This window comes from Breoghania sp., from assembly GCF_963674635.1.
Taxonomy (GTDB): domain Bacteria; phylum Pseudomonadota; class Alphaproteobacteria; order Rhizobiales; family Stappiaceae; genus Breoghania.
Genome location: NZ_OY771475.1, coordinates 2,242,067 through 2,355,433, shown reverse-complemented (window position 1 = coordinate 2,355,433; position 113,367 = coordinate 2,242,067). Strand labels below are relative to the sequence as shown.

At 62.1% G+C, this 113,367-nt stretch carries 102 protein-coding genes, 1 tRNA gene and 1 riboswitch (2 of these 104 only partly in view); of the genes, 48 read left to right on the top strand and 55 right to left on the bottom strand.

Annotated elements, in window-relative coordinates:
* Both ABGM93_RS10185 and ABGM93_RS10180 read right to left on the bottom strand, forming a co-directional pair.
* On the bottom strand, positions 1 to 234 hold the start of the coding sequence (locus ABGM93_RS10185; RefSeq protein WP_321499136.1) for a ribonuclease HII. It extends 495 nt beyond the left edge of the window; the window shows 234 of its 729 coding nt (coding positions 1-234); its start codon is at positions 232 to 234; its stop codon lies beyond the left edge, outside the window.
* Between the two features lie 121 nt (positions 235 to 355).
* Complete coding sequence (locus tag ABGM93_RS10180; RefSeq protein WP_321499135.1) at positions 356 to 1,525, bottom strand: PA0069 family radical SAM protein; 1,170 nt, start codon at positions 1,523 to 1,525, stop codon at positions 356 to 358.
* A gap of 128 nt (positions 1,526 to 1,653) precedes the next feature.
* On the opposite strand from ABGM93_RS10180, the gene ABGM93_RS10175 reads away from it, so the two are divergent.
* On the top strand, positions 1,654 to 2,355 hold the full coding sequence (locus ABGM93_RS10175) for a glycosyltransferase (protein ID WP_321499134.1): 702 nt from the start codon (positions 1,654 to 1,656) through the stop codon (positions 2,353 to 2,355).
* A gap of 100 nt (positions 2,356 to 2,455) precedes the next feature.
* Here ABGM93_RS10175 and ABGM93_RS10170 read toward each other — a convergent pair whose 3' ends face one another.
* The 3 genes from ABGM93_RS10170 to ABGM93_RS10160 form a co-directional block, all read right to left on the bottom strand.
* The gene (locus ABGM93_RS10170; RefSeq protein WP_321505824.1) at positions 2,456 to 2,752 is read right to left on the bottom strand and encodes a BA14K family protein; all 297 of its coding nucleotides are present in this window, start codon (positions 2,750 to 2,752) and stop codon (positions 2,456 to 2,458) included.
* Between the two features lie 573 nt (positions 2,753 to 3,325).
* Entirely contained in the window at positions 3,326 to 4,315 is a 990-nt protein-coding gene (locus ABGM93_RS10165) for an MBL fold metallo-hydrolase (protein WP_321499133.1), read from the bottom strand.
* 116 nt (positions 4,316 to 4,431) lie between these two features.
* Positions 4,432 to 5,352 (bottom strand): uracil-DNA glycosylase, encoded by a 921-nt coding sequence (locus ABGM93_RS10160; protein WP_321499132.1) that lies wholly within the window; start codon positions 5,350 to 5,352, stop codon positions 4,432 to 4,434.
* A 220-nt stretch (positions 5,353 to 5,572) separates the two neighbouring features.
* Here ABGM93_RS10160 and ABGM93_RS10155 point away from each other — a divergent pair, with 220 nt between their 5' ends.
* Positions 5,573 to 7,252: an electron transfer flavoprotein-ubiquinone oxidoreductase gene (locus tag ABGM93_RS10155; RefSeq protein WP_321499131.1), complete on the top strand. Its 1,680-nt coding sequence runs from the start codon at positions 5,573 to 5,575 to the stop codon at positions 7,250 to 7,252.
* 99 nt (positions 7,253 to 7,351) lie between these two features.
* Here the strand turns inward: ABGM93_RS10155 and ABGM93_RS10150 are convergent, their stop codons facing one another.
* Positions 7,352 to 9,661 (bottom strand): NADP-dependent malic enzyme, encoded by a 2,310-nt coding sequence (locus ABGM93_RS10150; RefSeq protein WP_321499130.1) that lies wholly within the window; start codon positions 9,659 to 9,661, stop codon positions 7,352 to 7,354.
* Positions 9,662 to 9,820: 159 nt separating this feature from the next.
* Positions 9,821 to 10,765 (bottom strand): ceramidase domain-containing protein, encoded by a 945-nt coding sequence (locus ABGM93_RS10145; RefSeq protein ID WP_321499129.1) that lies wholly within the window; start codon positions 10,763 to 10,765, stop codon positions 9,821 to 9,823.
* On the opposite strand from ABGM93_RS10145, the gene moaB reads away from it, so the two are divergent.
* The gene (gene moaB, locus ABGM93_RS10140) at positions 10,764 to 11,321 is read left to right on the top strand and encodes a molybdenum cofactor biosynthesis protein B (protein WP_321499128.1); all 558 of its coding nucleotides are present in this window, start codon (positions 10,764 to 10,766) and stop codon (positions 11,319 to 11,321) included. The genes ABGM93_RS10145 and moaB overlap by 2 nt on opposite strands.
* 95 nt (positions 11,322 to 11,416) lie before the next feature.
* Here the strand turns inward: moaB and glyS are convergent, their stop codons facing one another.
* Positions 11,417 to 13,495, bottom strand: coding sequence for a glycine--tRNA ligase subunit beta (gene glyS, locus ABGM93_RS10135; RefSeq protein WP_321499127.1), 2,079 nt, complete (start codon positions 13,493 to 13,495; stop codon positions 11,417 to 11,419).
* A 276-nt stretch (positions 13,496 to 13,771) separates the two neighbouring features.
* Between glyS and ABGM93_RS10130 the strand changes: the two genes are divergently transcribed.
* Positions 13,772 to 15,367: a bifunctional diguanylate cyclase/phosphodiesterase gene (locus ABGM93_RS10130; RefSeq protein ID WP_321499126.1), complete on the top strand. Its 1,596-nt coding sequence runs from the start codon at positions 13,772 to 13,774 to the stop codon at positions 15,365 to 15,367.
* Positions 15,368 to 15,406: 39 nt separating this feature from the next.
* On the opposite strand, the gene ABGM93_RS10125 is transcribed toward ABGM93_RS10130, so the two are convergent.
* The 5 genes from ABGM93_RS10125 to ABGM93_RS10105 all read right to left on the bottom strand — a co-directional run bounded on the left by ABGM93_RS10125 (position 15,407) and on the right by ABGM93_RS10105 (position 20,716).
* Positions 15,407 to 17,323 (bottom strand): DUF2207 domain-containing protein, encoded by a 1,917-nt coding sequence (locus ABGM93_RS10125; RefSeq protein ID WP_321499125.1) that lies wholly within the window; start codon positions 17,321 to 17,323, stop codon positions 15,407 to 15,409.
* A 107-nt stretch (positions 17,324 to 17,430) separates the two neighbouring features.
* Entirely contained in the window at positions 17,431 to 17,994 is a 564-nt protein-coding gene (locus tag ABGM93_RS10120; RefSeq protein WP_321499124.1) for a LemA family protein, read from the bottom strand.
* A 539-nt stretch (positions 17,995 to 18,533) separates the two neighbouring features.
* Positions 18,534 to 19,505 (bottom strand): glycine--tRNA ligase subunit alpha, encoded by a 972-nt coding sequence (locus tag ABGM93_RS10115; protein ID WP_321499123.1) that lies wholly within the window; start codon positions 19,503 to 19,505, stop codon positions 18,534 to 18,536.
* A gap of 197 nt (positions 19,506 to 19,702) precedes the next feature.
* Positions 19,703 to 19,897, bottom strand: coding sequence for a hypothetical protein (locus ABGM93_RS10110; RefSeq protein WP_321499122.1), 195 nt, complete (start codon positions 19,895 to 19,897; stop codon positions 19,703 to 19,705).
* A 15-nt stretch (positions 19,898 to 19,912) separates the two neighbouring features.
* Positions 19,913 to 20,716 carry a S49 family peptidase gene (locus ABGM93_RS10105; RefSeq protein ID WP_321505822.1) on the bottom strand — a complete coding sequence of 268 codons (804 nt, stop codon included), beginning with the start codon at positions 20,714 to 20,716 and terminating at the stop codon, positions 19,913 to 19,915.
* Between the two features lie 582 nt (positions 20,717 to 21,298).
* Here ABGM93_RS10105 and ABGM93_RS10100 point away from each other — a divergent pair.
* Entirely contained in the window at positions 21,299 to 22,435 is a 1,137-nt protein-coding gene (locus ABGM93_RS10100; RefSeq protein WP_321499121.1) for a cell wall hydrolase, read from the top strand.
* A 306-nt stretch (positions 22,436 to 22,741) separates the two neighbouring features.
* Positions 22,742 to 23,899, top strand: a complete 1,158-nt coding sequence (locus tag ABGM93_RS10095; RefSeq protein WP_321499120.1) for a GGDEF domain-containing protein — start codon at positions 22,742 to 22,744, stop codon at positions 23,897 to 23,899.
* 3 nt (positions 23,900 to 23,902) lie between these two features.
* Here ABGM93_RS10095 and nadC read toward each other — a convergent pair whose 3' ends face one another.
* The 3 genes from nadC to nadA are packed head-to-tail and all read right to left on the bottom strand — an operon-like array spanning position 23,903 to position 27,569.
* Complete coding sequence (nadC, locus tag ABGM93_RS10090) at positions 23,903 to 24,769, bottom strand: carboxylating nicotinate-nucleotide diphosphorylase (protein WP_321499119.1); 867 nt, start codon at positions 24,767 to 24,769, stop codon at positions 23,903 to 23,905.
* Positions 24,766 to 26,439 carry an L-aspartate oxidase gene (locus tag ABGM93_RS10085; RefSeq protein ID WP_321499118.1) on the bottom strand — a complete coding sequence of 558 codons (1,674 nt, stop codon included), beginning with the start codon at positions 26,437 to 26,439 and terminating at the stop codon, positions 24,766 to 24,768. The genes nadC and ABGM93_RS10085 overlap by 4 nt, the downstream gene beginning before the upstream one ends.
* Before the next feature lie 56 nt (positions 26,440 to 26,495).
* The gene (gene nadA / locus ABGM93_RS10080) at positions 26,496 to 27,569 is read right to left on the bottom strand and encodes a quinolinate synthase NadA (protein WP_321499117.1); all 1,074 of its coding nucleotides are present in this window, start codon (positions 27,567 to 27,569) and stop codon (positions 26,496 to 26,498) included.
* 527 nt (positions 27,570 to 28,096) lie between these two features.
* Here nadA and ABGM93_RS10075 point away from each other — a divergent pair.
* A complete protein-coding gene (locus ABGM93_RS10075; RefSeq protein ID WP_321499116.1) occupies positions 28,097 to 29,344 on the top strand; it encodes an MFS transporter in 1,248 nt (415 codons plus the stop codon).
* Between the two features lie 175 nt (positions 29,345 to 29,519).
* Positions 29,520 to 30,491: an MDR family oxidoreductase gene (locus ABGM93_RS10070; protein WP_321505820.1), complete on the top strand. Its 972-nt coding sequence runs from the start codon at positions 29,520 to 29,522 to the stop codon at positions 30,489 to 30,491.
* A 53-nt stretch (positions 30,492 to 30,544) separates the two neighbouring features.
* On the opposite strand, the gene ABGM93_RS10065 is transcribed toward ABGM93_RS10070, so the two are convergent.
* From ABGM93_RS10065 to ABGM93_RS10055, 3 genes are all read right to left on the bottom strand, one after another.
* The gene (locus ABGM93_RS10065) at positions 30,545 to 31,156 is read right to left on the bottom strand and encodes an HD family hydrolase (protein WP_319772940.1); all 612 of its coding nucleotides are present in this window, start codon (positions 31,154 to 31,156) and stop codon (positions 30,545 to 30,547) included.
* 16 nt (positions 31,157 to 31,172) lie between these two features.
* Positions 31,173 to 32,054 carry a folate-binding protein YgfZ gene (locus ABGM93_RS10060; protein WP_321499115.1) on the bottom strand — a complete coding sequence of 294 codons (882 nt, stop codon included), beginning with the start codon at positions 32,052 to 32,054 and terminating at the stop codon, positions 31,173 to 31,175.
* Positions 32,055 to 32,137: 83 nt separating this feature from the next.
* The gene (locus ABGM93_RS10055; RefSeq protein ID WP_321499114.1) at positions 32,138 to 32,842 is read right to left on the bottom strand and encodes a hypothetical protein; all 705 of its coding nucleotides are present in this window, start codon (positions 32,840 to 32,842) and stop codon (positions 32,138 to 32,140) included.
* 322 nt (positions 32,843 to 33,164) lie between these two features.
* Between ABGM93_RS10055 and ABGM93_RS10050 the strand changes: the two genes are divergently transcribed.
* Positions 33,165 to 33,821 (top strand): LysE family transporter, encoded by a 657-nt coding sequence (locus ABGM93_RS10050; RefSeq protein WP_321499113.1) that lies wholly within the window; start codon positions 33,165 to 33,167, stop codon positions 33,819 to 33,821.
* 99 nt (positions 33,822 to 33,920) lie between these two features.
* Here the strand turns inward: ABGM93_RS10050 and ABGM93_RS10045 are convergent, their stop codons facing one another.
* From ABGM93_RS10045 to ABGM93_RS10030, 4 genes are all read right to left on the bottom strand, one after another.
* On the bottom strand, positions 33,921 to 34,199 hold the full coding sequence (locus tag ABGM93_RS10045) for a hypothetical protein (RefSeq protein ID WP_319772944.1): 279 nt from the start codon (positions 34,197 to 34,199) through the stop codon (positions 33,921 to 33,923).
* A 325-nt stretch (positions 34,200 to 34,524) separates the two neighbouring features.
* Positions 34,525 to 34,926 (bottom strand): TIGR02301 family protein, encoded by a 402-nt coding sequence (locus ABGM93_RS10040; RefSeq protein WP_321499112.1) that lies wholly within the window; start codon positions 34,924 to 34,926, stop codon positions 34,525 to 34,527.
* Between the two features lie 67 nt (positions 34,927 to 34,993).
* The gene (locus ABGM93_RS10035; protein WP_321505818.1) at positions 34,994 to 35,440 is read right to left on the bottom strand and encodes an NUDIX hydrolase; all 447 of its coding nucleotides are present in this window, start codon (positions 35,438 to 35,440) and stop codon (positions 34,994 to 34,996) included.
* 14 nt (positions 35,441 to 35,454) lie between these two features.
* A complete protein-coding gene (locus tag ABGM93_RS10030; RefSeq protein ID WP_321499111.1) occupies positions 35,455 to 35,967 on the bottom strand; it encodes a hypothetical protein in 513 nt (170 codons plus the stop codon).
* A gap of 88 nt (positions 35,968 to 36,055) precedes the next feature.
* Between ABGM93_RS10030 and ABGM93_RS10025 the strand changes: the two genes are divergently transcribed.
* Together ABGM93_RS10025 and ABGM93_RS10020 are read left to right on the top strand one after the other, a co-directional pair.
* Complete coding sequence (locus tag ABGM93_RS10025; protein ID WP_321499110.1) at positions 36,056 to 36,805, top strand: SOS response-associated peptidase; 750 nt, start codon at positions 36,056 to 36,058, stop codon at positions 36,803 to 36,805.
* A 73-nt stretch (positions 36,806 to 36,878) separates the two neighbouring features.
* Positions 36,879 to 37,706 (top strand): methyltransferase, encoded by an 828-nt coding sequence (locus ABGM93_RS10020; protein ID WP_321499109.1) that lies wholly within the window; start codon positions 36,879 to 36,881, stop codon positions 37,704 to 37,706.
* A gap of 90 nt (positions 37,707 to 37,796) precedes the next feature.
* On the opposite strand, the gene ABGM93_RS10015 is transcribed toward ABGM93_RS10020, so the two are convergent.
* Complete coding sequence (locus ABGM93_RS10015) at positions 37,797 to 39,227, bottom strand: FAD-binding oxidoreductase (protein WP_321499108.1); 1,431 nt, start codon at positions 39,225 to 39,227, stop codon at positions 37,797 to 37,799.
* 196 nt (positions 39,228 to 39,423) lie between these two features.
* Here ABGM93_RS10015 and fabI point away from each other — a divergent pair, with 196 nt between their 5' ends.
* The 3 genes from fabI (at position 39,424) to ABGM93_RS10000 (ending at position 43,631) form a co-directional block, all read left to right on the top strand.
* Complete coding sequence (gene fabI, locus ABGM93_RS10010; RefSeq protein WP_319772950.1) at positions 39,424 to 40,236, top strand: enoyl-ACP reductase FabI; 813 nt, start codon at positions 39,424 to 39,426, stop codon at positions 40,234 to 40,236.
* A gap of 417 nt (positions 40,237 to 40,653) precedes the next feature.
* Complete coding sequence (locus ABGM93_RS10005; RefSeq protein WP_321499107.1) at positions 40,654 to 42,846, top strand: methyl-accepting chemotaxis protein; 2,193 nt, start codon at positions 40,654 to 40,656, stop codon at positions 42,844 to 42,846.
* A gap of 191 nt (positions 42,847 to 43,037) precedes the next feature.
* Positions 43,038 to 43,631: a histidine phosphatase family protein gene (locus ABGM93_RS10000; RefSeq protein WP_321499106.1), complete on the top strand. Its 594-nt coding sequence runs from the start codon at positions 43,038 to 43,040 to the stop codon at positions 43,629 to 43,631.
* A gap of 27 nt (positions 43,632 to 43,658) precedes the next feature.
* On the opposite strand, the gene ABGM93_RS09995 is transcribed toward ABGM93_RS10000, so the two are convergent.
* Complete coding sequence (locus ABGM93_RS09995) at positions 43,659 to 43,916, bottom strand: DUF1344 domain-containing protein (protein ID WP_321499105.1); 258 nt, start codon at positions 43,914 to 43,916, stop codon at positions 43,659 to 43,661.
* A 362-nt stretch (positions 43,917 to 44,278) separates the two neighbouring features.
* Here ABGM93_RS09995 and ABGM93_RS09990 point away from each other — a divergent pair, with 362 nt between their 5' ends.
* The 4 genes from ABGM93_RS09990 to ABGM93_RS09975 all read left to right on the top strand — a co-directional run bounded on the left by ABGM93_RS09990 (position 44,279) and on the right by ABGM93_RS09975 (position 49,163).
* On the top strand, positions 44,279 to 45,763 hold the full coding sequence (locus ABGM93_RS09990; protein ID WP_321499104.1) for a TrkH family potassium uptake protein: 1,485 nt from the start codon (positions 44,279 to 44,281) through the stop codon (positions 45,761 to 45,763).
* 108 nt (positions 45,764 to 45,871) lie between these two features.
* On the top strand, positions 45,872 to 46,957 hold the full coding sequence (aroC, locus tag ABGM93_RS09985) for a chorismate synthase (protein ID WP_319772955.1): 1,086 nt from the start codon (positions 45,872 to 45,874) through the stop codon (positions 46,955 to 46,957).
* Between the two features lie 188 nt (positions 46,958 to 47,145).
* A complete protein-coding gene (gene ribB / locus ABGM93_RS09980) occupies positions 47,146 to 48,462 on the top strand; it encodes a 3,4-dihydroxy-2-butanone-4-phosphate synthase (RefSeq protein WP_321499103.1) in 1,317 nt (438 codons plus the stop codon).
* A gap of 194 nt (positions 48,463 to 48,656) precedes the next feature.
* A complete protein-coding gene (locus ABGM93_RS09975; RefSeq protein ID WP_321499102.1) occupies positions 48,657 to 49,163 on the top strand; it encodes a hypothetical protein in 507 nt (168 codons plus the stop codon).
* Between the two features lie 3 nt (positions 49,164 to 49,166).
* Here ABGM93_RS09975 and ABGM93_RS09970 read toward each other — a convergent pair whose 3' ends face one another.
* Positions 49,167 to 49,625, bottom strand: a complete 459-nt coding sequence (locus tag ABGM93_RS09970) for an Lrp/AsnC family transcriptional regulator (RefSeq protein WP_319772959.1) — start codon at positions 49,623 to 49,625, stop codon at positions 49,167 to 49,169.
* 169 nt (positions 49,626 to 49,794) lie between these two features.
* Here ABGM93_RS09970 and ald point away from each other — a divergent pair, with 169 nt between their 5' ends.
* The gene (gene ald, locus ABGM93_RS09965; protein WP_321499101.1) at positions 49,795 to 50,913 is read left to right on the top strand and encodes an alanine dehydrogenase; all 1,119 of its coding nucleotides are present in this window, start codon (positions 49,795 to 49,797) and stop codon (positions 50,911 to 50,913) included.
* A 59-nt stretch (positions 50,914 to 50,972) separates the two neighbouring features.
* On the opposite strand, the gene ABGM93_RS09960 is transcribed toward ald, so the two are convergent.
* The 12 genes from ABGM93_RS09960 to ABGM93_RS09905 form a co-directional block, all read right to left on the bottom strand.
* The gene (locus tag ABGM93_RS09960) at positions 50,973 to 52,040 is read right to left on the bottom strand and encodes a class I SAM-dependent methyltransferase (RefSeq protein WP_321499100.1); all 1,068 of its coding nucleotides are present in this window, start codon (positions 52,038 to 52,040) and stop codon (positions 50,973 to 50,975) included.
* 3 nt (positions 52,041 to 52,043) lie between these two features.
* Positions 52,044 to 53,273 carry an RNA methyltransferase gene (locus tag ABGM93_RS09955; RefSeq protein WP_321499099.1) on the bottom strand — a complete coding sequence of 410 codons (1,230 nt, stop codon included), beginning with the start codon at positions 53,271 to 53,273 and terminating at the stop codon, positions 52,044 to 52,046.
* A 60-nt stretch (positions 53,274 to 53,333) separates the two neighbouring features.
* Complete coding sequence (locus ABGM93_RS09950) at positions 53,334 to 54,080, bottom strand: TlyA family RNA methyltransferase (protein ID WP_321499098.1); 747 nt, start codon at positions 54,078 to 54,080, stop codon at positions 53,334 to 53,336.
* A 58-nt stretch (positions 54,081 to 54,138) separates the two neighbouring features.
* On the bottom strand, positions 54,139 to 54,282 hold the full coding sequence (locus ABGM93_RS09945; protein ID WP_319772964.1) for a hypothetical protein: 144 nt from the start codon (positions 54,280 to 54,282) through the stop codon (positions 54,139 to 54,141).
* 99 nt (positions 54,283 to 54,381) lie between these two features.
* Entirely contained in the window at positions 54,382 to 54,996 is a 615-nt protein-coding gene (locus ABGM93_RS09940; RefSeq protein ID WP_321499097.1) for an SCO family protein, read from the bottom strand.
* A gap of 4 nt (positions 54,997 to 55,000) precedes the next feature.
* Positions 55,001 to 55,513, bottom strand: coding sequence for a copper chaperone PCu(A)C (locus tag ABGM93_RS09935; protein ID WP_321499096.1), 513 nt, complete (start codon positions 55,511 to 55,513; stop codon positions 55,001 to 55,003).
* A gap of 114 nt (positions 55,514 to 55,627) precedes the next feature.
* Positions 55,628 to 56,032: a hypothetical protein gene (locus tag ABGM93_RS09930; protein ID WP_321499095.1), complete on the bottom strand. Its 405-nt coding sequence runs from the start codon at positions 56,030 to 56,032 to the stop codon at positions 55,628 to 55,630.
* 67 nt (positions 56,033 to 56,099) lie between these two features.
* On the bottom strand, positions 56,100 to 57,545 hold the full coding sequence (locus ABGM93_RS09925; protein WP_321499094.1) for an MFS transporter: 1,446 nt from the start codon (positions 57,543 to 57,545) through the stop codon (positions 56,100 to 56,102).
* Between the two features lie 316 nt (positions 57,546 to 57,861).
* Positions 57,862 to 59,778, bottom strand: a complete 1,917-nt coding sequence (dxs, locus tag ABGM93_RS09920; protein WP_321499093.1) for a 1-deoxy-D-xylulose-5-phosphate synthase — start codon at positions 59,776 to 59,778, stop codon at positions 57,862 to 57,864.
* A 495-nt stretch (positions 59,779 to 60,273) separates the two neighbouring features.
* The gene (locus tag ABGM93_RS09915; RefSeq protein WP_319772970.1) at positions 60,274 to 60,525 is read right to left on the bottom strand and encodes an exodeoxyribonuclease VII small subunit; all 252 of its coding nucleotides are present in this window, start codon (positions 60,523 to 60,525) and stop codon (positions 60,274 to 60,276) included.
* Positions 60,526 to 60,648: 123 nt separating this feature from the next.
* The gene (locus ABGM93_RS09910; protein ID WP_321499092.1) at positions 60,649 to 61,575 is read right to left on the bottom strand and encodes a histone deacetylase family protein; all 927 of its coding nucleotides are present in this window, start codon (positions 61,573 to 61,575) and stop codon (positions 60,649 to 60,651) included.
* 421 nt (positions 61,576 to 61,996) lie between these two features.
* Complete coding sequence (locus ABGM93_RS09905; protein ID WP_321499091.1) at positions 61,997 to 63,010, bottom strand: L-threonylcarbamoyladenylate synthase; 1,014 nt, start codon at positions 63,008 to 63,010, stop codon at positions 61,997 to 61,999.
* Between the two features lie 210 nt (positions 63,011 to 63,220).
* Between ABGM93_RS09905 and ABGM93_RS09900 the strand changes: the two genes are divergently transcribed.
* The 3 genes from ABGM93_RS09900 to ABGM93_RS09890 all read left to right on the top strand — a co-directional run bounded on the left by ABGM93_RS09900 (position 63,221) and on the right by ABGM93_RS09890 (position 66,729).
* The gene (locus ABGM93_RS09900; protein WP_321499090.1) at positions 63,221 to 65,005 is read left to right on the top strand and encodes an acyl-CoA dehydrogenase; all 1,785 of its coding nucleotides are present in this window, start codon (positions 63,221 to 63,223) and stop codon (positions 65,003 to 65,005) included.
* A 126-nt stretch (positions 65,006 to 65,131) separates the two neighbouring features.
* The gene (locus tag ABGM93_RS09895) at positions 65,132 to 65,836 is read left to right on the top strand and encodes a crotonase/enoyl-CoA hydratase family protein (protein WP_321499089.1); all 705 of its coding nucleotides are present in this window, start codon (positions 65,132 to 65,134) and stop codon (positions 65,834 to 65,836) included.
* Between the two features lie 17 nt (positions 65,837 to 65,853).
* On the top strand, positions 65,854 to 66,729 hold the full coding sequence (locus tag ABGM93_RS09890) for an NAD(P)-dependent oxidoreductase (protein ID WP_321499088.1): 876 nt from the start codon (positions 65,854 to 65,856) through the stop codon (positions 66,727 to 66,729).
* Positions 66,730 to 66,781: 52 nt separating this feature from the next.
* On the opposite strand, the gene ABGM93_RS09885 is transcribed toward ABGM93_RS09890, so the two are convergent.
* Both ABGM93_RS09885 and ABGM93_RS09880 read right to left on the bottom strand, forming a co-directional pair.
* Entirely contained in the window at positions 66,782 to 67,768 is a 987-nt protein-coding gene (locus ABGM93_RS09885; RefSeq protein WP_321499087.1) for a J domain-containing protein, read from the bottom strand.
* A gap of 217 nt (positions 67,769 to 67,985) precedes the next feature.
* A complete protein-coding gene (locus ABGM93_RS09880) occupies positions 67,986 to 68,483 on the bottom strand; it encodes an RT0821/Lpp0805 family surface protein (RefSeq protein ID WP_321499086.1) in 498 nt (165 codons plus the stop codon).
* Positions 68,484 to 68,505: 22 nt separating this feature from the next.
* On the opposite strand from ABGM93_RS09880, the gene pdxH reads away from it, so the two are divergent.
* The 3 genes from pdxH to ABGM93_RS09865 all read left to right on the top strand — a co-directional run bounded on the left by pdxH (position 68,506) and on the right by ABGM93_RS09865 (position 70,811).
* Positions 68,506 to 69,144 (top strand): pyridoxamine 5'-phosphate oxidase, encoded by a 639-nt coding sequence (pdxH, locus tag ABGM93_RS09875; protein WP_321499085.1) that lies wholly within the window; start codon positions 68,506 to 68,508, stop codon positions 69,142 to 69,144.
* A 274-nt stretch (positions 69,145 to 69,418) separates the two neighbouring features.
* The gene (locus ABGM93_RS09870; RefSeq protein ID WP_319772305.1) at positions 69,419 to 69,595 is read left to right on the top strand and encodes a hypothetical protein; all 177 of its coding nucleotides are present in this window, start codon (positions 69,419 to 69,421) and stop codon (positions 69,593 to 69,595) included.
* Positions 69,596 to 69,869: 274 nt separating this feature from the next.
* Positions 69,870 to 70,811, top strand: coding sequence for an MBL fold metallo-hydrolase (locus ABGM93_RS09865; RefSeq protein WP_321499084.1), 942 nt, complete (start codon positions 69,870 to 69,872; stop codon positions 70,809 to 70,811).
* A 16-nt stretch (positions 70,812 to 70,827) separates the two neighbouring features.
* On the opposite strand, the gene ABGM93_RS09860 is transcribed toward ABGM93_RS09865, so the two are convergent.
* From ABGM93_RS09860 to ppk2, 4 genes are all read right to left on the bottom strand, one after another.
* The gene (locus ABGM93_RS09860) at positions 70,828 to 71,724 is read right to left on the bottom strand and encodes a DUF1499 domain-containing protein (RefSeq protein WP_321499083.1); all 897 of its coding nucleotides are present in this window, start codon (positions 71,722 to 71,724) and stop codon (positions 70,828 to 70,830) included.
* 195 nt (positions 71,725 to 71,919) lie between these two features.
* On the bottom strand, positions 71,920 to 73,545 hold the full coding sequence (locus ABGM93_RS09855; RefSeq protein ID WP_321499082.1) for a long-chain-fatty-acid--CoA ligase: 1,626 nt from the start codon (positions 73,543 to 73,545) through the stop codon (positions 71,920 to 71,922).
* 112 nt (positions 73,546 to 73,657) lie between these two features.
* A complete protein-coding gene (locus ABGM93_RS09850) occupies positions 73,658 to 74,629 on the bottom strand; it encodes a magnesium transporter CorA family protein (protein WP_321499081.1) in 972 nt (323 codons plus the stop codon).
* Positions 74,630 to 74,999: 370 nt separating this feature from the next.
* The gene (gene ppk2 / locus ABGM93_RS09845; protein ID WP_321499080.1) at positions 75,000 to 75,839 is read right to left on the bottom strand and encodes a polyphosphate kinase 2; all 840 of its coding nucleotides are present in this window, start codon (positions 75,837 to 75,839) and stop codon (positions 75,000 to 75,002) included.
* Between the two features lie 284 nt (positions 75,840 to 76,123).
* Here ppk2 and ABGM93_RS09840 point away from each other — a divergent pair, with 284 nt between their 5' ends.
* From ABGM93_RS09840 to phoB, 7 genes are all read left to right on the top strand, one after another.
* Positions 76,124 to 77,488 carry an ATP-binding protein gene (locus ABGM93_RS09840; RefSeq protein WP_321499079.1) on the top strand — a complete coding sequence of 455 codons (1,365 nt, stop codon included), beginning with the start codon at positions 76,124 to 76,126 and terminating at the stop codon, positions 77,486 to 77,488.
* A 764-nt stretch (positions 77,489 to 78,252) separates the two neighbouring features.
* Positions 78,253 to 79,278 carry a substrate-binding domain-containing protein gene (locus tag ABGM93_RS09835; protein WP_321505816.1) on the top strand — a complete coding sequence of 342 codons (1,026 nt, stop codon included), beginning with the start codon at positions 78,253 to 78,255 and terminating at the stop codon, positions 79,276 to 79,278.
* Between the two features lie 159 nt (positions 79,279 to 79,437).
* Positions 79,438 to 80,925: a phosphate ABC transporter permease subunit PstC gene (gene pstC / locus ABGM93_RS09830; RefSeq protein ID WP_321499078.1), complete on the top strand. Its 1,488-nt coding sequence runs from the start codon at positions 79,438 to 79,440 to the stop codon at positions 80,923 to 80,925.
* Between the two features lie 53 nt (positions 80,926 to 80,978).
* Complete coding sequence (pstA, locus tag ABGM93_RS09825) at positions 80,979 to 82,280, top strand: phosphate ABC transporter permease PstA (RefSeq protein ID WP_321505814.1); 1,302 nt, start codon at positions 80,979 to 80,981, stop codon at positions 82,278 to 82,280.
* Between the two features lie 96 nt (positions 82,281 to 82,376).
* The gene (pstB, locus tag ABGM93_RS09820) at positions 82,377 to 83,192 is read left to right on the top strand and encodes a phosphate ABC transporter ATP-binding protein PstB (protein ID WP_321338645.1); all 816 of its coding nucleotides are present in this window, start codon (positions 82,377 to 82,379) and stop codon (positions 83,190 to 83,192) included.
* Between the two features lie 40 nt (positions 83,193 to 83,232).
* Positions 83,233 to 83,946: a phosphate signaling complex protein PhoU gene (gene phoU / locus ABGM93_RS09815; RefSeq protein WP_321499077.1), complete on the top strand. Its 714-nt coding sequence runs from the start codon at positions 83,233 to 83,235 to the stop codon at positions 83,944 to 83,946.
* A gap of 40 nt (positions 83,947 to 83,986) precedes the next feature.
* Entirely contained in the window at positions 83,987 to 84,682 is a 696-nt protein-coding gene (phoB, locus tag ABGM93_RS09810; protein WP_321499076.1) for a phosphate regulon transcriptional regulator PhoB, read from the top strand.
* A gap of 182 nt (positions 84,683 to 84,864) precedes the next feature.
* On the opposite strand, the gene ABGM93_RS09805 is transcribed toward phoB, so the two are convergent.
* Entirely contained in the window at positions 84,865 to 85,389 is a 525-nt protein-coding gene (locus tag ABGM93_RS09805) for a GcrA family cell cycle regulator (protein ID WP_319772294.1), read from the bottom strand.
* Between the two features lie 368 nt (positions 85,390 to 85,757).
* Here ABGM93_RS09805 and ABGM93_RS09800 point away from each other — a divergent pair, with 368 nt between their 5' ends.
* The 5 genes from ABGM93_RS09800 to ABGM93_RS09780 all read left to right on the top strand — a co-directional run bounded on the left by ABGM93_RS09800 (position 85,758) and on the right by ABGM93_RS09780 (position 93,885).
* A complete protein-coding gene (locus ABGM93_RS09800) occupies positions 85,758 to 86,957 on the top strand; it encodes an aspartate aminotransferase family protein (protein ID WP_321499075.1) in 1,200 nt (399 codons plus the stop codon).
* Entirely contained in the window at positions 86,954 to 87,892 is a 939-nt protein-coding gene (gene argF, locus ABGM93_RS09795; protein ID WP_321499074.1) for an ornithine carbamoyltransferase, read from the top strand. The genes ABGM93_RS09800 and argF overlap by 4 nt, the downstream gene beginning before the upstream one ends.
* A complete protein-coding gene (locus tag ABGM93_RS09790; protein ID WP_321499073.1) occupies positions 87,889 to 88,890 on the top strand; it encodes an Hsp33 family molecular chaperone in 1,002 nt (333 codons plus the stop codon). Before argF ends, ABGM93_RS09790 begins: the two co-directional genes overlap by 4 nt.
* Positions 88,891 to 89,056: 166 nt before the next feature.
* Positions 89,057 to 90,499 (top strand): efflux RND transporter periplasmic adaptor subunit, encoded by a 1,443-nt coding sequence (locus ABGM93_RS09785; RefSeq protein WP_321499072.1) that lies wholly within the window; start codon positions 89,057 to 89,059, stop codon positions 90,497 to 90,499.
* On the top strand, positions 90,496 to 93,885 hold the full coding sequence (locus tag ABGM93_RS09780) for an efflux RND transporter permease subunit (protein ID WP_321499071.1): 3,390 nt from the start codon (positions 90,496 to 90,498) through the stop codon (positions 93,883 to 93,885). Before ABGM93_RS09785 ends, ABGM93_RS09780 begins: the two co-directional genes overlap by 4 nt.
* Before the next feature lie 22 nt (positions 93,886 to 93,907).
* On the opposite strand, the gene ABGM93_RS09775 is transcribed toward ABGM93_RS09780, so the two are convergent.
* On the bottom strand, positions 93,908 to 94,552 hold the full coding sequence (locus ABGM93_RS09775) for an alpha/beta family hydrolase (RefSeq protein WP_321499070.1): 645 nt from the start codon (positions 94,550 to 94,552) through the stop codon (positions 93,908 to 93,910).
* Between the two features lie 151 nt (positions 94,553 to 94,703).
* Here ABGM93_RS09775 and ABGM93_RS09770 point away from each other — a divergent pair, with 151 nt between their 5' ends.
* Positions 94,704 to 95,549, top strand: coding sequence for a sterol desaturase family protein (locus tag ABGM93_RS09770; RefSeq protein WP_321499069.1), 846 nt, complete (start codon positions 94,704 to 94,706; stop codon positions 95,547 to 95,549).
* On the opposite strand, the gene ABGM93_RS09765 is transcribed toward ABGM93_RS09770, so the two are convergent.
* The gene (locus ABGM93_RS09765; protein WP_321499068.1) at positions 95,543 to 96,439 is read right to left on the bottom strand and encodes a transporter substrate-binding domain-containing protein; all 897 of its coding nucleotides are present in this window, start codon (positions 96,437 to 96,439) and stop codon (positions 95,543 to 95,545) included. The two genes, ABGM93_RS09770 and ABGM93_RS09765, sit on opposite strands and share 7 nt — an antisense overlap.
* A gap of 196 nt (positions 96,440 to 96,635) precedes the next feature.
* On the opposite strand from ABGM93_RS09765, the gene ABGM93_RS09760 reads away from it, so the two are divergent.
* Entirely contained in the window at positions 96,636 to 98,618 is a 1,983-nt protein-coding gene (locus ABGM93_RS09760; protein ID WP_321499067.1) for a glycosyltransferase, read from the top strand.
* A 108-nt stretch (positions 98,619 to 98,726) separates the two neighbouring features.
* Here the strand turns inward: ABGM93_RS09760 and ABGM93_RS09755 are convergent.
* Positions 98,727 to 98,800 (bottom strand) — tRNA-Gly (locus ABGM93_RS09755).
* A gap of 212 nt (positions 98,801 to 99,012) precedes the next feature.
* Here ABGM93_RS09755 and ABGM93_RS09750 point away from each other — a divergent pair.
* Positions 99,013 to 99,828, top strand: a complete 816-nt coding sequence (locus ABGM93_RS09750) for an ion transporter (protein WP_321499066.1) — start codon at positions 99,013 to 99,015, stop codon at positions 99,826 to 99,828.
* A 27-nt stretch (positions 99,829 to 99,855) separates the two neighbouring features.
* On the opposite strand, the gene ABGM93_RS09745 is transcribed toward ABGM93_RS09750, so the two are convergent.
* A complete protein-coding gene (locus ABGM93_RS09745) occupies positions 99,856 to 100,899 on the bottom strand; it encodes a YihY/virulence factor BrkB family protein (RefSeq protein WP_321505812.1) in 1,044 nt (347 codons plus the stop codon).
* A gap of 137 nt (positions 100,900 to 101,036) precedes the next feature.
* Positions 101,037 to 102,137, bottom strand: a complete 1,101-nt coding sequence (locus tag ABGM93_RS09740; protein WP_321499065.1) for a 2'-deoxycytidine 5'-triphosphate deaminase — start codon at positions 102,135 to 102,137, stop codon at positions 101,037 to 101,039.
* An 82-nt stretch (positions 102,138 to 102,219) separates the two neighbouring features.
* Positions 102,220 to 102,299, top strand: a riboswitch (SAM riboswitch).
* Between the two features lie 65 nt (positions 102,300 to 102,364).
* Between ABGM93_RS09740 and ABGM93_RS09735 the strand changes: the two genes are divergently transcribed.
* Positions 102,365 to 103,549, top strand: coding sequence for an O-succinylhomoserine sulfhydrylase (locus tag ABGM93_RS09735; RefSeq protein WP_321499064.1), 1,185 nt, complete (start codon positions 102,365 to 102,367; stop codon positions 103,547 to 103,549).
* Between the two features lie 101 nt (positions 103,550 to 103,650).
* Positions 103,651 to 104,466 (top strand): lytic murein transglycosylase, encoded by an 816-nt coding sequence (locus ABGM93_RS09730; RefSeq protein WP_321505811.1) that lies wholly within the window; start codon positions 103,651 to 103,653, stop codon positions 104,464 to 104,466.
* A gap of 6 nt (positions 104,467 to 104,472) precedes the next feature.
* Here ABGM93_RS09730 and ABGM93_RS09725 read toward each other — a convergent pair whose 3' ends face one another.
* Positions 104,473 to 105,087, bottom strand: a complete 615-nt coding sequence (locus ABGM93_RS09725) for a CDP-alcohol phosphatidyltransferase family protein (protein WP_321499063.1) — start codon at positions 105,085 to 105,087, stop codon at positions 104,473 to 104,475.
* A gap of 248 nt (positions 105,088 to 105,335) precedes the next feature.
* Between ABGM93_RS09725 and apaG the strand changes: the two genes are divergently transcribed.
* Positions 105,336 to 105,728, top strand: a complete 393-nt coding sequence (apaG, locus tag ABGM93_RS09720; RefSeq protein WP_321499062.1) for a Co2+/Mg2+ efflux protein ApaG — start codon at positions 105,336 to 105,338, stop codon at positions 105,726 to 105,728.
* Positions 105,729 to 105,830: 102 nt separating this feature from the next.
* A complete protein-coding gene (locus ABGM93_RS09715) occupies positions 105,831 to 107,279 on the top strand; it encodes a TrkH family potassium uptake protein (protein WP_321499061.1) in 1,449 nt (482 codons plus the stop codon).
* Positions 107,280 to 107,308: 29 nt separating this feature from the next.
* On the opposite strand, the gene ABGM93_RS09710 is transcribed toward ABGM93_RS09715, so the two are convergent.
* A complete protein-coding gene (locus tag ABGM93_RS09710) occupies positions 107,309 to 107,722 on the bottom strand; it encodes a tellurite resistance TerB family protein (protein WP_319772277.1) in 414 nt (137 codons plus the stop codon).
* Positions 107,719 to 108,216, bottom strand: coding sequence for a hypothetical protein (locus tag ABGM93_RS09705; RefSeq protein WP_321499060.1), 498 nt, complete (start codon positions 108,214 to 108,216; stop codon positions 107,719 to 107,721). Before ABGM93_RS09705 ends, ABGM93_RS09710 begins: the two co-directional genes overlap by 4 nt.
* 254 nt (positions 108,217 to 108,470) lie before the next feature.
* Here ABGM93_RS09705 and ABGM93_RS09700 point away from each other — a divergent pair, with 254 nt between their 5' ends.
* Together ABGM93_RS09700 and ABGM93_RS09695 are read left to right on the top strand one after the other, a co-directional pair.
* Positions 108,471 to 110,126, top strand: a complete 1,656-nt coding sequence (locus tag ABGM93_RS09700; RefSeq protein ID WP_321499059.1) for a lysine--tRNA ligase — start codon at positions 108,471 to 108,473, stop codon at positions 110,124 to 110,126.
* Between the two features lie 33 nt (positions 110,127 to 110,159).
* Positions 110,160 to 110,897: an SGNH/GDSL hydrolase family protein gene (locus tag ABGM93_RS09695; RefSeq protein WP_321499058.1), complete on the top strand. Its 738-nt coding sequence runs from the start codon at positions 110,160 to 110,162 to the stop codon at positions 110,895 to 110,897.
* Here ABGM93_RS09695 and ABGM93_RS09690 read toward each other — a convergent pair.
* Both ABGM93_RS09690 and ABGM93_RS09685 read right to left on the bottom strand, forming a co-directional pair.
* Positions 110,894 to 111,892, bottom strand: coding sequence for a thermonuclease family protein (locus ABGM93_RS09690; protein ID WP_321499057.1), 999 nt, complete (start codon positions 111,890 to 111,892; stop codon positions 110,894 to 110,896). The genes ABGM93_RS09695 and ABGM93_RS09690 overlap by 4 nt on opposite strands.
* Before the next feature lie 30 nt (positions 111,893 to 111,922).
* The gene (locus ABGM93_RS09685) at positions 111,923 to 112,588 is read right to left on the bottom strand and encodes a helix-turn-helix transcriptional regulator (protein WP_321499056.1); all 666 of its coding nucleotides are present in this window, start codon (positions 112,586 to 112,588) and stop codon (positions 111,923 to 111,925) included.
* Between the two features lie 400 nt (positions 112,589 to 112,988).
* Between ABGM93_RS09685 and ABGM93_RS09680 the strand changes: the two genes are divergently transcribed.
* Together ABGM93_RS09680 and ABGM93_RS09675 are read left to right on the top strand one after the other, a co-directional pair.
* A complete protein-coding gene (locus tag ABGM93_RS09680; RefSeq protein ID WP_321499055.1) occupies positions 112,989 to 113,333 on the top strand; it encodes a DUF952 domain-containing protein in 345 nt (114 codons plus the stop codon).
* 18 nt (positions 113,334 to 113,351) lie between these two features.
* Positions 113,352 to 113,367: the start of a quinone-dependent dihydroorotate dehydrogenase gene (locus ABGM93_RS09675; RefSeq protein ID WP_321499054.1), read on the top strand. The gene runs 1,061 nt beyond the window's last position; the window shows 16 of its 1,077 coding nt (coding positions 1-16); it begins with the start codon at positions 113,352 to 113,354; the stop codon falls past the right edge of the window.

Sequence of the window (113,367 nt, the reverse complement as noted above, 5' to 3'; positions counted from 1 at the left end):
GACGATCACGGCAGAGACGACCACAGGGCCTGCCCAGGGGCCGCGGCCTGCTTCGTCGACACCCGCCACACCCCCGCCATGGGTTCTTGCAAGCCGGCGTTCATGGGTAAGGTCCGGTCCCGCCGGGCGCTTCTTTCGACCACGGGCACCGGTCACGCCCTTGCGCGACTTTCCCGCACCCGAGGGGGCCTTTTTCGTCGATCCGGATTTGGGGGGAACAGCTGGTTTGACCATGGCAGAACTGTGCCCCCGTCCCGGACTTCCCGCAAGGCGGCCCAAGAGCCTTATCCCCTTTGCAAAAAGGGCTGACGGTCAGGACTTTGCGGGATCGGTGCGCAACGCCCCAATGTCCCGGTCAAAACAGGTCCAGCTGCACCGCGCCTTTCAAGGGCGGGATGAAAAGGTCGTCGCGAAGCCGCTTGCGGCGTTGGTTGAGACCGAGCCGTTTGGCTGCAAGCTCAAAGCGTTTCCCAATCTGCATGGCATAGGGGCCTTCACCGCGCATCCGTTTTCCCCATTCCGCATCATAATCCTTGCCTCCGCGCATGGATCTGAGAACGGAGATGACGCGCCTGTAGCGGTCGGGATAGTTGCGCAAGAGCCAGTCGCGAAACAGCGGGCTCACCTCCATGGGCAGCCGCAGCAGAATGTAACCGGCCTCGCGCGCACCATGATCATGCGCGGCTTCAAGAATACGCTCGATCTCTTCGTCATTGAGCGCAGGGATCAGCGGGGCCAGCATGACGGATGTGGGAATCCCGGCCTCGCTCAGGGCCCGCACCGCCTCCAGACGGCGAGGCGGCGTTGCCGCGCGTGGTTCCAGCGACCGAGCCAGCTTGCGATCCAGCGTGGTCACCGACAGGGCCACCTTTACCAGCCCGTCCGCCGCCATTTCGCTGAGGATGTCCAGGTCGCGCAGAATGAGCGCAGATTTCGTTACAATGCCAACGGGATGACGCGCGCGTTGAAGCACCTCCAGCACCTCCCGCATGATCCGCATCCGCCGCTCGATGGGTTGATAGGGATCCGTGTTGGTTCCGATGGCGATGGTTTTCACCTTGTATCCGGGCGCGGAGAGTTCGCGCGCCAGGAGTTCGGCGGCATTGGGCTTGGCAAAAAGCTTGGTCTCGAAATCGAGCCCGGGAGACAGGCCCATATAGGCGTGTGACGGTCGCGCAAAGCAGTAGATGCAACCGTGCTCGCAGCCCCGGTAGGGATTGATGGAGCGGTCAAAGGAAATGTCAGGAGACTCGTTGCGCGTGACAATCCGCCTGGCCGCTTCTATCTGAACTTCCGTCTTCAGCGGAGGCAGGCCATCAAGGCTGCCCCAACCGTCGTCGACAATTTCGCGCCCCTCACGCTCGAAACGCCCGGGCATGTTCAGTCCCGCGGCGCGTCCGCGTTGTAGCGGGATTTGCGCAACGCCCGTAGGGGCTTCGCCACAGAGGGAAGTCACATCGGTGCGCGACGGCGCCTTTGTTTCACCGGGATATGTCCTTTCCGAAAGCCTGCCTGTATCTGCCATCTTGAACCCGTTCCGGTTGATGTCGCGAAGATACGACCGCCACGAGAACATAGCAAGAACATTTGCGCGCGCTCAAAAGTGGCCTGGATGCTCGCAAACGGGCAGAAAAGGGTGCTATGAAAGGCCCCATGTTCTCTGTTGTCATACCCACATTCAACAACGAGGCGACGCTGGTTGAGATGCTGGCGGCGCTGGTGCCTGCCTCGGCCGAGGGCGTGGTGCGTGAGGTGATTGTCGTCGATGGAGGCTCCAGCGATCTGACCGAGACGATTGCGGAGGCCGCCGGATGCCGTTGGATGAAGGCCGTCGGCCAGCGAGGCGCGCGTCTTGCGACCGGCGCTGCGGCCGCGAAAAGAGGCGAGTGGCTGCTTTTTCTGGAGCCCGACATGGTGCTGGACCCGGACTGGTTCCGGGACGTCGGCAAATTCGTGGAGCGGGTGGAGCGGATCGGTCAGGGGGATTGTCGCGCAGCCTGTTTCAGGCCAGTGAATGAGGATATCGGACTTCGGGCCCGGATTGCCGAATTGGGCGGCTGGATGCGCGCTCGTGTCCTTGCCATCGCCCATCCCCGGCAGGGGCTGCTTTTGTCGCGAAGGTTCTATGAGACCTTGCAGGGGCACGACAGGGCGTCCCCCCTTGCAGATGCGGAAATCGTACGCCGCATCGGTCGCCGTCGCATGACGCATCTTCCCGTTCGTGCGGTGCGTCGCCACGTGCCGGAAGCCGGCGCCAGAAGGAGTGTTCTGCGGGGCTGGCTCGCAATGGCGCTGTTTTTCCTGCGTGTCCCTGGGGCGGTCATCGGGCGCGTGGTCGGTCCCTCCGCACACTGAACGCAGCAGTTCGGGTAGAGCAGATCATGAAAAAGGCCGGGAAAAGTCCCGGCCTTTTTCATTTCACGATGTGAAGAGTGGTCGACACAGGACCGACATCTCACCGATAGGGGCTGCGGCAGCGATGGTAACGGCCATCGTACCCGAGATAACTATCCGTACGCGGGTTGTAGGAACGATACCGCCTCAGGCACCAGTTCACATGTGCCCTGCCACCGCGATAGTAGGCGCGCGGCGGGGGAGGGGGATACCGACGATAGCGCCAGCCATCGCGCGGTGGCCTGCGATAGCGCGGCGGCGGCCTGCGATAACGCGGCGGCGGCGGGCCCCACTGGGTCAACTGAATGGACCTGCCTTGAGCGTTCCTGTCAGGCAAGTGTAGCCCGAATTGCGTCATGTTGAGCCGGACCTGCGAAACCGTTGGTGTCACGCCCCTGAGGCTCTTGTCGTGGGGAACGGCGGCGGTGGCGGTCCCCCCCACGAAGAGGGCCGCAACGATCGCAAGCGGACCGACTAGTCTTCGCAATTTACCCATCTGCATGCCTTCCTCCGTCTGAATTGTTGGATGCGAAGGGCGGGAGCCGTCCTTGCGCTCGGCTGCGGATCCCGGCAGCCTTGCGAGAAACCGGGATCATTCAGGAACGAGGCGTAGGCACCTGCACCTGCGCCGTCGTCCGGTCATCGGCTGCCCCGATGACGTTGCTTGAGCCGCTCCTGGGAGAGGAATGCCGGACCTGCAATCGTCGGCGTTCTCTTCGTATGGATCATTCGCTCTGACTTGAGCGATGGAACGGCTGCCTCAAGTCTAAGATGGAGAGAATAGGATATAAATGACAAGATAGTGGCGTAAATGCGAAATGTCGTTGCTAAACATCATAATGTGCGTGGATGCGGGATATGCGAGCCGCCTCGTCAGGCTCCCCCGGGCCCGTCACTGAACCGGGGGATCTGGTGGCGATAGACCCTCCTTCTAGAGATAAAGCTCGTAGGCCGCCTGGGTCCACCTGTAGGCGCCGTCGCGCGCTTCGATGTAGCCGACAGCCGGGAAGGGCATGTGATAGCCCGCAACCGCGATGCGATCCGTGGCCACCATGTCGAACAGGCGCTTGCGCGTCTGGCCGGCCATTTCCTTGTCCATGTCGAAGCGAACATGCCAGTCCGGCTTCTGGACCGAGATTGCGAAATGGTTCGCCGTATCGGCCCAGAGCAGCAGTCTCCGGCCCTCGCTTTCAAGGTGGTAGGCCATGTGACCAGGTGTGTGGCCGAAGGCGTTCACGGCGGTGATGCCGGAGACCACATCGCCCTCCGGGTCGAGAAAGGTCATTTTCTCCGCAAACGGCACCACATGACTGCGCACCAGCTTTGCCGCACCCTCGGTCGGGCCGGAAAGCCGGTCGTCCGCGCTCCAGAAGTCATATTCGCGCGCGCCAGTCACATAGGCTGCATTGGGAAAGAGAGGCGCGCCGCCTTCCATGATGCCGCCAATATGGTCGGGGTGCATGTGGGTGATGACGACGATATCGACCTGTTCCGGCGTGTAGCCGGCAGCGCGAAGAGCCTCGCCGAACTTGCCGGCCGCTGGCCTGCGCCCAGCGCCATTGCCGGTATCGAAGACAATCAGCTTCTCGCCCGTGTTGACGATGACCGGTGTGAAACCGATTTCCATGCGCGTGGGCGGCAAATGATTGGCCTCGGCCAGTTGCTGGACCGCTTCGGCGGGCTGATCCTGTCCGAAGATGGGGTGCGGTCCATCAAGGGCGATGCCGCCATCGAAGACGGTGGTGATTTCGAACGCGCCGAGCTTGAAACGGTTAAAGGCCGGGCGGTCCACGCCGAGCATGGGGGCTGCGGCAAATGCAGGATGGGTTGTCGCGCGAAGGATGAAAGGGGTTGCAAGGGCCGCACTGCCAAGTCCGAGCAGGGTGCGCCTGGAAAGATCTGAAACACGATGATGCGTCATGGCGAAATCCTCCAAAATGAAGGAGGCCAGCCTAGACGCCTATGGTCTCTTTCGATATTTCGCCGCGATCAACTCCACCCCACATTTGCGTGAAGGCAGGTGGAGCTGGCATCCGCTCACGCGCGCCCGTCGAGTGCAGCCTTGATCTTCACGAAATCACGCCATGCAAGGCGTTTCTGAATGGGCGTGCGCAGAAGGTAAGCCGGGTGCAGCGTGGCAATGGCGCGGATGGCGCGGCTGCCGGTCTGATAGTCCAGCCACTTGCCGCGCAGCCGCATGATACCGTCATTGGTGCCCACAAGGAGTTTCGCCGAAGCTCCGCCCAGAAACACGAGCACATCCGGGTCCACCAGCTCGATCTGCCGCCGGATGAATGGCTTGCAGATCTCTGCTTCCTGAGGCGAGGGAACACGGTTTCCCGGCGGCCGCCACGGCACCGCATTGGCGATATAGACCTCTTCGCGTGAAAGCCCGATGGCTTTCAGCATCTGGTCAAGAAGCTTGCCCGAACGCCCGACGAAGGGAACGCCCTGCGCATCCTCTTCCCGTCCGGGCGCCTCGCCCACGAACATCAGTCGGGCATTCTCCGCGCCATCGGAAAAGACGAGGTTCTTGGCCGTCAGGCGCAGGTTACAGCCTTCGAAACCTGCAAGGACTTCGCGAAGAGCCTCCAGCGTGGCAGCTTGTCCCGCCGCTTCACGCGCAGCCATCACCGCGCCATCGCCGGGAATTGTCGCGCCAGCGGATGGTGAGCCGGAATGGGGTGGCGCAGATCCTGCCGGGCGAGCCAGCGCGGGAGCTGGGCGGGCGGGCTGTCCGGCCTGGCTTTGGACGGGTTGCCGGGCAGATGGAGCAGTCCCTATGCCTGCCGCAGGCAGAGCGGGGGGCGCCTTGGCGCGCGCTTGCGCGCGGGCCGCATGCTGGGCGCTTTCCTCGAATCGGTTCACCGGCGCATCGGCCAATGCCACATCGACGCCCGATGCGACGTAAAAGTCGAGCAGCACTTCCAGGTCGGCGGGATTGAGGGGCGCGGTCATGCCACTTTCATGGCCTACGGGCCGACATAAGGCAAGGCTGTCGCAGCGGCAGGTAAATCCTATTGTAAACTGTGTCCATGAGCAGCCATCCATAGGCTATGCTGGTGAGCGGGTGTGCGGCGCACCATGCGCATTGCAGGCCCCAACGCACTGATTTAAACAAGATCGGAAAGACGAACAGAGAACGTCGCACCGATTTGCCGGACCGGAGGAGTAGGATATGGCCGAAACGGAAGCTCTGCCTGAGCGCGAGAGTATGGAATTCGATGTGGTGATTGTTGGCGCGGGCCCCGCTGGCCTCGCGGCCGCCATTCGCCTCAAACAGCTCTCCATCGAGGCCGGCGAGGAGCTTTCTGTCGTTGTGCTGGAAAAGGGCTCCGAGGTCGGGGCGCATATTCTGTCCGGCGCCGTCATCGATCCGGTCGCTATCGACCGGCTGTTCCCGGACTGGCGCGAGGATGAGACCCACCCGCTCAAGACCCCGGTGACGACCGACAAGTTCATGGTGCTGGGGCCGGCCGGTGCGCTGCGCCTTCCCAATTTCATGATGCCACCGCTGATGAGCAACCACGGGGCCTATGCGGTTTCGCTCGGCAACGTCGCGCGCTGGCTTGCGGAAAAGGCGGAAGCGCTGGGTGTGGAGATCTATCCCGGCTTTGCGGCCTCCGAAGTGCTCTATGACGACGAGGGGCGCGTGATCGGCGTGGCCACGGGCGACATGGGTCTGACGGAGAACGGCGAGCCCGGTCCCAATTACACCCGCGGCATGGCGCTTCTGGGCAAATACGTCTTCATCGGCGAAGGTGTGCGTGGCTCGCTTGCCAAGCAGCTCATCGCGAAATTCGAGCTCGACAAGGACTGCGAGCCCGCGAAATTCGGTATCGGCCTGAAGGAACTGTGGCGGGTCGCTCCGGAAAAGAGCCAGCCGGGCCTCGTTCAGCACAGCTTCGGCTGGCCGCTCGATTCCCGCACCGGCGGCGGATCGTTCCTCTATCACCTGGAAGACAATCAGGTGGCGGTCGGCTTTGTGCTGCACCTCAATTACGAGAACCCCTATCTCTCGCCCTTCGACGAGTTCCAGCGTTTCAAGACACATCCGGCGATCCGGGATACGTTCGAGGGCGGCGAGCGCCTGTCCTATGGCGCGCGCGCGATTTCCGAAGGCGGCTGGCAGTCGGTGCCGAAGGTCTGTTTCCCCGGTGGCGTGCTGATCGGGTGTTCCGCGGGCTTCCTGAACGTGCCGCGCATCAAGGGCACGCACAACGCCATGCTGTCGGCCATCATGGCGGCCGAAAAGGCATTCGCGGCGCTGAAGGCGGGCCGGGCCAATGACGAGCTGACGGACTATGAGGCCGAGTGGCGGTCCAGTGAAATCGGCAAGGACCTCAAGACGGTGCGCAACGTCAAGCCGATGTGGTCGAAACTCGGCACCTGGCTCGGCATTGCCGTTGGCGGTCTCGACATGTGGACCAACTCGCTCTTCGGCTTTTCGTTCTTCGGTACGCTCAGCCACGGCAAGCCGGACAGTGCGACGCTGAAGCCTGCCGCCCAGTGCAAGCCGATCAACTATCCCAAGCCCGACGGCAAGATCAGCTTCGACAAGCTGTCCTCGGTGTTCCTTTCCAATACCAACCACGAGGAAGGTCAGCCGATCCACCTCAAGGTTGCGGACATGGCTCTGCAGAAGTCGTCAGAGCATGACGTCTATGCCGGTCCCTCCCAGCGCTATTGCCCGGCGGGCGTCTACGAGTGGATCGAGGAAGGCGAGGGGGCGCCGCGCTTCCAGATCAACTCGCAGAACTGCGTCCACTGCAAGACCTGCGATATCAAGGACCCAAACGGCAACATCACCTGGACGGTGCCGGAAGGCGGCGGCGGGCCGAACTACCCGAACATGTAGCGTCGGCCATTCCTCCATTGAGGCACGAGATGAAAAAGCCCCGCCGGAATTTCCGGCGGGGCTTTTGTCTGAGCACCTGAAAGTCCTGCGGCGCGTTGCCTATTGCGCTGCCGCTTCCGTATCCTTGATGGCCTGAGCCTCGACAGCTGCAAAGGCCGACATGTTGACGATGCCCCGCGTGGTCACGGAAGGCGTGAGAATATGCGCGGGCTTGGCGAGCCCTAGCAGGATCGGGCCGACATGCAGCGCGTCGGTCATCACCTTCAGAAGGTTCAGCGCGATATTGGCCGCATCGAGCGTGGGGAAGACGAGCAGGTTCGCAGCCCCCGTCAGCTTGCTGTCGGAGACGACACGGGCGCGCAGTTCCGGTGACAGAGCGGCATCGCCGTGCATTTCACCTTCCACTTCCAGGTCCGGCGCACGCTGCCACAGAAGTTCCACCGCAGCCCGCATCTTGGTGGAGCTGTCGCAGGAACGGGAACCGAAATTGGAGCTGGACAGCAGCGCCACCTTCGGTGTGATGCCGAACCGCGCAATCTGACCGGCGGCCAGCAACGTCATCTCCGCCACCTCTTCCGCGCTCGGATTGTCCGAGACATAGGTGTCGGACAGGAAATGCGCGCCCTTGGAATTGATCAGCAGCGACATCGTGGAAAGCTCGTGCACGCCGGGTGCGCGTCCGATCACCTGGTCGAGCATCAGCCGGTGCCGGTCGAAGCGGCCATCGAGCCCGCAGATCAGCGCATCCGCATCGCCGCGCCGCACCGCCACCGCGCCGATGGCGGTGTTGTTGGCGCGAATGATCCGGCGCGCACCATCCGGCGTCACGCCCTTGCGGCCCATGCGCAGCAGGAACTCATCCACGTAGTCGCGGTAGCGCGGGTCGTCTTCCGGGTTGATGAAATCGAAATCGGTCCCCGGACGCACACGCAGGCCGAAGCGTTCGCAGCGGCTGGCCAGAACGTTCGGGCGTCCGATCAGGATCGGGCGCGCGGTGCCGTCTTCCAGCAATATCTGCGCGGCACGCAGGACGCGCTCGTCTTCGCCGTCGGCATAGATCACCCGTTTTCCTGCATTCTTGGCGGCAGCAAAGACGGGCTTCATGATCAGCCCGGAACGGAAAACAAAGCGGTTCAACTCGTCGAGATAGGCTTCGAAATCCGCAATCGGACGGCGCGCAACCCCGGTCTCCATCGCCGCCTTCGCAACCGCGGGCGCGATACGCAGGATGAGGCGCTGATCGAAGGCGGAGGGGATCAGGTAGGTCGGGCCGAATGTCGGCGTATTGCCTCCATAGGCCTGTGCCGCGGCCTCCGAGGGCTCCTCCTTGGCGAGCTCTGCAATTGCCATGGCGGCGGCGAGCTTCATCTCCTCGTTGATGGTCGTCGCCCCCACGTCGAGCGCGCCACGGAAGATATGGGGGAAGCAGAGGACGTTGTTGACCTGATTGGGGTAGTCGGAGCGCCCGGTGCACATCATGGCGTCATCGCGCACTGCCGCGACGTCCTCCGGCATGATCTCCGGGTTCGGGTTGGCGAGCGCAAGGATGAGCGGGTTCTTCGCCATCCGCTTCACCATGTCCGGCTTCAGGACACCGGCCGCGGAAACACCGAGGAAAATGTCGGCATCGTCGATGACTTCGGCGAGTTTCCGCTTGTCGGTCTTGCGCGCGAATGTGGCCTTCCATTCGTCCATCAGTTCCTCGCGGCCCTCATAGACGACACCGGCCAGATCGGTGACCCAGATGTTCTCCTTGCTGGCGCCAAGCGAGACGAGCAGGTTCAGACAGGCAAGCGCCGCTGCTCCCGCCCCGGAAGCCACGATCTTGGCCTTGGAAATGTCCTTGCCGACAAATTCCATGGCGTTGCGCACCGCAGCAGCCACGATGATGGCCGTGCCATGCTGGTCGTCATGGAAGACCGGGATATTCATGCATTCGCGCAGGCGCGCTTCCACCTGGAAGCACTCCGGGGCCTTGATATCTTCCAGATTGATGCCGCCGAAGGTCGGCTCCAGAGCGGAGATGACATCGACCATCCGGTCGACTTCGCGCGCATCGATCTCGATATCGAAGACATCGATGCCTGCGAATTTCTTGAAAAGGACGGCCTTGCCTTCCATCACCGGCTTGGAGGCCAACGGACCGATGGCGCCCAGTCCCAGAACCGCGGTGCCGTTCGAGACGACGGCGACGAGGTTCCCGCGGCTGGTGTAGTGATCGGCAGCACCCGGGTCGTCCGCAATCGCCCGGCAGGGAGCGGCCACACCCGGTGAATAGGCAAGCGCCAGATCGCGCTGGTTGCCCAGCGGTTTGGTCGCCTGAATTTCCAGCTTGCCCGGTCGCGGGTAGCGGTGGAAATAGAGGGCGGCTTCCTCGAGTTCACTGAGCTTCTTTGGCTTTTGGTCCATGGCCAGTCTGGTTCCCCGATCCGTGATTTGTTGCCGCACCTTAGAACAACCCCATGTTCTATGGAATTCGGGCGGACGCCAGAATTTTCCGATCCGGCGGTTTTTGAAGGTCTTGCTGGAGGCAGTTTGCACGACGCGGGCGAAGGCCCTGGGCTTTGCTTATGCCGGGTGAGTAGGTGCGGGCTGATGCTTTTGTTTTGCGTAAATCACGAGGCGCAACAGCATGTAGGCGACAACCGCATTGAGCACATGCCACATGAAATGCGTGCCGATGGGAAACAAGTCACAGAACTGTTGATCCATGGTGAGAAAGGTCACCGAGAGCGCAAACATCAAACCCGTCATGAAGAAGCCAAGTGCGATCTTTCGATTGTTTGGAGCGATCGAGAGCGCGATGGCAAAAAGGCTGAGAAGCGGCCCAATATACATGGCCGAAACGCCCAGTATCGGACCCAGAAGGAGAGACAGCAACCAGCTTAACCCCAGAAACCCGACGGTCACAAGGGTGGCGCCTGTCAGACCGACCTTGAACAGCCGCAGGATTGCAAAAAAGAAAACCGCAAGGATGAAGATCGCGATGGACAGGATGTCCAGTGCGCTGGTCAGGGGCGTGGCCAATGTGTGGAAAAGAAAAGAGGAAACACCGATGACGGCGACCAGGGTGCTGAGGCCAATGACCGGAAGGTCCAGCCTGCGCTTGCGCAGAAGGACCCAAAAGATGCCGCCCGTTGTCATGAAGAAGGCCAGATTGGAAACCGCATTGGCCGGTTCTGCCCAGAAGGCTCCGTCCAGGCGTTCGCAATAGGCGACGACTAACTGGGTTGGATCCATTGCGTGCTCAATCCGCCGCGCGTTTCGGACTTGCTGCGCGGCATCGCGCGCTTTGCGGACGACGCCACCGCATGCAACCGACCTCGTCAGGCTGGTATCTTGCTCATTTTCCAGCGTGACTGGCAAGTGACCAGGCGCTAGATTCGCCCGCTTCCCGACGTGATAACGCTTGGGCGATGAATATGCTACCGCAGTTTGCAGCGGCGCGTACGGCTCGGCGAGCTTCGCTGGCCAGTTCCGAGCAGAAAAGGTTCCCAGGAGTTGTGAAAGCATGAGCCGCATCGACGAAAGCCGCCCTTTCATCCCGGTTCGCATCGCGGTTCTGACCGTGTCCGACACGCGCGCCCTGGAAGACGATCGCTCCGGAGCGACGCTGGTCGCGCGCCTGGAAGAGGCAGGCCACAAACTGGCCGCGCGCGAGATCGCGACCGATGACGTGACAGCCATTCGTGCCGTGGTGCAGCGCTGGATCGCCGATGAGACGGTGGACGTGATCATTTCCACCGGGGGCACCGGCTTCACCGGTCGCGACGTGACGCCCGAAGCCATCGAACCGCTGTTCGAAAAGCGTATGGATGGCTTCTCGGAGGTCTTTCACCGCATTTCCTACGACAAGATCGGAACCTCCACCGTGCAATCTCGGGCCACCGGCGGGGTCGCGAATGCGACCTATATTTTCGTGCTGCCCGGCTCCCCCGGAGCCTGCAAGGACGCCTGGGACGGCATCCTGAAAGCTCAGCTCGACTACCGCCACATGCCCTGCAATTTCGTGGAGATCATGCCGCGTCTCGACGAGCACCTGAAACGCGGCAAGCTCAGGAAGGGCTAGGGCAGGGGCCAAAATGAAAACGGGCCCGGACCTCATGGAAAGAGGCCGGGCCCGAGGGATTCGGCGAAAAGATCCGACCGCCTATCGAAGCAGGCCTATCCTTCGATGCGCGTGAAGTCTGCAACCGTCAGCGTTGCCTCGCGAATTTCGCTCAGAAGCTTCAGGCGGTTCTCGCGAATGGCGGGATCTTCCGCATTGACGAGGATCTCTTCAAAGAAGCGGTCGACCGGCGCACGCAGCTTGGCAAGCGCCGTCATCGCGGCGGCGAAGTCTTCATGGCGAACGGCAGCTTCGGCTTCCGAACGCGCCGCATCGACGGCCGCAGCCAGCGCGATTTCTTCTTCTTCGACAAGATGGGTTGCCTGCGGACGACCGGCAAAGCTCTGCCCGGACTTCTTTTCCTCGATGCGCAGGATGTTGGTCGCGCGCTTGGTGCCTGCAAGCAGCGAGGCGCCGTCTTCCGTCGCGAGGAACGAACCCAAAGCCTCAACCCGCTTGACGATCATCTGCAGATCGTCCTGACCATCGAGCGCGAAGACCGCATCGATCAGATCGTGGCGTGCGCCCTCTTCTCGCAGATGCACCTTCAGGCGATCCGCGAAGAAGGAGAGCAGGTCATTGGCCTCGCCAAAGCCGGGGCGGGCGGCGTCAAAGAGCTTCAACAGCGGCAGGCGAAGCTTGTTCGCAAGCACGATGCGGATGACGCCGAGGGCGGCGCGGCGCAGGGCGTAGGGATCCTTGGAGCCGGTGGGCTTTTCATCAATGGCCCAGAAACCGGTCAGGAGATCGAGCTTGTCGGCGAGCGCCACCGCGATGGCGACCGGTTCTGCAGGCACGTCATCGGACGGGCCTTGCGGCTTGTAATGTTGCTCGATGGCGTTGGCCACCGCCGCATCCTCGCCCTGGCGGGCGGCGTAATAGCGCCCCATCAGGCCCTGAACCTCAGGGAACTCGAAGACCATGTGGGAGACAAGATCGGCCTTGGCGAGATGGGCCGCCCGTTCCGCCTTCGCCTCATCGGCGCCCACCATCGGCGCGATGACCTTGGAAAGCGCTTCAAGGCGCGCCACACGCTCTGCCTGGCTGCCGAGCTTTTCATGGAAGACGATGGAGGAGAGCTTGTCGACGTTGTTTTCCAGCCGGGTCTTGAGGTCCGTATCCCAGAAGAACTTGGCATCGGAAAGCCGCGCGCGGATGACTTTCTCGTTGCCCGCGATGATCTTCGCGCCACCGTCCGTGGCCTCAAGATTGGAGATCAGAACGAAACGGTTGGCGAGCCGGCCCGTGGCCGGATCGCGCAGCACGAAACATTTCTGGTTGGCGCGGATGGTGGCGCGGATGACTTCATCGGGCACCTCCAGGAAAGCCTCGTCAAAGGAGCCGACGAGAATGACCGGCCATTCCACAAGGCCTGCCACTTCTTCCAGAAGGCCCTCGTCTTCCACCAGTTCCAGCCCGAGCGCCAATGCACGGTCGCGCGCATCATGCGCGATCATGTCCTTGCGCCGGTCGGCATCAAGCACGACCTTGGCCTTTTCCAGCTTGGTCACATAATCATCGAAGCGGCGCACGGAGAAGGGCTCCGGCGCCAGGAAACGATGCCCGGCGGTGGTGTTGCCGCTGGCAACGCCCTCCACCTCGACGGTGATGACATCCGGCTCTTCGGTCTCCGGACCGAAGGTGCACAGGATGGAATGCAGCGGGCGGACCCAGCGCAGCGAGCCCGGTTCGGCGGACGCCGCCCCCCAGCGCATGGACTTCGGCCAGGGGAACTTGTGAACCGTCTCGGCAACCGTCTCGGCAATCACTTCGCTCGCCTCGCGGCCCGGCTTTTCGATCACCGCGACGTAAAAGTCGCCCTTCTTGGGGTCATTGACGATCTTCGCCTCATCAACGGAGGAAAGTCCCGCACCGCGCAGGAAACCTTCAAGCGCCTTTTCAGGCGCGCCGACGCGCGGCCCTTTTCGCTCTTCGCGGGTATCGGGAGACCGGGTCGGAAGACCGGCCACATGAAGGGTGAGACGGCGGGGGGTCGCGAAGGCTTTCGTACCTTCGTAGACAAGACCTGCATCAACCAGAGCGTTGGTCACAAGGGACTTCAGGTCTTCCGCGGCGCGGCGTTGCATGCGCGCCGGGATTTCCTCGCAGAACAGTTCGAGGAGAAGATCGGACATCGGGTTCGCTTTCGGGGCACGAAGAATGAGAACTCACGGACAGTCGGTTAGCAAGTTGCGCTCGCCTTGTCACCTCCCCGCGACAGCGAGGCAGGTGCAGGCGCTCTCCGGTGTGCCGCTCGGCTCGGAATTGAGTAGTCAGTAAAAAGGGCGGTAAATGCAGAAAATACATATTAAAACTGAGAGAATTACCTATCTGCTTTCATTTACGGGAGTAAAACACTTTCCAGCTAAACCGGTGGAGAAGAAGAGCTTAGAAGCTGAAGTGTTGGGCGCATGGCGCGAATTAAGCACATAGTGAACTGGTTCCGATACTCCTCGCAGGCTTCGCGCGACGCGATCGTGATCGCCTGCATCAGTTTCCTGCTGCTGTTTGCCGCTATCCAGCTGGATTTGTACGACGAACTGTCCCACTACACGCGCCGTTACGAGTATGTGCAGTTAGACGAGTTTCTGTTTGTCATGTTCATGGCTGGCCTTATGGCCATCGTCTATGCGTGGCGTCGCCTTCGCGAGCTCAAGGTCGAGATCCGGCAGAGGCGGGCAGCCGAAGCAATGGCCGTCAAACTGACCTTGCACGATGCCCTGACGGGCCTTCCAAATCGCCACAAATTCGAACGACTTGTGACCGACACGATTATCGAGAGAGGCAATCAGAGCTTTGCGGTTCTGGTGCTGCGGGTGGACAATTTCCGGCAGACAATCGATCGTTTCGGCCATGCGGTTGGAGACAATCTGCTTCTGTCCATTTCCAGCCGCATTGCCATGACCTGCGGAGCGGACGCCGAATTGGCGCGTATCGGTCCGAGCGAGTTCGCGGTCAGGTCTCAGCCGATCGACGGCGACGCAGCCATTCTGGACCTCGCCGAAAGGCTGGTCAGCACGCTGGGCGAACCATTCCAGGTGCTCGGTTGCGAGTTATCCATATCGGCGACCGTCGGCGTCTCCCGTTATCCCGACAATGGCACCTCAGCCGCACTGCTTTTACGCCGGGCGGCGATGACCAGACGACACTTGTTTTCGCAAGGCAATGCGCGATGCGGCCTTTTCGACCCAAGCATGGAGTTCGCACTGTCACGCCTGAACAGCCTGGAAAGCCGGCTGAGTGCGGCCATCGAAGCGGATGAAATCGTACCCTATTTCCAGCCCATCGTGGATCTGGGGAGCGGGCGCACTGTGGCTTTCGAATGCCTGGCGCGTTGGCAGGATCCTCAATTGGGTTGGGTGGCGCCCGACCAGTTCATTCCGATTGCGGAAGAATGCGGGCATATTTCGAAACTCGGCGACAGGTTGCTGCGCAAGGCTTGCAGTGAAGCCATGAAATGGCCCTCTGGCATCGGTTTGTCATACAACATTTCAGGTGTGCAGCTGCGCGACCATACGCTTGGTCTGAACGTGTTGTCCGCACTCGGCGAGGTTGGGCTAAGCCCCTGGCGTCTGGAGCTGGAGATCACCGAAACGGCATTGGTGAACGATATTCAGGTTGCGCGCGACACCCTGGAAATTCTCGCGAATACAGGGGTCTCCCTGGCGCTCGATGACTTTGGCACCGGCCATTCCAGTCTGCGCTACATCTGCGATTTCCCCATCCACAAGCTCAAGATCGACCAGTCTTTCGTGCGCACCATGTGCAAGCGGCGCGAGAGCGAGCAGGTTGTCAACGCGGTGATTGGTTTGGCGCGCGGGCTCGGCATCGCCTCCACGGCGGAAGGGATCGAGAACAAGGCGCAGTGGCGCTTCCTGCGCCAGCTCGGGTGCCAATATGGTCAGGGCTACCTGTTTGGAAAGCCAATGCCTGCGAGCGCGGTGCTTGAATATCTCGCCAAGGAAGGGAGAAAAAAGATCTATTCCGCGCGGCGCATGAGCGCCTGAGGTGGAACAAGATCAGCCTGACCGTGGCAGGCGCAGGCCTCACCAGCCGCCTCCGCCCCCGCCACCTCCTCCCCCGCCGACGCCTCCACCTCCGCCGGAAAACCCCGAAGAGGAGGATTTCGGCGTCGGCAGCGATGACGTGAAGGACTGAGACATCGCGTTGACCGTGTCCGACATGGACTGTCCAAAATGATCGGTGTCAAAGGTGCGCCCGTGGTACCAGGACGGCGCATAATGTGCTCCCGCCGCCGCGCCCGTCGCCGCCGCAGCGGCGAGCCAGGCCTGGAATGCCTCCGACCATGGTTTTTCAACCTCGAGCGCGACCGCATAGGGCAGCAGGGTCTCGTATCTGTTGGGGGACATGTCCGGCGCCCCCGCCATGTTCATACGCTCCCGTTCCGCCACCGAGAGATAGAGCTTCAGCCCCTCGATCTGATCCATGAGGTCTCGTCCATGGGCAGTTGGAGCCCCCATGATGAAATAGAACAGGCCGTTGATTACAAAGAGCGAAGCCACAATCACCGGCACGAACGGGGTGTCTCCGCCAGCAAGGGCGAAGCTGATGATTTGCGCGCCGATCCCGCTCATGAAGATGCCGAGAAAGCCCGCAATCAGGATGAATTGCATCATTCCGGTCAGCGACTTGGCTCGCAGCAGCTGGAAGGCGATCTTCACAGCGATGAAGCAGAAAAAGCCGATGATGATGGAGATCGGGCCGAGAAAGGCGAATTCGAACGCGTTCAACTGGCCGAAGAAGAGAAGCGCTGCAACGGTCAGGATGCTGAGCACCAGCCCGGGTACCCAGTAAACGGTATTGGCCTTGAAGAACTTGTTCCGGTTCTCGCCTGTGATGGCGTGTCGAAACGTGTTGCCAAGCTTCGAAACCTGCGAACCGTGTTTCTTGGAAAGCGTCAGGGGACGGCCGTCCAGAGCATCGATGATGGCGGCTTCGCCGCGCGGCAGCCTGGTTGCGTCAACCCGTTTGGCCGTGGGCTTCAGGGTGATCTCGTCATCCAGATCGTCGAATTCCAGCAGCCCCTTGACGGCCAGGTTGATGCACGCTGCCGAAAGCGCGCGCCATCCGGAACCGGAAAAGCCGCGGTTGTGTATGTAGTCGGCAAGGGCCGGGGAGACGCCATCAGGGGCATGGAAGAGAGGAATGATCGTGCCGCGCGGGGGATCGCGCCCCACACGCCGCCATGCCCATAGAAAATAGGCCAGAACAATCAGAATGCCGATACCGGCGATGATCTCCTTGCGGTGATCGAGCAGGAAGTGTCTGGCGCGGTCTTCGGCTGAGGGAGGAGGGATGGTCCCCTTCGGCATTGCGACGGCCACCGAAAACCCTTCTGCTTGTTGCAAGGGGCGCGTGGTGGAGAAGACCACAACATTGCCGCCGTCCTCTGCATGGGCGGTCCAGTCTGTACCCGTGTCGCCGGTGCGGCCCGTGAAGGCGATCCTGTTTGTGGCGGCGATGCCTTCAGGAAGCGTGATGCGCGCCGTGGCCCGCTCTATGGGGAAAGCCCATTCCTGACCCGTAACGTTCCAGTACAGCTCGTCGTGATCGTCAAAGAAACGGATCTGACGGGTGGTGCGATAGGCGATCGTAAACGTGTGCGCGCGGTGGGCGAGGAGGGTATCAGCCGCACCGATATAGATGCGGACCCCCTCTCGGGTCTGGTTTTCGCGGTACGCTTCGTCCTTTCCGTCACGCCGGATGGACAAGAGGTCGAAGCCGACGCGACGGCTGGCGCCGTCGGCGCTTTCGAAGGTCAGAGGAATATCGCGATAGATCCCGCGCTTGATCTCTCGCCCTTCGGCCACGGCGGTGATGTTCTCCGTGACGAGGAGTGAGCCGTCGGCTTCGACACGGATGGTGACGTCAAAGCGTGTGATCTGCTCCTGTGCACCGACAGGGGCCGATAACGCACCAAACATCGCCAAGAGCGCGAGCATGAGACGCGCACCGGGATTTGGGAACAGGGCGCGCAGCGCGTTCCGCGGTGATCTGAGGTATCTGGAGTGCCATGGATTGATCATGGCTCACGATAGCATCATCGAGCCTACTTGCCGAAACGTACCTTGGGTGTCGCGCGCTCGTTGTCGTCTTCGATCTCGAAGTAGTCTTCGCTGGAGAACCCGAACTGGTTCGCGATGAGATTGGAGGGAAAAGCCTCCACCGTGACATTCAGATCCCGCACGGCGCCGTTGTAGTAACGACGCGCCATCTGCAATTCGTTCTCGATGTTGCGCAACGCATCCTGAAGGTCGAGGAAGTTGTCGGAGGCATCCAGCTCGGGATAATTCTCCGCAACCGCCATCAGCCGGGAAAGGGCTGCGCTCAGCATGCCTTCCGCCTGAGCGCGCCCTGCCACGTCGCCGGAGGGCACCCCACCGGCGCGCGCGCGCATTTCCGTCACCGCCGCGAGCGTCTCACGTTCGTGGCTCATGTAGCCCTTCACCGCCTCGACGAGATTGGGGATCAGGTCGAACCGACGTTTTAGCTGTACGTCGATGCCGCTCCATCCCTCACGCACCATCTGGCGTTGACGCACGAGACGGTTGTAGAGCGCGATGGCGTAGACGACGATCGTCGCGAAAAAGGCAAGGACGATCCAACTGATCATGCAAAAGGTCCCTGAAGAAGCGTGTGGCGCTCATGTGCGCCGGACAAATGGCGATTTTGCGAGAACGACCTGACTTTGTCGCATGCTCGCTAACAATTGGGCGCTTTCTTACTGCTTCGGCAATAAGGCGCGCCCGCGGCAAATGAACCGGGTCGGAAGCCAGCCTATCTGCTGGACCCGAGCCATTTCCCTGTACAATACACGGAACGCCCAGCAATTACCTTGATGCATCGGACGCGTCAAACGCGAATGCAGCCAGAGTTTCGTGCGCTGTGGCAAGCAGACGCATGGGGATATCGTTGGCTCATAAAAATGATTGGTCGAATGTCTCGACAGAGCCGCGCCCTGTGCAAGGGGCGATGCCGATTCACTGTGCATGACAAGATCAGCGCGCCGGTGCGGCCGTTCTCCATTCGGGAAAACAACCCAGGGCCCCAATCCTGCAATCGAAGGCAGGGGAGCCCCGTGTCACCTCTTGATCCCGCGCGCCACGCCACCGTTGGGCCGGGCAGTGAATAAGGTGTCAGCCGGGGCGGCGCCTAGGCGCCGCCTGCTTTTGTCTTGAGGAAGGCTGCACCGCAGGACTTGGCCAGTTCGCGCACCCGCAGGATGTAGGACTGGCGTTCGGTGACCGAGATCACCCCGCGCGCATCCAGCAGGTTGAAGCAATGCGAAGCCTTGATGCACTGGTCATAGGCTGGGAAGACCAGCTTGTGGATGCCGTCGCCGGCTTCCTCCATCGCCTTTTCTCCGGCTTTCAGAAGCGCCTGGCATTCGCCTTCGGCATCGCGGAAATGGCGGAACAGCATCTCGGTGTCGGCATATTCGAAATTGTGCCGGGAATATTCCTGCTCCGCCTGGAGGAACACGTCGCCATAGGTGACCTTCTGGTCGCCTTCCAGACCGTTGAAATTGAGGTCATAGACATTGTCGACGCCCTGCACATACATGGCGAGGCGCTCCAGACCGTAGGTCAGTTCACCCGAAACGGGCGAACATTCGAAGCCCGCCACCTGCTGGAAATAGGTGAACTGCGAGACTTCCATGCCATCGCACCAGCATTCCCAGCCAAGGCCCCAGGCGCCAAGCGTCGGGCTCTCCCAATCGTCCTCGACAAAGCGGATGTCGTGGACGGAGGAATCGATGCCGATGGCAGCCAGCGATGCGAGGTAGAGCTCCTGCAGGTTTTCCGGCGAGGGCTTCAGGATGGCCTGAAACTGGTAGTAATGCTGCAGGCGGTTGGGGTTCTCACCATAGCGGCCATCTGTCGGGCGGCGGGAGGGTTGCACATAGGCCGCCTTCCACGGGCGCGGGCCCAGCGAACGCAGGGTCGTTGCCGGATGGAAGGTGCCGGCGCCCACTTCCATATCGTAAGGCTGCAGGATCACGCAGCCCTTGTCGGCCCAGAAGCGCTGAAGGGTAAGGATGAGGCCCTGAAACGAGCGCTGCGGGCTGAGATGGGCGGCGAGCTCGCCTGCGCCGGTTTCCGTGAGCCCGTGTTCGATAGGCATGGTGTCCAAAATCCTGAGAATGCCGGGAAATCGAGGTCGCGCGGGTCATCGCGCGAGCAGCGCGCGGACACTATCGGCGCACCCGCACCCGGTCAAGGGCGCCCACTGGCGCAAGGCCAGCCTTCGGGATGGGCCTGGTTGCTGATTTGCTCCGCATGACGTCGCGGTCGTCGGCGCGGGGGCATGATGAGAGCCTTTCAGGCTTCTCCGCCACCGCGATCGTCGGTTGCGCGATATCGGCCGGTCTGCGGGTCTTTCACCAGTGTTTTCGCGGCCTTGATCGACTTGCGCTGGCGGGCCGCGTCGGCTTTGCGGCCCTGTGTGCCGAGGAAGCGGAATATCGCAAAGACCGCGACAAGCGCCAGGAGCAGGATGCCCAGTTTTCCGATCACGGTTGTCCTCTTTCTCTAGAGACCATAGCGGGCCCACAGGCTGCGCTCTTCCAGCGCCGCCACCATGTCGCGCGCCAGTCCGTTCGTGTTCAGTCCCTGATCCAGAGCGATGCCGACACCGGCGCGGCGCGGGAAGAAGGAACGTTCGCCACCAATCAGCACAAGCCGAACTTTTTCCCCAAACCTTGCCCGCGCGAAGGAACGCAGATCACCCAGATCATCGACAAGGCCAAGGGAGCGGGCCGTCTCTCCGACCCAGAAAAGCCCGGAATACAGATCCGGATCGTCGTTCAGCACATCGCCGCGCCGCGCGCGCACCATTTCGATGAAGACCTCGTGGATCTCTTGCTGCAGTGTTTCCAGATGGGTGACATCGTCCGGGTTTTCCGGCTGGAACGGATCAAGGATGCCCTTGCGAGTACCGGATGTGTGGACGCGCCGTTCCACGCCCAGCCGTTCCAGCAGGTCCACAAAGCCGAACCCTGCCGATATGACACCTATGGAGCCGACGATGGAGGACGGATCGCAAATGATCTCGTCTCCGGCCAGGGCGATCATGTAACCGCCGGAGGCCGCGACATCTTCCACGAAAACCAGAACCTGCTTCTTGTGTTCATCGGCGAGCTGCCGGATGCGCTGGTAGATCAGCCGTGCCTGGACCGGCGAACCGCCCGGTGAGTTGACGACGATCGCGACCGCTGGCGTGCCGTCGAAGCGGAAGGCCTTTTCCAGATTGTTGGCGCAGCTCGAAAGCGTGAGGCCCGGGCGCAAGGGCGAGGCCAGACCGATCGCGCCGTTGAGGCGGACGACGGGAAGCATCGGCGGAACCTTGCCGAGGCGACCGGGCAGGAATTTGCGTGCGCGCGTAAAGAAACCCAAGAAGACCTCCCTTGGAAAGGCCGCCGAGACGGGCGGCAATTCAAACTCATATAGGTCACATGTCCGCGCAGTGCCAACGGCGCGAAGCGCGATGGATCGCAACGGGCAATGCGGGCTTTTCGATCAAACCTTCACGAAGGTCTTAACCTTAACTGACGGGATTTGCGGGAGAAAAACGCAAAAACCCGCAGATTTCAGCGCGATTAACAATCTTTCAAGGTTAAGCGGGTTTTATGGTGAGCGTCGCTGGAAAGGCGACACCGCGTATCGGTGAGAGCGGACGGTAAGCTGAAACCACAAGGGTTTGCAGGCCGAAATCCCCTCCCAACAGCCGGGATGTTCCGGCGCGGGATTTCCCGTGCAGGCCTGGCATGGCCGAATTGGTAAAGTGGAGTTGCGCGTATGTCCGGCCTGTATGTCCCGCCAAGGGGCCCTTCGCCCCGGCGAGTGTCCATGAGAGCGCCCAGAAGGTTGCCGGCCACGGCGACGAGGCGATCCCGGTCAACTGCCGGTGGCGTATTCGTGAAGTCGCTCCTGCTCGGTGTCGCACTCTATTTCGGCTTTCCCGATCGCTTTGCCTTTCAGGACACGTTGAGCCTGATGGAGCGCGAGGAAAACCCGTCCTTGCGCTGGCTTGCCGCCATCGAACCGGCTCAAAGCACGACAATTTCCCGCCCAAGCCTGGTTATGGCGTCCGGAACAAGGCCGGATGGACCCAGCTATCGCGTTACCGGGCATGCCGATGGCGCGCGCGCGACCATTCTCGCCGGTCTCGACGCGTCCGTCATGGGGCGTGATGTGGTGGATGTGCCGGAAAAGGTGCGCACCAACAGTTCCACCAAGGGCAATCGTCTGGTTTCCATCGCCCCGGACCGGCAGATGGTCGATAATGCCTCCGGCACGGTTTACCACATGGGCAGCCTGATTGGCGCGCAGCCCGCACAGTCCCTGCCGCGGGTTGCCTTTGTGCAGCCGCAGGCGGTTCCGCAAACGCAACTTGCCGCACTTGATCCGGCAACCAAAAAGCCCGGAAAGCCGCTGAATCTCAACAAGATGCTGATGGCGCGCGCCGCGGCAGCCGCCGGCTTCTCCTCGCTTTCCGCCTATGCGCCGAGCGCCGTGGAAGATACCGCCCTGCCGTTTGCCGCACTCTTCGGCACACCGCCAGGGCCCACGCCTGAAGAAGAAGCCGTGGATCGGGAGAACCCGCATTGGTGGGCGTCGAATCCGCTTCCCGCCAGCGTGATCCTGCCGAAGGAACAGCGCTGTCTGGCCGAGGCAATCTATTTCGAGGCGCGGGGCGAGCCGGAATCCGGTCAGGCTGCGGTTGCGCAGGTCGTGCTCAACCGGGTGAAGAACCCGGCCTATCCCGCCACCATCTGCAAGGTGGTTTATCAAAACCGCACGCAGCGCAACTCCTGCCAGTTCTCCTTTGCCTGCGATGGCAAGCCGGACCGCATCTCCTCGAAAGAGTCATGGGATGTGGCGCAGAGGCTGGCCCGCGAGATCATCTCTGGCAAACACATGTCGGAAAAGGTCGGGGCTTCGACCCATTATCATGCGACATATGTACGCCCTCGCTGGGCCCGCAAGATGAAGCGGCTCGGCAAAGTCGGACGCCACGTCTTCTATCAGACCTATGGCGGCGGCTGGAGCTGACCGCCTTGCTCCGGACGTTCCGACTTCGCGGGCTGTGCGATGTTTTCCGGCAAAACCAAGCCTGAGCGGCGTTTTCCGGAACGTATCCCTAATGTCGGTGAGCATGCGGATCGGCGAGAGGGCGATTTGAAACAACGGAAAACGAGTTACATCTATTATCGGTAGTCAGGCGTCCCGCTCTCTCAATGCCGCTTGAGGATAGTGTTGTCCACAAGCTGCGCAAAATGCAGATGAACGTCAAATTAAGATTTCGCGCCGCACTTTGGAGTTGTGTTCTTCTTCCCTCCACTGCGGTGACGCCGATCGATGTCGTTGGAATACAACACTCTCCTGATGGCCCTCTCGGTCAGTTGCATTGCCATGAGCATGACGCTGGCCGTGACGTGGATTGCGTATCGTCGAGATGTTTTTCTTCTGACCTGGTCGCTCTCCGCGCTTCTTCTGTTTCTGGGATCCATTGTCTACGGCCTTTATGCCGCCATGCCCTCACGTGTCCCGGCAGCCGTCGGAACAACAGTCCTGTCGATCGGTTTCACGATGTGCTGGATTGCGGCTCGGCAGTTTCGTAGCCGTTTGGTCCCTGCTCGCAAGTACGTTGTTCTGATTGGGGTGATTGCGGTATCCCAGTGGGCACTTCAACTGGCCGGACTTGTCGGCCTCATGCTGCTCCTTTTCAATGCGCAGGCCATGGTGTTGCTCTTCGCCACCGCCTGGGAATACTGGTGCGCCCGCTCCGAGCGGCTCCATTCCCTGAAATGGCTGACGGCGCTTTATGTGCTCGTCGGGCTGTCCTTCGCACTGTGTATTATCCCGCTCGCGATTGAGAGCCCCCTCTATCTGTACAGCGCGCCGAAGAATTGGGCGGAGACGCTGCAGACGTTTATCTGCATCATCAGCATCACGGCCATTGGTGGCTTGTCACTGGCGATCAATCAGGAACGTGTCGTGCGAGACCGCACGATGGAGGCCCGCACCGACGGACTGACCGGAGTTCTCAACCGTCGTGCCTTCGACGACCTGTCGAGCGATAGCCTGCCCAGGGGAAAAACGGTGGTTGCGATTTTCGACCTCGACTTCTTCAAGGACGTGAATGATCGCTGTGGCCACGCCTTCGGCGATCTCGTGCTGAGGACCTTCGCCTCCGTTTGCTCCGCCAATTTGCGCAATCAGGATGTTGTGGCCCGCATAGGCGGGGAGGAATTCGCGGTCGTGCTGGAGGACTGCACGGTGGAGCGGGCGATTGTTGTGGCCAACCGTATCCGACTGCGCTTCGCCAGGCAGAAGCTCTCCTTCGAGGGGGAGCGGGTTCGATGCACGGTGAGCGCGGGGGTGTGCGGCAGCTCGCCCGATGAGGTGGTGACAATCCACACCCTTCTGGGTGGCGCGGATACCGCCCTCTACCAGGCAAAGCAGAATGGCCGGAACCGCGTCTGCCAATTCGATATGAAACTGGCAGCCGCCTGAGGGTCACACGGTCTCAATCTCGATGTCGAGGCCGAGATCCAGCGTTGGCGCGGAGTGGGTGATCCAGCCAATGGAGATGAGGTCCACGCCCGCTTCCGCAATGGCTTTTACCGTCTCCAGATTGATCCCGCCCGACGCCTCGCTCAGGGCCCTCGCATCAATGATGTCGACCGCGGTGCGAAGCGTCTCCGGCCCCATATTGTCCAGCAGCACAACGTCCGGTCTGGCCTCCATCGCTTCACGAAGCTGGTCGAGGGTGTCCACTTCCACTTCGATCTTCACCAGATGGCCGACATGGGCCCGGGCACGCTTGACGGCCAGCGCTACGCCGCCCGCCAGCGCAATGTGATTGTCCTTGATGAGAATGGCATCATCGAGCCCGAAACGATGATTGGCTCCGCCTCCGCACCTGACCGCGTATTTCTCGAAGGCGCGAAGTCCCGGCGTCGTCTTGCGCGTGCATACGATGGACGCGCGGGTGTGGGCGATGCGCTCCGCGAATTGAGCGGTCGCCGTCGCAATCCCGCTCAGATGGCCGAGATAGTTGAGCCCCACGCGCTCGCAGGCGAGCACCGCACGGGCAGGCCCCTCGATGCGGGCGACAGGCGTTCCCGGCTCAAGGGTTGCGCCATCGCTTGCAAGGCGCTCCACACGGATTGAACCCTCGGTCTGGCGGCAAGCGCTTTCCACGAAGCCGAGGCCGGAGAGCCGCCCGAACTTGCGCGATACGATGACCGCGCGGGCCTGGGTGTCGGCGGGAATGGTGGCCTGCGATGTGATGTCTCCGGCGCGGCCCCAGTCCTCAAGGAGGGCTGCCTTGACCGCATCGTCAATCATCAGGCGGGGAAGTTCGGGCAAGGCTATGGTCATCGGGCGTGCTCCATCGTGGGGGCGGTGCGGGCAGGGACGGATGGTCCGTCTCCGCCCAAGGCCTCGCGGATGACGGTATTGACCTCTTCAAGCGTCATGAGAGCGCGTCGTGCCAAGGCGGGGCTGGTGTTCGGGTGGTCAGTTCGGAAATGCCCGCCGCGGCTTTCCTCGCGCAGCAGTGCGGCGGCCGCGATCATGCGGGCGCAGACCAGCATGTTGGCGCAATCGATCCCATCGCATTCGATGGAGAGCGTGGCGAGTTCGGCAAGCGCCTCCTTCAGTCCCGCGCCGTCCCGCATGACGCCGACCTTCGTCGCCATCAGTTTGCGCAGCCGTGCGACGGTGATGCGGTCGCTGGGTTGCGCGGCGAGGGGCGTCGTCATGCCGGGCAGGGGGCGCCAGTCCGCGACGTCGCTCACCGGCATGGTAGCGGCAATATCGGTCGCGATCCTGTTTGCGAAAACGGTGGCCTCCAGCAGCGAGCTGGAGGCGAGCCGATTTGCGCCATGCAAGCCGGTTGAGGCAACTTCGCCCGCCGCCCACAAGCCGGGAAGGGAGCTGCGTCCGCGCGCATCCGTCCACACCCCACCCATGTGATAGTGGGCGGCCGGGCGAACCGGTATCGGCTGGCTGACAGGGTCTATGCCTGCGCCCAGGCAGGCGGCGTAAACGGTCGGGAACCTTTCGGGAAACTCCGTGCCGACGCAGGCGCGCGCATCGAGAAAGGCTCCGCGTCCGGCAGTCACTTCGCGATGAATCGCGCGGGCGACCACATCGCGCGGGGCAAGTTCCTTCAGGGGATGGATTTTCTCCATGAAGCGCTCGCCTGCGAGGTTCACGAGGACCGCGCCTTCACCGCGAAGAGCTTCGGTCGCCAGCGGCGCCGGGTCGAGCCCGATATCGATCGCCGTGGGGTGGAACTGGACGAATTCCGCGTCCGCGATCACGGCACCGGCCCGCGCCGCCATGGCGAGGCCCTGCCCCGCGGCCTCGGTTGGATTGGTCGTCACCTCGTAAAGGTGGCCGGCGCCCCCAGAGGCCAGAACCACGCTTCGGGCGGCAAAGGAAAGGCGCAGACAGTCGGCCTTGCGCCGGGCGATGAGGCCGCAAACCCGGTTCCCCTCCCGCATCAGGCTTTCCCCGACAAAGCCTTCGAGGACGCGGATGGACGGTGTCTTGCGCACGGTGGCGATGAGTGCCTGCATGACCGCGCGCCCCGCCGTGTCTCCACCGACCCGCACGACGCGGGCACGCGAGTGGGCGGCCTCGCGCGACAGGCTTAATCGTCCGTCCAGATCGCGGTCGAAAGGTGCGCCACAGGCCAGAAGGTCGGCAATCCGCGCCGCTCCCTCGTATGTGACGCCGTGGACGATGGCCTCGTCGCACAAACCGGCTCCGGCCGCGATGGTGTCGGCGGCGTGAAGCTCGAATGTGTCGCCTTCGCCGACGCTGGCCGCGATGCCGCCCTGCGCCCAGACCGAGGCCGCGCCTTGCCCAAGCGGAGCGCCGCAGAGCACGCTCACCCGTCGCTCCGCTTGGGCAAGCTTCAATGCGGTGAAAAGCCCGGCAAGGCCGCCGCCAAGGATGACGACGTCCTCCGGTTTATCGCCTGCGGGGACGATGCTGGAGATATCTCGGGGCTGAAGGGCGGCGCGTTGGGCGAAGGTCATGGCAGGATATCCCATGTCGCAGATGCGGAGGAGGGCGAGGTGGGGAGGTCCCCATCTCAGCTTTGCAGGTTGATCATCCGTTCCACGGCGGCGCGCGCGCGTTGCGCGACAGCCGGATCGACGACCACCTCGTCGCGCATGTGCACGAGGCTTTCGAGGATTTTCGGCAGGGTGATCATCTTCATGTAGGGGCACAGATTGCAGGGCCGCACATACTCGACGCCGGGCGTTTCCACCGCGATGTTGTCGGCCATGGAGCACTCTGTGACGAGCAGCACCTTCTCAGGCTTGTTCTGTTTTACCCAGGCGATCATGCCGGACGTGGAGCCGGTATAGTCGGCCTCCGCCGTCACGTCGGTCGGGCATTCCGGATGGGCGACGATCTTCACGCCCGGAACGCTCTCGCGGTATTCGCGCATCTCCGCGCCGGTGAAACGCTGGTGGACGACGCAGGCCCCTTCCCATGTCAGGATCTCGACATCCGTGTGAAGCGCCACATTGGCCGCGAGATACTTGTCGGGGATCAGCAACACCCGCGGCACGCCCAGCGATTCAACGATCTGAAGCGCGTTGGAGGAGGTGCAGCAGATATCGCACTCCGCTTTCACCTCGGCGGACGTGTTCACATAGGTCACGATGGGCACACCGGGATGTTTTTCGCGCAGGCCACGCACATCGGCGGCCGTGATCGATTCCGCCAACGAGCAGCCCGCCCCCATGTCCGGCATCAGGATCGTCTTGTCGGGGTTCAGGATTTTCGACGTCTCGGCCATGAAATGCACACCGCACTGGACGATGACATCCGCCGTTGAACGTGCGGCTTCCTTGGCCAGCTGCAGGCTGTCGCCCACAATGTCGGCCACCCCGTGATAGATCTCCGGCGTCATGTAATTATGCGCCAGGATGACCGCGTTGCGCTCTTTCTTGAGGTCGTTGATCGCCTTCACATAAGGCGCATAGGCCGGCCATTCGATGGCAGGGATGATGTGGCGGACCTTTTCGTAGGCCGCTGCGGTTTCTTCCGCCACCAAGGGTGTGTAGGCGAGGGCGGGCATCGCGACGGTGGGAAAGGTGCGCTTGAGCGGCGTGTCCGTGTAAGCGGGCGTTCCGACGTGTGCTGAGCTCGACATGAGGAAGATCCCCTATTGGATATACTCATAAAGAGCAAAAGACGCAGACAAAAGAAACCGGCGGCGCGCCAGCTTGTGTCAGACTTATGCTCATTTCGAGCCTTATATAGGTGCTCGCGCTCGGAAAAGCCAGCGCGGAATTTATGTCTGCCGGACGAGACCGTAATCCGGGGCGTGATCTTGATCGGAATTCAGGTGAGTAGTCCGGGTGCCGTAGCGCCCGGATTGACAAGGAAAACAACGATCTGAGACGGCCGCAAGACAAACCCATTCGGTTGTTTGATGTCCGTCATGAAAACTTTTGACTTATCGATCGGTTGAGCAAGGCCTATAGACGAAACACAGGAGCCTCGCGTTTTCGGCTGAAAGATCTATGAGACCCGGACGAGACATGTGTCCCGCTCGGGTGGATTGGCGAGCCGTGCGCCCGCCGCCGGAGGGGGCGGTGGAAGAGAGGAGACAAGTGGCGGAGCAGGGGCAGGTCCCGGCTCCGTTCCCGGAACAAGTCCGGCAGGGGAGGATGAGCCGTGTCTCAAGACAGGTCTGAAACCGCGGCCACGCCGTTCTGGCGCGCCGTGCCGTTCATTATTGTGTGCGGCAGCGTCGTCGCCATGGCCTCCTTCGGGCCGCGCTCATCCATGGGGCTGTTTCTCGCGCCCATGACGGAAATGCGGGGCTGGAGCCGCGAGACCTTTGCGCTCGCCATCGCCATCCAGAACCTTCTGTGGGGACTTGGACAGCCAATCGCGGGCGGATTTGCCGATCGCTACGGCACCACGCGCGTGCTCATCGCAGGGGCGTTGCTGACCGGTGCTGCTCTGATCCTGATGCCGCTTTCGACCTCGCCTTTCATGTTCCATCTGAGCGCGGGCGTTTTGTTTGGCCTCGGCCTGTCCGCCTGCTCTTTCAGCATCGTCCTGGCCGCCTTTGGCAGGATTGTGTCCCCCGCACGACGCTCCATTGCCTTCGGTATCGGCACGGCGGCGGGCTCCTTCGGCCAGTTCCTCTTTGCTCCGCTGGGGCAGGCCCTCATCGATACACAGGGCTGGCAAAACGCGCTCCAGACGCTGGGGTTTCTCACCTTCGGCCTGATCTTTTGCTTTTCGCTTGCGCTGAAGGGCAAGCCTAAGGCGCAGCCGTTGCAGGGGTCCGAACGCGATCAGACCATCATGGAGGCGCTGTCGGAGGCCTTGCGCCATCCAAGCTACCTTCTGCTGGTCGCAGGCTTCTTCGTTTGCGGTTTCCACCTCGCCTTCGTCACCGTTCACCTGCCCGCCTATCTGATCGATCGCGGGCTCGATCCGGTTTGGGGCGGCTGGTCGATCGCCTGTATCGGGCTGTTCAACATCATCGGCGCATTGGCGGCAGGGCAGCTTGGCCAACGTCATCCCAAGCAGATCATGCTTGTTTGGATTTATCTGGCGCGCGCGGCGCTCATCGTCTTTTTCGTGCTGACACCGATCTCGCCCGTCACGGTTTTGATATTCTCTGCCGCGCTTGGGCTTCTGTGGCTGGCGACCGTACCGCCCACCTCCGGTCTCGTCGCCGTCATGTTCGGTCCGCGCTATATGGCCATGCTCTTCGGTGTCGTCTTTCTGTCCCACCAGATCGGCTCGTTCATCGGTGTCTGGCTGGGTGGGCGGCTCTATGACACGACCGGTTCCTACGACGTGGTCTGGTGGATCAGCGTTGCTCTGGGGCTTTTTGCCGCAGCGGTCCATTGGCCGATCAAGGATCAGGAAATCGACAGGCCGATTATCACGGCTGCGCCTTAGCGCGAACGCCCTGCAACCAGACGATGCTGACATTCGCCGCTGTCCGGATAGGGGCAGCGGCCACCGTCATGGTAATTATTCCCCCCTTGTCCCGGGGCTTTGACATTGCGACAACTCCCCTCTGAAATGATTACAAACAGGAGAGTGTGCTGTGGAGAGCTTCAAGGCTATCTGGATGACCCGCGAGGAAGGGGTCAAGCAGCAGAACCCTGCGATCGTCAAGGACATTACCCTCGATGATCTCATGCCGGGCGATGTGACGGTGCAGGTGAAATACACCACCATCAACTACAAGGACGCCCTTGCGATCACCGGCAAGAGCCCGATCCTGCGCACATACCCCATGATCCCGGGCATCGATCTGGCGGGAGAGGTGGTTTCCTCGCAAAGCGACAAGTTCAAGCCCGGTGACAAGGTGCTCTTGAACGGCTTCGGCGTCGGCGAAACCCACATGGGCGCTTTTTCGGGCATGGCGCGGCTCAAGTCGGAATGGCTGATCCCGCAGCCGGAGGGCCTGAGCGGCTGGCAGGCCATGGCCATCGGCACGGCAGGCTACACGGCGATGCTCTGCGTCATGGCGCTCGAACGCGCCGGGCTCACACCGAGCGACGGGCCGATTCTCGTCACGGGAGCCAACGGCGGCGTCGGATCCGTTGCCATCAGCGTGCTTTCAAAGCTTGGTTTCCATGTGATCGCCTCCACCGGCCGCGCCTCCGAAGAGCCCTATCTCAAGCGTCTCGGCGCCAAGGAGATCATCGACCGCAACGAGCTTTCCCTGCCGGGTCGCCCGCTTGGCAAGGAACGCTGGGCCGGTGCCGTTGACTCAGTCGGCAGCTTCACGCTCGCCAACGTCTTGTCCCAGACCCGCTATGGCGGCTCCGTCGCCTGCTGTGGTCTGGCGCAGGGCATGGATCTGCCTGGCTCCGTCGCCCCCTTCATTCTGCGCGGTGTCACGCTTCATGGCATCGATTCCGTCATGGCCCCGATCGAGCGCCGCATTGAGGCCTATCGCCGGCTGGTCAGTGATCTCGACAAGGATCTCCTGACCGAAGTCGCCACCGAGATCGGGTTCGACGACATCATTGGCAAGGCGGAAGAACTGCTGGCCGGCAAGGTCCGCGGTCGCCTTGTCGTCACCATGAGCTGACGACAGGCCGGTTTGCAAAAACGCGAAAGGGAGGCCGATGCGCCTCCCTTTTTCTATTTTCCGGCCATGGCGCTTTCCAGGTCCTCGAAACGTTCCAGGAATTTCGCCTGGGCAATGGAGGCCGGCCAGGGTTCCAACCCCAATGGGGTGAACCCTCTGGGGCGACCGAAAAGGCGCGCCGCCTCGCGCTCGTCGAAACCGGCCAGTTCCACCGCCTCGAAATAGGCGGAGACGATATCGGCGCGTTTGGCGAGCTTCTTGATCTTTTCCGGCAGCTTGTCCGGCAATCCGAACCGGATATGGATCGCGGCCTGAAGTCGGGACTCCACATCCTTGTAGGCCCCGCCCATCACCGTCTTGAAGGGGGAGATCATGTCGCCGATGACATATTCCGGCGCATCGTGCAGCAACACGCCGAGCCGCCATTTCGGCTCCAATGCGGGCTGGAGGCGCACCGCGATGTCCTCGACGACGATGCAGTGCTGGGCGACGGAAAAGGCGTGATCGCCCACCGTCTGGCCGTTCCAGCGCGCCACACGAGCAAGACCATGCGCGATATCGGCGATTTCAACGTCGAAGGGAGAAGGGTCGAGAAGGTCGAGCCGCCGTCCCGACAACATGCGTTGCCAGGCACGTGGGGCGGTTCCGGGCTTGTCGGCTGCCATCGGTGTCCGGTCTCCTTCAGGCGTCGTCGTGGCTGGCAAGGTCGTCAGGCCAATCGAAGGAAGCCCACTGCGGAATGGAAGGCTCGATAGGCACACCGTCTGCCTCGATGGGCTCACCACTGCGAAGGGCGTTGCCGATCCGGTCGATGCGCACCAGCGCCAGCCCGATCGACCCCGCATGGGAACCAAGCGTGCCGGCCGCCTTGCCGCCAGCCGTGATCGGCGTCCCGGCAGCGGGCATCTCGGCTTGTCCCTTTACCTTCACGATGCGTTTGCGGGCTGTGCCGCGATGGCGCATCCGCGAGACGACTTCCTGTCCCACGTAGCAGCCCTTGCCGAAGGCGATGCCGGAAAGCTGGTCCATGTCCGCATCATGGGGAAAAGCCTGCCCGTATTCGAAGTCTAGCCCTCCTTCCGGAATGCCAAGCGAAATCCGGTGCGCCTGCCAGTCGTCCTGCGTGCGGCTCTCAAGACCCGCCGGCACCGCGTCATCGGTCGTCTGGATCAGGCGGAAGCCGAGGTCCCCATGTCGGGGATCCTTGAAGAGACCGGACGCGGAGGGAGCCTCTACCGCGTCTCCCCAAAGCGCCAGGACATGATGAGTATCGCAGAGATTGTCGATGTCGACCTTGGCCCGCAGCTTGTAGAGCGTCATGCGCTTGATGAAGTCGGCAACGAGCGAAGCGGGAAGGTCGAACAGGAACCCGTTGTCCGCATGGGTCAGCAGGAAATCGAAGAGGATCTTTCCCTGTGGTGTCAGAAGGGCACCATAGCGGCCTTCATGCGGGGCCAGATCCTCCACGTCGCAGGTGAGCAGCCCTTGCAGGAAATGTTCCGCGCCCTCGCCGGAAATGCGCACGACGCCGCGCGAGGGTAGGGGGCAGATGAACGAGGACATGAAACGCTCCGAGAGGTAAGGGGGATCATGCGGTCGAGATAGGGGCCAAGACGGGCAGGGCAAGGTGGTGTGTTGGCCCCCGCTCAGTCCCCCGCCACGAAATAGTGCCATGTGCCGTCAGGACCGATCCCGACGCGATAGAAGATATAGGCACCGAAGTCGCGCATCTCCTCAACGTCGTTGGCGGTCAGGATACGATAAAGCTCCACCTCCTGCGAAGGCGACAGGCTGTTCAGCGGGTAGCGCGCGAAATAGGGCCAGATATACATTTCCTGCGGCGTACCTTCGTCCACATGGACCCAGCCAGCCTCCAGGATTTCGCTCAGTAGCGCGAGAATTTCACGTCCCGCCTTATCACCGGAAGCCTGCTTCAGGTAATCGATCGGATCCTCGATATCGGTCAAGGCAAGCGTTGGCGGCATCTCGTTCGATTCAAGGACCGGCCGCAGGGCCTCCAGATCGCCGGACAGGGCAGCATCCAGGATCTGGGCGCGGATGCGTGCAACCGGCTTCGGCAACCCGTCGGCTCCATAGTGAATCTGTGGCAGGGGGTGCGAGGTGTCTGTTGTCTGCGGTGCCTTTTCGCGCACTGGCGCATCTTGGGCGGTCGGCCCCTGTCCTTCACCGTCGTCATCAAGCTGAAGGAATAGGCCCGCCGGCGGGGTCTCCTGCGCTCCGGGCAGCGGGATGCGCTCTGTGGTCACCTTTGCTGCGGCCAGAACCATTGTCGGCTGGGCAAGAACAGCCGCGATCGCAAATGCTGCACAAGCCCTTGAAATACTGGCCATGGAGGCTCCCCTGATGAACGCAGTCCGTCTGTCGGCTCACCGGTCCGGCATCTTGCGGACCAGCTCTTGCCAATTGCGCGCGCACTATGCGCCCGCGAAAAAGGCCGATCAATGATGTCCGCGACGACCTGCCTTGATCGCAAGATGCGGCGCTTTGCGCCCGCCTGACCTTGCGACGGCGGTTGCCCGTTCAGAAGCGATTGCTTATGGCTGAGCACAAGACACCATTCCAGAACCTGTCTGACGGGATTCGGAAAGGAACGCAAAACCGGGACCAGATATTGGCCACATGCTCCGCCCGCTGTAGGCCGGAAGGACGCGCTTGCTCTATTTGATCATAGGTATCGGCATCGGCCTGATCGTTTCCGCGCCCGTCGGCCCCGTCAACCTGATGACGATCCAGCGCGCGCTGACACAGGGGGTTCGCCCGGCGCTCGCCGCCGGTTTCGGCGCGGTCTTGGCCGATACGCTTTACGCCGCCATCGCCGCCTTCGGGGTCTCCACTGTCACGCATTTTCTGGCCGATCACCGATTGGCGATTCAGGCCGTTGGTGGCGTGTTGCTCATCGGCTTCGGTTGGATCACGCTGCGCAGCCATCCCCATATCGACAGGTCCCAGGCCGCGCGCGCCGTTTCCAGACCGGAGGTGACAAGCGGCAAAGAGCTCCTGCCCAGCATGCTTGCGACCTTCGCCATGACACTGACGAACCCCGGCGCAGTCCTGGGCTTTCTCGCGATTTTCGGGTCTCTGGGGGATTGGGCGCCGCAACGACATGACACGCTGGGCGCTGCAATTCTGGTTGCAGGCGTCGCACTCGGCGCTTTCGTGTGGTGGACGGGCCTTGCGGCTTTCGTCAGGGTCGTGAGGGATAAGCTGACGGATCACTGGCTCGAAGCCATTAATCTTGCGGCCGGCGCGCTCCTGACGATCTTCGGTGCCGTAATACTCGTTCGCGCGCTCCTGGAACTGTTTTTCTAGGAAAGCACGTGTTTTCTGGGGACCACATAAAGTGAACGCGCCGTCAGGTTACGGCGCGTCGGTGTCTCCTCCCCGTGTCGCACTTGGGCGCGAGAGGCCTTATTGAAGGGTCCGGTTGACCGTGTATTCGCCTTCGAGGATCCGCTTGGGAAGCCCTTCGGCGAGTTCGGCCACGGCCGTTTCGCCATAGGCGGCAACAAGGTCGATCAGCGCCGTGAAAAGGGCGGCGTGAGCCACCGCATCGGCATCGACGCCGTCGGCAATCGCATCTGCCCATGCGTCGCTGATGTAGCTCATGGCCAAACGACGTTCGTCTTCAGGACGAATACCGTCTTCAGCTTCTTCGCTCAGGATCTCATCTTTTTCGTCAATAATCATAAAAGCTCGCCACCGCTACGGAACTGCGGCCTATCCGATGATGGCCTGCGATCCGAATCAGACGGTAACACGTCTTGGCGGTCAGAACATCGGTAAGGTTGAGCAAGTGTTAATAACCAATGAAAGATTCAACAGAAAAGGTTAACTTTTACAGCCGACGCAAAGAAGACTCCGTAACGGCGCACGGGAAATATAGACGGAAAAACAACGCGCTGGCCATGGCGCATGGGCCGGATCCACAGATGGCTACTTGTGGAAACGCGCCAGGCGCAAAGATTGCGCCGAATCAACGCTTTGAAAGCGGGGCTTCGGGCGTGCGCGGCCGCTAGCGGCTGTAGCGGGCGCTGATTTCGGCTGAAAGCTCGGCGCCTTCCGCCATGTAACGCTCCACCGCCTTGCGTGCTGACGGGGTGCATTCACGGTAAACGGAGGCAAAGGCGCGATAGCCGCGGTTGAACCGCTCCACCAGCCGGCGACGCCGGTCCTCGTTGTTGTTGCCTTCGGCACTCACCAGAGCTTCCATTTCGTCGCGCCAGCGATTGCCGTCCTGCGCTCCGCACAAGGCGCGCAGATAGTGGATGGAGCCCATGAGTTCGGAAAGCCGAAGCAGTCCCTCTTCATAAGGGGCCGTTTCGGCTGCCAGCGCGGACCTTGGGGTGGTCGCGAAGCAGGCGAGGGCGCAGAGGAGAATGATCGGGGCGAATGCCTGGCGAAGCGGCTTTGTCATGGCGCGGATAATGGGCGCGGCGCATGCGCCATGCAAGCGCGAAGCGCAGGCAACGAACCGCGCAAGATCACCCCTGCGCAAGCGCAAGCGCTTTCATTGCGCGTTCCGCCGTGCCCGGTGTGAGCCTCACGCTGTCGAACTCTTCCGGTGCAACCCAGACGACCGCAGCCGCATCATCGCCAGCCACGGCTGCGCCCTGATCGGCGCGCGCCAGAAACAGCGAGAGGATGTAGTGGTGCTCCACCCGCCCTGTGTCGTCGTGGGTGATGATATCGAAGGTCTCCACAAGTTCGCCGATTTCGGCGATGAGACCGGTCTCCTCAAGCAATTCTCGCCGGGCCGTGTCCTTCAGGCTCTCGCCGACCTCGATCAGGCCGCCGGGAAACGTCCACCAGCCCTCAAAAGGGGGCTTTCCGCGCTGGGCGAGCAGAACGCGCCCCTGCCGACAACAGGCGATGCTGACGCCGGGCAACGGATGCGCCGGAAAATGGCGGGTCTCGTCTGAGGAGGACATGGTCACGAACGCGGTCAGGCAAAGAGGGCGTCGATATCGGCCTGCGAGGATTCGCTCTCCGGCGCGCTATCGGCGACAATCGGCGTGTCGTGACCGTGAATGATGCCGCCTGCGGCTGCGATCAACGGCTTGAGCCTGTCGGCCGCTTCGTTGGCGATGATCCCGATGCGATGCGGCTCGCCGTCTTCCAGTTCGACCTGTGCGGTATGAACCTCCAGGTTCATTTCCGCGATGATGGTGTCAAAAGTGCCTCGCGCGGTGATGGGGGACGCCTCATAGGCGCGCACGGCAAGCTCTTTGGCGGCGAAGTTCGAATTCATGAAGTGGTCGGCATAGGAAAGCGGTCGCCAGGCGAGAACATCGCTGATGCAGTCGGGCATGTCGGCGAGCAACTCCAGCAGCATGACGACTTCATTGAAATGATTCAGGTAGTCGGTCGCGAGCCCGGTCGTGGGGTTGATATTGGCTTCAATCAGCCGCTCAGGGCTCAGCTCGCCATGGCCGATTGTCTCGCGTTCGTCCAACATTGCCGACGCTTTCCTTTTCGAATCTTACAGGAGTCTATAAACAGGGTCTTGCCAATTGCTTACCCAGACAAATTTGGGAAAATGCCTAGTGTGCGGACGATACAGCCTCACAGCCAGTCCTGAAGAGGTTAGGGCGCTTTTCGGTTATGACGAGAATCCGAATTTTCCGGCTCGTTACAATATCGCGCCAACCCAGCCGATTGCGATTGTGCGTCATGAGCAAGGCGCGCCTCATTTCGCGCTTGCCCGCTGGGGTCTCATGCCCGGCTGGGTGAAGGATCCTGCCAGTTTTTCCCTGTTGATCAATGCGCGCGCCGAGACGGCCGCCGAAAAGCCGGCCTTTCGCGGCTCCATGCGCCATCACCGCTGCCTCGTGCCCGCCACCGGCTTTTATGAATGGCGCAAGATGGGGGACGGTCCGAAACAGCCTTACTGGATCGCGCCGCGCGAGGGCGGGGTCGTCGCTTTCGCCGGGCTCTGGTCCGACTGGTCCGGGGCCGATGGCAGCCAGGTGGATACGGCTGCCATCCTGACAACCGCAGCCAATGCGACACTGAAGCCGATCCACCATCGAATGCCCGCCGTCATCGCACCCGCCGATTTCGAACGCTGGCTCGATTGCGCCCATGGCGAGCCACGTCATGTGCAGGACCTTTTGAAGCCCCCGCCGGACGATCTGTTCCATGCGGTGCCTGTTTCCACCCGCGTCAACGCGGTTCGCAATGACGACCCGGATATTCAGCAGGCCGTGGGAGAGCCGGTGCCTTTGGCCAAAGCACCCAAGCCTGCCCGGAAGAAGAAACCGAAGGATGACGACGGTCAACTCGATCTTCTGTAACGGGGATTCTGCGGCTTGTTTTTGGGCTGCGCTTGGGCCTATCAGGGGCTTTCCTCCTTGAAAGGCGTGCGTGATGGAAGATTTCGACGAAGAAGCTCTGGCCGAAGCCTACAACCGGGGCCTTGAGCTTGAGGCCGCGGGCGATCTGCCAGGCGCTATCGAATCTTTCCGGGAAGCTCTTCGGATCGACCCGCGGGACCATTGCGGCATTACCATCCGTCTGGCTGCCATGGGCAAGGCCGACGCTCCGGACAAGATGCCTGACGCCTATGTGGCAACGCTGTTCGATCAGCATGCCGATGATTTCGATGAAATTCTCGTCGACCAGCTCGGCTACTGTGTGCCGCTGCTGCTGCGCGAGGCGTTGAAGGTCCATGCACCGGGTCCCTATGAGGCCGGTCTTGATCTGGGGTGCGGAACCGGGCTTTCCGGCATGGCGCTCGCCGACATGGTCGGGACCATGACTGGTGTCGACCTTTCCGAGCGCATGGTCGAGATCGCCTTCGACCGGGACGTCTATGGCGATCTTTATACCGGCGAGGCGGTGGAGTTCCTGCAGGACTTCGAGGAGGAGGACGGAACGCGTCCCTCCTGGGATCTCATCGTGGCGACCGATGTCTTTCCCTATCTGGGCGCCGTCGATACCATCATCGCAGGGGCCGCCGATCGTCTGAATGCCAAGGGCGTCTTCGCCTTCTCGACCGAAACGCTCGGAACGAACGACTTCGCGGGACGGCCCTATGTGCTGGGCGCATCACGCCGCTATGCGCAGGCCGGGTCTTATATATGTGAAATGCTCGCGGAGAGCGGCTTCACTGTCCTGGCGATGGAGGACATCACCGTGCGCGCCGAAAAGGGGGCACCCGTTCCCGGTCATCTGGTGATCGCGCGCAAGGTTTGAGGTTGTTCATAAGATAAAGACAAGCGGCGCACCGAGGTCTCGGCGCGCCGCTTGTTTTTCATTCCCGGTTCAATTTTTCACAGCTGCATCCTAAAGGACCTTTCCCGGGTTCATGATGCCTTTCGGATCGAAAGCCGCCTTGACGGCGCGCATGAGGTCCAGCTCCACGTCACTCTTCACCTTTGGCAAAAGGTGGCGTTTCTGGATGCCGATCCCGTGCTCGGCCGAGATCGAGCCGCCCAGTTCCGCGACAATGGCGTGGACGATCCCGTTGGCCTCGTGCCAGCGTTCAAGGAAGGCTTCCTTGTCGCCGCCAACCGGCTGGGAAATGTTGTAGTGGATGTTGCCGTCGCCCATGTGGCCAAAGGGACAGGGACGGCAGCCTTCGATAGCCTTTTCCATTGCCTCGGTCGCGCGGTCCAGAAACTCCGGGATCCTGGCGACGGGCACGGAGACATCGTGCTTGATGGAGCCGCCCTCCATCTTCTGCACTTCCGACATGCCATGGCGCAGGTGCCAGAAGGCCTCGCGGTGGGCGACGCTTTCCGCCAGCGCCGCATCGTCCACCAGCCCCTCCTCAAAGGAATCCTCGAAGATCGCTTCCATAAGCGTGCGAACGGCCTCGCCATCGCTGCCGGACGAGAGCTCCATGAGCACGTACCAAGGATGCGGCGCCATCAGCGGATCGCGCGCGCCATCCAGATGCTTCAGCGTGAATTCGATGCCGATTCGCGGCATCAGTTCGAAGCCTGTCAGCATCGATCCTGCGCGCGCGCGGGCCATATTGAAGAGTTTCAGCGCATCATGCGGGTTTTTCAGTCCCGCAAAGGCGACTTCCTGCGCTTTCGGAGCCGGAAACAGCTTCAGAACGGCCGCCGTGACTATCCCCAGGGTGCCCTCAGCGCCGATAAACAATTGTTTCAGATCGTAACCGGTATTGTCCTTACGCAGCTTTCTCAGGCCCTCCCAGATGCGTCCGTCCGGCAGGACGACTTCCAGTCCGAGAATGAGTTCGCGCGTGTTGCCATAGGCCAGAACGGAGGTGCCGCCGGCATTGGTGGAAAGGTTGCCGCCGATCTGGCAGGAGCCCTGAGCACCGAGCGCAAGCGGAAAGAGACGGTCGATTTTTTCCGCCTCCTTCTGGATTGTCTCAAGGACGGTGCCGGCCTCCACGGTCATCGTGTTTCCCTCCGCGTCGATCTCGCGGATGCGGTTCATGCGCGACAGGGAAAGAACGATCTGATCCCCGGAATTGTCTGGAATCTGGCCGCCAACGAGGCCTGTATTGCCTCCCTGCGGGACAATGGCCACGCCTTCCGCGTTCGCCAGTTTGACGATCTGGGACACCTCCTGCGTCGAGCCGGGGCGCAACACCAGCGCGGTCTTGCCAGGATAAAGCTCACGCGGTTCGACGAGATAGGAGGCCGTGTCCGCATCATGTGTCAGGGCGTTTTTCTCACCGACGATGGCGGCGAAACGTGCAATCAGATCGGGCTTGGGCGTGGCGAGTTCGGTTGTCATCTGGCGCAGCCTCGGTGTGAGTTTGTGGCGCTTAAAACAAGTCTGATGTGTCGTTTAAAGCCGTGAACGGATTTTGCCAACATCGACGAGCCCGTCTTGAAGGATCAAGGGGGCTGTGCCATAGGAACCCGGCCCGATCACCGCGCAAGTTGAGTGCGCGCGGGCGTTGTGAGGGCCTTTTTGCTAGGGGATTACGATGGCGGATACGGGCGGACTGATGAAAGGCAAGCGTGGCCTTGTAATGGGGGTCGCGAACAATCGGTCGATTGCCTGGGGTATTTCGAAGGCGCTGAGTGACGCCGGTGCGGAGCTTGCATTCACATACCAGGGCGATGCGCTGAAGAAGCGTGTCGAGCCGTTGGCGGCTGAGCTTGGCGGCATTGTCGTCGGCCACTGCGACGTGACGGATGAATCGACCATCGACGCGGTCTTTGCCGAAGTCGAGAAGCAGTGGGGCAAGATCGATTTTCTCGTTCATGCAATTGCCTTCTCGGACAAGGACCAGCTCACGGGTCGCTATGTTGATACCACGGCCGACAATTTCGCGCTGACGATGCAGATTTCCTGCTACTCGCTGACCGCGATTGCGCGGCGCGCCGAAAAGCTGATGACGGATGGCGGCTCCATTCTCACCTTGACCTATTTCGGCGCCGAGCGCGTCATGCCGAACTATAATGTCATGGGCGTCGCCAAGGCCGCGCTTGAGGCGAGTGTGCGCTATCTTGCGGTGGATCTTGGCCCGAACAAGGTGCGCGTCAACGCCATCTCCGCGGGCCCGATCAAGACGTTGGCAGCGTCCGGCATCGGCGACTTCCGCTACATCTTGAAGTGGAACGAATACAACTCGCCGCTGCGCCACAACACGACGGTGGAGGAGGTGGGCGACAGCGCGCTGTTCCTGCTGTCGGATCTCTCGCGCGGCATCACCGGCGAAGTAACCCACGTCGATTCCGGCTATCACGTGGTCGGCATGAAAAACGTGGACGCCCCCGACATTACCACAGTGTGAGGCGCGATATCCGCGCAAAGCGTTGGCCCGGCGGCTATCCGTCGGGACGGGTGTGGGAGATCTGCTCCCGATAAGACGGCCGCTCTTTCGAGCGGCCGTTTTTTTTGAGCCGAATGCCGCAGCCCGGCAGCTGTCGTGCCTGCAACGAATGCCCCTCCATCCCGTCACGGCGTCCCGCAGGACCGGTGCGGCGGTGCAACACACTGTTTTCATGTCATGAATTAATATTTGAATTTTACAATTCAAATACAAAATCCTAAATCAACATAAGTACAATCGTGAAAATACCTATTCGAATACGGAAATTAATATTTAATACAAGAGGTCGATAAGCAGTCTCGGAGTGCCATCTGGAATCTGACCTGTCATTGCTTGCCGGGTTCATATGGCACAACTGTCGGCCGAGGAGACTGCTGCATGAATCTGCATTCCGTGAAAATCAAGATCGTGGCTGTGTCCACGTTCTGTGTGTTGGCTGTGATTGGGGTCTTGGTTGGGTTCAGCATCTTCTCCGTTGATCGAACGTCGCAGTATGTGAAAACCAATGTCGAGGATCTGCTCGACAAAAGCGGACGGCAATCGCTCGAACGTCTTGCTGCGGCTCAGGCGAGTGCCATCAAGATCGAGGTGACGGCGGCCTTCAATGCGGCTCGCAACATGGCCAGGGCGCTGGAGGTGGTTGCCGGCAAGGACCCGGATGCGACAGATCCGGGCAAACGGCGTGACCAGCTCAACGACATTCTTCGCGGCGTCTTGCAGGACAATCCCCGTTTCAACGGCACCTACAGCGCCTGGATGCCCGATGCTCTTGACGGCAACGATGCTGCCTTTGTCGGAAATAAGGGAATGGGCTCAGACAAGACCGGCCGTGCCCTGCCGTATTGGACGCGCGATGCGCAGGGAAATATCGCATTGCAGCCGCTGGTCGAATATGACAGCACCGCGCTCCATCCCAACGGCGTCATGAAGGGCGGCTGGTTCATCGGTCCGCAGACCACGGGCAAGGAGAGCCTCCTGGCGCCCTTGCCATATATCGTTCAGGGCAAGTCCGTCTATCTCGCGACCATATCGGTTCCGATCATGATCGGCGGAGAGTTTGCGGGCGTTGCCGGAGCCGACTTCGATCTCTCCTTTGTGCAGACGCTGGCCGAAGAGGTGAAGCAGCGAATTTACGATGGCCGCGGCGAAGTGACGATCGTGTCGAGCAATGGCCTTGTTGTCGCCTCCTCGCAGATGCCGGAGGCCGTCGGGGGTAATTTTGACCGTGTCGATCCCGGGGCGGCCAAGGACGTGGATATCGTCAAGAACGGGACGGCCACGGTTCAGGTCGATCCTGGCACAGGCAATCTTCAGGTTTTCTCGCCCATCGCGCTCGGGCGTACGGGGCTGACCTGGTCCGTCCTCATCACGGTGCCCCGCAAGGTGGTAATGGCGGAAGCTACGGCGCTTTCCAACTCGCTTGAGGAGCGCAGCAACAGCGAGGTGAGTTGGCAGATGATCATCGGCTTGGTGATCGCGGTTCTGGCAACCCTCGGCATGGCCTTCCTGGCACGCGGTATCTCCTCGCCGATTGCACGGCTGACCAATGCGCTGCGCAAGCTTGCCACCGGCGAAACGTTGGACGAGATCGCAGGCGCAGACAGGCGCGACGAGATCGGCGACATCGCCCGTGCGGTCGATCAGATCAGGATCATGGCCGAAGAGGACGCCAAGCGGAAGGCAGAGACCGATGCCGCCAATCGCGCGCGTCAGGAAGAGGAACGGCGCGCCACGATGATGCGTCTGGCCGATGAGTTCGAAAGCTCGATGGCGGCTGTCGTCAGCGGCGTCGTCGGCGCGGCCGAAAAGCTGAAGGGTGCCTCCAGCGTCATGAACTCTGTGACCGGCAAGGTGGCGGTCGAGTCTCAATCGGCTTCGAGCGCCTCCAACGAGGCCTCCAGCAACGTTCAGACCGTTGCCTCCGCGGCTGAGGAGCTCTCTGCCTCGATTGGCGAGATCAAGCGGCAGGTCGACGAATCGTCACGCATCGTCAGCATGGCGGCCACCGATGCGGAACAGACGGCGACCAAGGTTCGCGAATTGTCAGGGGCGGCGACCCGTATTGGGGATGTGATCGATCTCATCGACACGATTGCCAACCAGACCAACCTGTTGGCGTTGAACGCCACCATCGAGGCGGCGCGTGCGGGCGAAGCGGGCAAGGGCTTCGCGGTTGTGGCCTCCGAGGTCAAGCAATTGGCCGAGCAGACGTCGAAGGCGACGTCGGAGATTGCAACGCAGATCGGCGAGATCCAGGAGTCCACGCAAGCTTCGGCGACCGCGATTGTTGGCATCACGGAGGTGATCGAGCAGATCAATCAGGTCTCTTCGGCAATCGCGGAAGCCGTTTCCGAACAGGGAACCGCCACGCAGGAAATCTCTCACAGCGTTGTCCAGGCCTCGGAAGGTTCCGCTCAGGTTTCGCAGAACATCCAAGGCATCACCGCGGCTGCCGCCGACGCAACGAGCGCAGCCGGTGACGTCCAGATGGCGGTTGATGAGCTGGGAACCCAGTCGACGACCCTGCGTCGGGTGATGGACGATTTCCTCAAGACGGTGCGAGCCGCCTGATAGAAGAGGGCGGCGCGCTCAAAGGCGCAGTCCGCCCGGCAGAAACGAACTGCCGGGGCTGTTCCATCGCGGACAGTCCCGGCGAAACCGTCGGCGACGACCGGAATTGTCGTCGCATGTCTTGCCGGTCTGCCTGCGGGCGGTCATAGTCCAGCCACCAACCAATCCCGCTCGTCTTTGCCGGACTTCTCATGTCACCCACATTGATATTCATTCGCCATGGCGAAACGCCCTGGAATGCAGAAGGTCGACTGCAGGGTCAGCGCGAGATCGACATGAGCGATGTCGGCCGCGCACAAGCGCGTCGCAATGGCCAGGCTGTGCGGCGCTTTTTTGAAGGGTGCGGACAGGACCCGGAAGATTTCGCGTTTATTGCATCGCCCATGCGGCGGACCTGCGAGACGATGCGGCTGGTACGTGGCGAACTCGGGCTGGATCCGGAAGCGTTCGAGCGCCGCGATGTGCTGCGTGAACTCACCTTTGGCGCCTGGGAAGGGTTCACCATGGCGGAGCTCAAGCAGAGCGATCGGGCGGGGGTGCGCGCGCGCCGGGCCGACAAATGGGGCTTCCGGCCGCCGGAAGGTGAGAGTTACGCGGATCTCTCGATCCGTATCGGAGGCTGGCTTGAGACGGCGGATCGGGACGCCGTCGTGGTTGCCCATGGCGGCGTCCTGCGTGTGTTGCGGGGCCTTATCTTCGACGCTCCCCGCGTGACCCTGCCGATTCGCCCCATCGAACAGGATCGTGTCCTGGTCGTTCAAGGCGGACTGGGGTCCTGGCTTTAGAGCCTGACCGTTGGGCGGAACCGGGGCCTATTCGGCCAGTTCCAGATCCGCGATGACGTTCTTGCCCTCCACGATGTCGTACTGGATCACGACGACCATGCCCGGTTCCAGATCCTCGACATAGAAGTCCTCGGGCACTTCGAATGTCTGACCGTTTTCCAGCTGCAGCACGTAGTTGTCGAAGTCGACTTTCACGATCTTGCCTTTTGCATCCTCGGCAGATGCGGGCAGGCAGGCGAGCGTCAGGAGGGCGAGCGCGCACGCTGCCCGGATAAAGGAAGCCATCGGGTATTCCTCGAAACGCGGCGGCCAAAGGCCGCCGGAGTCCAATATGTTGTGACAATCGCCCTGCCGGTTGCGCCGCCTCCGGGCGTCTAATGGCGCTGCGGCGGGCCGGAAGCCGAAATGGATGGCTTCGAACCGGCCGGGCACGTGCTTGGCCTGACAGGGTTGAGCATCATTTCATCCACTCGCGTGATTTCGTCAAGTGGTTTCGCATGGGCGAAAAATGGGCTATGCGACCCGAGTTCCGAGATGCGAAAAGTTCTTGCGCTTGCCGATGGCGCCGCGAAAGCGCAAGCTTCGCGAGACTTGGCTTCGCTTGAACGGCATCGTGCATCTGTTTTGTCACCGCAAAGAGACGTCCCGTGGAAATTCAGGATGTGACCGAGAGGGGCCGTTGGGCAGCTGATCGTCGTAATCTGGTGATCTTTCCGATTGGTTGGTTGCTGATTGTGATCGCCCTTGCGGAAATGCTGTTGGTGCTCGTGTCTCTTGTGTTTCTGGATGGGGAGACGCTGGTTTTTCTGGCCTCCGCCATGGGCACATTTGCTCTGGGCGTCGCGATCATCATTACGTTCGCGCCCAAACGCCATGGCATGGATTTCCGGCAGGCCGTGCTTTTCGTGACAGCCGCTTGGCTCGTTGTGCCGCTGGTGGCCGCCGTGCCGCTGATGCTCTCGCCCGACGGCCTTTCCTTCGCCGACGCCTATTTCGAAACGGTCTCCGCCATTACCACGACGGGTTCCACGGTGATGTCCGGGCTCGACGAGCAGCCGGAGACGATCCTGCTGTGGCGCTCCGTCATGCAATGGGTCGGCGGCATCGGCATCATCGGCATGGCGCTGGTGATCTTTCCGTTTCTCCGCCTCGGCGGCATGCAGCTTTTCAAGCTGGAATCCTCCGATCGTTCCGAGAAACTGTTCTACCGTTCCGGTCAGCTCGCAGGCGCGATTTTTGGCGTCTATGTGCTGATCACGATCGGCTGCATTCTTGCCTACCGGTTCGGTGGCATGCGCTGGTTTGATGCCATCAACCACGCCTTCACGACCGTCTGCACCGGCGGCTTTTCAACCCATGATGCCTCCATGGGCTATTTCGACAGCCCGGTCATCTTCTGGGCTGCCACCTTCTTCATGGCCGCCTCGGGCATTCCGTTCCTCACTTATGTGCGCCTGGCCCGGCGCTCGCAATTCTCGTCGCGCATGGAAACCCAGGTCTTCGGCTTCCTGACATTCCTGGGCGTCGTCGTGCTCGCCATCGCGATCTGGCTTGTTGTCGTCGATGGAATTCCCTTCGAGACGGCGCTCACGCAATCGGCTTTCAACGTTGTCTCCGTCGTCACCACCACCGGCTACGCCACGCAGGACTATCTGGCCTGGGGGACGCCCGTGGCGGGCATGTTCTTCCTGCTGACCTTCGTCGGCGGTTGCACGGGGTCCACGGCGGGCGGAATCAAGATCTTCCGCTTCCAGGTGCTGGTTCGCATGGTTGGCCAGATGGTCACGCGCCAGAGTTTTCCGCATGCGGTCGTGGTGCCGCGCTATGGTGCGCGTATCCTCCAGGATGGCGAAGTGGCCTCGGTCTGTGTTTTCGTGTTCCTGTATTTTGCGACCTGGCTCGGCGTTTCCCTGTTGTTGCAACTGGTGGGCGTCGATCCTGTCACCGCGCTGTCCGGCTCCATTACCGCCATTTCGAATGTCGGTCCGGGGATCGGCCCGATCATCGGGCCTGCGGGCAATTTCGCCAGCCTGCCGGACGCCGCCAAATGGATCCTGTCGCTTGCCATGATCATTGGCCGTCTGGAAATCATGACCGTGTTCGTTCTGCTGGTGCCTGCCTTCTATCGTTGAGGCTCGATACGCTTCCCTTCGTGCGACGAACGCTTTAGAACCCCCTTCCATATGGCCGCTCAGCCACAAGGCCGGATGAGCGAGCGCTGTGAGGGTTCCAGAGGTTTCATGTCGCACAACACGTTCGGTCATCTCTTCCGTGTCACAACCTGGGGCGAGAGCCATGGGCCTGCGATCGGCTGTGTCGTCGATGGCTGTCCGCCGCTGATCCCGCTCACCGAAGCAGACCTTCAAGGATGGCTCGACAAGCGCAAGCCCGGTCAGTCGAAATACACCACCCAGCGTCGCGAACCGGACGAAGTACGCATCCTGTCCGGCGTGATGGTTGACGAGGACGGCATCCAGAAGACGACCGGCACGCCGATCTCGCTGGAAATCACGAATGTCGATCAGCGCTCCAAGGACTATTCCGAAATCAAGGCCCGCTTCCGGCCGGGCCATGCCGATTTCACCTATGACGCCAAATACGGCATCCGCGACTATCGCGGTGGAGGGCGCTCCTCGGCGCGCGAAACGGCGATGCGGGTGGCGGCGGGCGGCATCGCGCGCAAGGTGCTGCCGGGCGTGAAGATCCGCGGTGCCCTGGTTCAGATCGGCCCGCACAAGATTGATCGTTCGCGCTGGGACTGGGCCGAAATCGACAACAATCCCTTCTTTTGTCCCGATCCCGTGGCAGCGCAGGAATGGGCGGACTATCTCGACGGCATCCGCAAGGCTGGCTCCTCTGTGGGCGCGGTCGTGGAAGTGATCGCGGAAAACGTTCCCGTTGGCCTCGGCGCCCCGCTCTATGGCAAGCTTGATGCGGATCTGGCAGCGGCGATGATGTCGATCAACGCGGTCAAGGGCGTGGAGATCGGCAACGGGTTTGAGGCCGCCGAACTCACCGGCGAGGAAAACGCCGACGAGATGCGGATCGGTCAGGGCAAGACCCCGATCTTCCTGTCCAACAATGCGGGCGGTGTTCTGGGCGGCATTTCCACCGGTGAGCCGGTCGTGGTGCGGTTCGCCGTCAAGCCGACCTCGTCCATCCTCCAGCCGCGCAAGTCCATTACCCGCACCGGCGAAGAGGTGGACGTCGTCACCAAGGGGCGCCATGATCCGTGTGTCGGCATTCGCGGCGTTCCGGTTGGAGAAGCCATGATGGCCTGTGTGCTTGCCGATCACTGGATCCGGCATCGCGGTCAGGTAGGGTAACGCGCCGCGCGTCCGTGTCTGGGACGCGTTGCGTGCGCGCGGTTCTGTCTTGATATCAGAGGCTTGCATCGCCTGCCTCTGGTCTGTCCCGCTCATAGCCTGAGAGCCCGTCTCGGCATCATTTCAGTGTCGCTGAATTTTCCGTTTTTTTCATTGCGACTGAAATCGTTGAGTCCTACATTCTACCTATGCGTCTCGACGAATGGCTCACCAGAGCAAAAGAAACCCGTTCCGCCTTTGCCCGCCGCGCCGGTCTCTCACCGGCCGCAGTCACCGCCTTGTGCAATGATCCCAACGTCTGGATCTCGCGCGAGACGGGAGGCCGCATTTTCGAAGCGACGAACGGTGCCGTTACGCCCAACGACTTTCTCGGGCTCTCGCCCGCAAAGGAAATCGATATGTCCCAGACCCGAGTTGCGGAAGCGATCCGCGCATTTGAGAACGGCGAAATCGTTGTTGTGACCGACGATGACGACCGCGAGAACGAAGGCGATCTGATCGTCGCCGCCAGCCATGCCACACCGGAGAAAATGGCCTTCATCGTGCGCCATACATCCGGCATTGTCTGCGCTCCGATCACGCGTGAACTGGCCCACAAGCTGCGCCTCGACCCCATGGTCAATGAAAACGACGCGCCGCATTCCACCGCCTTCACGATTTCCGTCGACTTTAAGCACGGAACGACGACGGGAATTTCCGCCGAGGATCGCGTCGCCACGGTGCGCGGGCTTGCCAATCCCAATTCCGGCTCTGCCGATTTCGTGCGTCCCGGCCATGTCTTCCCGCTGATCGCCAAGGATGGCGGCGTCTTGATGCGCTCCGGTCATACCGAAGCCGCGGTCGATCTCTGCCGTCTGGCGGGCTTGCCGGAAGTTGGCGTGATCTGTGAACTCGTCAACGATGACGGCACGGTCACGCGGGGAGCCCAAGTTACCGAGTTTGCCCAGAAGCACGGCCTGAAGCAGGTTTCCGTCGCCGATCTGATCGCCTGGCGCGAGCGCAAGGAGAAGCTTGTCGAACGCGTCTACGAGCAGTCGATCGAGACGCTGGCCGGCCCCGCCTATGCCATCACCTATTCGACGCCCTATGACCCGATGGACCATCTGGCCATTGTCTATGGCGACATTCTCGATGGTCGCGATGTCCCGGTGCGTCTGCACCTGGAATCGGTGATCGACGACGTGTTCGGCCAGTCTCAGGCGCTGGACGACATCATGAAGGGCATGGCGGAGCGTGGCCGCGGCGTTGTGGTCTATCTGCGCGAGGGCTCCGTGGGGGTGGCACGTCAATCCCGCCGCGCCCGTTCGGAAGTCCAGCGTGAGCGTGAGGATCACGGTTCTGCACAGGCGCGCTCGGAATCCTGGCGCGAGATCGGACTTGGGGCCCAGATTCTGAAGGATCTCGGTGTCAGCTCCATCCGCCTGCTGTCTTCCCGCGAGCGTCACTATGTCGGTCTGGAAGGCTTCGGTATCGAGATCGGGTCCACCGAGATCATCGACGGCTAGGCCCGACAGCTTCTCTCCGGGCAGGCCATCGGCCTGCCTGGAGTGCGAGGCTGGCCCTCTGGCTCCATGTTGTCGTCTTGTTGGGTCTTGAACCGCGATGCGACCCTTGCGAGGCTGGAGCGGTCGCATGATGCGTATCCGCCAGCCTTGCCCGGGAGAAACCGCTGTCACAGGCCCTCAATCCCTTTGAAGACATGAAAGCGCGTCCCTTCGCGGTGGGCTATCGCAAGGGCTCGGGCGAGGGGCTCGTCTATGGGGGCATCCTCGCCGCGCTGCTGGCAGGCTTCGTTGCCGCCTACAATCACGAGCCCGGGCTCTACATCATCTCGGCTCTCGCGCTGATGATGTCCTTCTACTATTTCCCTTTGATCGAGAAGGGCCAGCCGCAGCTCGGCGCAAATGCCGACGGGCTCTTCATTGGCGGCATCGGCTTCATTGGCTGGGCGGAGATCGCGCAGCTTGAGGTGTTCAATACCGCCGTCCGCTCAATCCGGCTCTCCACCCTGATCGTGCATCTGCATCGGCCGCTGGCAGATGTGGTGGCCAAGCCGGAAAAGGCGCCCTGGTGGCGCAAGCCGATGGCGCGACCCTACCGGCGCAAGGGCGACATGCGCATCGAAATCGCGCTCCATCCGCTCCAAGGTGCGCCAGAACAGATCTTCGCGCGCTTGAAGGCGTTTCGGCCGGATTTGGGCAGGTGAGGATCACACCGGCAGCTTTGTGGTCCGCTTCACGGTTCTGAGCGTCAGCATGGACTGGACGCGGTCGACGCCCGGAAGGCCCGTCAACGTGTCCTTGTGCATGCGTTCCAGATCTTCCGTGTTCCGGTAGGCGATGCGCAGCAGGTAGTCGTACTGGCCAGCCAGCAGGTAGCATTCCAGGATCTCGGGCACCTTGGCGACGGCCTTCTCAAAAGTGTCCAGTTCCTCGCGGCGCTGGCCTTTCAGGGTGACCTGAACGAAGGCGGTGCCCGCCAGCCCCACGGACTTGGCATTCAGCAACATCGTGTAGCCGGCGATGACACCCGCTTCTTCGAGCATCTTCGTGCGCCTGAGACAGGCGGACGGCGAGAGGCTCACGCGTTCCGCCAGCTCCGCATTGGTCAGCCGTCCATTGTTCTGCAATTCCTTGAGTATGGCCTTGTCGCGATCGTCAAATTTCATGGTGCCGAATTTCTCGTGATGCTCGAATTCTGCGCAATTTACGGTTCATTTTCGCAGACTATGCGATCTTACGCTTCCGTGACACGTGAAATCGCGAGAAAATTCACGATAAAACTCCCCATCTTGTAATTGAGGGAGCTGTTCCGGAGCCAATTCAGGAGGAGGCGTCATGCGTATTGGCATCCCGAAGGAAATCAAGGATTACGAAGATCGCGTCAGTGTCATTCCCGCCGGCGTGCGGGAATTCGTGGTCAACGGCCATACGGTTCTGGTGGAAACCGGTGCCGGGCTCGGCGCGGGGCTTGCCGATGAAGCCTATGTCGCCGCCGGTGCGAAAATCGCGCCCGATGCGGAAACCGTCTTCGCCGAAAGCGACATGATCGTGAAGGTGAAGGAGCCGCAGGCCGTGGAGCGCCAGCGCCTGCGTGAAGATCAGATCCTCTTCACCTATCTCCATCTGGCACCGGATCCGGAACAGACAAAGGACCTGATGGCGTCGGGGGCGACCTGCATTGCCTATGAGACGGTGACCAACCCGGCTGGCGGTCTGCCGTTGCTCATGCCCATGTCGGAAGTGGCGGGACGCATGTCCGTTCAGGCCGGGGCCCATTGCCTTGAGAACGCGAAAGGCGGCTGCGGCATGCTGTTGGGCGGCGTGCCCGGCGTCCCGGCGGCCAATGTCGTGATCCTGGGGGGCGGCGTCGCGGGAACCCATGCCACGCAAATGGCGCTGGGCCTTGGCGCGAATGTCACCGTGATCGACCGGTCTGCCGATGTGCTGCGCCGCCTCAATACGCAGTTCGGAACGGCGGTGAAGACCGCCTATTCCAACGCACAGACCGTTGCCGAACTCGTCGCTGAGGCCGAGCTTGTCATCGGCACGGTGCTGATCCCGGGTGCCTCCGCTCCGAAGCTGATTACCCGCGAGATGCTCTCCACGATGCGCAAGGGCGCGGCGATCGTGGATGTCGCCATCGATCAGGGCGGCTGCACGGAAACAAGCCGTGCCACGACCCATTCCGAGCCCACATATGTGGTGGATGGCGTGGTCCATTACTGCGTGGCCAACATGCCCGGCGGTGTCGCCCGTACCTCCACCTTTGCGCTGGCCAACGCGACGCTTCCCTTCGGCCTTGCTATCGCCAACAAGGGCTGGAAACAGGCGCTTTGCGATGATCCCCACCTGAAGGCGGGCCTCAATGTGCAAGCAGGCCGGATCACCTACAAGGCGGTCTGCGATGCCCTTGGCTACGACTATTGGGACGCCGACAAGGCGCTCGCCGCCTGAGTTGCCGCAATGCGAGAGATCGCCCCGGACGCGGTTCGCGTCCGGGATGCAATGCCTGACTAGCCGTCCTTGCGAAACACCGTGATCCGCGAGACATAGGCATTCCACGCCTCCTCGATGTGAAGCCCGTGGGGAGCAAAGAGCGCGGCCAGATCCTCATTGACGAAGCCCGCGTAATAGGGCTCGCGGAATAGCTGCGGGAAAAGCTCCAGAAGTCCGTCATAATCCGGCTCATCGCCCATTTGCAGCGTGTCGATGAAGACGAGCAATCCGCCCGGCTTCAGGACCCGGCCAAACTCGGCCGCCGCCTTGTGACGGATATCCGGCGGCAATTCGTGGAAGAGATAGACGACGCTTGCCGCATCGAGGCTTTCATCGCCAAGCGGCAGAGCCTCGGCGAGCCCCGCGATGAAGCGCCGGTCCCGTGAACGCTTCGCCAGCCGGCTGCCGTAGCGCAGGTAAGGTTCCGATACATCGATGCCGATGGTCGCAAGACGGGGGAAGGCGCGCTGAACCTCGCGCAGCATCGTTCCGGTTCCGCAGGCGATATCGGCGAAGGAAAGCGCACGCTGATCGCGTTCGCGCATCAGCATTGCGAGGGGAACCAACCCCTGACGGCGCATGGCGGCGGCGGAACCGTTGAAGAGCACTTCCACCTGAAAGTCATAGAGACGGGCAGAGGCTTCCGACATCCAGCCATCTGCCTGGAAATGGAAATCCTGATGGTAATAGGGCTCGTTGGTATCCCGCGTCGTGTCCTCATCCCCGCTGCGTCGCCTGTGGGCGGCGTCGGGCACATCCGCATAAAACAACCGGGTTTTTTGCAGGAGGCCTGAAAGACCGCCAGGTTCGGCGTCGGGCAGGGGATAATGCCCCGCCTCCACATTCGCCAGGTCGCTTGCCTGAAGTTGCGCGATATCCGCAAGAATGCGGCGCTCAGACGGGACAAGGCCTTGAGGCGGTGCGATCCGGTAGTCGGGATAGGCCTGGCCGATACGTCGGTCGATCCGGCCCGTGATGTAGCGGTGGGCTCCGTACCAGCCGATCCGTCCAAGGCTTCGGGCTGCAAAACGCGCACGTCTGACCCATCCGCTCAAATCAGGCGAAGAGGGTCTTGACCTGCGCATGGCTCACTCCCGCGTTAGAAGGGCGACCACCTCAATGTGGGGCGAAAACAGGAACTGGTCCACCGGCAGAACCCATTTTAGGGCATAGCCGCCGTCGATCAGTGTACGCAGATCGCGCGCCAGCGTCGCCGGATTGCAGGAAACCGCAACCACGGTTCTCACTTTTGACAAGGCCAACTGGGCTGCCTGCTCCTTCGCGCCTGCCCGTGGCGGATCGAAGACGACCGCATCGAAGCCGTCCAGTTCCTCCGGCCTCAGCGGACTGCGGAAGAGATCGCGCACGTCCTGCGAGATGGTCTTCAGCCCTGAGGCGCGCCGCCATGCGGTGTCGAGCGCGGCCATGGCAGGCTTGTCGCTTTCAACCGCCAGAACCATGGCTTCATGGGCAATGCGAAGCGCGAAGGTGCCCGAACCCGCAAAGAGGTCCGCGACACGTTTCGCGCCTCCAATTCCTTCCAGCACGGCTTGCGACATGGCGGCCTCGGCTTCCGCGCTTGCCTGCACGAACCCGCCCGGCGGCGGCACCATGGCCGCGCCCGCAAAATCGAGCGCGGGCGGGCGGATCTCGATCACCACCTCGCCATTGACCGAAAGCCGCGCGAAATCGGCTTCGGCTGCGAAACGCCCGAGCGCGGGGAAATCGCGCGAGGTCTTGCGGTCCGCTCCGTCGATGGCGACGTCGAGGCCTGCGGTTGTGTCGAGAACACTCATCCGCAACTCGCCCTTGCGCGGAGCAAGGCGGGAGGCGAGGCCGTTGAGCGTGGGCAGGGCGGCAACGATGCGCGGCGTGAGCACGGGGCAGGCCTCGATCCCGACAAGTCGGTTCGCCATGCGCTCATGATAGCCCAGCAGCACACGCCCGCCCGCGCGCACGGCGGAAAGAACCGCCCGCCTGCGGGTGCCGGGTCCGGCTTCGACAATCGGCCGGATATCCGCCTCGATACCGCGCGCGGCAAGGGCGGCCTTGACCTGCTCTTCCTTCCACGCGCGATAGGCGGTTGCCTCCATGTGCTGAAGCGCGCAGCCGCCGCAAACACCGTAATGCGGGCAGATTGGCTCGACGCGTTGAGACGAAGGGCTCTCGACCGAGAGAAGCCTTGCGCGTTCGCCCTTGCGCTCGATCTGGACTGTCTCACCCGCCAGGGTCAGCGGCACGTAAATCGGCTTGTCGCCGACAAGGGCGACACCGTCGCCGCGGTGGGCAAGGTGATCGATGGTAACGGTCTCGGGCATCAAAGCGCGTCCTGCTGGTCATTCTCCATGGCCGGGCATACAGGATCGCGCAGGCAAAGGCTACGCCGGGCTTTCGTCCTTCGCAGCACCCAGCAGATATTCCCCGTTGCCATCGCCGCCCTTGATGGGAGAGGGCACCATGCCGAGAACCCGCCAGCCGGGCTGTGCATCGAGCCAGTCGCGGATCTCAAGGGCGACCTCTTCCGCGATGTCGGGGGCAACGAGGCCGCCCTTGCCGATCCTGTTTTTGCCCGCCTCGAATTGCGGCTTGACCAGAAACAGGCCGCGCGCATCGGGCCCAGCCAGGTCAAGCGCAGGGGGAAGCACCAGTTTCAGCGAGATGAAGCTGACATCGCTCACGAGAATGCCCGGGGCGGCGCTCAGATCCTCGCGCGTCAGGGCGCGGGCATTGAGACCCTCCAGCGAGTTGACGCGCGGGTCGTTCTGCAACGAGGCGTGAAGCTGGTCATGGCCCACGTCGATGGCGTCGACATGGCTGGCCCCACGCTCCAGCAGCACTTGCGTGAAACCGCCTGTGGAGGCCCCGATATCGAGACATTGGCAGCCGGTTACATCGAAGGAAAACGCGTCGAGCCCAGCAATCAGCTTCAGGGCCGCGCGCGAAACATAGCCTGCGGCAGGGTCATTGATGGTGATGTCGGCACCGGGGGCAACCGTCTGGCCGGGCTTGGAGGCCTGCTTGCCTGCCACGTGAACATGTCCGCGCAGGATCGCGTCGCGTGCCCGTGCACGACTTTCCGCAAGGCCCCGGTCAACCAGCATCTGGTCTAGGCGCAGCTTCGCCATTGTTTCTTGTCTTCGCTGATGAAAATGGGCGTGGCGCCCTTGATGGAGAGAGCGCCGATCAGCCCAAGCAACCGGCAAACCCGTTCAGCAGCATCTGCACGAAGATCTGTTCGCCATGACGGATCCACAGAACCGCGGCCCCCAGCAGGAGGACGGCTCCGATTGCGCCGATGGCAGCCCATGTGGCCGGTGTCGTTGACATGTGATCGCCGTGCTCTGGTTGCGGATCGCCATAGGATAGCGCAGTCGGCGGGTGCCGTCAGCTACCCGCCTTGACAATGCTTGTCGGATTTTGCGCCGCCTAACCGTTCTCCGCCAGACGTCGCAGCTTGGCGAGAGCCGTCTCGCTGTCCTCTCCATAGGCAATCGTCCCAACGAAACGCAGGGTGCCGTCGAAGAGATAGAGGCCGGCAGAGTGGTCCATCAGGTAATCACCGTCCTCGCGCTCCACCCGGCGCGCATAGACACGGTAGGCCTTGATGACAGCGTCCACCTGCTCGCGTGTGCCGGAAAGCGGGACGATGCGGTCGTCGAAAGCGCCGACATAGGAGGCCATCACTTCCGGCGTATCCCGTTCCGGGTCGACGGAGACGAACACATAGTTCAGCTTGTCGGCATCCGGTCCGAGTTGCTCGATCCAGCCCTGAAGCTCCGCCAACGTGGTCGGGCAAACGTCCGGGCAGAAGGTGTAGCCGAAGAACATCACCGAAGGCTTGCCCTTCAGATCGGCCTCGGTAAACGTGTTGCCTTCGCCATCGACCAGGGTGAAGGGACCGCCAATGCTGGCGACGGGGGTCAGCAGTCCATTGCCGTCCTTCTGGGAGAGATAGTTCCAGCCCAGCAGGCCTCCCACACACAGGACGAGGGCGGCAATTGCCGCCCAAGCCCCGTATCGAATGATCTTTCCAGTCTGCATTGTCCTACTGCTTCTTCATGTGGCCATGGCCGTGCATGTCCATGTGAGCGGGCATTTTGGAACCAGCCTTGGAAACCGGCATCGTGATGTCGACGCTGCCCGCCTTTTCGAAGGTCAGGGTAACAGGGACCGTTTCGCCCTCCACGAAGGGCTCCTTGAGCTTCATGAACATGACGTGATAGCCGCCGGGCTTCAGCTCCAGCGTCTCACCAGCGGGAACTTCCAGCCCGCCTTCCATTTCGCGCATGGTCATGATGCCGTCCTTGACGGCCATCTCGTGGATCTCGGTCATCCCGGCACGCGGGGAAGACGCGGATACCAGCCGGTCAGCCTCCGAGCCGTGATTGGTCACCTTGAGGAAGCCGCCGCCCGCCTTGGCCTGACCGGGGGTGGCCCGGGTCCACGGGGTCTCGATGGTGAGATCGCCGAGTTTCACGGGTTCGGAACCGGCCTGGGCGGAAAAGGCGAGGGTCAGCGAAAGGGCGGCCGCGGCGGCAAGGGAATAAAGGGTCTTCATTGTCATATCTCCTCCGCATGGTGGCTCTGGGCGCACCATGCACATGAACGATGGCGAGTGGGCTCGCCGAACTAGACTGCCGGTATCTGGGTATCAGTGTCCGGCTCTGATCGTTCAGGCGTGAGAGGGGGGCGCGCGTATCCGCGCATGGGACAGCGGGTCTTGCGTCGCCGGTCTGTCCTGGGCGGACCGCGTCAACCGAATGGGTGCGCCATGGGCGGGCATGGGCAACAGCGCCGCCGCTCCCGGCAGGCCGCAGGCGAGGGCGCAATTGACATGATGACAGATGCCACAGGGGCAGTGGAAGGCATCCCACGGCGAGCCCTGAACAGGCTCCGCGCCGCCGGTTTGCCCTGAGCAAATGATGAAAGTCGGCTCGTCGGCAAGGGCATCTGTCGGCGCCATGGTCAGCGCGAACATTCCCACCAGCACACGCGCAACGACCGACAACGCCGCCAGCGTGGACAGCGTTTGCCGTTCTTTTCTCAACAGGTACAGAAAGCCGAACCGGGTTCTCATCGCGGGCTGACTATGCGGCATGAGGCCGAAGGCGTCGAGCGATAATTGCCGCCTTCAACATGCCTTGTCAGTCTTTTAGAGGTGTTTCGCCGCCCTGCCGTACCTCCGGCGCGGAGGACTCTGCGGGTTCGGCAACAGCCTCCGGCTCGGGCTCCGGCGCAGGCTCCGCTGGCAGTGCGTCGGCTTCTTCCTCGTCCCATGCGGTTTCCCAGGCTTCCGCGACTGTCTCCGGGTCGGGGGTGAGGTCGGGAGCGGGGGCGAACTCCGGCAGGACAACATTCGGGTGGCTTTCGTCGAACAGTTCCGGCGTCAGCACACCACCGACTTGCGCGGTACCGGCAAGGTCGAACTCGGTGTGCAGGCGTGCGGCCGGTGCCTCGCGCACCTGCATCCGGAAGAGAACGTAAATCGCCAGCAGGAACATCACGAGCGAGACCATGGCATAGAGGCCGCTCGGGCCGAGTTGGACCATCATGATGGACGCGACGATGGGGCCGATGGTGGAGCCGATGCCATTTGCCAGAAGCAGGCCGGAAGACGCCTCCACGAACCCATCCGACTCCACATGGTCGAACGCATGTGCGGCGGCGATGGAATAGGCGGGTTGAGCGAAAAACCCAAGAAGCCCGGCGCTGGCGATTGCCAGGCCTGAGGTCGTCGGTTCAAATCCAGCGATAAGGCCTGCGACGACGCCGGACGCAAAGGCCAGTCCGATCAGAACGACACGACGGTCCATGCGATCGGAAAGACGACCGATTGGCCACTGCCCGAGCGCGCCGCCGAAGATGATCGCGGAGGCGAAATAGGCGACATCCGCCTTGTCGAAGCCGATCTGGCGGGCATAGAGCGGGGCCAGCGTCCAGTTGGTGCCGTTGGCCAGACCGATGAACAGGCTGCCGACAAAGGCGGCCGGCGAAATCTTGTAGAGTCTCATCGGCCGGAAGCGCACCAGCGTGATGGGGGCTGGTTGTTGGGAGCGGGTCAGCGAGATCGGCACCACCGCCAGCGACACCGCCACTGAAGCGAGTACGAATGCGGTAAAGCCGGCAGGGTCGATCGCGGTCAGCAGCAACTGGCCGCCTGTGATGGCGGCAAGGTTGACGATGATGTAGGTGGACATCAGCGCGCCGCGATTTTCGTTCGTCGCGCGTTCGTTGAGCCAGCTTTCGACAATGAGGTAAAAGCCCGCAAGGGTGAAGCCATAGGCGAAGCGAATGACGCTCCAGGCGATTGGCTCAGCCAGAACGGGATAGAGGATCGCGCTGGCCGACCCCAGTGAGACGAGTGCCGCGAAGGCCCGGATATGTCCGGCGCGCAAGACCGCGAAGGGGGCCATCACGCAGCCCAGCACGAAGCCGCCAAAATAACTCGATGACATTGTGCCAATGGCGACCGGCGAGAAGCCCTCCAGGTCCGCGCGCACGGGCAGCAGCGTTGCCTGAAGGCCGTGGCCGAGAAGCATGAGGGCGACCGAAAGCAGAAGGGCGGCGATCGGATTTAGAGCTTTGGCCATGGCGTGTCACTGAAGTGTCGTGCGTCGGGGAGTTGCGGTAGCCTGCAAAACGCGGAAACAGGTAATCCGTTCCGTGACATGCCGGTGTCTATTCCAATAGAGCCACGGCACAGCACCGGCGCGGCGCTGGGGCGTGTTGTCGTGTATCGGCTTGCCGCCACGGTCGAAACGCGACCGCAACGCTGAGCCTTTGAACCGGCTCCAACTCAACCCGGAACGCGGCAGAATTGCGGCGTCGAGGCAAGGCCGTCGACGCCGCATCACATTAACTGCGCAAGATTAATGCTGGGAGGATGAAAAGGGCTTTAATGCCTGGTCAGGCAAATCGCCCGATCTCGGCCGCATCCCGGCCAAAAGCTTCGAAGACCCGCGTCACGATGCCATGCGCATCGAGCCCGGCCGCCTTGTACATCGCGTCCGGCTTGTTGTGCTCCACGAAAGTGTCCGGCATCATCATTGTGCGAAGCTTGACCCGCCCGTCGAGCAGTCCCTCGTCGATCAGGAACTGCGCGACATGGGCGGCGAAACCACCTATTGAGCCTTCTTCCACAGTGATCAGAACTTCGTGTTCGCTTGCCAGCCGGCGCACCAGATCCGTATCGAGCGGTTTGGCGAAACGCGCATCGGCCACTGTGGTGGACAGCCCGCCAGCCTCCAGCGTTTCCGCTGCCTCCAGACAGGCCGCCAGCCGGGTGCCAAACGAAAGCAAGGCGACCTTGGTGCCCTCGCGCACAATGCGCCCGCGTCCGATCTCCAGAATCTGGCCACGTGCCGGCATCTCCACGCCGACGCCCTCGCCGCGCGGATAACGGAAGGCTATGGGCCCCTCATCGAAGGCGGTTGCGGTGGCAACCATGTGCTTCAGTTCCGCCTCGTCGGCGGCCGCCATCACCGTAAACCCGGGAATGGAGGCGAGGTATCCGATATCGAAGGTGCCCGCATGGGTCGGCCCGTCCGCCCCCACGAAGCCGGCGCGGTCGATTGCGAAACGTACCGGGAGATGCTGGATGGCCACGTCATGCACGACCTGATCGTAGGCGCGTTGCAGGAAGGTGGAATAGATCGCCGCAAAGGGCTTGTAGCCCTCGGTCGCAAGGCCGGCGGCAAAGGTCACCGCATGCTGTTCGGCGATGCCGACATCGAAAGTGCGTTCAGGGAATTCCTTGCCGAAGAGATCGATGCCGGTGCCTGACGGCATGGCTGCCGTCACCGCGACGATCTTGTCGTCGTCCTTGGCTTCCTGAATGAGGCTTTCGCCGAAAACGCGCGTGTAGCTCGGGGCATTGGCGACGGGTTTCGCCTGCTTGCCCGTAATCACATCGAAGCGGGCGACGCCGTGATACTTGTCGGAGGAGCTTTCGGCAGGCTCGTAGCCCTTGCCCTTCTGGGTGACCACATGGACAAGAACCGGCCCGGTGCTGCTGTCGCGCACGTTGCGCAGGACCGGTAGCAGGTGATCGAGATTATGCCCGTCGATCGGCCCGACATAGTAGAAGCCGAGCTCTTCGAAAAGCGTGCCGCCGGTGAACAGCCCGCGCGCATACTCCTCCGCCCGCGCAGCGCCTTTCTGCAAGCCGTCGGGCAGAGCCTTGGCGACGCTCTTGGCCAGCTCGCGGAACGAATGATAGGTGCTGCCGGATACAAGCCGCGCGAGGTAACCGGACATCGCTCCCACGGGGGGGGCGATCGACATGTCGTTGTCGTTCAGCACCACCACGAGCCTGGACTTGAGTGCCCCGGCATTGTTCATGGCCTCATAAGCCATGCCCGCGGACATCGCGCCATCGCCGATCACCGCGATCACATTGTTGTCACGGCCCTCCAGATCGCGCGCGACCGCCATGCCGAGCCCGGCGGAAATCGATGTGGAGGAGTGGCCCGCCCCAAACGGGTCATAGGGGGACTCGGCGCGCTTGGTGAAGCCTGAGAGGCCGTCGTTCTGGCGCAAGGTGCGGATGCGGTCGCGCCGCCCGGTCAGGATCTTGTGCGGATAGGCCTGATGGCCCACGTCCCAGATCAGCCGGTCATCGGGGGTGTTGAAGATGTAATGCAGGGCGACAGTCAGTTCGACCACGCCGAGCCCGGCGCCAAGATGGCCGCCCGTTTCGGAAACCGCTGCGATCGTCTCCGCGCGCAGTTCGTCGGCCACTTGCCTCAATACGCGCGGCTCAAGCCGCCGCAAATCTTCAGGCAGGGAGATGGTGTCGAGAATTGGTGTGCCGGACTGCGTCATGTCGGAGCTGCGCGCCTGCTCGTTGTCTTGGAATAGGCACGCTTACACCACAGGCCCCGCTGGCGCAAATGATGCAATTTCCCCGGGGGTGCCTTCCGCAGGTGAAACGCGGCGCGAAGTGCCGAATTCCGTAGCGTCCCAGGGGGTCGGGGATCAAAATTTCAGTGTTATACTCATTAGGGTGATGATTTTTACGGAGAAACAGAATATAAAACAGGCGTGGTCGATGGGGCCACGTGCACAGTGAACGACTTGGGCCGCGGTTCGCCGCGGCCCTTTTTTCTGTGCGAATGGAGTATACGTGGTTCGCCGAAAGCGCGCGCTGTTGCCGGACTGCGCATTCTATTGTCGGTAGTATGATTGTGATGTTACGTAACTTGCGGTTTTAGTCCGCACCAATGCCTGAATCGGTGATATGATCACTTGAAGCGACGGATTTTCGTCAAATTCAGGTAAAATCGCTCCGGAAGCCGGCTTTTGCGGCGAAAGTCACCGCTACTCGACGTCGAGAGGCTCTGTGCCTGCGGCCTGTCCGTCATTTCCACGACGAATCTTCTCCACCTTGGCCTCCGCTGCCTTCAGCAATGTGTCGCAATGGTTGCGCAGGGCCTCTCCGCGCTCATATTGCGAAATGCTCTCCTGAAGGGGGACGTCGCCGCGTTCCAGCTTCTGCACAATCGATTCGAGTTCGCGCAGGGCTTCCTCAAAACTCAGATCGGCAACGGGCTTGGCGGGAGTGTCGGTCATGAGGGGCAGGGCCTTGTCTGTCGGGGGGAATCGCGAGGCGGCAGGGTCTGCCGTGGCGTGTCCGCCGTCAAGGGGGCGCTGAAACGGGCATGGTGCCGGAATTGGATCCATGGCCCTCTTGGGTCAGGAATCCATCAGCGTCATGACATGGGCGGCAACGGATCGCGCAAGGCCTTCAAGATCGTATCCGCCTTCAAGCATGGAGACGACGCGGCCATTGCAGGAGGTATCGGCGATGTCCATCAGTTTGGCCGTGATCCAGGCGAAGTCTTCCTCGACCAGATTGATGTTGGCCAGCGGATCGCGCCTGTGGGCGTCAAAGCCGGCGGAGATGAGAAGGAGGTCCGGCTTGAAGGCCGCAAGGCGCGGCAGAAGCATGATCTCCACGGCTTCCTTGAATTGTTCGCTACCGTCTCCGGCCATGAGCGGCGCATTCACGATCGTTCCTGCGCCGGTCTCGCTCGCCGAGCCTGTGCCGGGAAAAAGCGGCATCTGATGGGTGGAACAGTACATCACGCTCGGATCGTTCCAGAAAATGTCCTGTGTCCCGTTGCCGTGATGCACGTCGAAATCCACAATCGCGACCCGTTCCGCCCCGTGCGTCTTCTGCGCGTGACGTGCGGCGATGGCGATATTGTTGAAGAGGCAAAAGCCCATTGGCTTGTCGTATTCGGCATGATGGCCGGGCGGGCGGATGGCGCAGAAGGCATTTTGCACCTTGCCCTCCATCACTTCATCGACTGCCCGGCACCCAGCGCCGACGGCGCGCAGGGCGGCATCCCAGCTGCCCGGCGAGACGGTCGTGTCGCCGTCGATCCGCGCCAATCCCTGTTCGGGCACATGCTTGCGCACATTCTCCACGTGCCGCTCCGGATGGGCAAGGATCACGGCCTCAAGGCTGGCCATCGGGGCGGCATCGCGTTCCAGCGTCTGGAAGCGTTCATGTTCGAGAATGCGATCAACCGCCCGCATGCGATCAGGCCGCTCCGGGTGACCCAGCGGCGTGTGGTGGTCGAGAAAGCTGGAATGATGCAGAAGCAGTGTCGCCAAGACGGCACCCGATAATTGTTATTAGTGCATTTATCAGACGCGTCCGCGCGATTTCTGTCAATGCGCCTTATCGAGAAGGCGCTTCCTCTGCGGCCTTCCCGGCGATTTTAAGCCAGTGGCCGTCGAACTGCTGGCGCATATGGGGAGGAGGAAAAAGAAAAAGGCGACAGTTATATCGGATAACTGCCGCCGCTCAGGTGCGGGCAAAAGGGAGGTGACTTGCCCGAGGTTGGGAGGTCCGCTGCATCACCAGGGTTCCGACAATGTTTATGCCAGAACATCTGGCTTGGAACAATGGAAAAGCCATGTATTCGGAAAAAGAAAACACTATTAGTATCGCGACATAAGGGAAAATACCGACAAATATTAATCGTAAGTTGCTTGCGAATGTCTGTTTAACGGTCATCTTACTGTTAAATCATCAGCCTGAGCGTGCGCCTGCCCCTGTGCGATCCGCGGCGGCGCGGGAAAGTCTGTCGTTAAGCGCCTCGCCCAGCCCCGTGTTCGGTATGGGTGCAACGGCAATGGATGGGGCGCCGCTGGCGTCAAGCGCGCGCAGCTGCGAAAAAAGATGCGCAGCGGCTTCTGCGAGATCACCGGTTTCGCTCAGGTTCAGGCGGGGGGAGGTGGTCTTGGCAATGATCTCCGGCACGGGGCCGAAACCGAGATAGGCTTCACCCGGCGCGATGCTCATTGCGTTGAGCCGAACCCTGGCGCGTGGCGCGTAATGCGAAAGCAGCATGCCGGGAGCTGCGGGGGCATCGCCCCGCGAGCCGGTTGGGCCCGACAATGGCCCGCCCAGGACGCGTTCGGCCTCCTCGCGCGCAATTCCACCGGGACGCAACAGGCGGGCTTCTTCGTCGATCAGAGCGATAATGGTGGATTCCACCCCGACACGTGTCGGCCCGGCATCGAGAATGACGGGCACCGCGTCGCCGAGGTCTTCCTCGACGGCCGCCGCAGTGGTGGGGCTGATTCGGCCTGACCGATTGGCGCTGGGCGCCGCCAACGGGCGTCCCGTAACCTGCGAGAGCATCTGCATGACGGGGCTGTCGGGGACGCGCACCGCGACGCTGTCGAGCCCGGCGGTCACCAGATCGCAGATCGCAGAGCCCTCGCAGCGCGGCAGAACAAGTGTCAGCGGCCCCGGCCAGAAAGCTTCCGCGAGGGCCTCCGCGCGCTTGTCGAACACGGCATGAATACGGGCGCTGGCGGTGTCGGCAAAGTGGCTGATCAGCGGGTTGAAGCTCGGGCGGCCCTTTGCGGCATAGATTTTAGCGCATGCCAGCGGATTGGTTGCATCCGCGGCAAGTCCATAGACGGTTTCAGTTGGAACGGCTACGAGATCGCCTGCGGCGACAGTATCGACTGCGTGTCGGAGGCCTTCCGTTTCGGACAATTCCGCAGAATACGGGTCGATGCGCCAAATAGTCATCGAAGGTTCCCTAGCGGCATCGTTGACGACATGTTTTGGGGCGTTACTGTCGCCTGCGAGGCGGTTTCGAATGAGGCTGCGTCATCCGTTTGAAACCGGCGTGCATGGAGGCATGTCGGCGCGCATGCGATCAGGCATGCAATCGGTTGACGCTGGCCTTTTGCGCAACCTGCAGCCCCACGTCAAGGTCAAGGGTGAGGATTGGCTTTCATGTACAGATCTCCGGTATCTGAAATCGGTTTTACGCTGAAGCATGTCGCGGAATTCGACAGGGTCGCTGAAGCCTATGGTGGTGACGAGTTGAGCGACGACCTGGTCGACGCGATCCTTGAGGAGGCGGGACGCTTTGCGGCGGAGGAAATCGCGCCGCTCAACCAGATTGCCGACAAGCATGGAGCGCGCCTTGAGAACGGTGAGGTCACGACCCCACCTGGTTGGAAGGACGCCTATCACGCCTGGGCGGAAGGCGGCTGGAACGGACTGACTGCCTCGCCGGATTTCGGCGGGCAGGGCCTGCCGACCATGTTGTGGGTGGCCACCTATGAAATGTGGAACTCCGCTTCCATGGCTTTCGCCATCGGTCCGACGCTGACGGCGGGCGCGATCGAGGCGCTGAGCGCACATGCCAGCGAGGATCTTCAGGCCACCTATATGGAAAAGCTCGTGACCGGCGAGTGGATGGCGACGATGAACCTGACGGAGCCGCAGGCTGGCTCCGATCTCGCAGCCCTGCGCTCGCGCGCCGAGCGCAACGAGGACGGCACCTACTCCATCTTCGGTCAGAAGATCTTCATCACCTATGGCGAGCACGATCTGACCGACAACATCGTGCATCTGGTTCTGGCCCGGCTTCCCGACGCCCCCGCGGGCACTCGTGGCATCTCGCTCTTCCTGGTACCGAAATTCCTGCTCAATGCCGACGGGTCGCTGGGCGAGCGCAATGACGTGGCCTGCGCGTCCGTGGAGCACAAGCTCGGCATTCACGGCTCTCCCACCTGCACCATGGTTTATGGTGACAATGGCGGGGCGAAGGGATGGATCGTCGGTCAGGAGAACAAGGGCCTCGCCTGCATGTTCACGATGATGAACAACGCGCGGCTCGCGGTCGGCGTGCAGGGGCTTGGCGTTGCCGAGGCCGCGCTTCAGCGCGCGGTTGCCTATGCGCTGGACCGCCGTCAGGGCAAGGCGTCGGGATGGACGGGAGAGGGCATGGCCCCGATCGCCATGCATCCCGATGTGCGCCGCAATCTGATGACCATGCGGGCTTTGACCGGCGTTGCGCGCGCGCTCTGCTACCGTTGCGCCGCCGCCATCGATATGGCGCATCAAAGCGAAGGCGATGACAAGAAGCGCTGGAGCGAACGCGCGGCGCTGTTGACGCCCATCGCAAAGGCGATGCCCACCGATATCGGCGTGGACGTGGCGTCTCTCGGTGTGCAGATCCATGGCGGCATGGGCTATGTGGAAGAAACGGGCGCGGCCCAGTTGCTCCGCGACGCCCGTATCGCACCGATCTATGAAGGCACCAACGGGATCCAGTCCATCGATCTGGTCATGCGCAAGCTGCCGCTTTCAGAAGGCAACGAGGTGCGCGGCTTCATCGAGGAGCTTCGCGCCATCGTGAAGGAGGCTGGTGCTCAGAACGTCGATGGCTTTGCCGACATGGCTGCCAAGGTGGCTTCCTCGCTCGATGATCTGAGTACGGCGACCGACTGGTTGCTGGAGGTCCTCAAGGAGGGGCGCCACGACGAGGCTCTGGCCGGTGCCACACCCTATCTGCGCCTGTTTGGCCTGGCGTCCGGCGGCGCGTTTCTTGCGCAAGGTGCGCTGGCAACCGCGCGGGGCGGCATGAGCGGGCCCGCCGACAAGCTTCGGGTGCAGGTGGCACAGTTCTTTGCCGAGAATCTGATCTCGGAGACGGCGGCGCTGCGCTCCACCGTCATGGAAGGCGCGGCAACGCTTCTTGCGGCGGACGCCGCCTATATGGAGAGCTGAGCGGCCTGGCCAGACAGGTCTGATGAAGGGGCTGGCCGGGGTCACTGGCCAGCCGACAGTGTTTCTTGCGGACCGGGGGGAGATATGATCCGCATCCAATTGAATGAAATGGTTCGGACCATCCGCATGGATCGTCCCGAAAAGAAGAATGCCCTCACGCGGGTGATGTACGATCAGATGGCGGAGGCGTTGGAGGACGCCAACACCAATGACGATGTGCGGGTCTCGATGATCCTGGGCGGGCCGGGCGCTTTTACCGCCGGTAACGATATCGCCGACTTCCTCAAATTCGCCCAGACGGGCGAGGGGCTCGGGATGGAGGTGATCCGCTTCCTGAAGGCGATCGCATGTTCCCAAAAGCCGGTGATCGCGGTGGTCGACGGTCTCGCGATCGGTGTCGGGGTGACCATGCTCTTTCATTGCGACATGGTCTTCGCGACCCCGCGTTCTCAATTGAAGACACCGTTTCTCGACCTTGGGCTCGTTCCGGAAGCGGGGTCCTCGCTGTTGGCGCCTGCCCTCATGGGCTACCAGCGGGCTTTCGAGATGCTCTGTCTTGGCGTGCCCTTTGATGCCGATGCGGCATGGCGGGCTGGGCTCGTCAATCACATCGTTGGTGAGGATGTGATCGAAGAGACCGCGATGCAGGCTGTGCGACTTCTGGCTTCCAAGCCGCAGGAAGCTCTGGCCCTTGCGCGCAATTTCATGCGTGGAGATCGCACCGCGGTGACGGAGCGTCTGGAAGCGGAGAGCGCGGCGTTCCGCGTACGCCTGCGTTCTGAAGAAGCGCAGGCCGCTCTTTCCGCGTTCATGGCGCGCAGCAAGACCTGATCGGGGAGGTTACGACAATGAGTGTTTCGGGGAGCCTGAAGGGCAAGACGCTGTTCATTACTGGCGCATCGCGCGGGATTGGCCTTGCCATCGCGTTGAAGGCGGCACGAGAAGGCGCGAATGTTACCATCGCGGCCAAGACCGCAGAGCCCCATCCCAAGCTGGCGGGGACAATCTATACCGCGGCTGATGAGATCGAGGAGGCGGGCGGCAAGGCCCTGCCGCTGGTCGTCGATGTACGTGACGAGGAAAGCGTGGCGCAGGCCATCGAGGAGACGGTCGCCGCCTTTGGCGGGCTAGATATCCTCGTCAACAATGCCAGCGCCATCCAGCTCACCAATGTGCGCAACACCGACATGAAGCGCTTCGACCTGATGCATCAGGTCAATACGCGCGGCACGCTGATGACTTCGAAATATGCGATCCCGCATCTGGAGAAGGCGGAAAATCCGCACATCCTCATGTTGTCGCCGCCGCTCGACATGAAGGAGAAGTGGTTCGCCAGCCACACGCCCTATTCCATAGCGAAATATGGAATGAGCCTCGTCGTGCTGGGGCTGGCGGGCGAATTGCGCTCAAGCGGCATCGCGGTCAATGCACTGTGGCCGCGCACCGTCATTGCGACGGCGGCCATTCAGAACCTGCTGGGCGGTGAGGCCGTGATGCAGACGGGCCGCAAGCCGGACATCATGGCCGATGCGGCTGCGGAGATCTTCCGCAAGCCAGCCCGCGATTTCACAGGCAATTTCCTGATCGACGACACGGTCCTTGCAGGCGAAGGCTGGACCGATTTCGACCAGTACCGCATCGACCCCACACAGCCCCTGACACCCGATTTCTTCGTGCCGGACGATGACCCGGCTCCGGTGGATCTTGGGCCCGTGGCAGGCTGAGTTCGAAATGAGAAAAGGGGGTCTTTCGGCCCCCTTGCTTGTTCGGCTTCGATTATTCCATGCCCGAACGCGGATTGTAGGGCTTGGTGCTCTGCCACACGCGCATCAGCGCTTCCAGATCAGCGTCGCCGCCTTCCGGCAGCACGATGCGCAACGTCACCATCAGGTCGCCATGACCGCCGCCCTTGGTCGGCAGTCCCTTGCCCTTCAGGCGCAGCGTACGTCCGCCGGAGGAATTGGCCGGAATGGTCAGCTCCACCGCATTGTCCAGTGTCGGTACACGGACCTTGCCGCCAAGCGCCGCCTCATAAAGCGTGATCGGCAGGTTCAGTCGCAGATTGCTGCCCTCCGGCGTGAAATGCGGATGGGATGCGAACTGGATCGTCACCCGCGCATCGCCAGCAGGCGCCCCGTGCGCGCCGGGATTGCCCTGCCCCTTCAGACGGATCTGATCACCCGACTGTGTGCCCGGCGGCACCGTCACGTTGAGCGTCTTGCCGTTGGGCAGGGTCACACGGGCCTTGCCGTCATGGGCATAGTCCTTGAGCGTGACCCTGGCGGTCACATTGACGTCTTCGCCGCGCTGAGGCCGGGCACGCGTCCCGGTTCCGGCTCCCGCACCCATGCCAGCGCCGCCCATGCCTGCGCCCGCACCCTTGGTGCGCGCGCCGCCGAAGCCGCCGAAAATCTCGTTCAGGATATCGTCGAAGCCGCCGCTGCCGGCACCGCCGCCGCCTGCCTGGCGGAAGCCGCCCCAGCCGCTGCCCCGGCCCGCGCCACCTGCGCCGCCAAAGCCTTCGAACCCCTGAAAACGCTGCTTGCCTTCCGCATCGATCTCGCCGCGGTCAAACTGGGCGCGCTTGGTCTTGTCGCCAACGATTTCATAGGCCTGGTTGACCTCGGAAAATTTCTGCTGGGCCGACTTGTCGTTGGCGTTCTGATCGGGGTGGTACTGCTTGGCAAGCTTGCGGAATGCGCGCTTGATGTCCGCCTCGCTCGCGGATTTGGAAACGCCAAGAACTTGGTACGGATCACGCATGATCAGGTCCGTCATTGTGAAAGGGCGCAATGCGCCCCGGATACAGGGCAATCTCGGGTGGACGCCGCAAGGGCATCCGTTCGAGGGAGATATGGGGTGCCGTAGGAATAAATGCCAGAGGCGAGGTGGATCCGGATGCATTATGCAATCCGGTCTGTTGCCCGAACCTTATCCGTTTCGACGAAATCGCGGCGCAGGTTCTCGTTCGACCGTCCGCTCAAGCACCTGCGTCAGCAGGCTTTAACACGGTGACGTGCCACTTGTCGAAGCTGTCCGGGCAGGCGATGCCGGAATAGGCGCGCACACCCTCGATCGTATTGGCCGTGGTGGAGAACTTGCGGCACCCGTGGACGCCCTTGGGGTCTGCGTCAACGATCTCGAAGATCGTGCCCTGATTGCCCGTTTCCGGGTTCACCCAGGCAAGCTGGGTCGCGTTGGGGGCGGCTTCCGCGTTCTTGTCCGCAGGCGCGTTGGCAAGGGTGGAGGCGATGACGCCGCGGTCGGTTTCAACGACCTCGCTTTCACTCTCGGGCGTTTCCATGCCCTTTATGGAAGCGGTTTTCAGACCTGTGGCTTCACTCTCGGCAGTTTCGCCCATCGGGAATGAGATATGTCCGCAACCCGCCAGCGCGAGCAACCCGATAACAGTCACCACAAGACGCTGCTGGCGCCATCCGGTGCGAAGGGTATAGAACGTCGCGTGCTGACCACTCATGCCGAACCTGAAGGCAACTCCAATGTCTGAGACGATCAAAGATCCCTTTGAAGGGTTAACAAAGGGTAATTCCGCAGGGAACGCGGAACCATTTCGCATTTTCTCTGAATGGTTTGTAGAGGCGGAAAAGGCTGAGAGCAACGATCCCAATGCGATGTCGGTCGCAACTGTGGATGAAAACGGCCTGCCGAACGTGCGTATGGTGCTGCTCAAGGAAGTCGATGAGCGCGGCTTCGTTTTCTACACCAACTATGAAAGCGCGAAAGGCCGGGAATTGCTGTCTTCCGGCAAGGCCGCCTTGTGCTTCCACTGGAAGAGCCTTCGCCGCTGCGTGCGGGTGAGGGGGCCGGTTGTGCAGGTGGCGGATGAAGAGGCGGATACCTATTACGCCTCGCGCGCCCGTGGCAGCCGAATCGGAGCCTGGGCCTCCAAGCAGTCGCGCCCGCTGGAAAGCCGTTTTGCGCTGGAAAAGGAAGTCGCCCGTTACACCGCGAAGTTCGGTTTCGGCGAAATTCCGCGCCCTGCGCACTGGTCGGGCTTCCGCGTCCAGCCCGTCGAGATCGAGTTCTGGCAGGACCGTCCTTTCCGTCTGCACGACCGGCTGGTCTTCAAACGGGACGCGCTCGACGCGGCATGGACCATCCAGCGTCTCTATCCCTGAAGGCGCGTCTTTGGCAGAAAACGGGGCTTTCGGCGCTGACGCAGCGGCAGAATGATATCGCGGATTGTGTCAGATCGGCTGGTTTGTCGCATGCTCAACGACCGTGTTTCGATTGACCCGCAAATGACTATTCGCGAAAGATTACATGCTGTCGCCGAAAGTGACTGGCCATGTAAAAGACATGCTGAGATCCTGAAAGTGACGCAATCGCAAGGAAAACTGCGGACGTCTGGCCCATGAGATGGCCGAATGAAGCGCGATGCGGATGAGGACAATGAGCAAGGACATGCAAACTGACTTCCACCAGGGCGACCAAAAGCCCGACCTGCGAAAGCTCTACAAGCCGGTTGGAATTCAGGCGATTACGGCGGCGACCGTGTGCCACCGCGAATTGCAGCAGAAGAAAAAGAACAGTCGCAAGCGGATGCTCGCGGCGTTTCCGATGGACTGATCGACTGTCCTTCGGGATGGTTGGGATGGCAGCGGGATCGGGAAGATGCCTGTCTTTCTGAAAAAGGGCTTGTGCCTGTCCTGTCCGGCTGCTTCAGTACCTTTCCCCATGGGGAGCGTATTGCGCCCGTAGCCCGCAAGACAGGGCATGTGCGGTACGGTCACTCAGGGTTGCGATGGCTGCACGCCCGCACCGGGCGCGCAGCGCGGACACGTGATCATGTCCGTTTGCGCTATCGCCTCATAAAGGTCCCAACCTGAATGGCCCTGGTCTGATGCCATGTCCCGGGCCCAGTCCGGAGCATCACGTCCTGCCCCTCCTTCATGACCGAACCTTCGATCCGCGTTACGGTGAAGCCGTAAAGCTGTCGCCGCTCGTTGCGCGTCTAACCGCGCCGAATGCGAGTCCTTTCACGTTTCACGGCACGAACACCTATCTGGTCGGCGATCGGGAACTGGCCGTGATCGATCCCGGTCCCGATGACAACGCTCATGTGCGCGCCATTCTGGACGCTGCCGCCGGGCGCCCGATTTCCCATATCGTCGTTACCCACACCCATCGCGATCATTCCCCGGCCGCGCGCGCGCTGAAGGCGCTGACGGGCGCCCCGATCATTGGCTCTGGGCCGCATCGTCCCGCACGGCCTCTCAATGTCGGAGAGGTCAATCCCCTGGACGCTGGCGGCGATACAGAGCACGTGCCAGACCGCGAACTGAAGGATGGGGAGGTGCTGGAGGGGGACGGCTGGTCGCTGGAAACGATCGAGACGCCCGGTCACACGGCGAACCACCTGGCTTTCGCCTGCAAGGAGGACGGGACACTCTTTTCCGGTGATCACGTAATGGCATGGTCGACCTCCATCGTCGCCCCGCCGGACGGGGCCATGGCGGACTACATGGCCTCGCTGGACCGGTTGATGGCTCGCGCGGAGGAGGTTTATTACCCCGGCCATGGAGGCCCTGTGCGCGATGCGCCGGCCTATGTGGCGGCCCTGAAGGAACATCGCCTGGCGCGCGAGGCGGCCGTTCTGGCGCGCATCGAGGCGGGGGACGAGCTTATTCCGCAGATGGTGAAGGTCATCTACCGCGATATCGACCGGTCCCTGCACGGTCCGGCGGCCCTGTCAGTGCTCGCCCATGTGGAGGATCTCGTCGCCCGAGGTCGCGTCATTGCCGACGGTGTTCCCTCGCTGACGACCCACTACACACCCGCCTGAGCGGATCGGTTCGCGGTCAGCCACTGACGGGGGCCTCCAACTGTTCTGGCTTGTCACCGGGAACGGGTACGTCGGGTTCGTCTGGCCCGACATCCAGCTTTTCATATTCCAGCGGCACGCTTTCGGCAGGCGCGGTGTCGCTTTCCTGAACCTCGGTGATGCCATAGGCCTCGGTCAGCACCCTGTCGACACCCGCCAGAAGCGAACGGATCCGCCGGGCGTTGGTACCCAGATCATGTTCGCCCAGACGCGAGGCCGAGCGAATATCCAGCCGGGCGCCGATGGCGTCGGGCAGGATGCGCACGGTCACGTCATCGACGAAACCCAGCAGCAGCGTCCGCGCTTGCGCGCGAATGACGGCGGGATCATCGTTCATGGCCGGGGCGAGATGGGCTTCGATTGTCCAGCCCTGGTCTTCGATGACCTGTTCCACCGCGGCGTATAATTGTGAAGTGCCGACCGGAAAGCGCCGCGGGACGATATCAGGATAGGCTGCTCGCTGGGCAGCGGGGCGAAGATGTTCATCAGGCTGGGTGCGGTTTTCCGAAAGCGCCAGCCGCGGCGGCGAGTCCAGATCGGTGGATATGTCCGTCAGCCGCGGATAAAGGATCGCCGCCGCCGTCACCGCAGCCGCGGGCGTCAGCGCAATGAGGCCGCAAATGAGGCCGAAAACCGCATCGCCCACACCCGGAGCGCCCCTGCGCCAGATCGCGGCAACCGCGGCAATTGCCGCCACCACGGCCGAAAGTGCCAGTGCGAAGCCGAAGCCGAGCACGGAAAACAGTGCGACCGTATCAAGGTGGCCGCTGCGATGCAGAGCGGCCGCGATGCCAATGACCGGTATCGACACGACACCGGCAAACCGGCTGTAGCTCGCCGCTTTTGCGCGGCGGATCGGAAGGCGTTTGCGCATTGGGCCTGACGAAAATCGGGGGGCGGACCGAAACCGGTGCCAGCCGGAAAACGAGGATGCAGCCGATGTCGGTGGATCTCACACGAGATCACTCCGGCTATCTGCTCCCAAGCCATAGCACGGCGTCGGGAGCAGGCAAACCGGTCTGCACGTTGTCGTTGATCCGACAGGCGACGGGCGTCGCGCCCCCTCAGATCAGATCGTTGGCAACTGATAGTTGGAGAAACTCTCCCGCAAGGCGGTTTTCTTGATCTTGCCGGTCGCCGTGTGCGGGATTTCACTCACGATGACCACATCATCCGGCATCCACCATTTTGCGATCTTGCCCTGCATGAAGGCGAGAAGGTCCTCACGCGTCGGGTTGGTCCCTTCGCGCGGCACGATCACAAGAAGCGGGCGCTCGTCCCATTTCGGATGGGCCACGCCGATGGCGGCCGCTTCCGCCACCTCCGGATGGCCGACGGCGATGTTCTCCAGATCGATGGTGGAGATCCATTCCCCGCCGGACTTGATGACGTCCTTGGCCCGGTCCGTGATCTGCATGTAGCCATGCGCGTCGATATGGGCGACATCGCCGGTATCGAAGAACCCGTCCTCGTCCAGAACCTCGCCACCTTCGCCCTTGAAGTAGGAACTGGTCACCGCGGGGCCTCGCACTTTCAGGCGCCCGAAGGTCTTGCCATCCCAGGGACGTTCCACACCGTCGTCGTCGGTCACCTTCATCTCGATGGTGAAGGGGGGGTGACCCTGCTTTTCCTGAATGTCGAGCCGCGCCTCTCCCTCAAGATCCGCATATTCCGGCTTCAGCGTGCAGACGGAACCGAGCGGGCTCATTTCCGTCATGCCCCAGGCGTGAATGACGCGGACATCATAGTTGGTCTCGAATTTCTCCGTCATGGCGCGCGGGCAGGCAGAGCCGCCAATCACCACGCGTTCCAGATAGGGCAGGGCCTTGCCGGTGCGCTCCAGGTAGTCGAGAAGCATCAGCCAGACAGTGGGGACGGCGGCGGTGAAGGTGACCTTCTCGGTGTCCAGCAACTCCCAGATCGCCTCACCGTCCATCCGCGCGCCCGGCATGACGAGGCCGGCCCCCGCCATCGGGGCGGAAAAGGCCAGCGACCAGCCATTGGCGTGAAAGAGCGGCACAACGGGCAGCACCCGGTCGCGGCTGGACAGGCCCAGCATGTCGACCTGCAACGCGGCCATGGCATGCAGCACGTTGGAGCGGTGGGAATAGACGACGCCCTTGGGATTTCCCGTCGTGCCCGAGGTGTAGCAGATGCCGGCCGCGGTGTTTTCATCGAAGGCCTTCCAGGCGAAGTCGCTGTCGGTCTCGGCCAGCCATTCCTCGTAGGCGATGACCGACAGGCCGGCCTCCGGCAGGTGCTCTGCGTCGGTCAGAACGATGATCTTCTCGATGGTCGTCAGCTGATCCCGGATTTTCTCCACGATGGGCAGGAAGGTCAGGTCGACGAAAAGGAATCGGTCCTCGGCGTGGTTGAGAATCCAGGCGATCTGATCGGGGAAAAGGCGCGGATTGACGGTGTGGTAGATCGCGCCGATGCCAAGAAGGCCGTACCAGACCTCCATGTGCCGGGCGGTGTTCCACGCGAGCGTCGCGCAGCGGTCCCCGAACACGATGCCGTCATGTTCCAGCCGTTTGGCGACCTGCAGAGCGCGCCCGCGCAGATCCTTGTAGGAAATGCGCGTGATCGGGCCTTCCACCAGGCGGGAGACCACCTCGCGATTGCCGTGATAAGTCGCGGCGTGATCCAGTATCTTGTTGCAGGTAAGTGGCCAGTTCTGCATCAGACCGAGCATTGCATTCCTCCCAGTATCTTCGTCGGCATGACGTTCATGTCGACGAAATTTCCCTTATCTTTTTAAGGATTAAAGACAAGGTGGAAGGTGCTGTCCAGTGCTCGTTTGAGCTTTAGAGCCAGCCGCGCCATCGAAATAGTCCATAGGTGCCGAGCGCCGAGGCCAACATGCCCGCAACGGCGATCGGATACCCGTATGTCCAGTGCAATTCGGGCATGATATCGAAATTCATGCCGTAGCTGGAGGCGATGAGCGTGGGCGGCAGGAAGACGACCGCGAGAACCGAGAAGATCTTGATGGTCTGATTCTGCTGCAGGTTGACGAGGCCGAGCGTGGCTTCCAGGAGGAAGGACACCTTGTTGTCGAGCGTTGCCGCGAATTCGTAAAGCGATCGCGCGTCGCGGGTCAGTGACTTGACCTGCGCCCGATCGGCGGAGGTCAGTCCGAGCTTCTTCTCCCGCGTGGTGAGGAACTGGAACAGCCGCGAAAGGCTCACGAGGCTTTCCTGGATTTTCGATTGGCGGGTGCCGAGCCTTCCCAAGGTGCGGATGATGTCATCATAATTGTGATGCGCGCTGGCCGGGCCTTCGGTGTCGAAGATCTCGGTGGAAAGCTGGTCGGCCTCACTGCCCGCCAGTTCCAGAACGTCGGCGATGCGATCGATAATCGCGTCCAGAATGACCAGCAACATGCCCTTGCCATTATGGGCCTCCACACCGGCCTTGAGCGCGCGCTGGCGCGCCATTGCAAAGCTGACCGGCTCGTCATAGCGCACACTCACCAGCCGCCCGCTCTTCACGATGAAGGTTGCGACGGTGGTGATGGGGCGGCCCGCCTGCGTTCCGCACAGTACGGTCGCGGACATGATCAGCGCCCCGTCCTCCTCATAGAGCCGGCTGGAGGTTTCGATCTCGACACGCTCCTCGTGGGTCGGAACGTCGACCTCAAGCAACTTCGCCACCAGGCTTTCTTCCTCGGGGGAGGGGCGGTTCATGTCCAGCCACACCCAGTTTTCGGGCAGATTGTCCGGCGTTGCCTCCACCGGCGAGACGCCGAACTGGCTGGGAACAAAGACCGTGATCAAGACAGCACCTCTTGGGTTTCTCTTTGAGGCGGGAAGACGCGGCGCGATGGGGACGGCAATGCGGCACGGCAAGGTGGCTTTGGTGACGCTGCCCCTTATCGTATCTCACACCCGTCCGTCTCAAGCCTCTCACCCGATTGCACCGAACGGTGCGGGGCACAAGCGGAAATGATGAGACACGCATTCCCTTGCAGACACATAACGCGCAGCATCGGCCATTCCTCGGCCGATGCTGCGTCCTTGAGAGCAAGCTCTAACAGGTGCCTTCGGTTCCAAATATGACAATCAGCGCACGTTCGCCGCGTGCGTTCGCCGCGCGCGCATTGACGATCCGGGTCGCGCACGCGTTGGCGCTCGGCGCTGGTTTCGCCTATTCCTCCGTTTGCAGGAAACTCGGGGCCGTTCCCAGAACCTGCGGGTCGATTTCACCAATGGCTCTGGTGTCCTTGTCGTCGTAGTCGAGATGAGAAAGCACATGGCGCATGGCGTTCAGGCGGGCGCGGCGCTTGTCATTGGCCCGAATGATTGTCCAGGGGGTGCCGGCGGTGTGGGAGCGGATGAACATGCGGTCGCGCGCTTTCGTGTAATCGTCCCACTTGTCCAACGCTGCGACATCGATGGGCGAAAGCTTCCAGATCTTGAGCGGGTCATGACGCCGGTCGTGGAAGCGTTTCTGCTGCATTTTCTGCCCGATATTGAGCCAGATCTTGAACAGGATCATTCCGCTGTCGACCAGCATCTGTTCAAAACGCGGCACCTCGTCGAGGAATTCCTCTGTCTGCTCCCGCGTACAGAAATCATTCACCCGCTCCACAACCGCCCGATTGTACCAGGAGCGATCGAACAGCACGATTTCGCCCGCCGTCGGCAGTTCGGTCACATAGCGCTGGAAGTACCATTGCCCCGCCTCGGTGTCGCTCGGCTTGGAAAGCGCCACGATACGGGCAAAACGCGGGTTCAGGTTCTGCCGGAAACGCAGGATCGTGCCGCCTTTGCCCGCCGCATCGCGTCCTTCGAACAACACGACGACGCGTTGCCCGTTCTTGCGGATGGAGCGTTGCGCCTTGACGAGCTCGATCTGCAGCGCGCGCAGGTCCCTTTCGTAGTGCTTGCGTTTGAGCTTGCGGTCATAGGGATAGCCGCCGCTGCTCATGGCGCCTTCCGCGATGCTCCTGGGCAGTTTCGGATCGTCCAGATCGAAGTCTTTCATGGGCTCGCCATGCCTTTCCGTTTCCACCGGACAATGCCGGATCCTGTCGACGGCGCGGGGGCAGACCGTCGTTTGCCTGTCATCGACCGCATGCTATCTGCGGCAGATCTTATCTGCAGCTGGCGCAGGCATAAAATGCTATCGCATATGCGGATAGGACCAATTGATGGTTCTTGTGCGCGGGCATTTGCCCGATAACATCGCCTGAGATCGGAGTGTTGCGCAGCGCGGCTCCTGGACACGCCCCCCCCTCGGGGCAATGAAGGTTAAATTGTTGATCGATCATGAGTGATCCTGCAAGCCACGGCTCTGAACTGCCTGCTCCGCAACGGAATGCGCAAACGGGCGCCCTGTCGCCAATGCAGCGTCTCTTTGCGCTGCGCTGGCTGCTGGTTGTCTGGGCCTTGATGCTGGCCGGCGGTGTGATCGTTCATGATGTGCCGCTTGACCACGCCGTCGTCGCCTATGCGCTCATCCTTCTTCTGGCGGCAATCCTGCCTCAGCGCCGGGCTTTGGTCATGGCGCGCCGCGCCGCCACGCGGGCCCCGACCGCCTGGCCGGATACGGGCATGAAGGTTGCGGTGGATGCCCTGTCCCAGCCCTGCTTCATTATCGATCGTCGCGGTGTCACCCGTTATGTGAACGAGATTGCCAGCCAGCGATTTCCGTCCGTGAAACCGGGCGATCCGCTTTCCTTCGGCCTACGCCCGCCTGCGCTCCTCGAAGCCCTCGACAGGGTTTCCGGCGGCGGAGCTGCGGAGAGGATTTCGTGGGGCGAGAAAGTGCCGACGGAATCGTGGTTCGAGGCGCATATCGCACCAATGGAACTGCCACGAAGCCGATCGGCAGCGGGTGGGGCCCCGGATTTTGTTCTGGTCAGTGTGCGCGATCTCAGCGAACAGCACCGTCTGGAGCGCATGCGTGCGGATTTCGTCGCCAATGCGAGCCACGAATTGCGCACCCCGCTGGCATCCCTGACCGGCTTTATCGAGACCTTGCAAGGTGCGGCGCGCGAGGACCCGGCCGCGCGTGACCGGTTCCTCAAGATCATGCAGGAACAGGCGCAGCGGATGGGGCGGCTCATCGATGACCTGCTCTCGCTCTCGCGCATCGAGCTCAAGTCGCATGTCCGTTCCGACGCGCGGGCGGACCTGGGGGACATCGCGCGCAGCGTTGCCGACGCGCTGGGGCCGGTTGTCGCTGAACAGGGGGTTACGTTGGAGCTCGATCTGCCCGATGAACCCATGACAGTGGTGGGCGAGCGCGACGAACTCGTTCAGGTTCTCGGCAATCTCGTCGAGAATGCCGCGAAATATGGCATGGAGGGCGAACGGGTTCTCGTCAGTTGCAGTCGCGAAACGGCGACGGGTGAGCGCGGTGGTGAATGGCGCCTTTCCGTGCGCGACTGGGGCCCCGGTATCGCGGCAAAGCACCTGCCGCGTCTGACGGAACGCTTCTACCGTGTGGAAGAGGCCTCCAGCCATCCGATGAAGGGCACCGGCCTGGGGCTTGCGATCGTGAAGCATATTCTCAACCGGCACCGCGCGCGCCTGGAGGTGAAAAGCGCACCCGGCGAGGGCGCGACCTTCACGATCTGCATCCGTGCGCAAGATGACGAAGCCGCCACGTCGGCCGCCGCCGCCCAATAGGCCTCCCCCCTTCTGTCGAGCATCGGGCCGCTCAATCGAGATCCGGCCAAGGCAACCTGTCCCCCATCTTCCCGTCAGTCCCCATGCAGGGAGGCGTCAGGAGAGTCGCTCGACTTCCCGGCTCTCCTGCCAGCCGTTTTGTCATGTGCATGACAATCTCAGTGATGGGAAGCTGGAAAAACAAGCAAATTCATGGGCTTATACCGTCATATAACTGATAGAAAACTGTCATATGAGTCACATACAGCCTGACTAGGTTCACCGCATCCCGAGGGGCTAACTGGAAACACTTAGCCCGTGGATGGGGGAGGGCATTGCGCGCCGCAAGACAGGGGCGGGATGGCCTTTCTTCGAATGAATGTCAGGCGTCTGAAGCGTGAAGTGCTGATGTTTGTGTTCGCGCCAAATCGACTTTGCGAACGCAAGGACTGGAGCCTAGCCCGGGACCGACGTCGGTCCGGAGAACGGGGGGCTTGAACAGCAGGGGCGGGCGTTCGCAGGTCTGTTCCGGTCTGTCCAAAAGGGCAGGCCGTACGGCTTTCGACACCACGTCGCATCGGCGAGAAATGCTGAAGGAATTCAAATGCGAAACAACGTCATCACAACGTTATATCGCGGACATATCAACGAGGCCGTCCACGGATGGGAAGGCCCCGCGACGACAGGAACGGCGCCCCTTGGCGCCGGACCCGTTCGGCAGGCTTCCTGACATTGAGAGCAAACGTCTCACCGCTTTAAAACCATGGAGAAGACCCGTGAAATCCATCCGTCTTGCTAGCGTTGCCGCAGGCGCGCTCATTCTCGCCGCCACAGGTGCGCAGGCCCGTGACCAGGTCCAGATCGCCGGTTCCTCGACGGTTCTCCCCTATGCCAAGATCGTTGCCGAGAACTTCGGCGAGGTCTTCCCCGACTTCAAAACCCCGGTTGTCGAGTCCGGCGGTTCTTCCGCTGGTCTGAAGGAATTCTGCAAGGGCGTCGGCCCGAACACCATCGACATCGCCAATGCCTCGCGTCGCATCAAGGACAGCGAAGTCGAGGCCTGTAAGGCCGCTGGCGTCACCGAGATCCAGGAAATCCGCATCGGCTATGACGGCATCGTCTTCGCCTCCGACATCAACGGCCCAGACTTCGCGCTGGAGCCGGTCGACATGTACAAGGGTCTGGCCGCCAAGGTCGTCGTCGACGGCAAGCTGGTCGATAACCCCTACAAGACCTGGAACGAAGTGAACCCGGACTTCCCGGCCTGGACCATCGCCGCTTATATCCCTGGCGAGAAGCACGGTACCCGCGAAGTCTTCGAAGAGAAGGTTCTGAAGGCTGGCTGTGAAGCCGCTGGCGATCTGGAAGCACGCATCGCCGCCGGCATGGACAAGAAGGCCGCCGGCAAGGATTGCATGGCTGTCCGCAAGGACGGTTCCGCGGTCGACATCGATGGCGATTACACCGAAACGCTCGCCCGTATCGATGCCAACAAGCAGGGCATCGGCGTGTTCGGCCTGTCCTTCTACGAGAACAACGCTGACAAGCTGAAGGTCGCCACCATGAGCGGCGTCACGCCGACGGTGGAATCCATCGCCAAGGGCGAGTACCCGGTCTCCCGTCCGCTGCAGTTCTACGTCAAGAAGGCCCACCTCGGCGTGATCCCGGGCCTGAAGGAATACGTGGAGTTCTTCATCTCCGACCAGATGGTCGGTCCGGACAGCCCGCTCGCCGACTACGGTCTCGTTCCGGCGCCGGACGCCGAGCGCGACGCCGTGCGCGAAGGCTTCGAATCTGGCAAGACCCTCTAAGGTCTTTCCCAACGGGAGGCGCGGCGACATTCGCCGCGCCTCTTCGTCTGCATATTGTTCGTCCTCTGCAAGACACTCGTCCGGCGCTCGCGCCGCCACGCCTTTCAATATCCGGGCAGCTCCGGTGGAGCCGGTCCGAACGGTCCAAGTGGAATCGGAATGAGCACCTCGACCATTCTTCTGATCATTCTGGTCCTTGCGATCCTGGCCTATGGGCTGGGCATCGCCACCGCCAAGAGGCGTGCCGCCGCAAGCGGCGAAAGACTGCATTCCCGCGAAGGCTACTATGGCGTCTTCGCGCTTCTATGGACGGTTGTACCGTCCACAATCCTGTTGGCCTGCTGGCTCATCATCAGCCCACTGGCGATCGATGAAGCGGTGCGGGAGGGCTTCCCGGATCCGGCTGACACCGAGATGTCCGTCTCTGATGGTCTCGCCATGAGCATGGTGACATCCATTGCCTCGGGGCTGCGCCGTCTCGACGGAGCCGAATACCAGGCCGTTCTTTCCGACTTCTCCACGCTGCGCGAAGCCCTTGGCAACAAGGGCGTGCCGCTTGCAGGCGCCGGCGAGCCCTTCATGCTGGATGCGGCCATCCATCTGAACGACTGGAATGACGCCAGCCGCAATTGGATGAGCGCCGCCGTGCTCGCCCTTGCCATACTGGGACTGGTCTTCGCCCTGTGGCGCATCCAGCCTGCGGTGCGCGCACGCAACTCCGTCGAGCGGGCGATCATGGTTGCCCTGGTTGGCGCGTCCGCGATCGCGATCCTGACAACTATCGGCATCGTGCTGTCGATGCTGTCGGAAACCGTCCATTTCTTCCGATCGGTGCCGCCGCTTGAGTTCTTTTTTGGCACGGTCTGGGACCCGCGCTTTGCCGCGACCGTCGGTACCACCTCCAGCGACGGCCAGTTCGGCCTGATCCCGCTTCTGGCTGGCACGCTCTACATCGCTTTTGTCGCCATGCTGTTCGCGGTGCCGATCGGGCTCTTCGCGGCGATCTATCTGGCGGAATATGCCGGATCGAAATTCCGCTCCGCAGCCAAGCCGCTGATCGAGGTTCTGGCGGGCATCCCAACCATCGTCTACGGCTTCTTCGCCATGGTGACGGTCGGGCCGATGCTGCGCGACCTGTCGCTGGCCATTGACGGCATGTTTGCGGACACGGGAACCCCGTTCATTCAGGCGCAGAGCGTGCTGACGGCGGGCTTCGTCATGGGCATCATGTTGATCCCCTTCGTGTCCTCGCTGTCGGATGACATCATCACAGCCGTTCCGCGGTCGCTACGCGACGGTTCGCTCGGTCTCGGTGCCACACGCTCGGAAACGATGAAGCGGGTGATCCTGCCGGCCGCACTTCCGGGCATCGTCGGTGCGCTGCTGCTGACCGCGTCGCGCGCCATCGGCGAAACCATGATCGTGGTTTTGGCGGCTGGTGTGGCCGCGCGCCTGACCATCAATCCCTTTGAACCGATGACCACTGTGACGGTCAAGATCGTCAACCAGCTTACGGGCGATCTTGAGTTCAATACGCCGCAGACGCTGGTCGCCTTCGCACTGGGCCTGACGCTGTTCTTCATCACGCTCGGGCTGAACATCTACGCGCTCTATATCGTGCGCAAATACCGGGAGCAGTACGAATGACGGACCTGACCGTTAGCGGACCCGTTCCTGCGGAAAAGAAGACAAAAGACGCGATGACGACTTCGCAAGGAAAAGGCCAGCGCGTCTGGCGCGATATCGGGATCAAGCGGCGCTATCGTGCCGAACGCCGGTTCAAGATCTATGGTCTTGGCGCGGTGCTGTTGGGCCTGCTGTTCCTTGCGCTGCTGTTGTCCTCTGTCGTTTCCAAGGGCTACACGGCCTTCCAGCAGACCGAGATCCAGCTCAACATCACCTTCGACAAGAACGTGATCGATCCGCGTGGACAGGCGGCGCGCAACGAGCGTGTGCTCATGATGGCGAACTATCCGGTTCTCGCCACTGGCGCGCTTACCGAAGCTCTGGGGCTCGATCCGTCCGACCGCAAGTTGCGCAAGGACCTCTCCGGCATGATTTCCGGCGGTGTGCGTACGCAGCTCCGCGACATGGTTCTGGCCGACCCCTCCCTGATCGGACAGACCCGTCCGGTCTGGGTGCTGGCGGCCGCCGACGTCGACAGCGCTTTCAAGGGGCAGATCGATCTTTCCGTCGACGAGAGCCGCCGCAAGGTGAACGATCGCCAGGTTGAGTGGATGAAAACGCTCGCTGCGAGCGGCGCGCTGGAGAAGCGGTTCAATACCGGCATCTTCTTCAATGGCGCCTCCAGCCGCCCGGAAATGGCGGGCATGGGCGTGGCGATGATCGGCTCCATGTACATGATGCTGATCGTGCTGGCGCTGGCGCTTCCCATCGGCGTGGCGGCGTCCATCTATCTGGAGGAATTCGCGCCGAAGAACCGCTGGACCGATCTCATCGAGGTCAACATCAACAATCTGGCGGCTGTGCCGTCCATCGTCTTCGGCCTGTTGGGGCTGGCGGTCTTCATCAACTTCGCCGGGCTGCCGCGGTCCGCGTCGCTGGTTGGCGGTCTTGTCCTGACGCTGATGACCCTGCCGACGATCATCATCTCCACCCGCGCGGCGCTGAAGGCGGTGCCGCCTTCCATCCGCTCCGCGGCGTTGGGTATCGGCGCTTCCAAGATGCAGATGGTCTTCCACCACGTGCTGCCTCTGGCCGCCCCCGGTATCCTGACCGGAACGATCATCGGTCTGGCGCAGGCACTGGGGGAAACCGCACCGCTCCTGCTGATCGGCATGGTCGCCTTCGTCGCCGACTTCCCGGCAACGCCGATGGATCCGGCAACCGCGCTGCCCGTGCAGATCTACATGTGGGCGAACGAGGCGGAGCGTGCCTTTGTGGAGCGCACTTCGGGTGCCATCATCATTCTGCTGATGTTCCTGGCAGTCATGAACATCACTGCGATCATTCTGCGGCGCAAGTTCGAGCGGCGCTGGTAAGCGCACAGCGAATATCGCATTGCGGACAGAACAGGCGCGTCATGCCGGCTTTGGGGCATCAGGCCAGGCGGCGATAACGCTGAAGGGAATTGAAAAATGAGCGATGCAATGGAAATGACGGACGGCTTGACCGGCGATGCGCCGGTTCCCAGCAATCCGATCATGATGCGCGCCAACAAGGTCTGCGTTTTCTACGGAGAAAAGCAGGCGTTGTTTGAGGTGGACCTTGATGTGGCCGCCAACGAGGTGACGGCACTGATCGGCCCTTCGGGTTGCGGCAAGTCCACATTCCTGCGCTGCCTCAACCGCATGAATGACACCATTGACGGCTGTCGTGTCTCCGGCGAGATCACGCTTCAGGGCGCGGATATCTACGATCCGAAGGTGGATGTGGTGGAGCTGCGGGCAAGCGTCGGCATGGTGTTCCAGAAGCCCAACCCGTTCCCCAAGTCGATCTTCGAGAACATCGCCTACGGCCCGCGTATTCACGGTCTTGCAAAGAACAAGACCGACATGGAAGAAATCGTGGTGACCAGCCTCCAGAAGGCAGGGCTTTACGAGGAGGTCAAGGATCGGCTCAACGAGCCCGGCACCGGTCTTTCCGGTGGCCAGCAGCAGCGTCTGTGCATCGCGCGCGCCATCGCCGTTAGTCCGGAAGTGATCCTGATGGACGAGCCGTGCTCCGCCCTCGATCCCATTGCCACCGCCCGTGTGGAAGAACTGATCGACGAGCTGCGCGAGAACTACACGATCGTGATCGTCACGCATTCCATGCAGCAGGCCGCGCGCGTTTCGCAGCGCACCGCTTTCTTCCACCTCGGCAAGCTGGTCGAGGAAGGGGCGACGGACACGATCTTCACCAGTCCCAAGGACAAGCGGACCCAGGATTACATCACGGGACGCTTCGGGTAATCCCCGACCGCCGAATGGCGCAGGAAAAGAGGGAAAAGGCATGGCAGAGCATATCGTAAGCGCATTTGATCAGGAACTGCGGCAACTGGCGAGCCGGATTGCGGAAATGGGCGGTCTCGCGGAGACCATCGTCAACGACTCCATCGTGTCCTTGACGCGTCTGGACACCGAGCTTGCGCAGTCTGTCGTTCTCGCTGACCGTCGTCTCGACGCCTTGCAGTTCGAGATCGAGGACAAGTCCGTCCTGATGATCGCACGCCGCCAGCCGATGGCAGGCGATCTGCGCCAGATCGTGGCGGCCATGCGCACCTGCAACGAGCTGGAACGCGTCGGCGATCTCGCCAAGAACATCGCAAAGCGCGTCATCGCCATCAATGGCGAGTTTCATTCCAAGAAGCTTGTCATTGGTGTGGAGCACATGGCGGAACTGGCCATGCAGCAGCTCAAGACTGTTCTGGATGCCTACACGCAGAGCAATGCCGAGGAAGCCCGCAACGTGCGTGAGCGCGACGAGGAGATCGATCGGCTCTACACTTCCCTGTTCCGCGAGTTGCTCACCTATATGATGGAGGATCCGCGCAATATCTCCATGTGCGCGCATCTTCTGTTCTGTGCCAAGAACATTGAGCGTATCGGCGACCACGCGACCAATATCGCGGAAAACATCCACTACATGATCACCGGCGAGCAGCTCACGGACGAGCGCCCGCGTGCCGACGAGACGGAATACTCCGCTGATGACGGCGAGAGCTGATCTCGACGCGCAGACTGGAATGAGGCTGGAGACCTAAGGAATGGCGAAGGTTCTTGTCGTAGAGGATGAGGAACCGCTCAGGCTGCTTCTGCAATACAATCTGGAAGCGGAAGGCTACGTGGTCGAGACCTGTGCAAGGGGCGACGACGCCGAGATCTTGCTGCGCGAGTCGCAGCCGGATCTTCTGTTGCTGGACTGGATGCTGCCGGGGCTTTCCGGCATCGAGTTGTGTCGGCGCCTGCGTGCACGCGAGGAGACCGACCGCCTGCCGATCATCCTGCTGACAGCGCGCGGCGAAGAGGCGGAGCGCATTCGCGGTCTCTCCACCGGAGCTGACGATTATGTCGTGAAACCCTTCTCGATCCCCGAACTGGTGGCCCGCGTGGCGGCGATCCTGCGCCGCTCCAAACCGGAGGTGGTGTCCTCGCAATTGCGCTCCGGTGACATCGAGCTCGATCGCGAAACCCGCCGGGTCTATCGCTCGGGCCGCGAGATTCATCTGGGGCCGACGGAATTCCGCCTTCTGGAGTTTCTGATGCAGGCGCCAGGCCGCGTCTTCTCGCGCGAGCAGTTGCTCGACGGGGTCTGGGGCCATGATGTCTATGTCGACGAGCGCACCGTCGATGTTCATGTCGGTCGTCTGCGCAAGGCGATCAATCGCGGCAAGGCGAAGGATCCGATCCGCACCGTGCGCGGCTCCGGTTATGCCTTCAATGACCAGTTCGCGGCAGCCTGAGGCCGCGAACGACGCCGCGCGTTCGCGCGTAGATCCCGTATTGCAGATCTGAAATACAAGAAAACGGCCGCTTTGGAAGCGGCCGTTTCTCTGTAGATCAGGGCTTGTCCGTCACATGCGTGATGGGGAAGCCAATTTTCGTTTGACCGGCCCGCATGAGGGCAGGTCGCCCGGTCTCGCGATCAGCCCCGAGCCCGCTGCCCGCCGCGCTTGCGGTCGTTCATGGGCTGGTAGGCGATGCGGCAATGGTGCGGGCAGTAGGGGACGCCCGGCTCCGAATTGCGACCGCAGAAATAGAAATCCTCGCGGCTCGGATCGCCGATGGGCCATTTGCAGGTCCGCTCGTTGAGCTGAAGGATCGTGGCACGCTGTTCTTCGGGGATCACCAGCTCGGCCACCGGGGCAGGCTGGGCCGCGACCACGGCAACGGGTGCCGCTTCCGCCTTCAGCGCCGTCGCGCCAACCGTACGCGGGGCTGCGGGCGGGGCCGCAGGCCGGGTGGTGGGCGCAGATGCCGCAGGACGGGTGCGTCGCGGCTTTGCAGGGGCGCTGGCGGTTTTCGCACGGCCGGAGAGTCCAAGCCGGTGCACCTTGCCGATTACAGCATTACGAGTAACGCCACCAAGTTCGGTGGCAATTTGACTTGCGCTCAGACCTTCTGACCAAAGCCTCTTCAGAAGATCAACGCGTTCGGTTGTCCAGGACATTTGATAACAACTCCGCCGAATAGCCGCTTCTCAACGGATATACTCAGTCTTCAGCCGCCGGATGACGCCTGCCAGATTTAACAGATTGGTTACGAACTCGGTCCGCCACACGAGATGTCGTGTCTGAGTGCCCGCAGAGTACAATATGGCGGAAAGCCGTCGCAACCCTGCCTCATGCAAAAACGGCGGATAACCTCGGTTTTCCCCAGTTAAGCTGAGGCAGTTATGCCCGGTTTCAGAGCAATTTATCCGGTCAAGCTTTGCATTGACACTATCGGGCGCTGGCGGTGTATATAGGTCCTTCGCAGCCGTGCCGCCACATTGGCGGCACGCTTTGTTTCTGGCCCTGTTTGACTGGGGATCGGATGATGAGTTCGTCGTCTCTCTTTGGAACCTATGCACGTAGTAATCTGGCTTTCGTCAAAGGCGAAGGCAGCTGGCTTGAGACGGCTGACGGGCGACGATTTCTCGACTTCGCCGCCGGCATCGCGGTCAACTCCCTTGGCCATTGCCATCCGCACCTGACCTCTGTTCTGCAGGAACAGGCGGCGAAACTGTGGCACGTCTCCAATATTTATGCCGCACCCGGTCAGGAGCGCCTGGCCGAGCGCCTTTGCGCGGCAACGTTCGCGGACCGTGTCTTCTTCACCAATTCGGGTGCGGAAGCCATGGAGGCCTGCATCAAGACGGCACGGCGCTACCAGTATACCAAAGGGGCGCCCGAGCGTTTCGGCGTGATCACTTTCGAAGGCGCCTTCCACGGCCGCACCATCGCCACCATCGCGGCGGGCGGTCAGGCCAAATACCTGGAAGGCTTCGGCCCCAAGGCGGCAGGCTTTGATCAGGTTCCCTTTGGCGATCTGGACGCGGTGAAGGCGGCCATCAACGACACGACCGCGGCGATCCTGATCGAGCCGATCCAGGGCGAGGGCGGCATTCGCCCCGTCCCGCATGAATTCCTGCGTGGTCTGCGCGCCTTGTGTGATGCCCACGGTCTGCTTCTCATCTATGACGAGGTGCAGACGGGCGTTGGCCGTACGGGCAAGTTCTTCGCCCATGAATGGTCTGGCGTCGCCCCCGATATCATGGGCGTTGCCAAGGGCATCGGCGGTGGCTTCCCGATGGGGGCATGTCTGGCGACCGAAGAAGCGGCGGCCGGAATGGTCCCCGGCACCCACGGCACGACCTATGGCGGCAACATGTTGGCCATGGCTGTGGGCAATGCCGTGCTCGACATCGTGCTGGACGATGGCTTCATCGAGGACGTGGCGCGCAAGGGGATTTTGCTGAAGCAGAAGCTCGCTTCCGTGGTCGACAGCAACCCGGACGTGTTCGATATGGTGCGCGGAGAAGGTTTGATGCTCGGCATCAAGTGCAAGGCACCGGTGGGCGAGGTTGTCGCCAGCGGGCGCAATCACGGCATTCTCACCGTGCCGGCGGGCGACAATGTCATGCGCCTGCTGCCGCCTTTGACGGCGACGGAAGAAGAAATCGACATGGCCGTGGAGCGCTTGGATGCGGCGGCGATGTCTGTCAAGGACGCGATGATGAAGGGGGCGAGCGCGTGAAAAAGAATGCAGGTACACGCGACTTTCTCGATCTGAGCGAGGTCCCGGCGACCGAGCTCAAGGCAATTCTGGCGGAAGCGCGCAGGATCAAGGGCGCGCGCAACGGCGTACGACGCGGCGAAGGTCCGCTGGCGGGCAAGGTGCTGGCCATGATCTTCGAGCAGCCCTCCACGCGTACACGCATCTCCTTTGATGTGGGTATCCGCGAGCTGGGCGGCGAGCCGCTCATGCTGACGGGCCATGAGATGCAGCTGGGCCGTGGCGAGAGCATTCCCGACACGGCGCGTGTGCTGTCGCGGTTCGTGGACATGATCATGATCCGCATTCTCAGCCATGAGGACCTGCTGGAGCTGGCGGAATATGCGACCGTGCCTGTGATCAACGGGCTGACAAAGAACTCGCATCCCTGCCAGATCATGGCGGATCTGATGACCTACGAGGAGCACAAGGGATCCATCGCGGGTCGCCGCATCGCGTGGGTTGGCGACAGCAACAACGTGCTTCATTCCTGGATGGAGGCCGCCGAGCGTTTCGACTTCGAGCTGCGCGTCGCGACTCCGCCGGAACTCGCCCCTGACATGGCGAAGGTGGACAGGATCCGGTCCGCTGGCGCCAACATCATGTTGACCAACGCGGCCGAGGAAGCGGTGGAGGATGCCGATTGCATCATCACCGATTGCTGGGTGTCGATGGGCGATGAGGAAGAGCAGTATCGTCACAATCTGCTCAAGTCCTTCCAGGTCAATAACGCGCTCATGGCGAAGGCCAAGAGCGATGCGATCTTTATGCATTGCCTGCCAGCCCACCGCGGCGAGGAAGTGACTTCCGAGGTCATGGACGGTCCGCAGTCGGTGGTCTTCGACGAGGCGGAAAACCGCCTCCACGCCCAGAAGGGCATCATGGCATGGTGCATGGGAGCTATGGCGCAGTCATGAGCGATGAGACGCAGGCGGTAACAGAAGCGGGCCCGGTGGAACTGGCCGGCGACGATGCGGTGCTGCCCTTCGCCGTGGAGCCGCTCGATGTGCGCGGGCGCGTTGTCTATCTCGGCAAGACGCTCGACGCCATCCTTCAGCGGCATAACTATCCCGAGCCGGTGTCCCGTCTTCTCGGTGAGGCGATCGTGCTCACGGCCCTGCTCGGAACGTCGCTGAAATTCGAAGGCCGCTTCATCCTGCAGACGCAGACCGATGGTCCCGTCTCCATGCTGGTGGTCGATTTCGAGACCCCCGACCGCATCCGCGCCTGTGCCCAGTTCAAGACTGAGGCCATCGACGAGGCCGTGGCCGCACAGCGTACGTCCTCGACCGATCTGCTCGGGCGGGGCACGCTTGCCATGACCATCGATCAGGGCCAGCACATGAGCCGCTATCAGGGCGTCGTCGCGCTGGATGGCGGAACGCTGGAAGATGTCGCGCACCGCTATTTTGCCCAGTCGGAACAGATCCCGACCCGGGTGCGTCTTGCGGTTGCCGAGGTGCTGGAGCGTCAGCCGGGAGAAAAGCCGAGCCAGTCCTGGCGCGCGGGCGGTTTGATCGTCCAGTTCCTGCCGGAAAGCCCGGAACGGATGCGCAAGCCGGATCTTCACCCCGGCGATGCTCCCGACGACATCGATCTGCCGGAAATGGGCGACGAGGACGACGCATGGGTGGAAGCTCAGGCGCTGGTTGACACCGTCAAGGATGTGGAACTGACCGATCCCGACATGGCCGCTGAGCGTATTCTCTTCAGCCTGTTCCACGAACGCGGTGTTCGTGTCTTCGATCCGCAGCCGTTGCATGACCGTTGCCGCTGCTCGCGAGAGCGCGTGAGCGACATGTTGCGCGGCTTTTCTGCCGATGATCGCGACCACATGACGGTGGGCAATCAGATCGAGGTAACCTGCGAATTCTGTAACACCACCTATCATTTCGATCCCGCCGATTTCGACTGAGAGCGGAAAGGCGGCGGGCCCGGACTGATGTCTGAGGTTCCTCTTACGGAAATTTAATCCAAGGCGACCTGATTTCAGTGCATTATTGCGCCTATGGGATCAGAGCCCCGTCCGGCAAACTGCCGACGGAGAACCGGCCGATGGTCGGGCTTGGAGAAATACGCCGTTGCTGAAGACGATCGACACCGAAACCGGGGCGCCGACGTCCGGTTCCTCCGCGACGCGACAGGATCAGGCCCGCGCGGGTGACGGCGCTCCTGATGATCCGCCGCGGCGCTTCTCGACTTTGACCGCAACGCGGGCGCTGGCGCAGGTCGTGATCGCCGCCGTGATCCTTGTCGGTGCCGTCTACACCTATTTCCATCTCGTGGAAACGCGCAAACCCATACCCTCCCGTCCCGAACGCGAGCAGGTCTATGTGGTGCGCTCGGTCGAAGCCTCCGTCGGGGACCAGCGCCCGATCATCTCTCTTTATGGTGAGATCGTCGCCGCCCGCACCGTGGAATTGCGCGCGCTTGTCGCCGGCAAGATCGTCAACGTCAGTGACAATCTTCAGGCAGGCGCCCCGGTGGATGCGGGGGACAGCCTCGTGGAGATCGACCGCTTCGCCTATGAGGGGGCTCTGGTTGAGGCGAGGGCCAATCTGGCCGAGGCGCGCGCCCGTCTGATCGAGTTGGAAGGCGGCGTCACGCTTGAACGCGCGAATGTGGAATTCGCACAGGAACAACTCAGCTTCGCCGAGCGCGATCTGGAGCGCGGACAGCAGCTTCTGGCGCGCGGCTCCGCCACCGAACGCACCATCGACGATCGTGGGCTGATCGTCAGCCAGCGTCGCCAGCAGCTTGATCAGCGTCGCTCCGCGCTTGCAGTCGAAGAAGCGCGGGTGGAACAGCAGAAGGCGACGATCGCGCGTCTTGAATGGAAGCTCCAGGAAGCCGAACAGGCGCTTGCAGACACCACGCTCGCCGCGCCCTTCGATGCGGTCGTGCGCACCGAAGGGGCTGAGGTCGGGCGTCTTGTCAATGTCAACGACGTGGTGGCTGTCCTTTACGATCGCAACGCGCTGGAAGCTCGTTTCACCCTTTCCGACAACCAGTACGGTCGGCTGCTGGACGAGGCGGGAAAGCTCTTCGGGCGAAAGGTGGAGGTGATCTGGTACATCGGCAATGAGCCCGTGACCTTCACGGGGCAAATCGTGCGCGTCGGCGCGGATGTGGCCTCCGAGCGCGGCGGTGTGGATGTTTTTGCCCGGATCGAGGCAGGAGACACCGAAGTCCCGCTGAGGCCGGGCGCATTCGTGGAGCTCAGAATCCCGGACAGGCTTTATCAGCAGGCCGTGCGCCTTCCTGAAACCGCGATCTACGGCGGCAGACATGTCTATGCCGTTATCGACAATCGGCTGGAACGGCGCGATGTGAACGTCATCGCCTATGAGGGCAGCGATGTCATCGTGCAGGGCGATATCGCCGACGGCGAACGCATATTGCAGACCCAGATTTCCCAGATCGGCAATGGCCTGCTCGTGCGCGAGGAAGGTCAGACGACCGCTGGGCCGGGGCCGCCGGGCAAGCCGCCGGCTGCGGCTTCATCCGAAGGAGCGCGCCCGTGAACCGGCTCGATCGGATCAACGGCCTGGCCAGCTTCTTCGTGCGCCACCCCAATGCCGCCAATCTTGTGATGGCGATGCTTGTCCTGTTCGGGATTTACGGTCTCGTACAGCTCAATACCCAGTTCTTTCCCACCATTGAAAGCAACAATATCTCCATCTCCGTGAAATGGCCCGGCGCCAGCGCGGAGGACGTGGAAGGCAACATCCTTCAGGCAATCGAGCCCGAAGTGCGCTACATCGACGGCGTGGATGAGGTCGTTTCCTATGCCCGCGAGGGCGTGGGCAGTATCCAGATCGAATTCGTCGAAGGCGCGGTGATGTCCAAGGCGCTCTCCGACGTGGAACAGGCCGTCAAGGCGGTCACGACCTTGCCGGAAGATTCCGAGACCCCCACAGTCAGCTACCGCCAATGGTACGACCGGGTCGCCCGCATCGCCATTTCCGGCGATTTTCCCGAACGCTCCCTTATCGAGTTTGCTCGCAAGATCCGTGACGATCTGATCGACCGCGGTATTGACCGCGTATCCTTCAACGGTCTGCGCGCGCAGGAATATGTGGCCCGGATCCCGGAGCGGGAGCTGCGTCGCCTCGGCATGAGCGTTGCCGATGTGGCGGAGCGTGTCGCCGCCAACACGCGCGACCTGCCCTCCGGCAACGTGCAAGGCGGCGTCGAACGGCAGATCCGCACGATCGCGCCCGGAACGAGCCCGCAGGATATCGGCCGCATCGATATCAAGACCTACGCCACCGGCGAGAAGGTTCGCATCCGCGATGTGGGAACGGTGAATGCGGAGTTCGAGGAGGATTCCGTGCGCGGCTTCTCCAATGGGCTTCCGGCCATTGAACTGACCATCCAGCGTCCGGCCTCTGCCGACAGCCTGAAGTCTGCAAAGATCCTGGAAGACTATCTCGACGAGATCCGCCCGCAGCTGCCGCCGACCCTCAACATCGTCGAATATGAAGCCCGTTCGGACGCCCTGAAGGCCCGCATCGGCATTCTGGTCAGCAACGGACTGAGCGGGCTCTTGATTGTCGTGCTCGTGCTCTACGTGTTCCTGAACGCGCGCATTGCGCTGTGGGTGGCGGCGGGCATTCCCGTGGCGACCATGGCGACGCTGGGAATGATGTGGGTGTCCGGCCAGACCATCAACATGATGTCGGTCTTCGCGCTGATCATGATGCTCGGCATCATCGTCGACGACGCCATCGTGGTGGGCGAACACACCGCCACGCGCGCTGCGATGGGCGACAGTGCTTTCGTTGCGGCGGAACGCGGCGCGAGCCTGATGTTTGCTCCTGTCATTGCCGCCAGCCTGACGACGGTCGCAGCCTTTGCGCCGATCTTTCTTGTGCGCGGCGCCATCGGCCAGATCATGTCGGCCATGCCGCTGGTGGTCATCGCGGTGCTGGTTGCGTCTCTCATCGAATGCTTCTGCGTCCTGCCGGGGCATCTGGCCCATGCGTTGAAGCCTGTCGCGCGGCGCGGCTGGCACTGGTGGCGGCATGGCATCATGGCGGGCGCAATGGCGCTGTTCATCATCGGTCTGGCTGCGCGTCCCGATATCGAAGTCATGCCAAGCCTGGACGGTCTTGCCACCTTCGCGCGCGCGCTTGAGGATCGCCTCGGTGTGCTCGCCTTCGATCTTCTGGCCGTTGCCGTTTCCTTTGTCGCGGCCGGGCTGATCGAAGCTGTCATCGTCGGGCTGGAAAGGCGCTGGCGTTCACGCAGTGACGCAGCCCCGGCCTTGCCGCGTCGGCTGTTCGATGCAGGCTTTGCGCGTGTGCGTGACGGGGGATTTCGCACGTTCGTGTCGCTCGCTTTCCGTTGGCGCTATGTGACGCTCTCTGTCGCGCTTGGCGCACTGATCGTGGCGAGCGGCTTCGTGGCCGGGGGGCGGGTCGGCTTCGTGTTCTTCTCGTCGCCTGAGGCTGAGAACATCAGGGCCACGGTTCACTTCAATGCCGGTATTCCCGAGCAGGAAGCGGTAGCCGCGCTGGCCCGTATCGAGCAGGCGTTGCGGCTCGCGGAGGCCGACCTGACCCGCGATGACAAGCAGGATCTGGTGGTCGCGTCCTTCGTCACGTTGGGCGAAGCTGGTCGCAACCAGAGCAGCAACGTGGCGGGCATCGACGTGCAGCTCACCGATTCCGAAATCCGCACCATCCGCACACCCGAGATCCTGAAGGCATGGCGCGAGAAGCTGCCAGACATTGCCGGCATTGAGCGCGTTGCGATCTTTGAGCGCCGCGGCGGGCCTCCGGGCCGCGATATCGATGTGCGGTTGCGCGGCAACGATTCCGCCTCCCTCAAGGCGGCCTCTCTGGAAGTGCAGAAACTCCTGACCGGGTTTCCCGGTGTCAGCGGTGTGGCGGACGATCTGCCCTATGGCAAGCCGGAACTGGTCATGGAGCTGACCGCGCGCGGCAAGGCCCTCGGGTTCACCGTGAATTCCGTCGGGCGGCAGATCCGCAACGCCTTTGAAGGCGCGATCGCGCGCCGTTTCGCAGAAGCGGAAGAGGAAATCACTCTGCGGGTCCGCCAGGGCCAGACGGATGAAGAAGGCGGCGGCGCATTGCGCTCTCTCAATCTGCGTGCGCCATCCGGCGAATATGTGCCGCTGGGCGAGGTTGTTACGCTGACCGACCGGCAGGGTTTTTCAACGATCTTGCGTCGCGACGGCAAGGCGACCGTCAGCGTGACCGCCGATGTGGACTATGACGTCACCTCCAATGCGGCCATCGTGCGGGAACTCGATGCCGGGCCCATCGCCGATATCGCGGCGCGTCACGGGGTGGACTACAGCTTCTCCGGGCGTCAGGAAGAACGGGCGGAGTCCTTTGCCGATCTGAAGCTGGGCACAATCATCGCGATGGGGGCGATCTATCTGATCCTCGCCTGGGTCTTCGCCAGCTACACCCAGCCGCTGATTGTCATGTCGATCATCCCCTTTGGCATCGTGGGGGCGATCGTCGGCCACTATGTCTTCGGTTACAAACTCACGATCCTGTCGCTGATCAGCCTCCTGGGGCTGGCCGGCATTCTGGTCAACAACTCCATCATCCTCGTCTCGCGCTTCAATGATCGGCGAGAGAGCGACGAAGATATTCACGAGGCCGCCGTGGGGGCTGCGCAGGATCGTTTGCGCGCGGTTCTGCTGACATCGCTCACCACGATTGGCGGCCTGTCGCCGCTGCTGTTTGAGCAGAGCGTTCAGGCCAAATTCCTGCTGCCGATGGCGATCACCATCGTATTCGGTCTGGCGGTCGCAACCCTGCTGATCCTGTTCATCGTGCCCGCGTTGCTGGGGGTTGCCGATGATATCCGAACCGCCTATCGCGGTATCTACGGCAAACCCCGTGACACAGGCCATGCTCCAGCGGAGTGATCGCGGGTGGGGAGGTTGGCCTTCAGGCGCCGAGCCTGGCGGCGAATTCCCGCACGGCCTTCGCGGCAAGACGCAGGTTGCCATCCCATGTGGCCGGTGATGATCCGCGCGGGGCGAGGTCGTGGCTGCCGTCTTCCATGATCAGCACCTCGATCGCGTCCTTGAGGCCGTAGCCGTCCACTTCCTGCGCATTGCCAAAGGGGTCGCGCTCGCCCTGGGCGATGAGGCAGGGCAGGGCCAACGTATCGAGAGGCTCAAGCCGGGTTGCCTCGGGCTTGGCTGGCGGATGAAACGGATATCCCAGGCACACGACCCCGGCCACACCCGCATCAAGCGCGGGATCGCCCGCCGCCATGACGGCGACGCGTCCGCCCAGCGATTTGCCACCGATCAGAAGCGGTCCTTCCGCCTTCGCGGCCACCGTTTCGATCGCCGCCAGATAGGCATCGATCAGTTTGTCGGCACGCGGCGGCGGACGTTTTTTGCCGGTTGCCCGACGCTCCGCCATATAGGGGAACTCGAAGCGCGCCACCGCGATGCCCTCATCGCTGGCGAATTGCGCAAACTTGTTCATGAAGGGCGAGTCCATCGCCGCTCCCGCGCCATGCGCCAGGACGAGCGTTGCGACAGGGGCGGCCTGCGGGCGCGTCCAGAGAATGTCAGTCATGGCTTGTGTTGCCTTGTACCCGGGGGACACGCCAGCCGCTGGCGCGCTCGTGATTTGCATGTGGCCCACCAAGCCGGTCATCGTCAATGGCGCAAGCGCGATCAGGCGGTATAAGGGCCTGCGCGGTGCGGAAAAGCAGTGGGGGAATGGAATGAGCGAGGCAGCCATCCGGGCGGTTATCTTTGCCGCGATCTTCGGGACCATGGCGTTGCTTGAGGTGACAGCCCCCCGCCGTCCGCTCGGCTATGGGCGCAAATGGCGCTGGGTGACGAACCTTTCCATCGTCGTGCTGGATTCCGTGATTGTCAGGATCGTGTTCCCCATGGCCGCAGTCGGTGCGGCGCTTTGGGCGAACGGGCAGGGCATCGGTCTTCTACCCGCGCTCGGGATCCCGCCCCTTGTCGCCGGGATCATTGCCTTCATCGTGCTCGATTTCGCGGTCTGGCTGGAGCATCTCGTCTCTCACAAATGGCCCATCCTCTGGCGCATTCACCGGATGCATCACGCCGACCCGGATATCGATGTGACGACCGCGCTGCGGTTCCATCCGCTGGAGATCCTTATCTCGATGGTCTGGAAGGCAGGTATCGTGGTGGCGCTGGGCGCGCCCGCCCTATCGGTTTTGATCTTCGAGGCGGTTTTGAACGGCGGCGCGATGTTCAATCATTCCAACGTCCGCCTGCCCGGTTGGCTTGACCGGTTGCTGCGTCCCGTCATTGTCACGCCGGACATGCACCGCGTCCACCATTCGGTGATCCGGCGCGAGACGGATTCCAACTACGGCTTCAACTTTTCCTTCTGGGACCGGATCTTCCGCACCTATGTGGCCGAGCCCGCGCGCGGCCATCTGGGCATGACCATCGGTCTGTCCTCTTTCCAGAGCGAGGCTCCGACCGGTATCCTCTGGTCGCTCCTGCTGCCCTTTCGCGCCAACAGCCGTGACGGCAACGAGGACGAGCCGGAAACGCCGGAGACAGCGGTCAGGCCGCCTCAATAGAAGCTGATGGGGAAATAGCGCAGGTAAAGCTCGCCGAATTGGCCGGTGGTGTGGACCTGCTGGAGCGCATAGTCGATGGCTTCCCGCAGGCCATCGGCCTCACGCGCGATCGCGATGCTCATGCCGTGGTCGAAATAGCCGGGCTCCAGCCAGGGGCCCGGCGCGAAGACGCAGCAATTGGCAGAGCTCGTTCCCTGGAGCCAGTAGCTCAGGCCCAACCCGTCGCCGAAATGGGCATCCACCTCGCCGCGCCGAAGCGCCGCGCGGGCTTCCTCTTCATCGGGGTAGGTGGTGATGAGGCTGTTGGGGAAGAAGGTCTTCAGAAACGCTTCGTGCTGCGTCCCTTCGGCGACCGAAATCCATTTGCCCTCCATCGTCTCCGGCACCGGCGCCTCGCGCACGGCATCTTCCTTGCGAACGACGAAGCGCGCGGGGAGTTTCAGATAGGGGGCGGAATAGACGAGCGGAGACTTGTGGCTGCTCGTCTCGGTATCGTCTGCCTTCGGGCTCCCGGTTTTTTCCGTGGAGCCAAAGCCGGGCTCCAGACCGGCAATGATCGCATCGCCCTCTCCGGAGGCAAGCGCGGGGACAAGCTCGTCGAACGGCTTGATGCGCAAGGTGCACACGGCATCGAGTTCTTCGCAGATGGCGCGGGCGAGATCGACGTTGAACCCGGTCAGACGGCCAGCCGGATCGCGAAAGGCAAAGGGCGGGAAATCATCGCTGGCGAGGAAGCGGATCGTCCGTGCCGACTGGTTCGGCTTGTCGAGACGCACACGCATGTCCCAGAAATTCGGAACAACCGGTTCCTGCTCTGCCGCAGGGGCAATCTCGACATGAATGGTCGAAAATGCTAACAGCAATAACGTCAGGGTTTTTATAAATCTCATTTAAGACAAGACTCATTCATTGTGTTGTTCCGGACATTGTACCGTCTCGGGGCTTTGGGGAAGTTGAGATCGGCGGGGCCAGTGCCCTGCGATCCCGGTTCCCGCCGGTATGATTTCGCCCGGAACGGGCTCCAGCCGACCCTCGTCCGCAAGTTGCTCGCGGACCTTAGTTTATTGCGGGGCCGGGGGAAAGTCGTTGAGTGTTTGGTCGGAGCCGGGAGGCTTTGGCGAGGGAGAGCTTGCAGGCTTTTCCGACGCCGGGCAGGCCTTTTTTCATCATGAGGGAGAGGTCCTTCAATCCAGCAAGGTGCGGGACGATGAGGACGCGGTCGCCGCTCTTCTGCGCGAGGCGGTGCTGCCTCCCGACATCGGTTTTCTGGTGGGGCGCGGCATTGCGACGGAGGTCTTGTATCAAGCCAAGACCATCGCGGATGAATGCGGCGGCTACGCAGCCGATATCCTGATCGAACGCGGGTTTGTGACGTCAGAGGGCTATTATCGTGCGCTGGCTGACGAACTCGGTGTGCCGTTTCTCAAACTCAAGGACCTGAAACCCGAACCGAACCTCGTGCTGAAATTCACGCGCTCGGACCTGCCTGGCCTTGCGGTTCTCGCGCTGGAAAGCCGGGGCGAGGGGATGGAATTCGCCATGGCGCCGCGCCCGGCGAGCATCGCGGAGGTGTTACGCCGGGCAAAGTCGGATGTGCGCGTCCGGGCACGTCTCTCCATTGCCTCGCCGGACAGCCTGAGGCGCGCGGTCGCCATTCACGGGGCGGTCCGCGGGTTGGAGGCGGCACGCCCGGAATATTCCGCCGCGCGCCTGAGGGGGCGTTCCGGGCCTGCGGGCACGTTGCGGGCCGCCATGCTGGTCCTGATGCTTGCCGCTCTAGTCGTTTTCGCGCCGCGTGTCCTGATGGGATTGGCCGCCGCTCTCTTCATCATCGGCAGTGCCGCCCGCTTCTGTGCGGGGCTCCACGAGGGACGGGAGCACCCGTTGCGGCGCGGGAAAACCCCGGGCGAGGCCGACTGGCCGCCCTACACGGTCCTTGTGCCGCTCTATCGCGAAGCCGCGGTTGTCGCGGATCTGATCGCAGCCTTGCAACGGCTCGACTATCCCCCGGACCTCCTCGATATCAAGCTGCTGGTGGAGGAAGACGACCGGGAGACCCGCGAAGCCCTGACCCGGCACTTGCCCGGTCCCTCGTTTCAGGTCGTCGTGGTGCCGCCGGGCGGGCCTCGCACCAAGCCCAAGGCTCTGTCCTATGCCATGCGATTTGCCCGCGGCGAGCTTGTCACCGTCTTTGACGCGGAAGATCGCCCCGACCCAGATCAGCTTCGCAAATGTGCGCGGCTGTTTGCGTCCGGCCCTCCCTCGCTTGGCGGAGTGCAGGCGCGTCTGGCGGTCGACCATGCGCAGGAAACCTTCTTCACACGCCAGTTCGCGCTGGAATATGCGACCCTGTTCGACATTCTGCTTCCATGGATGTCGAACCATCGCCTGCTGTTGCCGCTAGGCGGCACCTCAAATCACTTCCGGCGGCGCGCGCTGGACGATTGCGGTGGTTGGGATCCGCACAACGTCACCGAGGATATCGATATCGGGATCCGGCTTGTCCGTGACGGCTGGCAGATGGTGACGGTCGCCTCCACAACGTGGGAAGAAGCCCCGCTCACCTTCTCCGCCTGGCTTAACCAGCGTGTCAGGTGGCACAAGGGATGGCTTCAGACATGGCTCGTGCACATGCGCCGTCCCGGCCAGCTGTGGCGGGATCTGGGGCCGACGAACTTCCTTGTGACTGTCCTGCTTTTTGCAGGCACGGCCACGGCCTTGATCGCGCATCCCCTCTTCATCGGACTGGTCGCTCTCTATGCAATCGATCACAAGCTGATGCCGCAGCTGGGCGGGCTCGCCGATCTCACCATGATGGGGGCGGGAGCGATTTCCCTCGTCGCGGGCTATGGGGCTGCGGTCTTCGCGATGCAACGGGCTGCGCGCTTGCGCCGTCTGCACGTGCGCCTTGGCGACTGGCTCGCCTTGCCCGTCTATTGGCTGCTGATGAGCCTTGCCTTCGCCATCGCCGTCGTGGAGCTGGTCTGGCGGCCCGACCACTGGCGCAAGACACGACACGGGGTCGCAAGAGGACGTCTCAAGCACGGCCTCCGCCGCCCGCGCGAATGACACAAAGACGACTTTGGACCACCCGCCATGGCAAGGCAGACCTCAGGCGCTGAGCCTGGTCTCGTCATTCCGGCAATCCCGGCATTACGGCAATGGAAGGGGGGAGGTTGGAGCGGGTGAAGGGAATCGAACCCTCGTCGTAAGCTTGGGAAGCTTCTGCTCTACCATTGAGCTACACCCGCATCGTCCCGCTTGTTTGCCGTGCCTTGGCGCTTTCTGTCAAGCACAATAGCGGGTCCGCCTGCGAGCTTTGCGAAGGTTCCACTGAAAGTGCAACCGGGAACGCAAGATGTTGCATTCCTTGTGCGCTCTTCCCTTGGCAAAGGTGCTTGCTCCACCTACATCGCGTCGATCGGGGCGCCGCGCCGGGCGGCGGTGCAGGAAGAGGCACGAGATGCGGGACAGGTTGCGGCAGCTGGTCAATTCACGCCAATGGGAATGGGCGATTATCGCCATTATCGGCCTCAATGCCGTCACGCTTGGCATGGAAACCAGCGCGACGCTGATGCACTCCATCGGAGGCCTGCTCACCTTCATTGACACGGCTGTTCTCGTGGTTTTCGTCGTCGAGATCGCGGCGCGCATTTTCGTCTATCGGCTGGAGTTCTTTCGCCAGCCGTGGAGCCTGTTCGATTTCGCGGTCGTCGCACTGGCGCTGTTGCCGACGGCGGGCGGACTGTCGGTCCTGCGCGCGCTTCGGGTTCTGCGCGTCCTGCGTCTCGTTTCCGTCGTGCCCTCGCTTCAACGCGTCATCGGCGGGTTGATTTCCGCGCTCCCGGGCATGGGCTCGATTTTCCTGCTGATGAGCCTGGTCTTCTACATTTTCTCCGTGATGGCCACGAACCTCTATGGCGAGACCTTCCCACAGTGGTTCGGCGATCTCGGCGCCTCCGCCTACACGCTCTTCCAGATCATGACGCTGGAAAGCTGGTCCATGGGCATCGTGCGCCCAGTCATGGACGCGCACCCCTTCGCCTGGATGTTCTTCCTGCCCTTCATTCTGGCCACGGCCTTCACCGTGCTGAACCTCTTCATCGGCATCATCGTGTCGGCCATGCAGGAAGAGCACGACCAGATCGCCGAAGCGGACCGTCAAGCCATCCACGACGAGACAGGCGTGTTGTTGGAAGAGGTAAGAGCGATGCGCCGTGAATTGACGGATCTGCGTCGGCAGGTCGGCTCTCAGACGCTCGATCAGACACAAGCCTGAGTGGGACGGGGCGCCGCGCCGCGCGGCTCAGGATTTCCGGGCTTTTCCCAAAGTGTCGGCCACCATCGCGCCGCGTTCGCCCATGGGCAAGGGCGCGCCGGTGGTGCTGTCGCGCGCCGTCTGGTGTTCCAGTTCCGCGTTGAGTTCGGCTCCCACGATCAGGATGACGACCGAAATCCAGATCCAGACCATCAGGCCGATCACCGCACCCAACGTGCCATAGGTGGCGTTGTAGTCCGCGAAATTCTCGATGTAATAGGAGAACGCGAAAGAGGCGGAAACCCAGAGCGGTGTCGCCAGTCCGCCGCCCCATGTCAGCCAGCGCCACTTTGCCTTCTCCCGGCTGGGTCCAAAGCGGTAGACCAACGTGAAGCCGAGGCCGATCACGGCCAGCAGAACCGGCCAGCGCACAAGCGCGATGAAGCGACCCGTCATGTCGCCGAGATCGACGAGGGCCAGCACCGTCGGGATCACGCCGATGGCGAAGATCAGCAGAAAGCCCGTGAAAATCGCGCCGAATGTGAATGTCAGGGACAGCAGGTTGAGCTTTATGAAGCTGCGCTTTTCCCGCTCGTTATAGGCAATGTTCATCGCCTCGAAGAGCGCCTTGATCGCGTTGTTCACGCTCCACAAGGACACGCCCAGGCCGCCATAGAAGGCGAAATTGAGCGTGTTGCGTGTCTGGCCGACCAGGTCATTGAGTTGGGTATGAATGAGATCGATGGCGGCTGTGGGGACGATCCCCTCCAGCGTTCCGATCTGATCGGCGATGACTTCCGGGTTCGCGATCAGGCCGTAAAGCGCGACAAAGGCGGCCAGGCCGGGAAAGAGCGCCAGCAGGAAATAATAGGTGGCGCCCGCGGCAACCAGCATCACCCGGTCATGGACGATCTGGTGCGCGACCCGCCAGATCACATCCAGCCATCCGCGCCACGTGATCTGCGAGGGGCGGTCTGCTTGCCGTCCCCGGGCCTTAGCCTCGCGCGAGGTAATGCGCGCCGCGTCGGCCTTGGGCTCGGCGAGGGTTTGGTCCTCGCCCGAACGGTCCCGTCCTGCGGCATCGCTTGTCATCTCGCGCACGTGAGCCCCCTTTGCCCCGCTCGTCCTGTCCATCGCGCCCCGCCGGGAGCGCGCATGATGCTCTAGGGAAAGGCTTGGCGGAGGGGATAAGTTCCCCGCAGCGGGCTTTCAAGCGGCAGAGGGGCGACCTAGTCGTCCGCCCGGAAATGCTTGGAAAGCTTCAGTGTCTGGCCCTGGTAGTTGGAGCCGATGCCTTCGCCATAAAGCGTATGGGGGCGCTCTGCCATGCGTTCATAGACAAGGCGCCCGACCGTCTGGCCATGATCGAGAATGAAGGGCACATCGTGGGAGCGCACTTCCAGAACGGCCCGCGAACCCGTTCCGCCAATGGCGGAATGGCCAAAACCTGGATCGAAGAAGCCCGCATAATGAACGCGGAATTCACCCACAAGCGGGTCGAAAGGCACCATCTCGGCAGCGAAGTCCGGCGGCACGTGCACCGCTTCGCGCGAGACCAGAATGTAGAATTCGTTCGGGTCGAGGATCAGTTCCGCGGCCCCGCGGCGATGGATCGGCTCCCAGAAATCCAGCGGATCATGCGCCGCCTTCACGTCCATGTCGATGACGCCGGTGTGTCGCTTGGCGCGGTAGCCGACGAGTCGGTCGTCGCCCGTGCCTGCAAGGTCGATGGAAAGCTGAAGACCGCCGCCAATGCGGGCATTGCCGCCGGGGATCAGTTCCGAGGCCGCGTCCACGTTCACCAGTTCCGCATCGCTGACGAGCGGATGACCGCGCCGGAAGCGGATCTGCGAAAGCCGGGAGCCGGTGCGCACAAGGACGGGGAAGGTCTTCGGGCTGATCTCGGCAAACAGCGCGCCGCGATAGCCCGCGGGCACCGTGTCGAACTCGCGGCCCTCATCCGTGATTACGCGGGTAAAGACATCGAGACGCCCGGTGGAGCTTTTCGGGTTCGTGGTCGCCGCCACGTCGTCGGGCAGGTTCAGCTCTTCCAGAAGCGGCACGATATAGACGCAGCCCGTCTCAAGCACCGCTCCGGGGCTGAGATCGACTTCATGCAGTTTCAGCCGGTCGAGCTTGCTCGCCACCGACTTGCCCGGTCCTGGCAGGAAGGATGCCCTCACGCGCCATCCGATCTTGCCGAGGCGCAAGTCGAGGCTGGCGGGCTGGATCTGATCGTCGTCGCGCGGCCGGTCGGCGGTGATGGCGCCTGTATCGAAAAGTGCCTCGATCATGTGTGCAGGCAGGATGCCGGCCAGTTCTTTCGTCATGTCGTCGCTTGCCTTTCGATTCTCCGCATCCTCCCTTAGCCGATCCCCGCATTGACGCCAAGACGGGGATGGCTTATCTGGTCAAGCTTCCCGTGGTGATTTGAGCCGGTCGGCTTGCAGCCACGTTAAACAAGTAGCTAAACAGACCGGGTGTTTTTCGACCCCGGCCGTCCGCGTCCGGGGTATTTTTATATCTGGAACCGGGCATTTTGAACGTGGAGTACAAAATGACGAACGACAAAGACTGGCATCCGGCCACTCGCCTGGTTCACGGTGGCACGACGCGCACCGCCTTCAACGAAACCTCCGAAGCCCTGTTCCTGACGCAGGGGTTCGTTTATCCGGACGCCGAAAGTGCCGAAGCGCGCTTCAACGGCGACGATCCCGGTTTCGTCTATTCGCGCTATGCCAATCCCACTGTCTCCATGTTCGAAGAGCGCATGTGCCTGCTGGAGGGCGCGGGCGCGGCGCGCGCGACCGCAAGCGGCATGGCCGCCGTCACATCCGCGCTTCTGGCGAGTGTGAAGGCGGGCGATCATATTGTCGCGGCCAAGGCGTTGTTCGGCTCCTGCCGCTATGTCGCGGAAACGGTGCTGCCGCGTTTTGGCGTGGAAGCGACCATGGTGGACGGGACAAATCTGGATGAGTGGAAGGCGGCGGTACGCCCCAACACCCGTGTGATGTTCCTTGAATCGCCCACCAACCCGACGCTCGACATCGTCGATATCGCCGCCGTTGCCGATATCGCCCACGAGGCCGAGGCGCGTCTGGTCGTGGACAACGTCTTCGCCACCGCGCTGTGGCAGTCGCCGCTGGCGCTGGGCGCGGATGTCGTCGTCTATTCCGCGACCAAGCACATTGACGGGCAGGGGCGCTGTCTTGGCGGCGTCGTGCTGTCGGACGAGGAATGGATCGAGCAGGAGTTTCATCCCTTCTACAAACACACCGGCCCCTCCATGTCGCCCTTCAATGCCTGGGTCATGCTGAAGGGGCTGGAGACGCTGCCCATGCGCATCGAGCGACAGACGCAGAGCGCCGGTCGGATTGCCCATTTCCTTGCCGAGAGCAAGGCCGTTGCCCGCCTGATCTATCCCGGCCGCGACGACCATCCGCAGGCGGCGGTGGCGAAAAAGCAGATGCGCGGCGGGTCCACGCTGGTCGCCCTTGAACTGGCGGGCGGCAAGGAAGCGGCCTTCCGTTTCTGCAATGCACTCCAGATCGTGAAGATCTCCAACAATCTCGGCGACGCGAAGAGCCTGATCTGTCACCCGGCGACGACCACGCATCAAAGTGTGCCGGAAGAAGACCGTCTGGAACTGGGTATCAATGGCGGTGTGTTGCGTCTGTCGGTCGGCCTGGAGGATGCTGACGATCTGCTCAACGATATCGAGCGGGCGCTTTGCGCGATCTGAGCGCGCAGGGCATTCTGCCCTTCACGCTTATGTCGATTGCGCGGGCCCCTCTGCAGGGCAATAGTGCAGGCAGCGATGATGCGACAGGGAAGGGGGGCGTGATGAGGGGATTGTCTCTTGTCGTCCTGAACATGGTGGGAATGCTGGCGCTTTCGCCGGCTGCAAGTGCCGCGACCTGCGGGAACGATGGCTCCGGCTTCGAAAGCTGGCTCTCCCAATACAAGCGAGAGGCGGTCTCCAGAGGCATGTCCTCGCGGGCCGTCAACAGGGTGCTGTCCGGAGTGCGGTACGATCCGCGTGTGGTGCGTCTCGACCGGTCTCAGAAGTCCTTCAAGCTGAGTTTCAAACAGTTCTATGCGCGGCGCGTCTCCAATTCGATGATCCGTCGTGGACGGTCCTATATCGAAAACAATCGGCGTCTCTTCTCGCGCATCGAGCGGGATTTTGGTGTGCCGCCGGAGGTCATCGTTTCCATATGGGGACTGGAGACCGGGTTCGGGGCAAACAGCGGCAAGATGTCGGTGATGCGGTCGCTTGCGACCCTTGCCTATGACTGCCGTCGCTCCGCTTTCTTCACCAATGAACTGGATCACGCCATTCAGATCGTCGCGCGGGGAGACATGTCGCCGGACCAGATGCGCGGCGCATGGGCGGGCGAACTTGGCCAGACCCAGTTTCTCGCCTCCAATTACGTGAAATACGCTGTCGACTACGACCGTAACGGCCATCGCGATCTCATCCGCTCCGTCCCCGACGTGATGGCGTCAACCGCCAACTATCTGAAACAGAAGGGCTGGCGGGCCGGGCAATCCTGGGAGGCGGGCACGAAGAACTATCGGGTGCTGCGCGAGTGGAACAAGGCGGAGGTCTACGTGAAGACCATCTCCGTCATGGCAACGAAAATGGCGGGACGCTAGCTGGCGTCATCTCTGCGCTCGCAGCATGAGCGCCCCATTGATCAGCCGCATCAGCGCCGAAAACGTGCAGATCGCGGCAAAGACCCAGGCCAGGGTCGCGAAATGATCGGCGAAAAGGCAGGCGACGACAAAGAACACGATCGTCTCCGCCCCTTCCGCGATGCCTCCCAGATAGTAAAGCGATTTCACGCCTTGCGCGGAGGTGGAAAGCCCGCGTTTGGCCGCGAGGGTGCTGAAGGCAAGAAAGGTCGAGCCCGAGGCATAGAAGCTTGCGAGCAGTGCTGCACCGGCAAGGGCGTTGGCGTCCGGGTCCGCCAGCACGAAGCCGAAGGGGATCGCGCCGTAGACGAGAAAATCGCACACGATATCCAGGTAGCCACCGAGATCGGTGCGTTCGCTTGCCCGCGCAATCGCGCCGTCCAGGCCGTCCGCAAGTCGGTTGAGAACGATCAGGGCGAGCCCGACGAGTGGTGCGCCAAGCGCGATGGCGGTGGCCGCGACGATCCCCGCCGCAAATCCGGCAAGCGTGATGGTGTTGGCGCTGATACCGGCGCGGGAGAGGCGTTTTCCGGCAGCATCGAGCGGTGGATCGATCTTGCGGCGCAAATAGGCGTCGAACATGGGAGCTCGCGAAAGCCAAAAGAGGAATGACGCTCACACCGTGCAATCCGGGCAAGGTGCGGTCAACAGGAACAGTGGGCTTTCCCTGCCGCGTACATGACGATAGAAGACAGGCCTTCGACAAAATGTGAAGCATTGTCGGAGAGAAGAGTGACGCAAAGGCAATACACCTTTGCCCGCGCTTCATTTATGGTGGAATGTGAGCGTTGGCCGGGCAGGCTCCACGCGCTGTCGATGGATTGTTTGTGATGTACAGCGAAGAGACCAACGGGATTTCGGTCGTTGTTGAACCGACCTATCTGGCCGATCAGTCCGCGCCGGCGGACGACCATTATTTCTGGGCCTATACGGTCCGCATCGTGAATCAGAGCGAGACGACGGTTCAGCTCATTTCGCGTCACTGGAAGATCACCGACGCGGCGGGCCGGGTGCAGGAAGTGCGCGGCGCAGGCGTCGTTGGCGAGCAGCCTGTTCTGCGTCCCGGCGCCAGCTATCAGTACACTTCGGGCTGTCCGCTCTCTACCACCTCCGGCTTCATGGTCGGCAGCTATGAAATGGAAAGCGAAAGGGGCGACCTTTTTTCTGTCGCCATTCCGGCTTTTCCCCTCGATATTCCTGACATGCCGCGTGTCCTGAACTGAGCTTGGGACATCGCAACAGACCTGCGGCGACAGCCCGGCTGAGCTCTCGTGCCTGTCACCCATGTCTGCCATTGTGCCATTTGATTTTCCGAGGCTTCGTTCGTGCTTGATCTCCGGCCCATCCTGCTCGTGACAGGCGTGCTTCTGGCAACGCTTGGCTGCGCTATGATGGTGCCGGCGCTGGTGGATCTTGCCGACGACAATGAGGACTGGCGCATCTTTGCCGCCTCGTCCCTGCTCACCATCATGATCGGCCTGTCGCTCTGGCTGTCTGCACGCGGTTCGCAGGGGGCGATGGGACTGAGGCAGGCCTTTTTGATGACCTGTGTCGTCTGGCTCGTCCTGGCCGGGTTCGGGGCGCTTCCGCTCTTGTGGTCGGGCAGTGTGGATAGCTACACCGATGCCTTTTTCGAGGCCATGTCAGGCCTGACCACGACGGGGGCGACCGTCATTGTCGGTCTCGATCATGCGCCACCGGGCGTTCTGTTCTGGCGCGCGATCCTGCAATGGCTCGGCGGGCTCGGCATCATTGTCATGGCCTTGTCCGTATTGCCACTTCTGAAGGTTGGCGGCATGCAGCTTTTCAAGGCCGAGGCTTTTGATGCGCCGGAAAAGATCCTGCCGCGTGCGACCCAGATTTCCGGGATCATGACGCTGATCTTCATCGGCTTCACCGCGCTCTGTGCGGTTCTCTACAATATCGCGGGAATGGAGTTTTCCGACGCGATCATGCACGCCATGACGACGGTGGCCACAGGTGGCTTTTCAACGAAGGATGGCTCCATCGGTCATTTCGACAGCGCGGCCATCGACTGGATCGCGGTCGTGTTCATGTGTATCGGCTCGCTGCCGTTTCTTCTCTACATCAAGCTGTTTCAGGGCGAGCCGCAGGCGCTTTTGCGCGATACGCAGGTGCGCGCCTTCTTCCTGCTGCTGATCGGGTTCATCCTCGCCATCTGGCTGTTCCAGCACAATACCGGGGTTCATGACGGACTGGAGGGCTTGCGCTACGCCGCCTTCAACGTCGTCTCGGTGATGACCGGCACGGGCTATGCCAATGCCGATTACAACGCATGGGGGCCCTTCGCCGCCGGGCTCTTCTTCGTGATCATGTTCATCGGGGGATGTGCCGGGTCCACCTCCTGCGGGATCAAGGTGTTCCGCTTTCAGGTGCTGTGGGCCAATCTCGGTCAGCATCTCAACCGGATGGTCTATCCGAACGGTATTTTCGTGCCGCGCTTCAACGGGCGCCCCATCGATGATGGTGTGATGGCAGCCGTCCAGAGCTTCTTTTTTCTCTATATCTGCAGCTTCGCGGCGCTCGCCATGGCTTTGAGCCTGACAGGTCTCGACGATCTGACCGCGCTTTCCGGCGCGGCCACGGCCATTTCCAACGTCGGGCCGGGCCTTGGCGAGATCATTGGGCCTGCGGGCACCTTCAGTCCGCTGAACGACACGGCCAAATGGATCCTTTCCTTCGGCATGCTTCTGGGCAGGCTGGAACTGCTGACGGTGATGGTGCTCTTCGTGCCGCGTTTCTGGCGGGGGTAGGAGAGAGGCCCTGCCGGTGGAGGGGGAGCTCAGCCCACCCGGTTGCGCACACGGGCGCTGAATTCGATCGCGGCGACCGAGAGCTTGTCGAGGTCAAGGCGATCGCGCAGCAGTGCCAGGAAACGCAGCTCTTCCTGTTCCACCACAAGATCGGCGGCCGCCACCTCCACCGCCAGCGCATAGGCTGTCTGGTAGAGCTTTTTGGGAAGCGTTCCCGCAATCACCTCCAGCACCGTATCCAGGCCGTCGTCGCCCTCCAGCAGCGCGCCGCATTCTTCGGCAACCTGTACGAGATTGTCGCTGTCGAATTCGCGGAAAACCGGCAGCGTCTGCACAATCTCGCCGATCTTCAGCAACTCGGAATCGGTCATCGTGCTGTCGGCGGCCGAGATCGTCACCATCGTGTAGATCAGGGCTTTCTGGGGGGACACCGTTTGGGTCATGGGCGAAGCTCGGTCCTGCAAAGAGATGTGTTTCCGGATGTGACGTTACGGGTTCCCCTTCGCCTCCGCAAGGCGGCTGCGGTCGGGCCTGTTTGTCGCCGCGACCTTTGAAGAGCGGCAATGTCCCAGTCGACGATGTCCCTGACACGCACATGGCCGCGCTCCCATTCGATCCCCTCGACCAGGTGCACCATTTCGACGGGCTTTCCGGCAAGGATCCGCCCCTTCGCGTCGACCAGACAGAGATGACCGGGCGCATCGCTGCCTTGTCCGGGAAAGAGGAATGGCGTGTTTGTCTGGCGCAGCAGAACCACCTTGTGCAGGCTGTCCGGGCCTTGGAAGCGGCGGGAGATTTCATAATGGGGCTGCGTTGGAAACAGGACTTCCAGGAGGACCAACGTCATAAGCGGCGCAAATGTCAGCCCGGCGACGAAAAGCGTAACCAGCCCTGCCACCGCGAGGGACAAAGACCACAGGATGCGACGTAGCCTCACCGATCTGCTCCTCTCGGCAAATGTCTCTCACAAAGCCTGCTCGGTGGGGCCAGCATGCCTGTTTTCACGTTAGGTCATGTCAGAAACGTCTGCTTGGCGGCGAAAGTGAGGCTTCGGCGTTTGTCAGCGCGAATTACCCCGCCTTGCGGCTTTTTTTGATTTCCTCCTGCCTCAATCCACACTAGTGTCCCGGCGCGCCGCGCCCTTGAACGCATGACGGCGCCTCATCACCATTTCAATGGACAAACCGGAAAATGACCGAGCATTCCCTGCCCCCGCTTGACCTGTCGCCCGCATTTCTTGAGGCGGCTCAGGCTTCCAAAGCCTGGCCGTTCGAAGAGGCGCGCAAACTGGTCAAACGGATCGAGAAACGGGGAAGCGACAAGCCGGTTTTGTTCGAGACGGGCTATGGCCCGTCCGGCCTGCCGCATATCGGAACCTTTGGCGAGGTTGCGCGCACGACCATGGTGCGCACCGCCTTTCGGCTGCTGACCGAAGACAAAATCCCGACGCGGCTTCTGTGCTTTTCCGATGACATGGACGGGATGCGCAAGATCCCCGACAACGTGCCGGACAAGAGCTTCCTGGAGCCGCATCTGCACAAGCCGCTGACGTCTGTGCCGAACCCCTTTGGCGGCGATTTCGACAGCTTCGGTGCGCATAACAACGCCATGCTGCGGCGCTTCCTCGACACGTTCAAGTTTGACTATGAATTCGCCAGCGCGACGGACTATTACAAGTCCGGCCGCTTTGACGAGACCTTGCTGCGCGCGCTCGAAAAATACGACGCGATCATGCAGGTGATGCTGCCGACGCTCGGCGAAGAGCGTCAGGCGACCTATAGCCCCTTCCTGCCGATCTCGCCCAAGACCGGTCGCGTGCTCTACGTGCCGATGAAGGACGTCAACGCCAAGGATGGCACGATCACCTTCACCGACGAGGATGGCGAGGACATCACCCTGCCGGTCACCGGCGGCAACGTGAAGCTCCAGTGGAAGCCCGATTTCGGCGCCCGCTGGGCGGCGCTTGGCGTCGATTTCGAGATGTTCGGCAAGGATCATGGCCCCAACATGGGCGTCTATGACCGTATCTGTCAGGTCATGGGCGGCACCCCGCCAGAGCATTTTGTCTATGAGCTGTTCCTCGACGACAAGGGTGAGAAGATCTCCAAGTCCAAGGGCAATGGCCTGACCATCGATGAATGGCTGACCTATGCGCCGACAGAGAGCCTTGCGCTCTACATGTTCCAGAAGCCCAAGAGCGCCAAGAAGCTCTATTTCGACGTCATTCCAAAGGCGGTGGACGAATATTACACCTTCCTTGAGAAGTATGACGGCATGCCGGAGGTGCAGAAGCTCGGCAATCCGGTCTGGCACATCCATTCCGGCAAGATCCCGGACGTGGAAATGCCGGTCCCCTTCGCCATGCTGCTGAACCTTGTCTCCGCCTCTAACGCGGTGAACAAGGACGTGCTGTGGGCGTTCATTTCCCGCTATGCGCCGGGCGAGAGTGCCGAGACCAACCCGGAACTGGACCGTCTGGTCGGCTACGCGATCCGTTACTTTGAGGATTTCGTGAAGCCCACCAAGTCCTTCAAGGCCCCGGACGAGGTGGAGCGTCAGGCGCTCATCGATCTCGATGCGCGGCTGGCGGCACTTCCCGCCGATGCCGACGGCGCGGTCATTCAGGACGCGATCCTCGATGTGGCCCGCTCCATCGAGCGGTATCAGGACACCAAGAAAACCGGGCCCGATGGCGGCCCGGGCGTCTCGGTCGTCTGGTTCTCCTCGCTCTACCAGCTTCTGCTGGGGCAGGAACGTGGCCCCCGTTTCGGCTCCTTCGTTGCTCTTTACGGGATTGACGAAACCCGTACCCTCATTGCCAAATGTCTGGAGGGCAAGCTCGGCTGAGGTTCAGCCGGGATCTTTGGGGGGAGAGATGGAATGGGCGAGGGGCGCACGGCGATAAGGCTTGCCGCCATGGCAAGCTGGCTCGCCTTTCCCGTCTATGCCTGGCAGGGGATCGGCGTTCGGCTGCGGGTCGAGCGCCTGCTGCCTGCGCGTGGCGAGCCGGGCGGGCGACTGCCCGGCCAGGGCGCTGAAATCCGGCTGCTGGTGGTGGGGGATTCCTCTGCCGCCGGTGTCGGCCTCGACCATCTGGAAGACGGTCTTGCCGCTCAGGTCGCCCGGCATCTGAATGATCGCACGGGCCGTCCCGTCACCTATCGCACCGCTGGCTTCAACAGCGCGATCTCGACGGAACTGCGTGACCATGTCGTTCCCCATATCGAGCCGCGCGACTGGACGCATGTCCTTGTGTCCGTCGGCACCAACGATATCAAGAATTTCCGCAGCGGACGGGGTTGGAAGACGGGCTTCGGCGGGCTTCTCTACGCGCTTCGCGCGCGGTTCCCGCATGCGGATCTGTATTGGTCGAACATCATGGTGATGACCCAGGTTCCCGCGCTGCCGCCGCTTCTGGGCCGCATCCTGGAACGCAGGGCCCGGCTCATCAACATGATCGGCAACACCTTGTGCGCCGAACGCGGCGCGACCGCGATCTCGCGCATGAGCGAAATGGACCCGCAAGGCTTCTGCTCCGACGGGTTTCACCCGTCCGCCTCCGGCATGGCGATGTGGAGCAGGCATATCGCCGATCACATGCGCATATCCGCCTCCTAGCGAAGGGCTGGCTGCAAGGGAGAATTGCCTCCCTGCGGCGTCGGATCTGCGTTTGCAAAGAAGTCGTCAGCGGGCGCATTGCCGGTCGCATCCGGATCGCCAAGGGCAGGTTGAAGGGCTTCCTGCGAGAGCTCCAGCCGTTCCACCAGATCGTCGAACGTGTCGTCGGCAGATGGATCGGTCGCGCTGCCGTCACCGGTGATGGGGGGCAATCCCGCCTGCCGCCATTGGCCACGCCCGGCTTCTTTCGCGGCCGCCGTGAGTGCGCGGCCCTTCGCGTCATCGTCTTGCGCAGGCGCCGCCCAACCCTGCTGGAGCATCCACTCGCCGAGATCCTGCTTGCCCACTTCGCACAGATAGGACGGTTTGGATCCGCGCTCCTGCAGGCCCGGCTCCGCCCCTTGTTGTTCAGTGCCCGAAGGGGCTCCTGCGCGTCTGCACGTCACGGCGCGGCCGCGGATCAGACGCCGAAGGGCTGTGCGGGCCGCCATCCCGCAGGGCCAATCCTCGCCTTCGGGCGAAGCGCATGTGTCGTCCAGTGCCAATGCGGTGATGCGCGCGAGACTGAAAACCTCTTTCCCGGCGCGCAAGTTTCCGCCATCGACCACGACAACCCGATGAAGCGTTTCCTCGCGCTTGCGAGGCCGTGTTTTTCTCGGGCGAGGGGCCACCCCTTCGACGCGCACGAGCGGGCCGCTGGAATGGGCCATCTGGGTGAGGGTCGAGGGCGTCACATCACGTCGGGCCGGGGCGACAATCTCACCGATCTTCGGCCCGCGTGGTGGGGCTTGTGTGGGGGAGGGGGGAGCCGGCGGCTTCAAGGACGCAGCAGACATGCCATCCGGTCTGGCGGAATATTTCGGGCCTTGCGCTCTTGCGGCTGTCTTCGGCGCAGGCGGAGAGGCCTGCGGCAGAAGCAGCCAGCCGACAATGGCGGCAGCTGCGGCAACCGCGAAAAACGCTGCAATGATCCGCATGCCATGCCGTTCGGCCAAGCGCATCCTCCCCTGCGGCCTTGCCCGCACCTACTGACTTGCCCAGGTGATCCTCAGGATCCAGTCGATCTCGGTGGTCGGCATCTCGCGTTTGGTGCGCTCATGGCCGATCGGCGACAGTTCCACCATTTTCGTCGTGCGATGCGTCAACACCCATGGCGTGATTTCTCCGTCATGGGTGCGCACCACAACCCGGTCTCCCCGCCGCACCGGGCTTGAGCGTGAGACAATGATCGTGTCGCCATCGCGATAATGCGGCAACATGGAATTTCCGGAAACCTCCAGCGCAAATGCGTCTGCGGTCTCCGCGCCGGAAAAGGGACCCCTGTCACCGGCTGCGCCAGGAGGGGGCGGGGCCACAGATCCGCCGCCGCCCGCCACGTCCTCGCAAAAGCCGGTCGATCTGTTGCGCATCTGGAGCGGAGCTTCGCCGAAGCTCGGTCCGCCGCACCGCGCACCGGCGGGATCCGGGCTCAGCAGCATCACGAAATCGCCGATCGCCGTGCCGGTCGCATCAAGGACCTTGGAAATCGATTCCGTGGAGGGCCAGCGCGGTCGTCCATCGCTCGCAATGCGCTTGGAGCGATTAAACGTCGTAGGGTCCAGGCCTGCACGACGGGCGAGCCCGGAGGGTGACATGCCGTTGATCTTCGCCAACGTGTCAATGGCCGCCCAGACCCGATCATGGGAAAGCATGGCCCGACCTCCGATTGATGGGAGAGGCAAGTGTAAGGAATTTATGCCTCCTGACAACCGTATCCCGGCAAATATTCCTTCTTGGTAAAGTGAGGCGAAAACAGCGGCTCAGGGCGAGGGATGGCTCTGATTTCATTGTCAAAGCTCCCTCTGTCCGGTTCTCGCGATCGCATCGGCGCGACTGGGCGGCAATCTGAGAAACGGTCAGGCAGGTGACGGTGGGGCAAAAGGCGAATCGCAACGCCTTCTCGCCTTCGCAAGACACTGCCTGACATTCCAACCTTGGATGACTTGCGCTAGGAAGACGGGGAGGGCGGTGCGATTCCCGCCCGGTTTCCATCGTGTCACGCGTCAGACGCGCCGGTGGGCGAGCTGGTTTGAACGGAAAACGGAGGAGCGTGTGAGCACGGTCTACAAGATCAGTCCGCGGCTGGAATGGGAAGCGGCTGTGGCCGTGGGTGTCTTTCACGGCGCCCCCATTGACCTTCAGGACGGCTTCATTCACTTCTCCAGCGCCGATCAGGTGCGCGAGACGGCAGCCAAGCATTTTGCCGGGCAGGATGACCTGGTGCTTGTCGCCATTCCCGCAGATGCCTTGGGCGAAGATCTCAAATGGGAAGTTTCACGCGGCGGAGCGCTCTTCCCTCATCTCTATGCAACGCTTGATCCGGCTCTGGCCGCATGGGCTGTGCCCCTGCCGCTGAACGATGCGGGCGCGCATGTCTTTCCTGAACTGGAAGCGTGAAGGGCTGGAGTTCAAAAGATGTTTGGCGATGTGA

What these genes read in the sequence shown, in the direction of transcription:
- aroC (WP_319772955.1), top strand. Translation starts at nt 45,872, where the DNA reads ATGTCGCACAACACGTTCGGTCATCTCTTCCGTGTCACAACCTGGGGC.
- apaG (WP_321499062.1), top strand. Translation starts at nt 105,336, where the DNA reads ATGTACAGCGAAGAGACCAACGGGATTTCGGTCGTTGTTGAACCGACC.
- ABGM93_RS09950 (WP_321499098.1), bottom strand. Translation starts at nt 54,080, where the DNA reads ATGGCGAAGCTGCGCCTAGACCAGATGCTGGTTGACCGGGGCCTTGCG.
- ABGM93_RS10020 (WP_321499109.1), top strand. Translation starts at nt 36,879, where the DNA reads ATGGAAGATTTCGACGAAGAAGCTCTGGCCGAAGCCTACAACCGGGGC.
- ABGM93_RS09745 (WP_321505812.1), bottom strand. Translation starts at nt 100,899, where the DNA reads ATGACAAGCGATGCCGCAGGACGGGACCGTTCGGGCGAGGACCAAACC.
- ABGM93_RS09880 (WP_321499086.1), bottom strand. Translation starts at nt 68,483, where the DNA reads ATGAGTGGTCAGCACGCGACGTTCTATACCCTTCGCACCGGATGGCGC.
- ABGM93_RS09770 (WP_321499069.1), top strand. Translation starts at nt 94,704, where the DNA reads ATGAGCGAGGCAGCCATCCGGGCGGTTATCTTTGCCGCGATCTTCGGG.
- ABGM93_RS10005 (WP_321499107.1), top strand. Translation starts at nt 40,654, where the DNA reads ATGAATCTGCATTCCGTGAAAATCAAGATCGTGGCTGTGTCCACGTTC.
- ABGM93_RS09935 (WP_321499096.1), bottom strand. Translation starts at nt 55,513, where the DNA reads ATGAAGACCCTTTATTCCCTTGCCGCCGCGGCCGCCCTTTCGCTGACC.
- ABGM93_RS10030 (WP_321499111.1), bottom strand. Translation starts at nt 35,967, where the DNA reads ATGTTGGACGAACGCGAGACAATCGGCCATGGCGAGCTGAGCCCTGAG.
- ABGM93_RS09700 (WP_321499059.1), top strand. Translation starts at nt 108,471, where the DNA reads ATGACCGAGCATTCCCTGCCCCCGCTTGACCTGTCGCCCGCATTTCTT.
- pstA (WP_321505814.1), top strand. Translation starts at nt 80,979, where the DNA reads ATGACGACTTCGCAAGGAAAAGGCCAGCGCGTCTGGCGCGATATCGGG.
- ABGM93_RS10055 (WP_321499114.1), bottom strand. Translation starts at nt 32,842, where the DNA reads ATGGCCAGTATTTCAAGGGCTTGTGCAGCATTTGCGATCGCGGCTGTT.
- ABGM93_RS10000 (WP_321499106.1), top strand. Translation starts at nt 43,038, where the DNA reads ATGTCACCCACATTGATATTCATTCGCCATGGCGAAACGCCCTGGAAT.
- moaB (WP_321499128.1), top strand. Translation starts at nt 10,764, where the DNA reads ATGAGCCGCATCGACGAAAGCCGCCCTTTCATCCCGGTTCGCATCGCG.
- ABGM93_RS09925 (WP_321499094.1), bottom strand. Translation starts at nt 57,545, where the DNA reads ATGGCCAAAGCTCTAAATCCGATCGCCGCCCTTCTGCTTTCGGTCGCC.
- ald (WP_321499101.1), top strand. Translation starts at nt 49,795, where the DNA reads ATGCGTATTGGCATCCCGAAGGAAATCAAGGATTACGAAGATCGCGTC.
- ABGM93_RS09855 (WP_321499082.1), bottom strand. Translation starts at nt 73,545, where the DNA reads ATGCTCGGTCTGATGCAGAACTGGCCACTTACCTGCAACAAGATACTG.
- ABGM93_RS09905 (WP_321499091.1), bottom strand. Translation starts at nt 63,010, where the DNA reads ATGACTATTTGGCGCATCGACCCGTATTCTGCGGAATTGTCCGAAACG.
- ABGM93_RS09695 (WP_321499058.1), top strand. Translation starts at nt 110,160, where the DNA reads ATGGGCGAGGGGCGCACGGCGATAAGGCTTGCCGCCATGGCAAGCTGG.
- ABGM93_RS09860 (WP_321499083.1), bottom strand. Translation starts at nt 71,724, where the DNA reads ATGCGCAAACGCCTTCCGATCCGCCGCGCAAAAGCGGCGAGCTACAGC.
- pdxH (WP_321499085.1), top strand. Translation starts at nt 68,506, where the DNA reads ATGTCTGAGACGATCAAAGATCCCTTTGAAGGGTTAACAAAGGGTAAT.
- ABGM93_RS10180 (WP_321499135.1), bottom strand. Translation starts at nt 1,525, where the DNA reads ATGGCAGATACAGGCAGGCTTTCGGAAAGGACATATCCCGGTGAAACA.
- ABGM93_RS09800 (WP_321499075.1), top strand. Translation starts at nt 85,758, where the DNA reads ATGAGTTCGTCGTCTCTCTTTGGAACCTATGCACGTAGTAATCTGGCT.
- glyS (WP_321499127.1), bottom strand. Translation starts at nt 13,495, where the DNA reads ATGTCCGATCTTCTCCTCGAACTGTTCTGCGAGGAAATCCCGGCGCGC.
- ABGM93_RS09940 (WP_321499097.1), bottom strand. Translation starts at nt 54,996, where the DNA reads ATGCAGACTGGAAAGATCATTCGATACGGGGCTTGGGCGGCAATTGCC.
- ribB (WP_321499103.1), top strand. Translation starts at nt 47,146, where the DNA reads ATGCGTCTCGACGAATGGCTCACCAGAGCAAAAGAAACCCGTTCCGCC.
- ABGM93_RS10015 (WP_321499108.1), bottom strand. Translation starts at nt 39,227, where the DNA reads ATGACAACCGAACTCGCCACGCCCAAGCCCGATCTGATTGCACGTTTC.
- ABGM93_RS09790 (WP_321499073.1), top strand. Translation starts at nt 87,889, where the DNA reads ATGAGCGATGAGACGCAGGCGGTAACAGAAGCGGGCCCGGTGGAACTG.
- ABGM93_RS10160 (WP_321499132.1), bottom strand. Translation starts at nt 5,352, where the DNA reads ATGACCGCGCCCCTCAATCCCGCCGACCTGGAAGTGCTGCTCGACTTT.
- ABGM93_RS09895 (WP_321499089.1), top strand. Translation starts at nt 65,132, where the DNA reads ATGGATCGTCCCGAAAAGAAGAATGCCCTCACGCGGGTGATGTACGAT.
- phoB (WP_321499076.1), top strand. Translation starts at nt 83,987, where the DNA reads ATGGCGAAGGTTCTTGTCGTAGAGGATGAGGAACCGCTCAGGCTGCTT.
- ABGM93_RS09865 (WP_321499084.1), top strand. Translation starts at nt 69,870, where the DNA reads ATGCCATGTCCCGGGCCCAGTCCGGAGCATCACGTCCTGCCCCTCCTT.
- ABGM93_RS09805 (WP_319772294.1), bottom strand. Translation starts at nt 85,389, where the DNA reads ATGTCCTGGACAACCGAACGCGTTGATCTTCTGAAGAGGCTTTGGTCA.
- ABGM93_RS09740 (WP_321499065.1), bottom strand. Translation starts at nt 102,137, where the DNA reads ATGACGAAAGAACTGGCCGGCATCCTGCCTGCACACATGATCGAGGCA.
- ABGM93_RS09955 (WP_321499099.1), bottom strand. Translation starts at nt 53,273, where the DNA reads ATGCCCGAGACCGTTACCATCGATCACCTTGCCCACCGCGGCGACGGT.
- ABGM93_RS09775 (WP_321499070.1), bottom strand. Translation starts at nt 94,552, where the DNA reads ATGACTGACATTCTCTGGACGCGCCCGCAGGCCGCCCCTGTCGCAACG.
- ABGM93_RS10155 (WP_321499131.1), top strand. Translation starts at nt 5,573, where the DNA reads ATGGCCGAAACGGAAGCTCTGCCTGAGCGCGAGAGTATGGAATTCGAT.
- ABGM93_RS10130 (WP_321499126.1), top strand. Translation starts at nt 13,772, where the DNA reads ATGGCGCGAATTAAGCACATAGTGAACTGGTTCCGATACTCCTCGCAG.
- ABGM93_RS10165 (WP_321499133.1), bottom strand. Translation starts at nt 4,315, where the DNA reads ATGACGCATCATCGTGTTTCAGATCTTTCCAGGCGCACCCTGCTCGGA.
- ABGM93_RS10170 (WP_321505824.1), bottom strand. Translation starts at nt 2,752, where the DNA reads ATGACGCAATTCGGGCTACACTTGCCTGACAGGAACGCTCAAGGCAGG.
- ABGM93_RS09930 (WP_321499095.1), bottom strand. Translation starts at nt 56,032, where the DNA reads ATGAGAACCCGGTTCGGCTTTCTGTACCTGTTGAGAAAAGAACGGCAA.
- pstC (WP_321499078.1), top strand. Translation starts at nt 79,438, where the DNA reads ATGAGCACCTCGACCATTCTTCTGATCATTCTGGTCCTTGCGATCCTG.
- ABGM93_RS09710 (WP_319772277.1), bottom strand. Translation starts at nt 107,722, where the DNA reads ATGACCCAAACGGTGTCCCCCCAGAAAGCCCTGATCTACACGATGGTG.
- ABGM93_RS09735 (WP_321499064.1), top strand. Translation starts at nt 102,365, where the DNA reads ATGACGAACGACAAAGACTGGCATCCGGCCACTCGCCTGGTTCACGGT.
- ABGM93_RS10105 (WP_321505822.1), bottom strand. Translation starts at nt 20,716, where the DNA reads ATGCTTCCCGTCGTCCGCCTCAACGGCGCGATCGGTCTGGCCTCGCCC.
- ABGM93_RS09840 (WP_321499079.1), top strand. Translation starts at nt 76,124, where the DNA reads ATGAGTGATCCTGCAAGCCACGGCTCTGAACTGCCTGCTCCGCAACGG.
- ABGM93_RS10065 (WP_319772940.1), bottom strand. Translation starts at nt 31,156, where the DNA reads ATGGCAGCCGACAAGCCCGGAACCGCCCCACGTGCCTGGCAACGCATG.
- ABGM93_RS10085 (WP_321499118.1), bottom strand. Translation starts at nt 26,439, where the DNA reads ATGACCTTCGCCCAACGCGCCGCCCTTCAGCCCCGAGATATCTCCAGC.
- ABGM93_RS10060 (WP_321499115.1), bottom strand. Translation starts at nt 32,054, where the DNA reads ATGTCCTCGTTCATCTGCCCCCTACCCTCGCGCGGCGTCGTGCGCATT.
- ABGM93_RS09725 (WP_321499063.1), bottom strand. Translation starts at nt 105,087, where the DNA reads ATGTTCGACGCCTATTTGCGCCGCAAGATCGATCCACCGCTCGATGCT.
- pstB (WP_321338645.1), top strand. Translation starts at nt 82,377, where the DNA reads ATGAGCGATGCAATGGAAATGACGGACGGCTTGACCGGCGATGCGCCG.
- ABGM93_RS10175 (WP_321499134.1), top strand. Translation starts at nt 1,654, where the DNA reads ATGTTCTCTGTTGTCATACCCACATTCAACAACGAGGCGACGCTGGTT.
- ABGM93_RS10035 (WP_321505818.1), bottom strand. Translation starts at nt 35,440, where the DNA reads ATGTCCTCCTCAGACGAGACCCGCCATTTTCCGGCGCATCCGTTGCCC.
- ABGM93_RS10070 (WP_321505820.1), top strand. Translation starts at nt 29,520, where the DNA reads ATGACCCGCGAGGAAGGGGTCAAGCAGCAGAACCCTGCGATCGTCAAG.
- dxs (WP_321499093.1), bottom strand. Translation starts at nt 59,778, where the DNA reads ATGACGCAGTCCGGCACACCAATTCTCGACACCATCTCCCTGCCTGAA.
- ABGM93_RS09975 (WP_321499102.1), top strand. Translation starts at nt 48,657, where the DNA reads ATGAAAGCGCGTCCCTTCGCGGTGGGCTATCGCAAGGGCTCGGGCGAG.
- ABGM93_RS09995 (WP_321499105.1), bottom strand. Translation starts at nt 43,916, where the DNA reads ATGGCTTCCTTTATCCGGGCAGCGTGCGCGCTCGCCCTCCTGACGCTC.
- ABGM93_RS09685 (WP_321499056.1), bottom strand. Translation starts at nt 112,588, where the DNA reads ATGCTTTCCCATGATCGGGTCTGGGCGGCCATTGACACGTTGGCGAAG.
- ABGM93_RS09890 (WP_321499088.1), top strand. Translation starts at nt 65,854, where the DNA reads ATGAGTGTTTCGGGGAGCCTGAAGGGCAAGACGCTGTTCATTACTGGC.
- ABGM93_RS09885 (WP_321499087.1), bottom strand. Translation starts at nt 67,768, where the DNA reads ATGCGTGATCCGTACCAAGTTCTTGGCGTTTCCAAATCCGCGAGCGAG.
- nadA (WP_321499117.1), bottom strand. Translation starts at nt 27,569, where the DNA reads ATGTCGAGCTCAGCACACGTCGGAACGCCCGCTTACACGGACACGCCG.
- ABGM93_RS09765 (WP_321499068.1), bottom strand. Translation starts at nt 96,439, where the DNA reads ATGAGATTTATAAAAACCCTGACGTTATTGCTGTTAGCATTTTCGACC.
- ABGM93_RS10095 (WP_321499120.1), top strand. Translation starts at nt 22,742, where the DNA reads ATGTCGTTGGAATACAACACTCTCCTGATGGCCCTCTCGGTCAGTTGC.
- ABGM93_RS10125 (WP_321499125.1), bottom strand. Translation starts at nt 17,323, where the DNA reads ATGCTCGCGCTCTTGGCGATGTTTGGTGCGTTATCGGCCCCTGTCGGT.
- ABGM93_RS09750 (WP_321499066.1), top strand. Translation starts at nt 99,013, where the DNA reads ATGCGGGACAGGTTGCGGCAGCTGGTCAATTCACGCCAATGGGAATGG.
- ABGM93_RS10145 (WP_321499129.1), bottom strand. Translation starts at nt 10,765, where the DNA reads ATGCTTTCACAACTCCTGGGAACCTTTTCTGCTCGGAACTGGCCAGCG.
- ABGM93_RS10120 (WP_321499124.1), bottom strand. Translation starts at nt 17,994, where the DNA reads ATGATCAGTTGGATCGTCCTTGCCTTTTTCGCGACGATCGTCGTCTAC.
- ABGM93_RS09945 (WP_319772964.1), bottom strand. Translation starts at nt 54,282, where the DNA reads ATGTCAACGACACCGGCCACATGGGCTGCCATCGGCGCAATCGGAGCC.
- ABGM93_RS09970 (WP_319772959.1), bottom strand. Translation starts at nt 49,625, where the DNA reads ATGAAATTTGACGATCGCGACAAGGCCATACTCAAGGAATTGCAGAAC.
- fabI (WP_319772950.1), top strand. Translation starts at nt 39,424, where the DNA reads ATGGCGGATACGGGCGGACTGATGAAAGGCAAGCGTGGCCTTGTAATG.
- ppk2 (WP_321499080.1), bottom strand. Translation starts at nt 75,839, where the DNA reads ATGAAAGACTTCGATCTGGACGATCCGAAACTGCCCAGGAGCATCGCG.
- ABGM93_RS09915 (WP_319772970.1), bottom strand. Translation starts at nt 60,525, where the DNA reads ATGACCGACACTCCCGCCAAGCCCGTTGCCGATCTGAGTTTTGAGGAA.
- ABGM93_RS10150 (WP_321499130.1), bottom strand. Translation starts at nt 9,661, where the DNA reads ATGGACCAAAAGCCAAAGAAGCTCAGTGAACTCGAGGAAGCCGCCCTC.
- ABGM93_RS10040 (WP_321499112.1), bottom strand. Translation starts at nt 34,926, where the DNA reads ATGACAAAGCCGCTTCGCCAGGCATTCGCCCCGATCATTCTCCTCTGC.
- ABGM93_RS09960 (WP_321499100.1), bottom strand. Translation starts at nt 52,040, where the DNA reads ATGCGCAGGTCAAGACCCTCTTCGCCTGATTTGAGCGGATGGGTCAGA.
- ABGM93_RS10115 (WP_321499123.1), bottom strand. Translation starts at nt 19,505, where the DNA reads ATGCCTATCGAACACGGGCTCACGGAAACCGGCGCAGGCGAGCTCGCC.
- ABGM93_RS10045 (WP_319772944.1), bottom strand. Translation starts at nt 34,199, where the DNA reads ATGATTATTGACGAAAAAGATGAGATCCTGAGCGAAGAAGCTGAAGAC.
- ABGM93_RS09730 (WP_321505811.1), top strand. Translation starts at nt 103,651, where the DNA reads ATGAGGGGATTGTCTCTTGTCGTCCTGAACATGGTGGGAATGCTGGCG.
- phoU (WP_321499077.1), top strand. Translation starts at nt 83,233, where the DNA reads ATGGCAGAGCATATCGTAAGCGCATTTGATCAGGAACTGCGGCAACTG.
- ABGM93_RS09900 (WP_321499090.1), top strand. Translation starts at nt 63,221, where the DNA reads ATGTACAGATCTCCGGTATCTGAAATCGGTTTTACGCTGAAGCATGTC.
- nadC (WP_321499119.1), bottom strand. Translation starts at nt 24,769, where the DNA reads ATGACCATAGCCTTGCCCGAACTTCCCCGCCTGATGATTGACGATGCG.
- ABGM93_RS09870 (WP_319772305.1), top strand. Translation starts at nt 69,419, where the DNA reads ATGAGCAAGGACATGCAAACTGACTTCCACCAGGGCGACCAAAAGCCC.